This window comes from Arthrobacter sp. efr-133-TYG-118 (genome assembly GCF_030209755.1).
Taxonomy (GTDB): domain Bacteria; phylum Actinomycetota; class Actinomycetes; order Actinomycetales; family Micrococcaceae; genus Arthrobacter.
The window spans coordinates 56,983-150,985 of the sequence record NZ_JARVRH010000008.1; the positions used below are offsets into that span (position 1 = coordinate 56,983).

Below are 94,003 nucleotides of genomic sequence, written 5' to 3' on the forward strand. Positions count from 1 at the left end.
GGAAAACACTGCCATCGTCCTCGCCTACGATGACTCGGACGGCTGGTATGACCACGTCGCTGCCGGTGTGAAGAACTCCTCGAACACCACTGACGACGCCGCATGGTGCCTCAACGCCTACAACAAGGGTGTGCCGATGGCCGGAGGCTATGCCGACCGTTGCGGCCCCGGCCCCCGCCAGCCGCTCGTCGTGATCTCCCCCTTCGCCAAGAAGAACTTCGTGGACCACACCCAGACGGACCAGTCATCCATCCTCCGCTTCATCGAGGACAACTGGCACACCGGCCAGATCGGTGACTCCTCGGCAGACGCCAAGGCCGGATCCATCAACGCGATGTTCAACTTCGAAAACGGGCGGGACGTGAAGCTCATCCTCAATGAATCGAACGGCACCGTGGTTTCCCGGACCAAGGAAAGCGACGACCAGAACGAGAACCAGCAGTAGTAGGCGCTTGTCGAAACGGCACCGTCCCGAATCCATCGGGACGGTGCCGTTTCCGTTAACGGACGGCCGCTTCAGGCACGAATCCGGCTCCCGCCGTCGAGAGACCCAACACAAGAGTCCCGATTCACCCCACAGCTCACCGCCGTTCCGGTAGAGTTAACCAGCCCCCAACACTGCACCCAATCCGACCGGTCGCGGCAAACCGCTCCCGGCCGGATAAGTGCGCCTCGCTACACGTAGGAGACCCAAGCCCATATGCAAGACCTGGCGACTGAAACACTCGAAGTGCAGCTCTGGAACCGACGTTTCGAACCCCACATCGCCGAGGTCACGGGGCTTTGCGATTCCCTCAAAGAACAGAAGCCTGGTAGCGAAGTCCTCTACGTAGACCCCGCCCACAGCGTTGACGAGTGCCGCATCATCAGCCTTTTCTCCAACACCCGCACCACTGAGGGCTCGGGCTTCATCGTCCCGGGCGACGCGGATGCCACCGCCCGCATGGTAGGCATGCAGTGGCAGTTGGGCCTGCGTCCGGAACTCATGATGCCGTGGAACGTTTACCCGTGGATCGAGCCCGACGGCGAGCCGGGCAAGCTGACTCCCGCCAACATCACCGAAGGCCTCAAGCCGCTCCTGCGCCTTCTGGCGATCGTGCCGCGCACCTCCGTTCTGGTAGCCCACGGCAATGAAGCCCATCGTTTGGCGGACCAGCTCATGAAATCCGCGCCACAGAGCATCCACCGCCGCGGCTTCAAGACGTTCAAGGTCCGCTCGCTAGGTGGACGCTCGTTCGCCGGCTCCCCCACCCGCCAGCAGGAGTACCTGGACCTCATCCATGGCGCCTACGCGGAGGCCATGGCCCGGACCGGCCTAACCCCCGTCTCCTAGGACTCACCAAGCCCAACTAACTCGCATTTGTTGTCGTTCTGACGCCTCATAACGGCATTAACTGCGAGTCAGTTGGGTGAGCAACGTTCGACGGCGACCGCCCACCTGAGTGGGCGGCCGCCGTCGTCGTCTTCTCAGCAGTCCTAGCCTTCGATCGCTGCCTTCGCGGCGGGATCGGAGTCGTTCAGGAACTTCTCGATCCGCTCCGGCTCCTCAGCTTCGCCGATGGCTGCGGACGCCCGGCCGAGAGAGTACAGAGCGCGCAGGAATCCCCTGTTCGGCTCGTGCTCCCACGGAATGGGCCCGACGCCGCGCCAACCGTTGCGGCGCAGCGAATCCAGTCCCCGGTGGTAACCCACGCGGGAATACGCGTAGGAGTCGATGGTCCGGCCGTCAGCCCAGGCTTCCTCGGCCAGGATCGCCCACAGCAACGAAGACGTGGGGTACTTGGCCACGAGGTCCAGGGCTTCCTGCCCCAAGGCAAGGTGCTGGTACACCTCGGTCTCGGCGGGCAGGAGCGTCGGCTCCGGGCCCATCAGGTTCTTGCGGAATTCGTCGGACATTAGAAGGTCTTGCCTACCGAACCGAGCTGCTTTGCGGCTTCCACGATGCGGGCAGCCATGCCGGCTTCGGCGGAGGCTCCCCAGACGCGCGGGTCGTACGTCTTCTTGTTGCCCATCTCGCCGTCGACCTTCAGGACGCCGTCGTAGTTCGAGAACATGTGCCCGGCAACCGGGCGCGTGAACGCGTACTGGGTGTCCGTGTCGATGTTCATCTTGATGACACCGTAGGAAACAGCATCCGCGATTTCCTGCTCGGTGGAGCCCGAGCCGCCGTGGAAGACGAGGTCGAACGGGTTGGTCTTGCCGATCTTGGCACCGACCTCGGCCTGGATCTGCTTGAGCAGTTCGGGGCGGAGCTTGACGTTGCCCGGCTTGTACACGCCGTGGACGTTGCCGAAGGTCAGTGCCGTCAGGTAGCGGCCGTTCTCGCCGGCGCCGAGTGCCTCGATGGTCGCGAGGGCGTCTTCGGTGGTGGTGTAGAGCTTCTCGTTGATCTCGTTCTCGACGCCGTCTTCCTCGCCGCCGACCGTGCCGATTTCAACCTCGAGGATGATCTTGGCTGCGGCTGCGCGTTCCAGCAGTTCCCGGCCGATCCGCAGGTTCTCGGACAGCGTCTCGTGCGAGCCGTCCCACATGTGCGAGTTGAAGATCGGATCCTTGCCGGCCTTGACGGCTTCCTCGGAAGCGGCCAGCAGCGGAAGAACGAAATCAGCCAGCTTGTCCTGCGGGCAGTGGTCCGTGTGCAGGGCGATGTTCACGTTGTAGTTCTTCGCGACCTCGCGGGCGAACGCCGCGAAGCCCAGGGAGCCGGCAACCATGTCCTTGACGGATGCGCCGGACCAGTAAGCCGCACCACCGGTGGAGACCTGGATGATGCCGTCCGACTCGGCCTCGGCAAAGCCGCGGATGGCGGCGTTCAGGGTCTGCGACGAGGTGACGTTCACTGCCGGGAACGCGTATCCACCGGCCTTCGCGCGGTCGATCATCTCGGAGTAAATCTCTGGGGTTGCGATGGGCATGCTGACTCCTATGCTGATTTTCGTCTGTGGGTTTTGTTGACCCTGGAGTAGACCTATACGGCTAGGCACCATCCTAGCGACTTCGAATCCGGCACCGTGTTTCCGGTCACGGAGACGGGTAACACTTGCGGACCTTTTGCCGCCGGGTGCTCTCAGGACACGCGCTGCCCGAAGTTGTGCCTGCGGATCCAGGCGTGCATCGCGATTGCCGCAGCCGACGCCGCGTTCATGGACCGGGTGGAACCGTACTGCTCGATCGACAGCGTGGCGACGGCGGCGTCGTGCACCTCGGGAGTCAGTCCGGGGCCCTCCTGCCCGAACACGAGCACGCAATTGCGCGGAAGTTCGTAGGTTTCCAGCGGCACGGAATCGGGGAAGATGTCGATGCCGATGATGGCCAGCCCTTCCCCCTGCGCCCACTCCACGAAATCCTCCACGGTGGGGTGGTGGCGGACGTGCTGGTAGCGGTCGGTGACCATGGCCCCGCGACGGTTCCACCGGCGTCGTCCGATGATGTGGACCTCCTTGGCGAGGAACGCATTGGCGGTGCGAACCACAGTGCCGATGTTCAGGTCGTGCTGCCAGTTCTCAATGGCAATGTGGAAATCGTGCCGGTGCGCGTCCAGGTCCGCGACGATCGCTTCGTGCTTCCAGTACCGGTACTTGTCCACGACGTTGCGGCGGTCGCCATCCGCCAGCAGGTCCGGGTCCCAATGCTCGCCTTCCGGCCAGTCGCCTTCCCAAGGCCCGACGCCGACCTCGGGTTTCGCTTCGGGCTCCCCCTCGGTGGAGGAGACGAGAGGCGAGACAGCAGAGGAGTCGGTAGGGGCAGGGTTCTGGGGCCGGTCAGTCACTCTTCAACACTAGTCCGGGCAGTACCGCCTGCGGCGCCGAAACCCAGCCCTGTAACGCAGGACACCCGGGTGTCTCCCGGACCGAAAGATGAAAGACTTGGGACGAGAAACAGCCAATACGCGGAGGAAAAGCATGGAGAACGCAACCGAGGCCCCGAAAAGCTCAGCCATTTACCGCAACGGACACGAAATCGAATGCTGGCTCACGGATATGGACGGTGTCCTGGTCCACGAAAACCAGGCGGTTCCCGGAGCGGCTGAACTGATCCAGCGCTGGGTGGACACCTCCAAGAGATTCCTCGTCCTCACCAATAACTCCATCTTCACCCCGCGGGACCTGGCTGCCCGGCTGAGCTCCTCCGGCCTGGAAATCCCGGAAGAGAACATCTGGACATCGGCCTTGGCCACGGCACAATTCCTCAAGGACCAGGTGCAGGGCTCGGAGTCCGGGAACCGCGCCTACACCATCGGTGAGGCAGGGCTCACGACGGCGTTGCATGAGGCCGGCTTCATCCTCACCGACCAGAACCCGGACTTCGTGGTGCTCGGCGAAACCCGCACCTACTCCTTCGAAGCGATCACCATGGCCATCCGGCTGATCCTCGCCGGGGCGCGCTTCATCGCCACCAACCCGGATGCCACCGGCCCCTCGAAGGACGGCCCGATGCCCGCCACCGGCGCCATCGCCGCGCTCATCTCCAAGGCGACCGGCCGCGAGCCATACATTGTGGGCAAGCCGAACCCCATGATGTTCCGTTCCGCGATGAACCAGATCGACGCCCACTCGGAAACCACGGCAATGATCGGTGACCGCATGGATACCGACATCATCGCGGGCATGGAAGCCGGGCTGCACACCGTCCTGGTGCTCAGCGGCATCACCCAGCGCGAGGACATCGCGGCCTTCCCGTTCCGGCCGAACCAGGTCCTGAACTCGGTAGCTGACCTCAAAAGCCAGATCTAAGAAGAAGGGGCTGCTGCCATGGCTGTGCTGAACCTCCGTTCCCTGGCCGGTGGCCGAATTCTGAGGGGCAGCCAGCCGTTTGGCATGGACATCGCGGCGACGGCCGCCTTCCTGGAACTTCATGGCATCCAGACGGTTGTGGATCTCCGGAGCGAATACGAACGCGCCATTGTGCCCTGGCAACTGGCCAACGGTGCCGTGGAACTCGTGGAGAACCCCCTCGATCCGCGTACCGCTTCCGAGGGGCTTCAATCGATCCACACAACCGAAGACCTTGGCGAGCTCTATCTCGGCTGGGTGCGCGCCCGCCCGGATTGGGTGGCCGAATCGCTGCGTCCCGCGGCCCAAGGCAAGCGGACCCTCATCCACTGCTCGCTCGGAAAGGACCGCACCGGCGTCGTGTCCGCTCTGGCGCTCCTCGCGACGGGCGCTGACCACGCGGCTGTCGTGGCAGACTACGCCGCAAGCACCGCTGCCCTCCCCACGATGCTGGAAACCATGTCAGCAGCCTGGCGGCTGGCGGTCCCCGAGGTTCCGGAGGAGGCTTTCAGTCCCTCGCTCATGCTGCTGCAATCCCCCGAAGCTGCGATGGAATACTTCCTGGACCGTTTCGGGCACGAGTTCGGCAGCGCGGGGGATTACTTGCGGGACGCCGGCCTCAGTGGTTCCGAGCTGGATGGATTGCGGCTCAGGTAGCGGCGTTCTTTCTTCAGGGAGCACCGCTCAGTAGAACACCACCCGCGAGCCGGCGCGGGGCAGCGGAAAGAGCTCGTTCTCCAGGTCCTCGATGATCGGATTGTAGATAAAGGGATTCCACTGGGGGCTCGCGTGGGCGGGGCGGGCGCCGTCGGTCCTGCGGCCCGTGGACGCGATGTTGAGGGGAAATGTCTTGGCCCACGCTGCCCGGGCCGTTCCGTAGTTCACGGTGTCGTCGTTCGGGTTTCCGATAAAGGCCATGCGGGTGTCCCCAAGCCTGTCGACAAAGCGCGTGCCGTCGAAATGGTAGATGTAGTCCGATTCACTTTGGATCAGCACGCTCGACGGCGCGATCGGCGAGAGCTGCTCCAGGGTCTGGTCCCAGATCTGCCCCCAGGTGCGTTCATGCTTGTTCACCACGCGCTCCCCTAGCTCGTAACCGCCGCGGAGGACCGACGGAACCTGGAAGCCGCTCTCGTACAAGAACACCACGCCGTCGAACCAGCTTTGGTCGAGGATGTCGTACTTACTGAACGGCGAAGAATCCAACAGGATCAGCTTGACGCTCACGCCGTTCCTTTCACGCAGGAGCGCCGCCACTTCGGTGGCCAACATCCCGCCGAAACTGTGGCCGTAGAAATAGAGGGTGTTCAGCTTCCGCTCATTGATGTAGGCGAGCACGGCGTCCACAACCTCGGTGACTTCCAACCCCAAGTTGGAGTATCCGACGGCGGCCATCTGGCCCCGCTGCCGTAGCGAACCGCGTATCGAGTTGAGGATCCATTGGGCCTCTTCCCAGCTGGTCTTGTAGCCGGGAAAGAGAATCCAACTCGAGTTGGGGTAGTACGACTCTGCGAAATCGTCCCCCACCGGAAGGATCTTGGTGGTGCGACGTTCAGCCTGGACCTGGCGGGTGAACAGCATGTCCGCTGCGAGGGCCGTGGAAGCACCCGCTCCAATCAGGAAGGAGCGACGGGAGAAACTCTTCAGCTCGGCGGCGTGGCGGAGCACCCGGGCAAGGGAGCCCGGGTCCTGCCAGCGTTGCTGCTTCCGGGGAAATTTTCCCTCCCGATAGTTCACGCAGCCAGCTTAGGCTTTTCGGCCGCCGGGCACACGGGCCCCCTTCAGCCCCGCCTAGGCGCGGGAAGCTTAGTCGAGTCCCAGCTCGTCCTTGCCGAAAGCGAAGAGGTAGGGCACGCCGGTTTCGGCTTCGATCTTTTCCTTGGCGCCAGTGTTGCGGTCCACGATGACGGCCACGGCCACCACGTTGCCACCGGCCTTGCGGACGCCTTCGACGGCGGTCAGTGCCGAGCCGCCGGTGGTGGAGGTGTCCTCGAGAACCACGACGTTGCGGCCCTCCACCGAGGGACCTTCCACTTGGCGGCCCATGCCGTAGGACTTCTGCGCCTTGCGCACAACAAAGGCGTCAACGGCGCGTCCGGCGTCGGCGGCGGCGTGCATCACGGCGGTACCGACGGGGTCCGCACCCATAGTCAGGCCACCGGCGCACTCAACGGCGATTCCGGCGTCGTCGATCATGGAGAGCATGACCTGGCCAACCAGCTTCGAAGCCTCGTGGTGGAGGGTGATGCGCCGCAGGTCGATGTAGTAGTCCGCCTCGGCACCGCTGGAAAGGATCACCTTGCCGCGGACGACCGCCAGTTCTTTGATCAATTCAAGGAGGCGGGCACGGGCGGCGGCAGTGGCGGTGGCAGCATCAGAGGCGACAGTCATGGTGCCTATTCTACGTAAAGCCGTTCACCGCAACGGAATGGCCGGCGTCATGGAAAGTCCACGACGCCTGCACGTCACTCGCCGTAACCTGTGAAATATCTGCGCGGGGGACGGTGTTCCCGCCCATATGACAACAATCGGAATCATCGGTGCAGGACACATTGGCAGCCAAGTCGCTCGCAAAGCAGTTGAGCTTGGCTATGACGTAGTGATCAGCAACTCGCGGGGACCGGAGACCCTGGCGGAACTGGTGGCGGAGCTTGGCACACGTGCCCGGGCCGCAACACCGGCCGAGGCAGCGGCAGCAGGCGATTTCGCCGTGGTGACCGTTCCCCTCAGGAGCTACCAGGACATTCCCGTGGAACCGCTCGCCGGCAAGATTGTGATCGACACGAACAACTACTACTGGGAGCGGGACGGCCGCATCCCGGAGCTGGACAAGGGCGAGGCCACCACGTCGGGCCTGCTGCAGAAGCATTTGCCCACGTCCAAGGTGGCCAAGGGTTTCAACCACATCATGGCGAAGGAGATCGGCACCGACGGCACCCCGGCGGGCTCCGAGAACCGCCGCGCACTGGCCACCGCCAGCGACTACCCGGAAGCCGCCGAACTCGTGGCAAAGCTCTACGACGAGTTCGGCTTCGACACTGTCAACATCGGACCGCTCGACGAGAGCTGGCGCGTGGAGCGTGACCGCCCGGCCTACGTGATTCGGCAGAACGCCGCCGAACTCAAGGACAACCTGGCCAAGGCGACACGCACCATCTAGGAACCTCCAAACAACGCAGCAGCCGCTTGCCTCAGAAAGGCAAGCGGCTGCTGTGTCTAAGCGTCGACGAGCGGCCCCGTTAGGGCGCCGAAGCGGGATCGACGACGGCGAACCCCGCCAACGCGGCTGCCTTGCGAACGTACGCCAAGTTGGAGGCCGTCCGTTCCTCTAACGGAAGCTCGGTGGAAAAGTCTTCCAGCGTGACCCAGGAGTCGTAGCCGACTTCTGCGAGCGCGCGGAAGTAGGCGAGGACGCTTGCTTGGCCTTCGGCCAAGGGAGCCCATTCGTTGACCCACACGGCCGCACCCGATTCGTCCTTCGCCTCGGTGCGGACCCAGCGGGCGTTCTTCACGTGGACATGTGCCAAGTAGGGGCCGAGGAGCTGGAGTGCAGGCAACGGCGATTCCCAGCCCTCGATCAGCAGGTTGCCGAGGTCATGGATTACGCCGACATGCTGTGGATCCAGCCCTTCCAGCAATCGCCGGGCCGAGGAGGCCGACGCCGTCACGGTTCCATGGTGCAGTTCCACAAGGGCTTTGACGCCGTGGTGTGCCGCGCGGGAAGCAACCCACTCGTAGTGTTCCCGGGTGGCGGCAAAGAGTTCCGGGTAGGACAGGCCTGTGGGTTCCTGGCCGCCCATGTTCGAGTTGCCCAGCGGCAACACGTTCACGCGGACCTGCTTGGCACCCAAGGCTGCGGTCGCCGCGAGGACCCGATCGACGTCGTCGTGGTTGTCGCAGCGGGCGTAGCCGCCGAGTCCGGAGAATTCCAGCCCTGATTCCGCGGTGAGGCGGGCAATCTCCGGGATCGAGCCCTCCAAGCCCGTCATGGGCCAGGTGGCACGGTTCCCCGCCCAGAAGCCAGGTTCTGCTGCCTCCGCCTGGTCGGTGACGCGCCATTCGATGCCGTCCCACCCCTGGGATGCGAGCTTGGTGGCGGCTTCCAGCGGCGACCATTCGGGCGTGGACGCGGTGAAGACAGAGAACTTCATGCCGATACCTCTTCGCGGGGCGAGCCAGTAGGGGCTACCGCGTGGGAAGAGGCCCCGCCGGTGCGGACCTCCACATTGTTGTACTTGCCGGCAATGACGTCGGCGATCAGCACGGGCTGGCCCAAGGTGGCTGAGACATACAGGGCACGCACTGTAGCCAGAGCGGTCACGGCGTCCCTGACGGTAACGCCCGCCGGGCGTCCTGCCCGGATCGCCGCGATAATGTCCCGGTACTGCCGGACATGTCCAGCCGGGTACACCGTGGGGTCCAGTGCTTCGACGGTGTCGTCCGGGTATTTGGCGAGCTCGACGGCGGCCTGGTTCCCGCCGCCGAGGATGCCCATGGCGCTGCTTTCCGAAGGATCTGCTGCGTCGGAGGCGTGGAAGTACGCGAGATCGTCGTTGTCGATCACTGCGGAACCCTTGCTGCCCATCACCTGGAGGCGGACCGTCAGGCCCGGGTACGCCGCCGTCGTCGCGTGCAACACGGCAAGGGCACCGGACTCGAAAGTAATGGTAGCTACGGCGGTGTCTTCCACCTCAACGCCTTCGTGGGCGAGAAGCGCGGTTTTGGCGCTGATCTCGAGGGGCCGGCCGAGGAACCACAAAAGCAGATCAACGGTGTGGACGCCCTGGTTCATGATGGCCCCACCGCCGTCCATGGCCCAGGTTCCGCGCCAGGCGCCCGAATCGTAGTAGCCCTGGCTCCGCCACCAGCTGACGGAGGCGACGGCGGAGGTCAGTGTGCCGAAGCGTCCGGCTCGACGGGCCTCGTCCACCACCCGGCTGGCCGGATCAAAGCGGTGCTGGCTGATGACGGTGGCCACCAGGCCCTTGGCCTGGGCTACCTTGGCCGCAGCCAGGATTTCGTCTGCCTTGCTCAAGTCAACATCTAGGGGCTTTTCGATCACGACGTGCTTGCCGGCGTCGAGCGCTTCGAGCGCTTGCTGGATGTGCAGCCCGCTGGGCGTCGCGATGATGACCACGTCAACGGGCGCGGCGGCGAGCGCCTCGGCCAGCGTCGGGAAGACCGCAGGCCTAGGGTCGCCGTGGGCTTCGATCTTCGCGGCAAGCGCCTCGGAAGCCTCGGCAACCACATCCACCAGCGCCGTGATGACCACCTCCGGGAATTCGCGGACCGCCGCCGTGTGGGTGCGGCCGATGACCCCGCACCCTACGATCGCGGCCCGGATTTCCGAAGCGCCGGGAGCATTTGACACCTCGCTCACTTCGTCCCCACTCCTGCTTCATGGAGGACTTTCGCGAACGCCCTTGCTGCAATGCCGAACGCCGTCGGGCCGGAGAATCCGCCCAGTCCATGGGCACCGGCCAAGTGTGGCTCGAGGCTCGCGAAGCCGGTGTACCCGTCGGCCTTCAGGGCCTCAACCGTGCGGAGGACATCGCCGTCGCCCTCGCCCGCCGGGACCACGGTGGCGTTCGAGAACAAGGCATCCTTCACCTGCAGGTATTCAAGGTGCGGGCGGAGCTTGGCGTAGCCGTCGTCGAAAGGCTTGACGCCCACCTGGACGAAATTCGCCGCGTCCCAAGCCACTTTGAGCGCGGGAGACGCCACGGTTTCGACGATGTCCAGGACCCGTTCGGGGATATCCCCATAGATGTCCTTCTCGTTTTCGTGCAGAAGCACGACGCCGGTCTCTTCCGCCACGTCCGCGAGCGCACGCATGCGTTCGATGACCGCATCCCGGATGCTCTCCACCGCGACGTCCTCGCCGTAGTAGAAGGAGAAGATCCGGATGTAGCGGGATTCCAGGACCTGCGCGGCGTTGACTGCCCGGCGAAGCCGCTCGACCTCGTGCTCCACGGGAAGGGAAACGTCCACTTTTCCGATCGGCGAGGCGATCGCGGAAACCTTCATGTCCGCGGCATCCAGCAAGGACTTCAGTTCACGGAGCCGCGCATCATCCAGATCCACGATGTTGGTGCCCCAGGCGCTGCGGACCTCAATGTGCCTGGCTCCCAATGCCTGCATCACGGCAATCTGGATCTTGGGGTCGTCGTCGATCTCGTCGCCGAAGCCCGAGAGCTCCCATTCAACAGCTGGCGTGCTCATAGTTACTTGACTCCTCCGGCGGTCAGGCCGCCCACTAGGTAACGCTGGAAAATCAGGTACAGGATGACCACCGGGGCGGCACACACAAGGGAAGCCGCCATCATCTGGCCGTAGTAGGGAATCGCGCCGCCTTCTTGCGAGGCGCCGAAGACCTGGAGCGCGACGGCGGCCGTCTGGCTTTCGGGCCGCGTCATGACCGAGGCGAACAGGACATCGTTCCAGCCGAGCAGGAAGGCGAAAATACCGGAAACGACGACGCCGGGCCAGCTCAGCGGGAGGATGATCCGCACCAGAACGCCCAGGTTGCTGGCGCCGTCGATCCTTGCCGCCTCTTCGAGTTCGCGCGGCAGGCCGCGCAGGTAGGTGACCATCACCCAAGTGGAGAACGGCATCGCGAACGTCAGGTACGTCACGAACAAACCCCACTGCGTGCCGATGATCTGGATGCCCAAGTAGCTGGCGGATGAGGAGAACAACACGAAGACCGGAAGCACCATGAGGGTACCGGGAACCGACTGCAGTCCGAGGAGCCCGCGAAGGATCGTCAAGCGGCCACGGAATTGGTAGCGGACCAGGACGTAGGCGGTTGCGATCGACATCAGTGCGGAGACAACGGCGGTGGAACCGGCCACGAGGACGCTGTTGGCCAACCCCGTGGCTAGTCCAACACTCGACCAGATAGTGGAGTAGTTCTCAAAGGAGAAGCTGGACGGGAAGAACTCGCCCCTGGCCACGCCGATGTCCGAGTTCACGGACGCCAGGAAGATGTACGCCACCGGAATGAGCACCAGGGCACACAACACCGTCAGGATGATGGCGAGCATGGGCCCTGGCAAGAGTTTGGTGACTTCGTGCTGGCGTTTGGAGCCCGGGCGGAAGTCTTCGCTCGATTGGCGTCCGACGGCGGTAGTTGCGGTGCTCACTTTTTGCCTCCCGGAGTTTCGGCGTCGTCGAGTTTGACGGCCCGCAGATAGACGAATAGGGGAATCGCGATCAAGATCAGCGAAATGAAGGCCATGGCCGCGCTGAGCCCGAACCTGAAACTCTGGAAGCTCGTGACGTAGGTAAGGATCGGGAGCAGCTCCACGTCGGACGGAGCGGGTACCCCGAACAGGACGAACGGCAACGTGAAGTTGTTGATGTGGTGCAGCATGCCGATCAGGAACGCCAAGGAGAGCGGACCCTTCAGGTACGGGAAAACCACGTAGCGGAGCTTGTTCCACCACAGCGCACCGTCAAGGGCCGAGGCCTCGTGGACCTCATGGTCCACGGACTGGAGCCCGGACAATGCCAGCAGGTAGACGAACGGCCACGATGCCCAGATCTGGACCAGGATCAGCGTCCAATATGACTGGGGACCGTTGAGCCACAGGCCGGGGTCGATGCCTACCGAATGCAGCGCCGAATCGATCACGCTGCCCGGCTGGAACATCGTCCGCCACACCGTGGCCACCACGAAGGAGGGAAGGACGTAGGGGACCAGGAAGATGGAACGGATCACGGCCCGGCCCTTGAACGCGTTCTGGGTCGCGACGGCCCCGGCGATGCCGAGCGGGATAGTGACAACCATGGCGAGCAAGGAGTAGCTGACGCTGAGCCAGATGGCGTGCAGCAAAGGCGATGCGGTCAGCGCTTCGACGAAGTTCTGGACCCCGATGAACGGAGCGCTGACCCACTGGCGCAGCGAATACTGGTCCAGGTCCAGCCCCGACATGAAGATGCCGAGGAGGAGCGGCACCACGATGATGATCACCATCAGCAGGCCGCCTGGAATCAGCATCCACAAGGGGCGGTTGCGTTCGCTCAGCCCCTTGCGGCGCCGGGGCGCGTTGTCCGGCGACTGCGGGTCCGGCTTTGCAGCGCGGGACGATTTGCGGCGCGTGGACTTCCCCGCAGTCAATGAATCGGTGGACATGTCAGTTCCTACTTACTTCGATGCCCGGTCAAGTGAGGCCTGGCCCTTGGATTGTGCGTCCTTGAGGCGCGCCTGGAGGCTGGAGTCGTCCACGGAACCCTTGGAGAGGTCGGGGATCGACTGGACCACGACATTGAGGAGGGCGAGCTGGATGTCGCCCCAAGCGCCGGTGAACGGCGTGGCCTTGGACTTCGCTGCAGTGTCGGCAACCGGTTGGAGGACAGGGTTGTTCAAAGCCTTCAGGGCTTCGGCGTTGGCCGGCAGGTCTCCGAAGATCTTCTGGTAGTTCAACTGCTCATCTTTGGACGTGATCAGGTTGACGTAAGCGAAGGCAAGGTCCTTCTGCTTCGAGTAGTCGGCAACAACCACGTTGTCACCGGACAGGATGCTGGCCGCATTCGCGGCGTCGCCCTGCGGAGACGACTGGCCCGGGGCCGTCGTCGGCATGGCCGTGTAGGCGTACTTTCCCGCGACAGCCGACTTGTCGAGAGTCGGGAGGGAACTCGACGTCGTCATCATGAGGTATCCGGCCTTGCCCGAGGCAAAGGCGGCAACGGCATTGCTGTTGCTCCACCCGATGGAAGCCGGATCGACTACCTTGTCCTTGGTAAGCCAGCCGAAATACGTCTCGTAGGCTTTCTTGACGGCCGGGTCATCAAGCTTGAGCGTTTTGCCGTCCACGAGCGGGTTACCTGCCTGGACGGACATCGCCCAGATGAACTTCCAGGGGTCAAAGCTGTCCTTGTACCCGGTGGCCAGGCCGAAGGTGCCCGTGGACGGATCAGTCATCTTCTTGGCCTGGGTTGCAAGCTCGTCCCAGCTGGTGGCGGGCTTGTCGATCCCGGCCGCTTTCAGGATGTCCTTGTTGTAGGCCATCACGAACGGCCGGCTGACAAAGGGAATGCCCGCTTGGTGCTGGGCGTCCGGGCCGGAAATTCCAAGGGCAGCCTGGTTGAACTTGTCTTTCCCGCCTACTTTCTTCCAGTCGTCGTCGGACAACGTCACGAAGGCCTTGGTTGCATACGCGGTGGGCGTGAAGGTGGTACCGAGGCTGTAGACGTCAGGTCCCTGTCCGGAGACGACGGACGTCTGGATGCGGGTCAGTTCATCGTTGGCCGAAGCGAAGGTTTCGAATTGGACGTCGGCACCGGTCTGCGCCTTGAACTTGGCCGCAATGTCGGTGAACCATTGCTTCTGCTGGGCGGGATAGGCGGCGCTGGAGTTGACCAGGACGCTCAGCTTCTTGCCCTTCCCGTCAACGGGCCCGGCGCTCCCCCCGGAGCTGGTGCTGCCGCCTCCACAGGCGGTCAAAGCTAGGGCGGCTGTTACGGCAACAGCGGCAAATTTGGCGGACGATGCAAACTTCATTGTTTTCCTCCCTGGAGCCCGATGGGCCTCATTGGCGTGGTGCGCGTCACATCGGGTGATTTCTCCGAGTCTAGGCATGCGCAACAAGGATGACAAGCGATTGCCAAAAATTGTCATCGGTGCTGCAATTGTGGGACAAGTCACTCACTGTTGAGCGGCTGCGGCAGATGAGGAACACCTAGACGATGGCAGAACTCCAGCTCCAGTCACCGGGCAAGCAGCCCACGATCCGCGACGTCGCGGAACTCGCGGGAGTGGCAACCTCAACAGTCTCGAGAGCCCTGAGCAATCCCGGGAGGGTGAACCGTGTGACGCGCGAGCGGATCGAAGAAGCAGCCGCGCAATTGAATTACATTCCAAGCTCCCAGGCCCGCGGGCTCAGCTCCGGACGCACCCAGACCGTTGCAGTCCTGGTTCCGGACATCACCAATCCGTTCTACTTCGACATCATCCGGGGGGCGCAGCACCAGTTGAAGGCCGCCGGCTACACGCAACTGCTCGTAGACACCGAGGAATCAGCGGAGATGGAGGCCGATGCCCTGCAGAAGATGCGCCGTTCAGCCGACGGATTCATCCTTGCCGCATCCCGCCTGACGGATGCACAGCTGGCCGAAGCGGCGGCACAGCAGCCCCTGGTCACCATCAACCGGGCCCCGGCAATTGCACCCACCGTGGTGATCGATACGCCGTCGGCCATCATCCAGGCGCTGGAGCACCTGGTCTCGCTGGGACATTCACGGATTTGCTTCGTGGGGGGCCCGGCCACCTCCTGGTCCAACGCCAAGCGCTGGCAAGCTTTCCAGGAAGAAACCACGGAACGGAAGCTGACCACATTCAGCGTGGGACCGTTCGCACCCAAGACCACATCCGGAGCGGCTGCAGCGGACGCCGCGGTACACACCGGGGCCACGGCATGCATCGTCTTCAATGACCTGCTGGCCATCGGGATGCTGCAGCGGCTGCGCGAACGCGGTATCCGGGTGCCCGACGACATGAGCATCGTCGGTTGCGACGACATCTTCGGAGCCGATTTCTGCAACCCTCCCCTCACCACCATGGCGTCTCCCATCGAACAAGCCGGGCGCGTGGCAGTCTCCATGCTCCTGTCCCGGCTGAATCCCCAGTACGGCGGCACCAGCCGGCGCTTGGCAGTCATGCCCACCCACCTCACGGTCCGGGCATCGACGGGCGCCGCGCCGGTGCGCTGAACGTGCCGCGGGCGCGCCCAACTAGCTCGCATTTGTTGTCGTTTTGGAGCCTCATAACGACAACAACTGCGAGTCAGTTGGGTGGGGACAGGCGTTCCCGGCAACACATGGGGTGACACAGTTGAGTGTTTCAAGTGCTGGTTACTAGTGTTGGGGACATGCGCACACTCCAGGCCACGATCATTGCGGAAATGGGCGTCCAGCCCCGGATCGACCCTGCCGAGGAGGTCCGTAAACGCGTCACCTTCCTGAAGGAATATCTCAAGGCCACGCACACCAAGGGCTTTGTCCTGGGCATTTCCGGCGGGCTGGATTCTTCCCTCGCCGGTCGGCTTGCCCAGCTGGCAGTCGAAGAGCTTGCGGCCGAGGGCGTGGAGGCCAATTTCGTAGCGGTCCGGCTCCCTTACGGCACCCAGCACGATGAGGACGACGCCCAGGCCGCGCTGGACTTTATCCAGGCCAAGACGGAATGGACATTCAACATCTCCCGGGCTGTCGACGGCTTCGAGGATGAGTTCGAAAAGACCACGGGCGCGCGCATCTCGGATTTCCACAAGGGCAACACGAAGGCCCGGGCCCGCATGACCGCCCAGTACGCCCTCGCCGGCGAGCACAACTACTTGGTGATCGGCACCGACCACGGAGCCGAATCCGTCACCGGCTTCTTCACGAAGTTCGGCGATGGCGGCGCGGACATCCTGCCGCTCTTCGGCCTCAACAAGCGGCAGAACCGTGCACTCCTCGCGGAGCTCGGCGCCCCGTCCCGCATTTGGGACAAGGTCCCCACGGCCGACCTCCTGGACGGCAAGCCCGGCCGCACCGACGAAGACGAGCTCGGCATCAAGTATGACCAGATCGACGACTACCTCGAAGGCCGTGAAGTCTCCGACCAGGTGGCGGAAACCATCGAGCAGAAGTACCTGCGCACGCGGCACAAGCGCACTGTTCCGGTCACGATTTTTGACACGTGGTGGAAGTAGCCGTCGCCTGAACCGGCGCCGCCGTCACGCTGGGCGACTTTTTGCAGCGCACGACGGCGGTCAGCCGCGCCGTGGCGGGGGCGCCGCCGTCGTAATCCCGTAAAAGTCTGCCCGGCGTGACGGGACGCATCCGCGCCACGCTGCCCCTTCCAAACCCTTGGATGTCCTAGTATATTGCTGGTGAGGCGGATCACACGGCCAGCTCGTTCCCGGTCGGCGCTCACCCATCCACGCAGGGCGAAAGGCAGACAATGACAGTCACCGACGACTTCCGCGCAGCCCGCGACCGGCTCCTTGAGCTACGCACCGACTACGCCCAGGCACACAGCGACTTCCAGTGGCCCCGTTTCAGCGAGTTCAACTTCGCACTCGACTGGTTCGACCAGATCGCGGATAACCCCGGCACGGCCAACAACCCTGCGCTGGTGATCGTCGAGCAGGACGGCAGTTCCGCCCGCCGCAGCTTCGCCGAGCTCTCCGCGCGCTCCTCGCAGCTTGCCAACTGGCTCCGATCCAAGGGCGTCCAGCGTGGCGACCGCATGATCATCATGCTCGGCAACCAAGTGGAACTGTGGGAACTCATGCTCGCCGGGATCAAACTCGGCGTGGTCTTGATTCCCACCACCACGCTCATGGGTCCGCGCGACATCACGGATCGCGTGGAGCGCGGGGGCGCCCGCTGGGCCGCCGTCGGGAGCGCCAACATTGCCAAGTTCGCCGAGGTGCCGGGCGACTACACCCTCATTGAAGTGGGTGACGGCCAGACCGCCAATGCCCTCCAGTATGCCGAAGCGGATTCCGCGGAGACCGTGTTCGTGCCGGATGCCCCCACCGCCGCCGACGAAACCATGCTCCTCTACTTCACTTCGGGCACCACGTCGCGGGCGAAGCTGGTGGAGCACACCCACACCTCGTATCCCGTGGGGCACCTCTCCACGATGTATTGGATCGGACTGGAACCCGGAGACGTCCACCTCAATGTGGCTTCCCCCGGCTGGGCCAAGCACGCGTGGTCCAACGTTTTCACGCCGTGGATCGCCGAGGCCTGCGTCTTCGTCTACAACTACGATCGCTTCGATGCCAAGGCACTCATGGAACAGATGGGGCGTGAAGGCGTCACGAGTTTCTGCGCCCCGCCCACCGTATGGCGCATGCTCATCCAGGCGGACCTGACCCTGCTCAAGACCCCGCCCACCAAGGTGGTTTCGGCGGGTGAGCCCCTCAACGCCGAGGTGATCGGGCAAGTGGAGAGGGCCTGGGGCCAGACCATCCGAGACGGTTTTGGCCAGACGGAGTCAACAGTCCAGGTCGCCAACACCCCCGGCCAGCCGGTCAAGACCGGCTCGATGGGACGGCCGCTGCCGGGCTACGACGTCGTGCTTGTTGACCCTGCCACTGGCGAAGAGGCCGACGACGGCGAGCTGTGCTTGCGCTTGGACCCCCGCCCCGTGGGGCTCATGAAGTCCTACTTCGGCGACCCGGAAAAGACGGCCGAGGCTTTCCGTGACGGTTATTACCACACGGGCGACATGGCCAGCCGGGATGAGAACGGCGTCATTACCTATGTGGGCCGCGGCGACGACGTCTTCAAGTCCTCCGACTACCGTTTGTCCCCTTTCGAACTCGAAAGCGTCCTGATCGAACATCCCGCAGTGGCGGAGGCCGCCGTCGTGCCCTCTCCGGATCCGGTGAAGCTCTCGGTGCCTAAAGCTTTCGTTGTGCTCGCCGCAGGGTACGAGCCCGGTCCGGCCGTGGCTGAGGACATCCTCAGGTACTGCCGGCAGCACCTGGCGCCGTTCAAGCGCATCCGTCGGCTCGAATTCGGCGAGTTGCCCAAGACGATTTCCGGCAAGATCCGGCGTGTCGAACTTCGAGGCACGGAGGTGGCCCGCCACGGCGACGGCCCGCTGCCCGCAGGCCTGGGCGTCGAGTACACCGAGGACGAGTTCCCGAATCTGAAAGAATAGGCAGCCAATCAATGTCAGGAGGCACCGTGGGCAGCCCGCTCCCCCGCGACCCCATCGCCGACGCCCAGCGAAACTGGGAACGCCACGGCTGGGGTGAAGTCGCCGCGCCCATGGCGGCCATCACCGCGATCATGCGCACGCAGCAGATCCTGTTGGCCCGGATCGAGGGCGTGTTGAAGCCGTTCGGCCTGACCTTCGCGCGTTACGAGCTCTTGGCGCTGCTCAGCTTCGCCCGCAGCGGCGCGTTGCCCATGAACAAAGCCAGCGCGCTGCTCCAGGTGCATCCGACGTCGGTGACCAACGCCGTCGACCGCCTCGAGAAGGCAGCCCTGGTGGTCCGCTCCCCGCACCCCACTGACGGGCGCACCACGCTGATCGAGCTCACCGCGGAGGGCCGCACGCTCGCGAAGCGCGCGACGACGGCACTCAACAACGAGGTGTTCGGCCAGTCCGGTTTCGGGGACGACGACGTCGAGCATCTGATTCGCGTGCTGGGAGACTTCCGCAAGGCGGCGGGGGACTTTACGGACTGATCCTCATTGGTTTCGTTTGTCCATATTTTGAGATATTCATATCGAATATTGAGACGCTCGTTTAGTGTTGTGGCCATGCAGAGTTCAGGTGTGGAACCTTTTGTCGACCTCGAATGGTTCTCCCAAAATCGTCGCGGCGTGGTGCTGGCCGATGTGCGCTGGTACCTCGACGGGCGCTCGGGCCGGGAGGCGTACGACCGCGGGCACATCCCCGGAGCAGTTTTTGTCGACCTTGATCGATGGCTCTCGAGTGAGGGATCGCCACTCGAGGGAAGAAACCCGTTGCCCGCGGCCCATGATTTTGCCGTTGGGATGCGGGAATCGGGAATCAGCGACGATGACATCGTGGTGGCCTACGACGACGCCGGCGGGGTCATCGCTGCACGCTTAGTCTGGATGCTGCGCGCCACAGGCCATAGCTCGGCCATTCTGGATGGCGGGATGGCCTGCTACGAAGGGCCCCTGGAAACCGAACATCCTTCGAGGCCCACCGGCGATTTCACCGCACAACCGTGGCCCACGAATCGCCTGGCGGAGATCCACGAACTCCCAATCGCAACAAGCCTCGTGGTGGACGCACGCAACCGCGACCGCTTCGAGGGCAAGCAGGACCCCATCGATCCAAGGCCCGGGCATGTGCCCGGCGCGAGGAACGTCCCCTGCAGGGAGAACCTGGACACCTCCGGGAAGCTGCGCAGCAAAGCAGAGTTGTTGCACATCTTCGCCGCGGCAGGCATCACATCGGCGGAGAACGTGATCAGCTATTGCGGCTCCGGAGTAACGGCCTGCCACAACCTTTTGGCACTGGAGCATGCCGGTCTTGGACACGGCAGGCTCTTCACCGGCGGGTGGTCCCAATACGGCCACGCGCTCGAATACCCGGTCGAGCTCGGGCCCGCGTAACTGGGCCCGGTGGTCAACGGTGCTTGAACTCCGGCTGGCGCTTCTCGGTGAACGCTGCCATGCCTTCCTTTTGGTCCTCGGTGGCGAACAGTGAGTGGAAGATCCGGCGCTCAAACAAAACGCCCTGGGACAGGCCGGTTTCGAAGGCTGCGTTGACGGCTTCCTTGGCCACCATGGCAACCGGTTTGGACTTCGACGCGATCACTTCGGCGGCCTTCAGAGCCTCCTCCACCACGGAATCGGCCGGCACGACGCGGGAAACAAGTCCTGCCCGCTCGGCTTCCTCGGCGTCCATGAACCGCCCAGTGAGGATCATGTCCATCGCTTTGGCCTTGCCCACGGCATGGGTCAGCCGCTGCGAGCCGCCCATGCCGGGAATGACACCGAGGTTGATTTCCGGTTGACCGAACTTGGCGCTGTCCCCGGCAATGATGAAATCGCACATCATGGCAAGTTCGCAGCCCCCGCCCAGGGCAAAGCCGGACACTGCGGCAATGACGGGAATGCGCAGGCGCGTGAGGTTTTCCCAGGCGCGGAACCAGTCGGCGGCATACATTTCCATATACCCCTTGGATGCCATTTCCTTGATGTCGGCACCGGCGGCGAAGGCCTTTTCCGAGCCGGTGATCACCACGGCACCCACCCCGGGATCCGCATCCATGTCCGACACGGCCGCCACGATCTCGTTCATGGTGGCCTGGTTCAACGCGTTGAGTGCCTTCGGCCGGTTCAGCGTCACCAAACCCACCCGTCCACGGAGTTCCACCAGGATGTTTTCGTACTGCTGCGCCAAGCCGTGCCCCTTTTGTCGTAACTGACCTACCCGCCAAGGCTACTTGGCGGACTTGTCCCGGATGTCCGTGATGATGCCGGAGAAGTCGCGCCCGGCTCCGCCTTCGGCCGCGAAAGCATCGTAGATCTGCGATGCCAGGTGCCCCATTTGCCCGTCCACTCCGGTGCTCTCAAGCGCGTTGACCGCGAGCCGCAGGTCCTTCGCCATGAGCGCGCCAGCGAATCCGGGCTGATAGTCGCGGTTGGCCGGGCTCGTGGGAACCGGTCCGGGAACCGGGCAGTTGGTGGTCAGCGCCCAGCACTGCCCCGAGGCGTTGGAGGCGACATCGAACAACGCTTGGTGCGTCAGGCCCAGCTTCTCGCCCAGGACGAACGCCTCGCTGACGGCAATCATGGAAACGCCCAGGATCATGTTGTTGCAGACCTTGGCGGCTTGCCCGGCTCCGTGGTCTCCGCAGTGCACGATCCTCCGGCCCATGAGTTCCAGGATCGGCTTCACTGTTTCGAAGTCCTCGGGCAGCGCCCCCACCATGAAGGTCAGGGTTCCGGCTTCGGCACCCACCACGCCTCCGGAAACGGGCGCGTCCACGGAGCGGTGGCCGGCTTCCAAGGCAATGGCTGCGGCCTCTCGGGCCTCGTCGACGTTGATGGTGGAGCAGTCCAGGAACAATGTGTTCGGCGCAGCCACCGAGAGCAGGCCGGGCGCTCCGTCCACTCCCCGGTAGGCGTCCAGGACGTGCTTGCCGCTGGGCAGCATAGTCAGGACAACGGATGCCCCGGCAACGGCCTCCGGAGCGGAATCCACCGTGGCAATGCCGTGTTCACGGGCTGCCTCAAGCGCTGCCGGCACGGGATCGTACGCGACCACTTGATGCCCTGCTTTGACAAGGTTCACAGCCATGGGACCGCCCATATGGCCAAGGCCGAGGAAAGCGATGGTGCCGGAAACTGCGTCAGACATGGTCGGACTCCTTTGAATGAAGTTTGAGTTCACGGTCGCCGAGCGAGGCGAAGAAGCCCTCGACGGCGGCCGGCGACACCTCCGCCAGGGAAGCTGGCTTCCATTGTGGGTTGCGATCCTTGTCCACCACTTGCGCGCGGATGCCCTCCCGGAAATCCGGCCCGGCCAGGCACCGCACGCCAACGCGGTATTCCTGCTCCAAGGCCTCCTCAAGGGAGAGCCCCCGGACGCGCCGCAACGATTCCAGGGCGACTTTCACGGCTGTAGGCGACTTCGCCTCGATCGTGACAGCAGCTGCAGCGGCGTCCCCGCCCGCGGCGCGCAGCCTGGCGACGATCTCCTCGGCGTCGTCGGAAGCATAGGTTTCATCGATCCACTCCCGCTGACCGGACAGCGCCGAGGCCGGCGGCTCCTGCACAAAGCGTCCGACGGCGGCTTCCGCCGTCGAGCTTTCCAACGCTTCCGCGAGCGCGGGCAGGCTTTCGGACGGCACAAAGTGGTCCGCGAGCCCCAGGAACAGGGCGTCAGCCCCGCTCAAGTGGGCGCCCGTGAGGGCTGCGTGGGTACCGGACTCGCCCGGTGAGCGGGACAGCAGAAGGGTTCCGCCGACGTCGGGCACGAAACCAATGGTGGTTTCCGGCATGCCGGTACGGGTCCGCTCGGTGACCACGCGGACGGAGCCGTGGGCTGAGATCCCGACTCCGCCGCCGAGGACCAGCCCGTCCATGAAGGCGACGTAAGGCTTCGGGTACCGGGCAATGAGCGAGTTCAACCGATACTCCGCAGCCCAGAAATCCGCGGTTTGGTCGCCATGGCGCAGGATGTCGTCGTAGATCGCCACGATGTCCCCACCGGCGCAAAGTCCCCGGTCCCCGGCGCCGTGCACCAAAACCGTTTTGACGGCGTCGTCGTCCGCCCATGCGGTGAGCTGCTCCAGCATGGCGTGCACCATCCCGGCGGTGAGTGCGTTGACGGCCTTGGGTCGGTTCAGCGTGATGACGCCGAGGTGGCCGCGCTTCTCGAACAGGACCTCGGCCATTAGCTGCCGGCCGGCATCACGAAGCTGGCGCCCTGGCGAATGCCCGAGGGCCAGCGGGTGGTGACCGTCTTGGTCTTGGTGTAAAAGCGGAAGGCGTCCGCGCCGTGCTGGTTGAGGTCGCCAAAGCCCGAGGCCTTCCAGCCGCCGAAGGTGTAGTAGGCAATCGGGACTGGAATGGGAACGTTGATGCCCACCATGCCCACTTCGACGCGGCTCGCGAAGTCGCGGGCAGCGTCGCCGTCACGGGTGAAGATCGCGACGCCGTTGCCGAACTCGTGTTCGGAGCAGAGCCGCAGTGCTTCTTCGTAGTCGGCTGCGCGGAGGACGCTCAGGACCGGGCCGAAGATCTCCTCCTTGTAGATGGACATGTCCTTCGTGACGTTGTCGAAGAGGGTCGGGCCAACCCAGAAGCCTCCGGCGTAGCCGTCCACCTTCAGGTCGCGTCCATCGGTGACGAGCGTGGCGCCTTGGTCGACGCCCGCTTGGATGTACCCCTCGATACGATGTTTCGCCGAGGCGGCCACTACAGGCCCGAAGTCCGAATCCGCGGCCAGGCTGGGCCCCACCTTCAGGCCCTTGATGCGGTCCTGCAGCTTGGAGACGAGCTGGTCCGCTGTCTCCTGGCCAACAGGCACAGCCACCGAGATCGCCATGCAACGCTCCCCGGCGGAGCCGAACCCGGCACCGATAAGGGCATCCGCGGCCATGTCGAGATCGGCGTCGGGCATGATCACCATGTGGTTCTTGGCGCCGCCAAAGCACTGGGCGCGCTTCCCGTGGGCCGCGGCCGTGGCGTAGATGTACTGGGCAATCGGCGTGCTTCCGACGAAGCCGATGGCCTTCACCCGCGGATCCTCAAGGAGGGTATCCACTGCTTCTTTGTCGCCGTTGATGACGTTGAAGACGCCGTCCGGCAATCCCGCTTCGGTGAATAGTTCTGCCAGGCGCAGCGGCACGGACGGGTCGCGCTCCGAAGGCTTGAGGATGAAGGCATTGCCGGCAGCCAGGGCGGGGCCGGACTTCCAGAGTGGAATCATGGCCGGGAAGTTGAAAGGCGTAATGCCCGCGACCACCCCAAGGGGCTGGCGCAGTGAGTGGACGTCGATGCCCGTGCCGGCGTTGTCCGAGAATTCACCCTTGAGCAGGTGCGGGGCACCGGCGGCGAACTCCACCACCTCGATGCCACGCTGGATGTCACCTTTGGCATCGGGGAAGGTCTTGCCGTGCTCGGAGGAAAGGAGCGTAGCGAGTTCGTCCATGTGTTCGTTGACTAGGTCCACGAACTTCAGCAGGATCCGGCCGCGGCGCTGCGGGTTCATGGCGCCCCATTCCAGCTGGCCTTTCTCCGCGCTCGCAATGGCGTTCCTGACCTCGTCAGCACTGGCCAGGGGAAGCCGCGCCTGAACCTCGCCGGTGCAGGGATTGTAGACGTCGCTGAATCGTGGGGAGGTCCCGTCGACTCTTTGGCCGTCGATGTAGTGGGAAAGTTCGCGCACCATGGAATGCTCCTTTGCATAGGGGGAATGCCCGCCATCGGCCTCGAAGGCACATGTCCGACTGCGCTCCAGGACCTCTTTGCACCGAATATACTCGGACTTCCTACTAATTTCTAGAGCGCTTCGGCCGCGGCCCTCAACACCCGACCACATTTGGAAGTGCCCGACGCCGGAACTCGCCGCGGGCGGGGATGTGCCGGTCTGCGGCGGGGGGCAAAGGTGGTCGTTAGTGGTGGCCCGGTTCAACGAGGCAGCGAGCCGTAGGCATCCAGCGCCTCCCGACGCGAGGTTTTAAGGTCCACCACCGGCTCCGGATAGTCCGCCGTGGTCAGTTCCGGGATCCACTGGCCAACGTAGCTGCCGTGGGGATCGAATTTCTTGGCCTGGGTTTCCGGATTGAAGATCCTGAAGAAGGGCGAGGCGTCCGCACCGGAACCTGCAACCCACTGCCAGTTCGCAGGATTGGACGCAGGATCGGCATCCACCAGGGTGTCCCAGAACCATTGCTCGCCCACTTGCCAGTGGATGCCAAGGTTCTTCACCAAGAGGCTGGCGGAAACCATGCGGACCCGGTTGTGCATCCATCCTGTGTGCCACAATTGCCGCTGGCCTGCGTCCACGATGGGGAACCCCGTGCGGCCTTCCTGCCATGCGCGAAGGAGGGTGGCACCCTCCTCGGCTTCTGCACCCTGGCTACCCGGCCAAGCCCACGGATAGTGGTCGAACCCGGGTCGCAAATTGGCCGTTGCCAAGTCCGGGTGATGGAAGTATTGGTGCCAGCAGAATTCACGCCACCCGAGTTCCGAGGCGAAGACGGCCGCGCCGTCGCCCAGTTCCCGACGCCGGCCCTGCTGCGCATGCCACACCTCGAACGGGCTGAGTTGCCCCCAGCGCAAGAAGGGCGACAACCGGCTACTGCCCGGCAGGTCCGGACGATCCCGGTTCACCGAATAGTCCGCCAGCCCGTGCTCCACGAAGTCGTCAAGAAGCTCATGCGCCTGGGCCGAACCCGGCTGCCAGCTTTCGGACAATCCGTCCGACCAGTCGGGGTTCCGCGGCAGCAATCCCCACGTGTCCAATTCCTCGGACTCAGGGAGCCGGCCGGAGAATCCCCGGCCCGGTTCCGGAGCTTCCAGCGGTTCACGGAAATCCATCCCGGACACGGTCCGCCAAAATGGCGTGAAGACCTTGAAGGGTCCGCCTTGCTTCGTGGTGACGGCCCACGGTTCGTGCAGCAAGGAGGCCTGGAAACTCTCCGCGTGCATCCCGGACTCGCGCGCCCAGGCCTTGATGCCGGCGTCGACTATTCGCTCTGGCTCGCCGTAACGGCGGTTCCAGTACAGCGATCCGGAACCCATCGCCGTCGCGGTTTTCCGGACAATCTCCGCCGCCGGTCCGCGGCGCAGCAGGAGCGGAACACCGAGTGCCTCAAGGTCTTCGCGAAGGGTGAGCAGGGAATGATGCAGCCACCAGCGGGAAGCGCTACCGAGCGGCCTGATCCCAGGTGATTCCTCGTCGAAGACATAAAGCGCGACTACTGCACCGTCGTCGGCTGCCGCCCGTAGCGCCGGGTTGTCCGTGGTCCGGAGGTCGTCCCGGAACCACACGATTGACGGCTTCACTCATCCCCCTTGGACTTCTTGCGCAAAGGTCATGCCCCTTAAGACGAATCTTAAGGGGCACGGCCTGTACCTCATCTGTTGAGATCTATTTCGGCATCAGGACGCTGTCAACCAGGTACACCGTCGCGTTGGCGGTGTGGACGCCGCCGCAGATCACGGCGGAGCCCCCGTCAACCTTGAGCGCGTCCTTGGTTCCCGTGACGGTCACCGAGTCGCCCTCAACCGTCTTGTGGGTGCCCACGATCTGGTCCGGAGTCAGCTGGCCGGGGATGACGTGGTAGGTGAGGATCTTGCTCAGGAGAGCGTCGTCGGTCTTGAGGCTGTCGATGGTGGCGGCGGGGATCTTGGCGAAGGCGCTGTCCACAGGAGCGAAGACAGTGAACTGGCTGCTGTTCAGCGTGTCCACCAGGTTCACCTTGGGGTTCAGCTTGCCGGACACTGCGGCCGTGAGGGTCTTGAGCAACGGGTTGTTGGAAGCGGCCACGGCTACCGGGTCGAGAGCCATGCCGGCAACAGAACCTGCACCGCTGGGAACCTGGGAGGCGTAACCTGCGCAGCCCGGGCCAACGAGGTCTTTTGTCGGGTCCATCGCGGCGCTTGCCGAGGCGGAGGGTGTCGCCGCCATGGTGGTCGCCGAGCTCGGAGCGGCCGACGACGGTGTGGCCGTGGAAGCGGAGCCGCCACAAGCAGTGAGGCCCAACAGGGCGGAAGCGGCGAGGCCGGCGATCGCAAAAGACGTGCGCTTTGTAGAAAGCATGACATTTCTCCTTCAAACGGACTGACATTCGGTGCCGGTTGATTCCGGCGTGAAAGCACTTCACCCTTGCGGGCTAAGTCCTTATGCCAGCTATTCGGAGGTGTGGGCTGCAGGGATGGGTGAGTTTCAAAACTTAATTTGGAAGCCCCTCAAGAACCGACCACTTTTGGGAACCCCCGACGCCGGATGGCGGCATTCGCGCCGACGTTGCGGCTCAAAGGTGGTCGGTTCTTGCGGAGCTCATGCGGTGGGCTTCTTCCATGAGCAACTTGCCGAGGAATTCCCGGCGTTCAGGACGGAATCGCGGCTCGATGCCCGTGAGGGATAGAGCGCCGACTGGCCGGCCCAGTTGGTCGAAGACGGCAGCCGCCATCCCCCAACTGCCTTCGAGGACCAAACCGGGATTCACCGAGTACCCGGCCATTCGGGTCTGCTCAAGGTTCCGGCGCACCACACTCTCGGTGTGGCCAGTGGCGAAGTCCCCCGCATGCTGTTCCCATCCGGAGAGGATCGTTTCTTGTTCTTCATCCGGCAGGAACGCCATGATTGCCGTGCCGGCCGACGCGACGCCGAGCGGGAACCTGACGCCCTCGTGCAAGACGAACGAGCGCACGGGGAAGCTGCCTTCTTCGCGGAGCACGCACACGGTTTCGTGGCCACGACGGATGGAATAGAAGGCACTTTCCCCGCTCTCCTCGGCCAGGCGGCGCAGGCTGGGCCGGGCCAAGTCCTCAAACGGGAACCGAGCCGCCGCCACGGACCCCAGCAGGAAAATCTCGGGCCCCAGGATCCAGTTGCCGGTCCGCCGGTCGTGGTCCAGCAGGCCCCCGGCAGCGAGCGACGCGAGCAAGCGGTGCACCGTCGGGCGGGTCAGGCCGGACTCGCGGACCAGGCCAGCGATGGACATGCCCTCCGGTTTGCGTCCCACGAGCCGGAGGAGCGCGGCAACCCGAGCCACGACTTGGGCGCCCTGGACCGGCTTGATTTGCGGCTGCTGAGTCGGCAATCCGATCTCCTCTCAAAGATATCCTCCACAATGTGGACACTTCTAAGACTAGCGTCCACACTATGCGAGTTCAGTCCTTCTGGCCATGCGACGCCGTTGACCCTCGCCACTGGGCCGCCTTAAGCTCCATTTCAGACCGTTAGCTCAGACCCGTGTCCACAAAGTGGATAGCCGCTGAGTAACCCTACTCAAAGACGAGGACAAAGCCATGGCCAAAATCCAGCCCGGCGCAGCCGTTGCACTACAGGACGTCCTGCGCGACGGCCAGACGATCGCCGTCGGTGGTTTCGGGCTTAGCGGCATCCCCGCGGACCTGATCGACGCCGTCCGCGATTCGGGCGTCAAGGACCTGACAGTGGTCTCCAACAACATGGGCATTGATGGCAAGGGGCTTGGCGTCCTCATCGAAACGGGCCAGGTCCGCAAAGTCATCGCCTCCTACGTCGGCGAGAACAAGCTCTTCGCCGAGCAGTACCTATCCGGGCAGCTCGAGGTCGAATTCGCGCCCCAGGGCACCCTGGCCGAACGCCTCCGTGCCGGTGGTGCCGGCATCCCCGCCTTCTACACGCGGACCGGCGTCGGAACCCTGGTTGCCGAGGGCAAGCCGCTCGAAGAGTTCGACGGCGTCATGTACGTCCGCGAGCGCGGGATCGTCGCCGACGTCGCGCTGGTCCACGCGCACACCGCGGACACGGACGGCAACCTGATCTACCGCTACACGGCCCGGAATTTCAACCCTGTAGTGGCGACGGCGGGAATCGTGACCATCGCCGAGGCCGAAGTGATCGTGCAGCCGGGCGAGCTGGATCCGAACCATATCGTGACCCCCGGCGTCTACGTCCAGCGACTGGTCCAGGCGAGCAGCCGCACCAAGGACATTGAGCAGCGCACCGTCCGGCCCCGCACTGAAGCCCTGGCCGTCTAAGCACCCACCAGCGAAGGAGCACCACCATGGCATGGACCCGCGACGAAATGGCCGCCATTGCGGCCCAGGAACTCAACGACGGCGATTACGTCAACCTCGGCATCGGCATTCCGACCCTTGTTGCCAACAACCTGCCCGACGGCGTACGGGTTGTCCTGCAAAGCGAGAACGGCCTGCTTGGTATGGGGCCCTTCCCCTATGAGGGCGAGGAAGACGCCGACCTGATCAACGCAGGCAAGCAGACCGTCACGGTCCTGCCCGGCGGCAGCATCTTCGACTCCGCGACGTCATTCGGCATGATCCGCGGCGGACACGTCAAGGTTGCCATCCTCGGCGCCATGCAGGTTTCCGGCAACGGCGACCTCGCCAACTGGACCATTCCGGGAAAGATGGTCAAGGGCATGGGCGGGGCCATGGACCTGGTGGCCGGCACCCCGCGCGTCGTGGTCCTCACCGAGCACAACGCCAAGGACGGGAGCGCCAAGATCGTCCGGGAATGCACCCTGCCGCTGACCGGCCTCCAGGTTGTGGACCGCATTGTCAGCGACCTCGCGGTGTTCGACATCTTGCCATCCGCGAACGACGACGGCGGGCGGCAGCTCACGCTGACCCGCCTCGCACCCGGGGTCACCGTGGAGGAGCTCCGCGAGAAGACCGAGGCAGCATTCGACGTCGCATTGGAAACCACCCCTGCATTGGAAGGAACTGCATTGGAAGGAACACCGGCATGAGCCTGAAAGACCAGTTCGGCAAAGACATCCTCCTCACCGGATGGGGACACAGCAAGTTCGGCAAACTCACGGACGAAACGCTGGAGTCCTTGATCGTCCAGGTGTCCGCGGAGGCCATCCGGAACTCGGGCCTCGAGCCACGGGACATCGACGAGATCTACCTCGGCCAGTTCAACTCAGGCATGCAGCCCCTGGGCTTCACGTCCTCCCTGGCCCTGCAGCTGTCCGAGGAGCTGGCCAATGTGCCCGCAACGAGAACCGAAAACGCCTGCGCCTCCGGTTCCGCAGCATTCCAACAGGGCGTGAAGGCTGTCTTGGCCGGCACTGCCCGCAACGTCCTGGTGATCGGCGCCGAAAAGATGACGGACGCGGGAACCGACGTCGTAGGAGCAGCCCTGCTCGGGGCCTCCTATGAAATGGCGGGCAAGGCCTCCACCACCGGTTTCACGGGGCTGTTCGCCGAGGTGGCCCGGCACTACGACAAGCGTTACGGCGCGGGCATCGAACGCCCTGGTTTTGCCGGGGCCGGCCTAAGCGACATCCTTGGATCCATCGCCGCCAAGAACCACCACAACGGCATGGACAACCCCTACGCGCAGATGCACAGGGACTTCGGCGAGGAGTTCTGCCGGACGGTTTCCGAGAAGAATCCCATGGTTGCCGAACCGCTGCGTCGCACCGACTGCTCCCCCGTGTCCGACGGCGCCGCCGCCGTCGTGCTTTCCCTGGGCCCGGCGTCGGGCGCTGCTACCGAACCTGTGCGGCTCGCGGGATTCGGGCACGCGAACGACTTCTTCCCGGCAGAACGCCGCGACCCCACGGAGTTCGCCGCCACGAGGGTGTCCTGGGAACGCGCGCTGGGGATGGCCAGCGTCGGGATTGACGGACTGGACTTCGCCGAAGTGCACGATTGCTTTACGATCGCCGAGCTGATCATGTACGAGGCCATGGGGCTGACCCCGCGCGGCGAAGGATCCCGGGCGGTGCAGGAAGGCTGGGTCTACAAGGACGGCAAGCTGCCGGTCAATGTGTCGGGCGGACTCAAGGCCAAAGGCCACCCCGTTGGCGCAACAGGAGTATCGCAGCACGTCATTGCCGCCATGCAGCTCACGGGCACCGCGGGCGCCATGCAACTGCCCAACGCCCGCCGCGGAGCCGTGCAGAATATGGGCGGCGTGGGCATCGCGAACTACGTCTCCGTTTTGGAGGCTGTCTAAGGACCAACCGATTGTTCGAGGGGGCGGCCCCTCGAATGCCCTACTTCGCCTCAAGCACGGCCGCTCCGGCTGCCGCGCAGGCTTCGTCCAGGGCACCGTCCGGAGCGCCGCCGACGCCGATCCCCGCCACCGAGACGCCGTTCACCTTGAGCGGCACTCCGCCGGGGAGGAAGAGGGTGCCCGGGAGGTCGGCGATCGATGGGCCGTTGCCGTTGATTCGCTTGGCAAGTTCGCTGGTCGGCGCGCCGAAGGCGGCTGCGGTGTAGGCCTTCTGCTTGGCGGCCTCGATGGTGTGTTCTGCAGCGTTGTCGCCGCGGAGCAAGGCTTGGACTGTCCCGAAGCGGTCCACGAGCGCAACGGTAACGAACGGAAGCTTGTCGGCCTGGCACTTCGCCAAGGCTGCGTTGACTGCCTGGCTGGATGCACCGACGGTGATGCGGTTTTGGGGGACGACGTTTTCCGCGGACGGATTGACGTCGACGGCGGCCGTCGCAGTTTTTGCGGCGGCCGGAGTCACGGCATTTGCGACGGCGGTCGCCCCGCCGGTCAGGAGCAAGGCTCCGGCAGCAGCGACGGCAAAGATCTTGTTGGACTTCTTCATGGTGGTCCTCCGTGAGGTCGGCAACGGGTACAGTTCCATGCTTCCGGCAGGGCACCCTCCGCACATCCGGCCCTCGTCTCGCCTGGCCTCATCCCTTCCGTTCCCGGCATCAGCCAAAAGGCGGAGAGACCGGCGACCGGAACGCGCCTAGCATGGGAAGAATGCCGGAATCTTCGAACGGGACGGCCTCCCGCCCCGCTGCCGTCCGCCCCGCCATGGGCCGGATCGACGCCGTGGTTCACCTCAGCTTCGCCGTGCTCATGGTGGCATCCGGTGTGCGCTACGTCCTGCGGCACAGCCTGGCCGACAATCTCTGGACAGTGGCCCTGGCTGGCGCCGTGTGCGTCCTCTACGCAGTGGTTGCCGTGCTGGCCAAGCGGCGCCAGCCGTGGCTGTTGTGGATGGTCGCGCTCGTGCTCGCCTGGGCTGTGCTGGTGATCGCCGCACCGAGTTTTGCGTGGTGCTCATTCGCCTTGTTTTTCCTGTCCCGCGCAGCCTTCATGGGTTGGATGGCCTACCTGGCCGGGGGCTTGACGGCAATTGCCACGGCAATCGGGCTATTCCGCCTCAGCGGCGACACCGACGTCGCCATGCTGCTCGGGCCCATCGCCGCCGCGGTCCTGCTCACGTTGATCTACGACCGGATTGAGCACGACGCCACGGTGCAACACCAACTCCATGCCGACATCTCCCAAGCGCAGGAACGGCTGGCCGCCGGCGAACGCGCAGCCGGGATCGCCGCGGAGCGCGAGCGTGTTTCGCGGGAAATCCACGACACCGTCACGCAAGGCCTTGCCAGCAGCCTTCTCCTGCTCGAAGCCGCGCAACGTTCGTGGCCTGAAGAGGGAGCGAAAGCGGAAGTCCAGAAGGCCGGGACCCTCCTCCGGCAGAACCTCGCCGACACTCGCAGCCTGGTCCACGAACTTTCCGCCCCTGGGTTGGAAAACGGACCACTGCCCCAAGCCCTCGAACAAGCCGCCCGCCGGTACCTCGACTCCGTGGTCCTCCACGTCACCGGCGATCCCCGGCCGGTACCCACCGAGGTCCGCCATGCCCTGATACGCGTGGCGCAAAGTGCTGCGGCCAACATCAAACTCCACGCCCGGGCTGAAAAGGCAAGTTTGACGCTGGGCTTCCTTCCCGGGGCGGTCACCCTGGACGTGTTCGACGACGGCCGCGGCTTTGATCCCGCTGCGGTACCACCGCCGTCGGAAAAGGGAGGTTACGGACTACGTGCCATGCGCCAACGGGTGGAACAACTCAGCGGAGTGTTTTCGGTGGAGAGCTCCCCCGGAGAGGGAACCGTCATAGCCGCACAACTGCCGCTGCCCCCTACAGAACCCAACCAGGCAAACCCCGCACCAGCGGTGCCCGTCGAGAAGGACAGTCCATGAACCCCGTTTCGGTCCTGCTCGTGGATGACCACCTGGTGGTCCGGAGCGGGCTCAAGGCCTTGCTCGGCACCCAGCCGGACATCACCGTCGTCGCCGAGGCGGCATCCGGCGAGGAAGCCCTCACGGCAGCGCAACAGCACCCGGCCGACGTCGTCATGATGGACCTCGCCATGGGCCAGGGCATGGACGGAATCGAGGCGATCAAGCGCCTGCGCCAAGCGAGCAAGCAGCAAGCGGTACTGGTGTTCACCACGTATGATTCCGATGCCGACATCGTGAGGGCCGTGGACGCAGGTGCCATGGGGTATGTGCTCAAGGACGCCGCGCCGGAGGAGATCTTCGCTGCGGTCCGGGGCGCAGCGCAGGGCAAGAGCGTCATGAGCGCACCCGTGGCCAGCAAGTTGTTCCAGCAATTGCGTAACCCGGACGAGGTCCTCACCCCGCGTGAAGCCGAACTCCTCAGCCTCCTCATTCAAGGCCTCAGCAACCGCGAGCTCGGCAAAAGGCTGTTCATCTCCGAGGCCACGGTCAAAACGCATTTAGCCCACATATACGCCAAGCTCGGCGTCGAGACACGGGCGGCGGCGATTGCGGTGGCCATTCGCCGCGAGGGGATGCGCTAGGAAAAAATTGGGGTGCAGGTGTCGATTTGGCCGGCCGCCGTTCGTATAGGAGGTGACCGGGCCGCAGAGAGCGGTCCGCAGAAGCAAGGGAGCATGTCATGCGCCAGATCAATGCCACGTTGTCCATTACCCTCGACGGAGTCATCCAGGGCCTGGGCCGTCCGGACGAAGACACCCGCGGCGGCTTCACCCACGGCGGGTGGGGCGGCAGGTACAACGACGAGGTCATGGGCCGTGAGATGGGCAAGGGCATGGCGAAACCCACGGACATGCTGTTCGGACACCGGACCTGGACCGATTTCATCACCGTCTGGGGCACCCGCGCCGACGACAACCCTTTCACCGTGTACATGAACGCGGGATCGAAGTACGTTGTGTCAAGGACGCTGGAGAACGCCGATGCCTGGCAGAACTCCATCCTGCTGTCCGGCGAGGCCGCAGAGACGGTGGCCAAGCTCAAGGCCGAGCCGGGCAACGATCTGACGATCATCGGCAGCGCGTCGCTGGTCCGCTACCTGCACGCCGAAGGCCTCATCGACAACTTCACGCTGCTGATCCACCCGCTCACCCTGGGTACCGGGAAGCGGCTGTTCGAAGGCCCAGCCCCGCTGACCGAGTTCGAGCTCACCGGCTCCGTCACCACCACCAAGGGCGTGATCATCGCCCACTACACCCGCCGATAACGAAAGTGGTGGCCTCGCGCGTGCCCGGTGGAGCGGGAAGCCCGCTGGAACTCCCCAACGCGGGGTCACTTACGGTCCATGCCGGGCAGCAACTTGGGCCGTAAGTGACCCCGCGCTGCGCCGGGGAGTTCCGGCTGGCCCATTCCCCAGCTACCGCGCCGGGTCTAAACTGACCCTATGTCCGACACCGCAGGACGCAAGTTGTTTCAGCATTCAGGAACGGCGCTCATCTTCCGGGGAGCCTTGGCCCTTCTCTTGGCCTTCCTTGTCGCTTCCCTGCCGGTCGCCACGGTGTTTGCCCTCGTCTACGTGTTCGGCGTCTTCGCCATCACCGACGGGCTCACCAATATGGCCCACTACTTCTACGATCCTGCGCGCCATTCCCGCTGGAGCATGATTGGCGGCTTCATCTCCGTCGCGACCGGCCTCGTGGCCGTTTCGTGGCCGGGCATCACCGCTGCGGCACTGGGCGTCCTCATAGGAGCGTGGGCCCTGGTCCTCGGCATTTCGCAAATTATCCTTGCCATGGACACCAGGACCACGGTCAGGGCTTGGTGGATCTGGATGCTGACAGCCTTGGTCACCACTTTGTTTGGGCTTTTTGTGCTCGTCAATCCAGGCGCCGGATTCCTGAGCGTGGTGGCGCTCCTCGCGACATACGCCGCGGTCAGCGGTGTTCTGTTGATCGCCTCCGGCATCAAGCTCCGCAGGCGCGCCTCTTCTTCGGTGATGCTCGCCCACTAGTCCCCGCGGTAGCAATCCATCCCAAGGGGATGCGCCAGGGCACAAGTTCGGTAAGTTAGTGGCTGTGAAGATAGCTACCTGGAATGTGAATTCGCTCCGCGCACGTGCCGACCGCGTCGAGGCTTGGCTGCAGCGCAGTGATTGCGACGTTCTTGCCATGCAGGAAACCAAGTGCAAGGACGACAACTTCCCGTGGGAGCTCTTCGAGCGCATGGGCTACGAGGTTGCCCACTTCGGTCTGAGCCAATGGAACGGCGTGGCTATCGCCTCGCGTGTAGGGCTCGACGACGTCGAGCGCACCTTTGTTGACCAGCCCGCCTTCGGAAAAGCCGGCAAGGATCCGGTCCAGGAAGCCCGCGCCATTGCCGCTATTTGTGGCGGAGTACGGGTGTGGAGCCTGTACGTTCCCAACGGCCGTTCCCTGGACGATGAACACATGCCTTACAAGCTCAAGTGGCTGGACACCCTGAAGGGCCACGCCGCCGGTTGGATCACGGAGAACCCCGAGACCCAGGTGGCCCTCATGGGCGACTGGAACATCGCGCCGCTGGACGAGGATGTCTGGGACATCGATTACTTCCGGGCGAACGCGCTCACCCACGTCAGCGAACCCGAGCGCGAGGCCTTCCGGGCGTTCGAAACGGCCGGCTTCACCGACGTCGCCCGCGCTTACACCCCGGGTCCCGGCGTCTACACCTACTGGGACTACACGCAGCTGCGGTTCCCCAAGAAGGAGGGCATGCGTATCGACTTCGTCATGGCCTCTCCCGCGCTGGCCGCCCGCGTCACCGGGGCCTCGATCGACCGCGAGGAACGCAAGGGCAAGGGCGCCTCGGACCACGCTCCCGTGATCGTGGAGCTTACGGACTGAGCAGCAACAATTGACGGAGGAGGCGGGCCCGCGATGAGCGGAAAGCTATACGGGAGCCAGGCAGGGCTGCCCTTCTCTTCAGCGTTGCGCGTGTACGAACCGCTCGAAGCATTCCCCGAGGACCAACGGCAGCAGCTCGTGGCGAGTGGTACCCGCAGCGGTTCGCGGGCCGCCGTCGAAACTGCCGAGCTGCTCGCTTCCCTCGGACGGGTCACCCGCAAGGGCGGGGACCCTTTTCCCACCGGCAGCACCGATCTGGTCCGCATCACGCGGGTTCCTTCCGGAGATCGGAACGACCCCGACGGCGGACGGCTGCTTTATTGCCCAAGCCAGCTGGTCATCCGGGCAGGTTTGGCGGCCAACGCCCTCATGGAAGGTATCCACGGACCCCTCGCGGACCTCCTCATCCCCGTGGACCAGCGCGACCGGCACCAGGCACGCATCGACCGCATCAACGCCAGTCACGACGCGAAGCGGGTGCACACACGGGCCTCCACGTGGGGCATTCCCTTCAGCTGGTTCTCGCTGTTCCAGGAGTCGGACCGCAAGGACGTCGTGGAATCCGGAGGACGCATCCTGACGGTCAGGGTCTGGGCCTCGCTGACGGATGCCTTGGACCGGGCACGCTTCGCTGTGGCCAACCTCGCCCTCGCCGCTCCGGACCTCGACATGCTGGACGACCTCACCCAGCTCACCGAATGGCTCGAGTTGTTCCATGTGCAGTCAATGGTCGAGCTGGACTATGGCGCCGTGGCAGACAAGGTGTACCCAGACGAGTCGCCCATGGACGTCAGGCTCGGCATCGAATGCCTGGCCGAGGGAGACATGACAGGAGCGGCCGCGGCTTATCGCAGGCTGGCTTCCCGCTGGATCCCCATCAGGCAGTTGGCCCGGGCTTCCTAGCTGCGAGGCTGAGTCAGTCCTTGGGGCGGGGCGGTGCCGTAGTTTCCCGCACGATGAGCCGGTGGGGTGCTTTCATGGACCGCACGGAACCTGCAGCCCCGGCCAATTCGTCCAACAGCATGCGCGTCCCCAACTGGCCTTGTTCAACGGGGTCCTGGGCCACGGTTGTCAGGCCCATGGCCTCGGCGAATTCATGGTTGTCAATGCCGATGATGGATAGATCTTCCGGTACACGGACACCACGGCGCCGCGCCTGCAACATGGCTCCCATGGCCATTTCATCAGAGGCGCAGAAGATCGCCGTCGGTTTGGGTCCGGGCTTGCTCCAGAGCTCATCGAAGGCTTCCTGGCCGCTGCCCACGGTGAAGTTTCCGAAAATGTCCCATTCCGGAGGCATGGAAAAGCCCGCGCTCGTCATGGCATCCGTAAAGCCGTCAACGCGTAGTCGCGGCACGGTGAAGTTCAGGTCGGAATCGTCCTGGCCGTGGAGCAGCGCGATTTCCCGATGGCCGAGGTTCAACAGATGCATGGTGGCTTCCACCGAAGCAGCGTAATCGTCGATGCCGATGCTGGGGCAGTCCTCCACCGGACCGCCGACAATCACCAAGGGGATTTCGATCCTTTGGAGATCGGCGATTTCCTCGGGCGTCAGGGACATGCAGAGGACCAGGAGTGCATCGATCTGCTTATAGACCATCGTCTTGCTGAAGAGCCGTTCCCGGGCTCCGCGCTGCCCGCCCAAGTTGAAGAGGGACAGGTTGTAGCCGCGAGCGTGGAGCTCGCGGTCTACGCCCTCGATCGCCTTGAAGAAGAACCAACGGTCCACGTAGGGGGCCAGGACACCGATCGTCCTGGTGCGGCCTGTGGCCAGTCCCGAAGCGGACGACGACGCCACATACCCAAGTTCTCCGGCAACCCGGAGGATCTTTTCCCGGGTGGCAGGAGACACCCGGGGAAGGCCGCGCACTGCGCGGGAAACGGTGGCGGTGGAAACGCCTGCGGCCTGTGCGACGTCCTCAATGCTGGCCCCTGCGTGGCCGCCACGCTGGGACCGTTCACTCGTTTTTGCCACTCAAGCCCCCTCAAAGAATCCGTGCGGAAGCCGGGGGTTCCTTCCCAGACGGCAGATAACCAGCGTATTCCGCCTGGCTGTCCTCCGCCGATTCCGCGCTACTTATTTCGGCTCGCTGCTCACCTGATGCGTCTGGATGTCCGTGCAGGGAGCCGCCGGCGAAGCCGAAGCATCCCCCACAGGGCCAGCAGCACTGCCAGCAGGCCCAGGGCCCAACCCAGTGCGGGCTGGGCCGTGAGCTCGGCGGCGACGGTGATGACCAGCAGGACCAAGGCCCAAAAGCCAAGGAAACCTATCACGAGGTCGAAATCTTCCGCCGATTTCACCCGCGAGTGCTGCTCCTTGGCCGGGCCGCCGAGGGACGGCCCGGCCGAATCCGGAGTTTGCGTCATTTGACAGCGCCGGCTGTCAGGCCCGCCACGATCTTGCGCTGGAAGATCAGGACGAGGATCACAAGCGGAATCGTCACAACCGTTCCGGCTGCCATGACGGCGGTGTATGGCTCCTGGTGGGCCTGGGCACCGGCGAAGTAGGCGATAGCCACCGTGACGGTCTTGGTTTGGTCATTGGACAGCTGGCTCGCGATGAGGAACTCATTCCACGAAGCGATGAACGCCAGGATGGCGGTGGTGAAAACAGCCGGCGCAGCCAGCGGCATGATCACCTTACGGAATGCCTGGCCCTGCGTGCAGCCATCAATTCGAGCTGATTCCTCCAGCTCCCACGGCATTTCGCGGAAGAAGGACGTCAAGGTGTAAACCGTCAAAGGGAGCACAAAGGAGATGTTCGGAATGATCAGCGCCTGATACGTGCCGTACCAGCCGATATTGGTGAACAGCTGGAACAACGGCGTCACCAAGGCCACGCCCGGGAACATCGATGCACCGAGGACAAAGCCGAGGACCAGGAACTTGAAGCGGAATTCAAGCCTGGACAAGGCATACGCCGCGAACACCCCGAAAAGCAGGGCAACTACGGTGGTTACCCCTGCCACGAAGAGCGAGTTCAACAGGTTCCGGCCGAAGTGGTTGCCCAGGCTTTCAGAGAACACCGTGTTGAAGTTGTCCCAGGTGACGTGGGTGAAAAAAGGCGTCGAATCGAAGGTGTATCCAACGTCGCGGAATGCGGTCACGATCATCCAGTAAAAGGGAATCAAGCACCAGATGAAGATGAGAGCTGCGCTGATGTACGTGCGTCCGCTAGCCAAGCGTTCCCGCCGTCGGGCAGCTGTCTTGGGCGCGGAGTCAATGCTCACGGCGGTCATTTTTCCTGCCCCTTGGTGGTCTTGGGTGTGGCCGAGGCGACTGCGTTGGCTCCCAGGAAACGAACGAAGATGAACGCAACCAGGAAGATGATGAGGAAGGTGATGGTGGACAAAGCCGCTGCTGAGTTGAATCCCTGACGGATCTGGTCAACCACAAGGATGGACAACGTTGTTGTGCCGTTCGAGCCCTGGGTCATGATGGCCGGGAGGTCATACATGCGCAGGGCGTCAAGGACACGGAACAGGACAGCCACCATGAGTGCGGGCTTCACCAGCGGCAAGGTGATCTGGGTGAAACGCTGCCATGCCGAGGCACCGTCGACCTTGGCGGCTTCGTACACTTCTGCCGGAATGATCTGCAGGCCAGCCAGAATCAGCAAGGCCATGAACGGCGTCGTCTTCCAAACGTCTGAAATGATGATCGCCCAACGGGCCGGCCACTCGCTGCCTGTCCACAGGATTGCCGTGCCAAAGAGCTTGTTGGCGATTCCGTCGAAAGCGAAGATGAAGAACCACAGCTTCGCGGTCACGGCGGTTGGAATGGCCCACGGAACCAGGACAGCAGCACGAAGGGCACTGCGACCGCGGAAAGTCCGGGCCATGATGACGGCCATCCAGAACCCGAGGACGGTCTCCAGGACTACGGTGACAACAGTGAAGAAGAACGTCGTTCCAACGGCGCTCCAGAATTGGGCGCCAAGAGTGCCAGGTGCACAGGCTGCAGAGCCGCACTGCTGGGCCAACCAGTGGACAAAGTTATCGAAGCCGGCAGGTCCGCCCTGGACGAAGACCTTGGTGACCGGATCCAGACCCTGGTCCTTCTGGAACGCCATGATAATCGCGTTGACCACCGGGTACACAATGACCACGGCAAGCAATACCAAGGCGGGGGAAATCAACCAGAACGCCCACCGGCCTTGAGACGTGGCCGCCCGGTCCTGTCCTACTTCTTTTTGAACTTTTTTGGTTTTGGGGCTTGGTGTCTCTGGCGCCCGCTTAGGCTGCGCAAGGGTGGACATTTCCCCTCCTTCCGGAAATTGATAGCGTGCCCCTCGGGCGACCGTGCGCTTGAAGCGCCAGCCGCCCGAGGTTCACTGGAGGTGTCGCTATTGGCTGGCCGAGTTGATGGCCGTGTCCATATCCGTCATTGCCTGATCGACGGACTTGTCACCCTTGATGGCGGCGTAGGCATTGTCCTGGATGGCCTTGGTGACTGCCGGGTAGAACGGCGTGACCGGGCGCGGCACGGCATTCGAGATCGAGGTCTTCAGCACCGGAAGGTACGGCAGCTGCTTGACCAGGGTCGGATCGTCGTACAAGGAAGTGAGCACCGGGGCGAGCGAGCCCTGCGTAGCGTAGAACTTTTCAGTCTCTTCACTGGTCATGAAGGTCAGGAAGTCCTTGGCCGTGGCCTTGTGCGCCGAGTAGACGCTGACGGCAAGGTTGTGGCCACCAAGGGAAGAGGCGCCGGGGCCGCTCTTGCCCGGGAGCGGAGCCATGCCGAAGGTGTCCTTCACCTTGGACGAGCCGTCCGTCTTGGCGAGGTTGTACACGTAAGGCCAGTTGCGGAGGAAGAGAAGCTTGCCGTCTTCGAAGGACTGACGGCCCTGTTCTTCCTGGTAGGTCACGCCCTGCGTGGGGATGTTTCCGCTCTTGTAGGCCGCGACCAGATTGTTGAGGCCGGCCTTGGCCGCCGCGGAGGTCACGGTGGACTTGCCGTCGTCTCCCACGATCGTGCCGCCTGCCGAGTTGATGGCTTCAGCCGCATTCACGGTGAGGCCTTCATACTTGGCGAACTGTCCTGCGTAGCAGTCGATGCCGTTCTGCTTCGCGATGGAGCACATGCTCATCATCTCGTCCCAGGTCTTGGGCGGGGTGGGCACCAAGTCCTTGCGGTAGTAGAGAATGCCGCCGTCGGAGGTCTGGGGTGCCGCGAAGAGCGTGTTGTTGTACGTTGCCGTCTTGACCGTGGCGGGCAGCATCTTGGAGGTATCAATGCTCATCTTGTCCGTGAGGGGCTGCAACCAACCCTTCGCGGCAAACTCAGCGGTCCAGATGACGTCCACGTCAACGACGTCGTAATTGACGTTCTTGGCCTGGAAGTTCTGGACCAAATCGTCATGCTGCTGGTCCGCCTGGTCGGACTGTTCCTTGAAGGTGACCTTCTGGTCCGGGTGCGCCGCATTCCACTTATCGACTAGCGGGCGGACAACGTTGCTGTTGTCTTTGCCCTGGACATAGGTGATTGGACCCCGTCCGTCGAGGTTCGCTGCGGCATCTCCGCCGCTTGAGGCCGTGCTGCCGCCACCGCCGCCACCACAGGCGGACAGGGACATGGCTAGCACGCCGGCGACAGCAGCCGGCAAAAGGTACTTGCGTGTGTTCATGCTGGGAACTCCTCAGTGAGTGGACCAGGTCTTTTTCCGCAGTGCGGTTGATGTGGTGAGCCTCACATTAGTAAGCTTCCGGGTAGTAATGCAAGCGTTTACACAAAAATATGTCATCGAGAGGAATCCAGTGCCGCACTCCCCGATCCCAACCCCCGGTTCCAGCAATTCCGCGTGGTGGGCAAGCGCCGTCGTCTACCAGATTTATCCCCGCTCGTTCGCCGATGCCAACGGCGATGGGATGGGCGACCTTGCCGGGGTCACCGCGAAACTGCCCTATCTGCAAACGCTGGGGGTGGATGCCGTGTGGCTCTCCCCGTTCTACAAGTCGCCGCAGGCTGATGCTGGATATGACGTAGCGGACTACCGGGCCGTGGATCCCCTCTTCGGCACATTGGATGACTTCGACGCCATGCTGGAGAAGGCCCACAGCCTGGGTATCAAGGTCATCGTCGACCTCGTGCCCAACCACACCTCGGACGAGCACGCCTGGTTCCGCGAAGCCCTCGCCGCCGCCCCCGGCTCCCCCGAACGCGAGCGCTACATGTTCCACCGGGGCAAAGACTCCAAACCGGGCTCCGGGGACGGGGCCTTGGCCCCGAACAACTGGAAATCCATCTTCGGCGGCCCCGCGTGGACGCGCCTAACGAACGACGACGGCACTCCCGGCGAGTGGTACCTGCACCTTTTCGATACGAAGCAGCCGGATCTCAACTGGGAGAACCCCGAAGTCCACGAAGAGATGCGTTCGGTACTGCGCTTCTGGCTGGACCGCGGAGTTGACGGCTTCCGCGTGGATGTTGCCCACGGCCTGGTCAAAGAACCCGGCTTGCCGGACTGGGAAGGCGCTGCCGCCATGGTCGAAGGTGGTTTATCCGCGCCGGGCGCCCACAGCGAAGCCGTCGAACCGCACACCGCACACCCTCACGTCGCTTCCGGAGCCGAGCCCGCTGCGGCGGCCGTAGCGACCGCCGTCGAACACAAGGTCAAGCCGCCGCTGGACCCGCCCTCGCCCTTCTTCGACCAGGACGGCGTCCACGAGATCTACCGCGAATGGCACCGAGTCCTCGCCGAGTACGACGGCGACCGCATGCTGGTTGCCGAGGCCTGGGTCGAGCCTGCTGAGAGGTTGGCCCGGTACGTACGCAAGGATGAAATGCAACAGGCCTTCAACTTCGATTTCCTCCTGGCAGGCTGGGACGCGGAGCGCATGGCGGAGGCAATAGAATCTTCGCTGGACGCGGCGGGATCCGTCGAGGCGCCCTCCACCTGGGTCTTGAGCAACCACGACACCGTCCGGCACCCCAGCCGCTTCGGGCTGGCAGATCCCACCACCTTCCCCAAGGGCATCTCGGCGGAAGACGAACAGCCCGACGCCGCCCTGGGCCTCGCGCGGGCACGGGCAGCTTCCATGGTGTCTTTCTCCCTGCCGGGGTCGGCCTATTTGTACCAGGGTGAGGAACTCGGCCTTCCGGAGCACACGTCCCTGCTTGCCGAGGCGCGCCAGGACCCCTCGTTCTTCCGGACCAAGGGCGTGGAGCGCGGCCGCGATGGGTGCCGCGTACCGTTGCCCTGGAAATCCAAAGAGCCCGGCTTCGGATTCTCGGAAGCGGCATCGCCTGGTACGGGCGGCGCCGGTGCCGCTGGCAAAGCGCCCGCGGCGCCCTGGCTGCCCCAGCCCGAAGCGTTCGGCGAACTGGCTGCGGACGTCCAAGCCGGCGTCGGGGGCTCCACCCTGGAGCTGTACCGCTCGGTCCTGGCATTCCGCCGGTCCCATCTCCTGGGCTCGGGCACGTTCCAGTGGGCTGGGGAGCACGATCCCGCCAACGGAGTCCTTGCCTTCCACAACCGGGACGTGCTGGTGGTGGTCAACATGGGAAATACTGCCCTCCCCGTACCTGCCGGGTTCCGGGTGGAACTCTCCAGCGACGGCGGCTCGGGCGGGGCTTCGATTGTCCCGGACAGCGGGGCGTACCTCGTGGCGAAGTAGGGGCTTCCCTTCCCGACCTTCTTTGGCACGGAACCGGGGCCGACACGCAGCAAGTTGTGCGTGTCGGCCCCGTTCTGTAGCCAAAAAGGGTCAGGAAAGGCGCCGTGACCGCGTGGAACCTACTTGCCGCCCTTGAAGAAACCGGCGATCTTGGAGCCGAGGCCCTTGGCGTTCTCGGCCACGTCGCCCGCGATTTCCTTGGCTTTCTCTGCGACGTCACCCGAGAGGTCCTTGGCTTTCTCAGCCACGTCACCCGAGAGGAACTCCTTGACGTGCTCCGCGGCGTCGCCAGCGAATTCTTTCGCGTTACCGACCGCCTCGCCGGCAAATTCCTTGACGTGCTCCGCGGCGTCGCCTGCGACGTGCTTGGCCTGTTCAGCCGCGGCTTCGGCGGTTTGCTTGATGTTGTTGACTTCTTCGCTCATGGTTTTCTCCTTGTTCCTGGTCCAAGTGTTTTGGTCCATCGGCTTGACGCGGACCCAAGGTCCGGTGCCGGCCGGGCAAGCCCAACCAAAGGGAAGAGTTCCCCCTACCCTTCAAACTATGGCCCCGCGGTCAGCTCTGCAACGCAAAACGCCCGGGAGGTAACTTAGCCATCCGGCTAACAGGGGTTGGCGTCAGTTCAACGAACGCGCTCGGCCTTGCTGAACCGGGTCCGCGCGCCGGCCCCGATATGAATCAAGACGGGAGTCCTGCGCCCCACCACCACGTCCAGCGCCTCCACCAGCCGGGAGACGTCCGCGGCCAGCAGGTGCGGGGAAACGCCTTGACGGGGCTGGACCCTGACCCGGAGCCCGGGACGACCGTTGACTTCGTAGGTTGCCACCGTTACGCCCGCGAGATCGGTACGTTCCGCGAGGGCCGCCTTGAGCGCCTGCTCGGCAAGGCTCCCGCCGATGTTGACGTCGCCAGGGGTCCGGGCGTCGTCATACACCGACACGATGAGGTTGACGCGGCCTTTGCCCTGCTGCGACACCCACGACACCATGAGCACGATCAGCACAACCAGCACCGCTGCTGCGGCAACCCAGAGCCAGCTTTCTTCCCGACCTGGAATGCGGGTCTGCTCAGAGAGGTATTTCGCGTGTTCCCAGAGCCCGGCAGACCACCCTTGCCACCAACTTCCCACGGCGGGAACGGTGGCGAGCAGCATCAGGAGAATGCCGATGGCCAGCAGCTTCAGGCCAAGGATGCCGATCAGGATGCGGTTGAGGACGTGCGGCGTGCCGTTCATGCCCCGATCACCCCGGAAATAGCGACATTGACCCGGACTGAAGGCATGGGCGAAGGGGCCATCCTTTGAAGTTCGTCCTCGACGGCGGCGAGGATCCGTTCCTCGTGCAAGGGCACACCCGAGGTGGGCCGGACGTTGACCAAAACCAGCCTTTGCGAGACCACCACCATGACTTGCTCCTGGGTGACGTTCGCTGCGGTCCGGGCAGCCCTGGCAAGTGCCGAAGCGATGACCTCGTCGTCCACGACTACTCCGGCCCGGGGATCCTCAAGCAAGTGCCGGGACTTCCGGCCGGGCAGGACCGCGTTCAAGAAGAAGATCAGGCCCACCATAGCCACGACGCCGCCGAGTGCACCGAGCAGCAAGGGCGAAATACCTCCAGGCAGGGCCGTCAGCCGTTCGGCAGCTGTTTGCGGATCGATGAGCCACGGTGGTTGGCCAATGGCGCGCAAAGCGGATTCGAGGAGGGCGTAGACACAGGCCGCAATCACAAGGGCTGCGGCCAGCCCGGCCATTCCGGCGCGCGAGGACCGGGTCTCACGCTTGAGGATGCGCTGGAGTCCGACGTCGATCGGGTCGCCGGCGTCGGAGGTCCCTGGTGTCTGGACGCCGGGGGTGTCGCCTGCCTGGACACCAGGGGCGTCGCCGTCGGGCGTATGGGAGTGCGCAGTGTCCGGGTGGCTGCGCCGGGCGTGCGGGGTCTGGGCGTGGCTCATTGGACGCGAGCTCCTTCGCTGATCCGTGCACCGCTGATCCGGATATCCACCCGGCTCAAGGTAGAACCGCTGAGCTGGGTGACACGCTCAAGGATGGCCGTCTTGGCAGCTACGGCCCGGTCCCAAACCGTCCCGCCGTATCCCTCTACCCGCAGCGGGTCTCTGAGGACTTCCGTCAGCGAGGGCACACGGATCGGGGCGGCAATCGAGAGTGCCAGGAGACCGTCGTCGTCCGACCATTCGGCGCGAACATCCTGTGCCGAGACACCGAGCGCTTCCGCGGCGGCCGCCTGGGCCAAAGTGGTGAGGGCCTGGGTGCTGATTCGGTTGTGGCCAGCCAGTGAGACGGCCGGCTGCACAGCCTCAGCCGTGGAACTCATGACGATGAACGGCGGCCGGTGAGGGCATCCAGCACGCTGCGCAGGTCAAGCTTTCCGTCCGCGGCGCGGCCCAGAAGTGCACCGATGCCCATGAAGAGAAGGGCGATGATGAAACCCCACAGCCCGAATTGGAAGGCCATGAACGCCACGAAGGCGCCGATCCCGATACCGACAACGGTCAAGTTCACTGGAGTGGCTCCCTTTCCGATAATGCGCCTTTTGTTCCGGCTTTGATGGGCGGAGCAACGTAGACGTCGTTGATCTCAACGTTGACCTCGATGACTTCCAGCCCCACCAACGATTCGACCGCCCGATAGACGGCCGCACGGACCTGGTTGGCGACATCATGCAAAGGGTATCCATAGACAGCCACAAGATTGAGGTCCACGGCCACTTGGGTTTCTCCGACCTCGGCCCGGACACCCGCAGCATGGTCCTGGCTGCCGACGGCATCGCGGATGGCTCCGAGGGCGCGCGAGGGGGCCGATCCCAGGGAATAGACACCAGGAACAGCCCTGGCGGCAATGCCTGCAACCTTGGCGACAGCGGAATCAGAGATCACTGTGCGGCCACTTCCTGCCACCGTTTGCCGGTCTTCGGATACCGGAGCCCCAACGGCTTCCGGTTCAGGCGCGGTGTAGCTTTCCTGCTGGTCCATTTAGCCCTCCCCTTCTCTTGAGTACCACCCTAGCGCTTGGCCAAGACAAGGCGGAGACAAGCCGGCCGACGCTGTCGGATTCTGCTGGATCATTCCGGGCCGCGCAGCTTGCCGACCGCGTGATTCGAGGGGGCCGGGGTTTGTCCATTCGAATGATTGAGCAGAATCGCTCGCGTACGCACGACAATAGCGCGCGTGCACGGAAAATGTTCGCCTTTTAGGCACAAACCGAATAACCCCGGGCTTTTCCCCTGCAGATTAAAAGAAGAAAAGCGCCAGTTCCGAAGAACTGACGCTTCCCAGTGGTGGCTCCGACCGGCGTCGATCCGGTGACCTTTCGATTTTCAGTCGAACGCTCTACCAACTGAGCTACAGAGCCTTAGGTGACAATGTCACCATGATTGCCGGAATTTCTTCCGGCAATCAGAGCGACCCTGACGGGACTTGAACCCGCGACCTCCGCCGTGACAGGGCGGCGCGCTAACCAACTGCGCTACAGGGCCTTGCTTGCAGTATCTCTACTACGATTGCGGTATCTCTACCGCCTTTTTCAAGGCTTCCAGCTTACCAGACTTTTCAGTCCGGCTTGACCAGTTCCTTGCGTACCCCCAACGGGATTCGAACCCGTGCCGCCGCCGTGAAAGGGCGGTGTCCTAGGCCGCTAGACGATGGGGGCCTGGAACAATCCGAATTTGCGGCGGCCAACAACGCTATGCGTTTACCGCTTCTCGCTCGTCCGAACTGGACTCTAAAACTTTAGAGCATAGTCGGGGATATTCCCAAATCGCGCGCTGCGGAACGGAAACGAGGCTCAAAGCAGGAACGCAAACCGACCTCAAATCCGCCGCGTCAGAGTTGGCGGTTTCTTGTTGAAAGACGTCCGAATTCCGCCAGTCCGTCCAGCCCGTTGCGGGCTAGATTGGCATCATGGCCACAAGCACCCCAACCTCTCCGGCGACCACAACTTCCCGGACCATCAGTAAGCTCGGCATCGCCGCCGTCATCGTCACCGTTGTCCTCTGGGCATCCGCCTTCGTGGGCATCCGGGCCGTGGGACCCAGCTTCTCCCCCGGCTCCTTGACGCTCGGACGGCTGGTGGTTGCCGCCGTCGCGCTCGGCATTGTCGCCCTGCCCAGGCTCAAGCGCTGGCCCAAAGGCCGCGAATGGCTGCCCATCCTAGCTTACGGTGTCATGTGGTTCGCAGGTTACAACCTGGCCCTGAACGCCGCCGAACACATGCTCGATGCCGGAACCAGCGCCATGCTCATCAACGTTTCGCCGATCCTGATCGCCGTCCTCGCCGGCGTCATCCTGAAGGAAGGCTTTCCGCGCTGGCTGATCATCGGCAGCCTCGTGGCGTTCGGCGGCGTTGCGCTGATCGCGCTCGGTTCGGGACAGCGCTCGACGGCGGACGTCGCCGGAGTGCTGTTGTGCCTCCTTGCCGCTGTGCTCGCCGCGGTGAGCGTGATTGTCCAGAAGCCCGTGCTCCGCAAGTTCTCCGCGGCACAGGCCACCTGGTTTGGCATCATGGTGGGCGCCGTGTGCTGCCTGCCGTGGGCCGGACAACTGGTGGCCGAAGTGCAGGCCGCACCCCTTCCGGCCACTCTCGGCCTGGTGTACCTCGGGATCTTCCCGACGGCCATCGCTTTCACGACGTGGGCCTATGCGCTATCCCTCATTGAGGCCGGGAAACTCGCCGCCACGACGTACCTGGTTCCGGGCGCCACGATTCTGATTTCCTGGGCGGTCCTCAAGGAGATACCCACCATCTGGGGCCTCGTGGGCGGCGTCATTTGCCTCGCGGGCGTCGGGTTGACGCGGCGCCGGTCCCGCTAGGATCGCCGCGCGCGAGCGAGGTGCCCGTGCCGCCGTCGAAGCTCCGCCGTCGCTACCTCGCCATCCCGGCGAGAAGCTCGCGGTGCGTGGGCGGGTTGGCTCCCGGGCGCCCCACGGTAATGGACGCGGCCATGGAGGCCGTTTGCCCGATGCGTTCGAGGACGGTGGGCGCAAGCCCTTGGCTGCCGCGCAGCAGCAGCCCGAGGATCAGTGCCGACATGTAGGAATCGCCGGCGCCGATGGTGTCCGCCACCACCGATGTCACCGCGGGAACCGTCAGCTGGGTGTGCGGCGTCGCCATCAAGGAGCCTTGGGCGCCTCGCGTGACGACGGCCAGGCCTGCACCCAGGCCCAGGATGTGCCTGGCGGTCTCTTCCAGGGACTTGCCCGGGTAGAGCCACAACGCGTCGTCGTCGCTGAGCTTCACGACGCTGGTCAGCGGTACGAGGTCCTCGAAAATGCGGAGTGCCTCGCCGTGGCTGCCCAGGAGATCGGTGCGGATGTTGGGGTCGTACGTGACGATGCATCCACCCTGGGCCTGCTCCAGGAGGGTCCTGACGACGCCGGCGCCGGGCTCGAGGAACGTAGCGATCGAGCCCGTGTGGAGGACCTTCGGGGCGTAAGGGAGTGCGGCGGGACCCAGCTTCCACTCGATGTCGAAGGTGTACTCGGCTGAACCGTCCGCTGCGATCTCCGCCGTCGCCGTCGCAGTCTTCGCGAGCGATTGCGAGCCCGGCAGGACAACCACACCGGCGCTTGCCAGGTGCGCCGCGATGGACTCGCCCCGGGAATCACGCCCGACGGCGGTCAGCAGCCCGGCCTTCACGTCGAGCCGCCCTAGGCCGTAGGCGACGTTCGCAGGCGAGCCGCCGGGGTATTCGGTCTGCCCTTCGGGCGAGTTGACGATGTCGATGAGCGCCTCGCCGACCACGACGACGTCGAGCGGCTCGGACGCAAGGGGCGAGTGGTTCATGCGTTTCCTGTTCGTTGGTTGGGGGGATTTTCAGTGGCTACTAGTGGCTTTCGACGGCGCCGCCACCGAATCGCGTTCGACGAGGGGACATTCAAAATATTCGGTACTGCCGTCACGCTCCGCGCCGCCCAGCAGCAGTTCGACGGCGCGGCGGCCCATCTCAAGGAAGGGAAGTTCCAGGGTGGTCAGCCCGGGCCGCAAGTGCGGGGCAAGCGTTTCCTGGTTGTCGAAACCCACCAGCGACACATCGTGCGGGATGGACAATCCGAGCTGGGCCACCGCTTGGAAGGTACCCCAGGCGGTGCGGTCGTTGGCGCAGAAGATGGCGGTGGGTGGCTGTGGACCAGTCATGAGTGCGAGGGCATTGTCGAAACCGCCCGACTCATGACCGTCGCCGATGCGGTGGAGCCCGGGGTCGGGGTGCACGCCAGCCTCCTTGAGTGCCCGGAGATAGCCGGCATAGCGTCCGACGGCGGCGGGAAGCTCACCGTCGACCGCACCGATGTTGATCATCGCGATACGCCGGTGGCCTGCGTCCAGCAGGCGTTTGGCGGCGGTGTACCCACCCAGCTCCTCTTCGGGAGCGATGCTTGGAAAACGCCCGGAACGGTCGCGCGAATTGAGCACGACGGCGGGCACCTCCGCCAGGACGTCCGGCACCTCAAGTACCCGGTGGTACATGGCGGCGTAGACCACTCCGGCCACCTTGTAGGACAGCATGGTCTCCAGCGAAGCGGCCTCGAGGGCCTTGTCACCGCCGGTGTTGACGGTCAGGAGAAGCAGCCCGGCCTCCCAGGCCCGGGCTTGGGCGCCCTCGATGATCTTGCCCGCGAATGGCGCTGTGGCCACGAAGTCGCCAACGAAGCCGATCATCCCGGCAACGCCGTCGCGGAGCACTTTGGCGTGGGCGTTGGTCCGGTACCCCAGTTCGTGGGCGGCAGCATGGACCCTGCGCCGGGTTTCCTCCGAGAACCTGGTTCCCGCAGCCTCGTTGAGCACTAGGGAAACCGTGGCCTGGGAAACACCGGCAGCGGCAGCGACGTCGTTCATCGTCGTGCCGGAGCGGCTTCCGGGGCGGGTCATGGGCTGGCCTGTCTGTTGAGGGCACCGGGGTGCTTGTCACAGGATCCGCACGACTGGCTGGGCTTAACCTGGGACCGGGTTATACGAATTACCAGCCCGGAAAACTGTAGCTGTCATCAAACCCGGCGTCAACGACCGGGCCGCGGACTAGAGTCAGAACATGCCCGCGAATTTACCTCCCGGCCTGCCGATCGTTCCCGACGGTGATTCCCCCGGCGGCCAGCGCATTTTCTCCCGGCTCCCCGGTACTGGCAATGGGGGTGCTGGCGTTGGGGCCGACGCTGAAGCCGCGCAGTTCAACACCGTTCCATTCGCGATGTCGCCGGAAGACTTCGAGGCGGCCGTCGGCGATGCCTTGCTCCTCATCCCGGACAAAGCGGCCCGGGCCATGGACAACGTGGCCATCTTCATCGAGGACGACTACATCCCGCAACCTGGAGACGAGCCGGACACGGTACTCCTCGGACTATACGAGGGCGTGCCCTTGACGGAACGGGACTCTTGGTGGGATGCCGGTTCCCTCCCTGACCGGATTACCATTTTCCGGCAGCCGATCCTGGATATCTGCGGATCCCGCCAGGAGGTAATCGACGAAGTGGCCATCACCGTGATCCATGAGATCGCCCACCACTTCGGCATCGGCGACGACCGCTTGCACGAGCTCGGCTGGGGATAGCCTTGTAGGCATGGGGCACGATCACGACCACTCGCACGGCGTCACCGCAACCGGCAAGCATCGCAAGCGGCTGGTCGCTGTGCTGGCCATCACCCTCGGGGTGGTCCTCGTCCAGGTGGCGGGCGCCGTCGTCTCCGGTTCCCTGGCGCTGCTGGCTGACGCGGGCCACATGCTCTCCGACGCCGCAGGCGTCTTCATCGCGCTGCTTGCCGCGTGGATAGCCACCCGGCCGGCGAGTGATCAACGCACCTACGGGTACCAGCGTGCCGAGGTCCTGGCAGCGCTGGCCAACGCCCTCATCCTGATCGTGATCTCAGTGGTGATCTTCATTGAGGCACTCCGCCGTTTCGGGGAGACACTGGAAATCCGCACCGACATCATGCTCTTTGCCGCCATTCTGGGTGCGGTGGCAAACGTGGTATCGCTCCTCATCCTGCGCGGGGCCCAGAAGGAGAGCCTGAACGTCCGCGGCGCCTACCTCGAAGTCCTCGGGGATCTTTTGGGTTCGTTTGCGGTCATCGTGGCTGCGATAGTCATCATGGTCACCGATTTCCGGGCGGCAGACCCCATCGCCTCCATCCTGATTTCGCTGATGATCCTGCCCCGGGCCTGGCATCTGCTGCGCGACGTGGTTGACGTCCTGCTGGAGGCCACGCCCAAAGGTGTCGAAGTCAAAATGATCCGCGAGCACATCCTCTCTGTTGAGGGCGTGGTGGCGGTTCACGACATCCACATCTGGACCATCACCTCGGGCGTTCCAGTGTTCTCGGCCCACGTGGTGGTTGAGGACCGGATCCTGGACGCCACCGGCGCCGACCGGCTCCTGGACCAACTCGGTTCCTGCCTTGGCTCGCATTTCGACACCGAGCACTGCACCTTCCAACTGGAACCTGCCGGCCACTCGGCGCACGAAACCCACCAGCACGCGTAGGGACCCCTGTGCGGTCAGCCTAGCTCGGTTGGATAACCACCGTCCCCGCGGCGCCGTCCACCGTGATCCTATGGCCTGAACTGATCCGGGACGTGGCATCCGGGACGCCCACGATCGCGGGAATCCCGTACTCACGGGCCACGACCGCGCCATGTGAGTTGGGGCCGCCCATCTCCATCACGAGTCCCCCGGCAGTCAGGAAGAGGGGGGTCCAGCCGGGATCCGTGGAGGGCGCCACCAGGATTTCTCCGGGTTCGAGATGCGCGCCCACGGGATCCATGATCACTCTGGCCACTGCGGTCACCGTGCCCGCTGAAGCCGGGGTTCCCTGCAGCATGCCGTCCGGCAGTGCGCCGCCCGGCGCCGGGCATCCATTCCGGCTGCCCAGGAAGCCGGCGGGCAGGGCTTCCGGCTCGGTGCCGTCGGAGAGCAGCACGCGTGGCACGTGCCGGCGCTTGAGTTCAAGCTCGTAGGCCTCGCGCCGCTGCGCCACCAGATCGTGGAGATCCTTGCCGTCCAAGGCATGGCGGGCGTCGTTGAAATCCAGGAAGAACACGTCGGCGGGGTCATTTATGACTCCCGCATCCGCCAAGGTTTCCCCTACTTCCGAAAGCCGGGCGCGGACCGCGGCGAAGCCACGCACGAGGTGGTACTTCGGAAGCTCACGGAGTCCCGCGAACATGCGTGTCCGCTCAAGGGCCGTTTTCACGATCAGGGCGTGAAGCGGACTCTTGGACCTCGCACGGGCCACCAGTACGGCGAGCTGTTCCTCGGCGTCGCGGGCAGCTTTTTCGAACTGCTTGTCCGGCGCCAGGCGCGGATCGTCGAGGCGAAGGTAGTTGACCAGGACTCCGATGATGTGGGTGGGGTCGTCGGACCAGCGGGGCATCCCCAGGTCGATTTCGGCGATGGCCCGGTGCCCGTAGCCGCGCAGGAACGAGGCCAATCCCGCCTGCGCGACGAACGGCAGCCCGCCGTTGCGGTAGCTCTCCGCGAGCACCGCGGGCTCGCCGCCGGTAAAGGCCTCAGCGGCCGCGGGATCGTCGCGGATGCTGGTCGAGAGTCGCCACAGGGCAAGGTCCATTTCAGTGGTGACGTTGTTGGGCAGGCCGCGGATGATGGTTTGGAGTTCACCCCAGGAGGCCTGTTCGCCAAGTATTTTCCGGACCAAACCGATCATCGCAAACCCAAGCGCTACCGGCGGCAGGATATTGGGCAGTATGGGGAACAATTCCTCGCGAAGTATCCTCTCGGCGTGGTCCAGCTTTTCACGGGGAGCGGCATCGGCGGGGACTTCATGCGTGGCCTTCAGGTTCTCGCCCAGCCGTTCCACCTTGTCGAGGGCAACGTCCGGCCGAAAGAGGGCGCGCAACAGGGTCTCCGGAAGGCGGAACCGGAGCACGATCGGGACAACGTGCCTGAGCAGTTTGAAGGGGGTCCTGCTCGTGACGGCAAATCGCGGATCCTCGAACAGGGCGCGCATGATGGCCGCCGAACGCGCTTCCATGACGTCGAAGATCCTGGGCACGATGGCCCGCCCGGCCTTGCTCCGGAACACCGAAGTAAGGTCAAAATAGATCCGTTGCCCCGCTTCGTAGTAGGGCGAAGGCCCGTCCCGCGGTTCGGGAACGCGGAATCCCGCCGCGCCGGCTACCGAGGACCCCATGAGCCTGATGCCCGCGAGGCCCATGGGAGTCAGGGGACGTGTGAGTCCTTGGGCGAGGCTGAAGCAAAGGTACGCATGCGGACCGGGGACTGCGGGTTGGCGGGTCATTTGCGGGTAGAGCGTGGTGATGGAGCGGGCTTGGGTGAGCCACAGTTTGCCGTCGCCATCGATGGCCCATTCAGTGTCCTGCGGTGCTCCGTAATGCTCCTCGACGCGCTGGCCGAGGACAGCAAGCGCCCTGATCTGGGAGTCGGCAAGGCAGGCATTCCCGGCTGTTCCGTCTTCTGCCTGCGCCGTCGCGCCGAGCCTTTCGGTCCCGCCTCCGGGAATGGAGCGAATCACCAGCTTCCGGTCGCCGATCCTTCGTTCCGTGATCCTGCCGGTGAGGGAATCCACCACAAAGTGGTCCGGATTCACCGCGCCGGAGACCACGGCCTCACCGAGCCCGGGATTGGCGTCGATCACTGCTTCGCGGCGCCGCCCGGTCACCGGATTGGCGGTGAACAACACGCCTGCGGTTTCAGCATCCACCATCCGTTGGACGACGACGGCGAGCGTCACCGCGGCGTGGTCGATCCCGTTGCTTGCCCGGTAGCTGACCGCCCGGTCCGTCCACAGGGACGCCCAGCACTTCCGGACGGCCTGCAGCACGGCGTCAGCCCCCACGACGTTCAGGTAGGTGTCCTGCTGGCCGGCGAAACTCGCAAAGGGCAGGTCCTCGGCCGTGGCAGAGGACCTGACGGCAACCGGGACTTCCGAGCCCAGCGCGGAGTAGGCCGAGCGGACGGCGTCTTCTACGTCGGCCGGGATCCCGGCGTCGAGCACAGCTTCCCTGGTGCGGGCCGCGAGGGACGCGAGCCCATCAAGGTCGCCGGGTTCCACGGCCCCAAAGCCACGAAGAATGTCCGGGAGCGTCGCAAACTCGGGGCCACCGCCGGGAATTCCTTGATTTTCGCCAGGGGACCCGGAGCTCGCATCGGGCTGAAGCGCGCGCCGGTAGGCCCCGGTGGTCAGGCAAAACCCGGGCGGGACCGGAAGTCCCGCCCAGATCAGCTCGCCGAGATTGGCCGCCTTGCCGCCGACCTCTGGAAGCATGGTTGCCCGGATCCGTCGCAGCTCGACGATCAAGCGCGAACCCTCCCCGGGCTGTGCGTGCTCCACCATTGCCGTCCGCCTGCGTCACCGGTCCTTGGGTTTGCCTGTTATGCGGCGAGCATCGGACCGAATTTGACGCGGTCCGCCAGCCTGGGGTCCTCGCGGTCGGGAACAACCAGCACGGGCCCTTTGGCGTGGTGTAGGACTCCATCCGACGTCGATCCGAGGAGCATTCCTGCGAAGCCTCCCCGCCCGCGCGTGCCCAGCACCACCAGTTCGACGCTCCGGCTCACTTCCACGAGAACTTCAACGGGCGAACCATCGAGCAGTTGGGTTTCCGCTGGAAGCTTGGGGAAATGGCTCTTGAGCCACGCCAGGCCTGCGTCGAGCTGAACCCTGATGTCCTTGAAGAGTGCCTCCCGGTCCAGGGGTGCCGGAACCCACGCGAGGGAACCGCTGTACTCGGGTACGGCGCAGATGACGCGCAGCTTTGCTCCCATGCGTTGGGCCTGCTCTGCGGCTTCGAGGACGGCAACACGGGCCTGTTCCGAGCCGTCCACGCCGACTGCGACCACATTCTCGATCACGCGGGAGCCGACCTTCGCGCGCTCGGCCTTAATGTGCTTGTCCTCTGTGGTTTCACCCAATCGGTCCGCGCAGAAGAGCGGGACTGTCACAGTGGGGCACTTGGAGTGGGCCGGCAGGGCACTGCTCACGGAGCCCAGGAGCCTGCCCACGAAGCCGCCGCGTCCCCGGGTGCCGAAGACGAGGAGCTCGGCCGTTTCGGACAGATCGAGCAGCACGCCGGAGGCATCGCCGTTCTCCACCGAGCCATCGACGTCGATGGCGTAGCCGGAGACCTTCTCAAGGGCCTGCTTGACGATTGCTTCGGCGCCGTCCCGGATAACGGAGTCATCCACGGTTGCGTAGCCGCCGTCCAGGCCGGACGCCGCGAAGATGGGCACGGAGTAGGCCGTGACTACATGCAGGGGTAGTTGCCTGCGTTCGGCCTCCCGGGCGGCCCAAATGAGGGCGCATTGGCCGTGTTCGCTGCCGTCAACGCCCACCACAATTCCGCCGGGGGCAATGGATGGTTCCTCTCCATTGCCCCCGGCCTCTGGTCGATGGCTCTCAGAGTGTTTGCCGTGCTGGTCCATGGGGCCTGCCTCCTCGCACTGCTGGCTGATGTTGCGGCTATTCTGCCAGAGGCCGCGCCCACAACGTGTTTCTCGCTTGACTGCCGTGAGTTGCGGTCTCCAATGCTCACTATTCTCGTTTGCAAGGGCCGAATCAAGCCGGAAGAAGCGTATGTGGAAAGCCGCCCGGGGGCGTGGAAATCTGCCGAATCGGAGCGCGAAAAACGCATCGGCGGACATGCCGATGCCGGGGCTATCCACCACGCGATTTCTTCTGTAATGTTCGAGGCACTGGTGACCGGGGATCGTGTTTTTCGACACATCAACGGCCATCATTCGCGACCGCTTGGGGACCCGGACGCCACCCCGGTGTTGCCTTCGGCAACGCACCTTCAAAGAGGAGCCAAGCTGTGTCAACCATGCCTGCTGCGAGTACGGAACGCACCACCACCGTGGTCATCGGTGCCGGCATGCCCGGCCTGGCCGTGGCCAGCGAACTCAGCCGCTACGGCGTAGACGCCATCGTGGTGGACGGAATGCATGTCCCCGGACCTTTGCAGCCGCTCAACACCGGCATCCTCCAGCGCTGCGACGCGGCCGACGCCGCATGCCTCCAGGAGCGCAGCGAAATCCTCCGGCACCTGCGCAATTACGCGGCCAGTCACGGGCTCGATGTGCGGAGCACCACGCGAGCCGTCCGCCTGGATCGCCTGGATCGCCTGGACGAAGCTGCGGTGGGGACCGCGATTTCCGGATCGGTGGTTTACGGCTCCGGGCTTTCCAACGCCGCCGGACCGGATCTGTCAGCACCAGCCGTGGCTTCCTCGGGTGTGGCCTCGTACCAGTGGGTCGTCCACACCGCCAACGGAGTGCTCTTGGCCGACCACGTCGTTGTCACCCGCTGCGGTCAGAGCCAATTGCGGCGGATGCTTGCCGAGCTCGGCATCGCGATCGGCCAGAACCTTGTCGCAGCCATGCGCGCGATTGGAATGTACCTGGTCGGCGTCGGCGAACTTGCCACACCCACACCAAAGGAAGTCCTGCGCCAAGCCAAGGTGGTGGGCCAGGCGATTTCCGCCAAGGTCCACCCGGAGAGCGTCCACGGGGCCCTCACGGGTACCTTCGCGGCAATTCCTGCTTCGGCCTAGAAAGAGTCCCGCACCGACCGGCGCTTGTTTTCCATTCCGGCCCTTCAAGATCGGGTCTGGAAAACAAGCGCCGGTTTTGTGAGGCGAGGCTTGGGCAGACTCTCCTATGAGTCCTCGTCGTCCTCGGAATCCCCGGCCCCCTCGGAGTTCCCGGAACCATCAGAGTCGCTGGAATCATCAGAATCGCCGGAATCCCCGCCTGCCAGCCTGCGCCGCGCCGTGACGCCCAGGAAAACCAGCAGGCCCGCGGCCACCATCGCGAAGACCACAATGCTCCAGGGGAACGGCTGGGAGGCATCGGGCACCTTCTCCGGCGTCGCGGTCGACCCAGGTGCGGCAGTGCCGGCGGTGGGCACCTCCACAGATGGTGCGGTGCTCGCGGAGCCGCTGCCCGCCGTCGTACTTCCTGCTTTGGCAGTGAACGTAAAGGTGCCTTCGATGGGGTGCGAATCCGAACTGACAACCCGCCAGATGACGGTGAATGCGCCGGCAGGCGCGCCAGGCCTCAGTTTCTGCGACACCACGGCGTCCACAATCTCGACGGAACCATCCGCCCAGTTCTGGCCTGAGGCGTCGTTCACCCGGATCTGCGAGCCGAGCAGGAGCGGCCGGTTGTTGAACGTGATGGACACGGAGTCGGGGACGCTGGCAACCGTTGAGCCGTTGGCCGGTGACGTTGACTCGGCGACGTCGTGCGCGAAGGCGGGTGCCGCTGAGAACAGGGCGGCAGAGAAAAGAACCCCTGCGAAAGCGACGACGACGGCCAGCAGCTGGCGGATAGGGCGCATGAGCGAGTGACTCCCTTGGTGTTGGATTCCTTACAGACTAGGCGAATTCGAGGGAGGGCCGAAGCCGCGGGCATAGGATTTGAAAGCACACTTCCCCGATCCCCGGAGACTTCCATGCTCAAGCAGGGCTCAGCCATCGACCGCTACTTCAAGATTTCGGAACGCGGATCCAACTACTCGCGAGAAATCCGAGGCGGCTTCGCGACGTTCTTTGCCATGAGCTACATCGTGGTCCTCAATCCTTTGATCCTTTCCGGGACGGACTCGAGTGGAGCTTCCCTTGGCTTCGCCGCCGTCGCCGCCACCACGGCCTTCGTGGCCGGCATCCTGACGATCCTCATGGGAGCCTGGGCCAAGCACCCCTTCGCCATTGCCACCGGGCTGGGCGTCAACGCCTTCGTGGCAGTCACCATTGCCTCACACCCCGGCCTGACGTGGCCGGACATGATGGGCCTGGTGATGCTCTCGGGCCTGACCATGCTGATCCTGGTGCTCACGGGTTTCCGGACCGCCGTTTTCAAAGCCGTACCTGAGGCCCTGAAGACTGCGATCGTGGTGGGCATCGGCCTCTTCATCGCGCTGATCGGCCTGGTCAATGCCGGCTTCGTGCGCCGCATCCCGGACGCCGCCGGTACCACGGTCCCGCTGGGCCTGGGCGTCGACGGGAAGCTGCTTGGCTGGCCCACCTTGGTATTCGTCGTCGGCCTTGTCCTGACCATCGCCCTGGTGGTCCGCAAAGTACGTGGCGCCATCCTGATCGGCATCATCGTCTCCACTGCCCTCGCGGCCATCCTTGAATTCACCCTGCACATCGGACCGAGTTTCGACGGCAAGACCTACAATCCCCGCGGCTGGTCCCTGGTCGCGCCCAAGTTCACCGAGTGGGCCGCTCCGGACCTGTCCCTCATCGGCAAAGCGAACCCCCTCGGCGCGTTCCAGCACCTTGGCATCATCGCCGCCACGCTGCTGGCATTCGTGATCCTGCTCAGCATCTTCTTCGACGCTATGGGCACCATGGTGGGCCTGGCCAGGGAAGCAGGAAACATCGACAAGCACGGAAACATCCCCAACGTGGACCGCGTCCTGCAAGTGGACGCGCTCGGTGCGATCATCGGTGGCGGCTCGTCCGTGTCCTCCAACCAGATCTTCGTTGAATCCGGCGCCGGCATTGGCGAGGGCGCCCGGACCGGCCTCGCGTCGATCGTAACCGGCCTGCTGTTCCTGGTGGCCATGTTCTTCACCCCGCTCATCAACCTGGTCCCTTTCGAGGCCGTCGCCCCCGCACTGGTGGTGGTGGGCTTCATGATGGTGTCCCAGGTGGGCAAGATCCACTGGCAGGACTGGGGTGTCGGCATTCCTGCGTTCCTGACCATGGCCCTCATGCCGTTCACCTACTCGATCGCCAACGGCCTTGGCGCCGGGTTCATTTCCTTCGCACTCATCCGCACCTTCCAGGGCCGGGCCCGCGAAGTCCATCCGCTCATGTGGGCCGTGGCCGCGGCATTCCTGCTGTTCTTCGGGATCGGTCCCGTCGAGGAAATCCTGGGAGTCAAGTAGGCCTTTCCGGAATACCGGACACCCTCCGCCTGCAAGCCGTGTTTTTCGCTGCCGTCATGCGCTGAGCTTGAATCATGGAGATTTCCCCCGCTGTTGCCGATGTCCGCCCGACGCCGTGGACCGGCCGCTTCGACGGCGACGGCGATGAGCACCGCCGTTGGTGGCAGGCCGTGGCGCCCCAGACTGCCGATGCAGCCGCCCCCGGCGGGACGGAAGCGGGGTCCCGGCCCGCCGTCGTCGTGGGCTTCCGCAGTGACGAAGGCGTGCGGCGCAACAAGGGCCGTATTGGCGCGGCCGCCGCGCCGGAGGCAATCCGCCAAGCGTTGGGCCCGCTGGCTTTCCATCTGGACCGGGACGTGTTCGACGCCGGCGACGTCGTTGTGGAGGACGGCTCGCTGGAGGCGGGCCAGGAGCGCGCGGGCCGCGTGATTTCGGAATTGCTCGACGCCGGCAAGCTCACGGTGCTGCTCGGCGGCGGGCACGAAACTGCTTTCGCCAGCTACCTGGGCGTGGCTGGCTCGGAGGCCGTGAAGAGCGGCAAGCGCCTCGGAGTCCTGAACCTGGACGCGCACTTCGACTTGCGGGACGATACTGTGCCGAGCTCGGGCACGCCGTTCCTGCAGATGGCTCGAGCGGAAGCCGCCGCGGGCCGCGAACTGAACTACGCCGTCGTCGGCATCTCCGAGCCCAACAACACATGCGCCCTCTTCGATACGGCGGACCGGCTGGGAGTGAAGTACCTGCTGGATGAGGACTGCTCCCCGGAGGCCGTGCAGGATTTCGTGACGCGGTTCCTGGACACCGTGGACGTGCTCTACCTGACGATCGACCTGGACGTGCTGCCGGCGTCGGTGGCTCCCGGAGTGAGCGCCCCCGCAGCGTATGGCGTGCCGCTGCACGTCATCAACGCGGTGTGCAAGCAGCTTGCCGCGAGCGGGAAACTCCTGCACCTGGACGTTGCCGAGCTCAACCCCGAGTTCGATATCGACTCGCAGACCGCCAAAGTGGCCGCGCGCCTGGTGAACACGCTGCTGGGGTAGGGCCTCAGCCGACGGCGCGGAGCCTGACTGCCATGAACTGGCGGCCGGGGAGCTCCAGGCGGAAGCGTCCTTCCATTGCGTCCGGCAAGGTTTCAATGGTCATGTTCCAGGTGTCGATGATGTCAACCTCGTAGCGGCGGCCGGCCGGCATCACGAAGTTCCGGTACGTGGGCTGGTTGAAACCGAAATAGCTGAGCTCGTGCTCGTGCCGGATGCCGGCGGTCGGGACGTCCCAGGCGCTGGGCAGCGGCTCGAGGAATCCGCCCGGGGTCTCCTCGAGGATGCGGCGCAGGAAGGCGATCCGATCCGGGCTGCTGCCATGGAATTCGCCGCCCTTGGCCCACCACAGCACGTCCGCCGGATGCATGTACGTTTCGCCGTGGCCCACGTAGCCACCCCGGACGGCCCCTTCCCAGAACCGCCGGGTCATTTCCTCGCCGGTGATGTTGCCCCAGCCCTGGTCGATGTTGCCCTCGTAGGCGCACTCGTCGATCACCACCGGTTTCTGCCAGCGGTCCCGCCATTCCACGGTGAATTCGGCCGTCTTGTGCACGTCCTGGCGCTGGATGCTGCTGTGCGTGATCCACGGCCGGGAGTAGTCGTAGAACGCATGGCAATTGTGGATCGACAGCAGGTGCCCGTTGGGATCGTTGGCCTGGACGATGCCCGCGAAGCGCTCCCAGTCCTCGGTGGTCTTGCGGAACAGGAGATCGTACTCGTTGGCCAGGGACCACCAGATATTCCGGTGCGAAGCCAGCCGGGCCACGACATACTTCAGGTAGCGGTCATCCTGGCCCGGGCTCATCGTGGAGAATCCCCAACGGTCATAGGCGTGGAACAGGATCAGGTCCGCTTCGATACCGAGCTCCTCCAGCTGCCCGATCCGCCGTTCCAAGTGCCTGTAGAACTGCGGATTGGGCCGCTCGTAATCGAAGCCGCCAGACAGGGATCCTTCAAACGGATAAAACTCGGGTTCGTTCTCGTTGAACAGGTAGGACTTCGGGAAAACGCACATTCGCATCTTGTTGAACGGCCCTGCGGCGAGTGTGTCGAGGGTTTGCTTTTCCAAGGCGTCGCCCTGATGGGTCCAGGCGTAGGACGTGGTGCCGATGGGCAGGTACGGGGTGCCGTTTTCGTAAGCGAAGTGGAAGGTCTTGGACACGCGAACCACGCCCTTGGCCCCGGCAACCGCCTCGCGCGCCGTGAATGCCCCGGTGACACCATCGAGCGAACGCGCGTTGCTGGCGGTCGCGAACGACCACGCCCCTGCCTCCGGCAGCAACAACCGAACGCGGTACAGGCCGTCGCCGTCGTAGAAACCGGGCACACTGAGCACGTCGCCGGACGGAGAAGTGAACACGGCCCGGAGTTCGACGTCAGTGAACGGGTTGCTGTGCGAGGGTCCGGCGAAGGTGAGTTCGAAGCGCTCCCGGACGGCCGCCGTCGTCGGGTATGCGGCAACCGCACTGCCGCACACCACGGAGGCAGGCTCATAGTCCCCCGCCGGGGCGGGAAGATCAGCCGCCGCCTCCGAGGCGCGCCGGGCTACGAGATCCTCGGGCTCCAACTCGCCCAGGAGGCGCAGGATTTCCGCGGTTTCCTCGGGCTTCCCCCGCAGGGCGTCTTCGGTTCCCAGGATGGTGCCCACCTCGTGGAAGTAGAGCGTGTGCAGCGCAGGGCTGTTGACAAGCGTGGGGACGCGTTCGCTCAGGATGCGGTTGCCTTCGGCGTGCCGCATCACGAAGTACAGGGGGCTTTCAGCGGTGAACGTGGTCATCTTTGCCTTCTCGTTTCAGGGTTTCGTGGACGGGACGGCAGCGCGTGTGCCGCTCAGTGCCGACAATGCGGAGCCGATGTCTTCCTTGATGGGCGCTGGCGTGAAGATCAGCCCCTGATTCAGTGATGTCTGGCGGTACCAGACTGTGTCCTTGCGGAATTGGGTGGCCGCGGCGGGATCGTGCGCGTCGATGGCCTGCCAAACGGCCGCGTAGGCCTCGGGATCGTCCATGATGGCGGACAGGGGCGAGTCCAGGGACGCGGCACCGGGCGCCGCGGCAGGCCCGGCGTCGGGAACGGTCCAGGCGTACCGGCCGGATCCCACCTCGAACTCTTCGGATCCGTCCGGCAAAGAAACGACGGCGCTGGTCCCCGGGGGCACGACTGCTTCCACAAGGATTCGCTCGCCGGAACGCTTCCAGGCCACGCTGGCCACTCCGTAGGGGGTCTCGTGCGAGGTGCTGGCATGCTGCAGGCTACGGAGCGGACGCGGTGCGAGGTGCTGTTTCCGGTAGCCGGGCTCCGCCGGAGCCAGACCCGCAACGGTCCGGTGCATCCAGTCGGCAATGGCGCCGAGCGCGTAGTGGTTGAAGGAGGTCATTTCGCCGGGGTTGATGCTGCCGTCCTCCAGGATGGAGTCCCAGCGTTCCCAAATGGTGGTGGCGCCCTGGGTGACCGGGTAAAGCCAGGACGGGCACTCGGTCTGGGTGAGCAAGCGCTCTGCAGCGTCCACGTGCCCGGTGACTGTCAAGGCGTCCGCAATGAGCGGTGTGCCGACGAACCCGGTGGCGATCCTGTAGCCGCCCAACCGGGCGAGTTCCGCGAGCCGGTCACCAAGTGCCTGGCGCTGGACGGGATCCGTGCTGATCCCGAACATGAGTGCCAGCGAGTAAGCCGTCTGCGCATCGGAGACCATGCGGCCCGAGGGCGTGACGTACTCAGAGAGGAACGCGCTGCGCACGTCTTCGGCGAGAGTTGAGTATTTGCCGCGGTCGTCGTCGGCGCCCAACACGGCTGCGGCCTTTGCCGTGAGGTCGAGGGAACGGAAAAGGTAGGCGCTGGCCACGATGTCGCCATGGGTGCGGGCGGCGCCGGGCTTGTCCGGCGGGGCTGCCGGGTCCAGCCAGTCGCCCAGCTGCATCTGGCCCTGCCACAACCCCGAACTGTCCCGGACGCGGAGCAACGCATCGGCCCAATCGCACATGCTTGGGTACTGCCGGCGCAGCAGTCCACTGTCACCGAAGCGTTCATAGAGCACCCACGGAACCACGGTGGCAGCGTCACCCCAGGCGGCCACGGGCGATTCCAGCATGCCGAGCACCGCCGGAACGACAATGGGCACCACGCCGTTGCGGTGGCTTTGCTCTATGGCGAGATCCTGCAGCCAGGAACTGAGGAACCCCAAGGAGTCGTAGAGGTAGCTGGCCGTGGGGCTGAACACCTGGATGTCTCCGGTCCAGCCAAGGCGCTCGTCCCGCTGCGGGCAGTCGGTGGGCAGCGCCAGGAAGTTGCCGCGCATTCCCCACAGGGCATTCTCGTGCAGTCGGTTCAACATCGGGTCCGAACAGTCGAACCAGCCGGTGCGGCGCATGTCGTTGTGGATGACGACGGCGGTGATCGCCGCCGGGTCCAGCTCGCCGGGCCAGTTTTCCACCTGGGCGTAGCGGAACCCATGGAACGTGAAGCGGGGCTCCCATTCTTCTTCAACGGCCCCGGCGAGCGTATAGCCGTCCGTGGCGGAGGCCTGCCGCAACGGACGAAGGGACAGTTCACCATCCTCCAGGACCTCAGCATGGCGGAGCGTGATTCTATGTCCTGCATCGCCGCTTACCCTGATCCGCAGGCGTCCTACCAGGTTCTGGCCGAAGTCCAGGACGGTGGCGCCGGAAGGCGTGGTCAGGACTTCCCTGACAGGCAGTTCTTCGATCCGACGGACTGGAGGCGCCACGGCGGGCGTTGCTTCAGCCCAGGATCCGGAGTCCAGGGAAGCAGGAAGCCAGTGCGAGTCGTCGAAGCCCGGCGATGACCAGCCGGCCTCCAGGCGCCGCGCATCGAAGGCTTCCCCCGCATAGATGCCGCTGGAAACGAGTGGGCCCGCCGTGGTGCCCCGCCAGTCCGGGCCGCTGGCCACGGTTTGCCGTGTACCGACTGCGTATTCGAGACGCAGTTCCACTTTGACGGCTGGCTGCCCGCCGTAGAACGGTTTGGCGAAGCCGTGGAAGCCATACTTTTCGGTGTACCACCCTCCCGCGAGCCACACACCAATGGCGTTGGCCCCCGGTTGGAGGAGCGAGGTGACGTCGGTGGTTTCGTGGTTGAGGCGGTCAGCGTAGGCCGTCCACCCCGGTTTGAGAACCTGATCATCCACTTCTGAGCCGTTGATTTCGGCCTGGTAGACGCCGTGCGCGGTGGCGAACAAGGTGGCTTTGGCCAAGCCCGGACCCACCGTGAATTCGTACCGCAACTGGCCAGGCTGTCCGAGCGAAATCTCCATTCCGGCGACGGCGGGCAGGCCGATCGCCTCGGCTTGCCACTGCCCTTCAAGGTAACCGCCCGCCAAGGTCAGGGGTTCGCTCCAAGCGGTGGTGCCGCCGTCGTTCCCTGTGACGCGCACCTCGACTGCCACCTGCTCGCCAGCGGCGATGGCCCCGAAGGGCCACCCCACCAGCACTGAGTCAGTGCCTTCGAGCACTGTTGATTCCGCGGTTCCACTACGGGTCAACCGCAGCTCGGCGTGCGCCTGCTGCCAATCCGTGCTGTCCGTGGCGACGACCCAGCTGAGCCGGGGCCGCGGATTGGCCACGAAGGCGGTATCAGTGCGGTACTCGGCGCTGAACCGGATAACCGAAGCGTGGCGGAGACCGGGTGGCTGGGGTGCCACGGAAGTTGATGTCACGAAGGGGCCTTTCGGAAGAACGTGGGGTGGGCGGGCGCTGGAATTCCTACTGTGGTTCGCGGCCTTCGCTGCGGAACCAGTCGAACGTGACCGTGCCGCGGCTCGCGAAGACGCCGGCAACCCTTCCCGTAAAGGAGGCCGCGGTTTCTGCCGAGAGATACCGGCCGTCCAGTTCCGCCAAAGTGAGCAGTTCGCCGTCGACGACCGCTTGGAGGGCGATGGTGTCCGAGCTCAGGTGCCCGAAGCCGATGCCCGAATCCGGCTGGCGGGTTTCGATGCGAAGTTCCAGCGACCCAGGAGGAACCTGTCGCGTCCAACTCTGTTCGATCGAGGAAATCCGGGCCCTTGCTGTGAGGGTGGTCCCGTTCAGTTCGATCGAATAGTGATGTGCCTCGTCGTAGCGGACCGCAAGGCCGCCGGCATTCCCCTTCCCGGCAAGGGGGTCAAGCTCCTCGGGAGCTCCCGTGTCCACCAGAGCCGAGACGGTCTCCACCTGGTAGCGCTGGCGGCGCCCCAGGAAGGAAGGCCTGGAATCATCCAGGCCGGTACCGTCGCTGACGAGGGTGAGGCGCCCGGGGTTCTTCTCGGCGGAGGCGAACGTGCCGGGGAATCGCCGGACGGCGATCCAGCCGCCGTCGAGCTCGGCGTCCGCAAAGTTGTCCTCGAACTCGCCACCGCCGGGGCGCGGGTTGAGGATGACCGGTTCGACGACGGGCCAGCCGTCCTCCCACGTGACCGGGGTGATGAAGGTTTCCCTGCCCAAGGCGGAGAAGGCCCGGGTCATGCCCTTGGGCCGCATGCCCAGCAGCACCATGGCCCAGCCGCCGTCGGGTGTTTGCACCAGGTCGCCGTGGCCGGTGTTCTGGATGGGGCGCTCGGTGCTCCGGGCACTCAGGATGGGGTTGGCGGGGTTGCCCTCGAATGGACCGGCCGGCGACGTTCCGCGGGCAATGCTGACGCAGTGTCCGCGCTCGGTGCCGCCCTCGGCGATCATGAGGTACCAGTAGTCGCCATGTCGGTACAGGTGCGGTGCCTCGGGGAACATCAGGCCGGTGCCGGACCACACGCTGCGGGGTTCCTCCAGGGCCTTGCCGGCTTCGAGATCCACGCGGACCTGGAGGATGCCGCCGTGCTCTCCGATGTTCCCGGTGACGGTGTCGAGTCCCGAGTACGTCATGTAGGCGGTGCCGTCCTCGTCCCAGGCAAGGTCCTGGTCGATCCCGATGACGCCCTCAATGACGAGCCCGTCGCTCCACGGGCCGGCAGGATCCTTGGCAGTGAACACCAGGGTCCCCCGCGCCATGGCATCGGTGACGGCGACGTAGAACAGGCCGTCGTGGAACCGGATGGTGGGTGCCCAAGCGCCGCCAAGGGTGGGCACGTCCTTTGAGTCGAGCTGCCCTTCCCGGTCCACCACGTGGCCGATCCGGTCCCAGTTGACCAGGTCGGTGCTGTGGTAGATCGGAATGCCGGGGAGGTATTCGAACGTGGAGGTCGCCAGATAGTAGTCCTCGCCGACCTTGACGATGCTTGGATCTGGGTTGAAGCCCGGAATCAGTGGGTTAGGGAAGTTCATGCAGCGCCTCCAAGGGTGAGAACGGTTTCGAGCGGAAGCTCGCTGACTGAGGTGCCGATGCGCAAGCGGTAGTCCCCTGGTTCGTACGTCCAGCCGTTGTCCCAGTAGGCCAGGAGGCGAGTTGGGATGTTGATGACCACGGTGAGTGTCTCGCCGGGTCCAGCCCATACGGGGGCGGAGGCGACGAGCCAGCGGACCGGACGGTCCACGGCCGAGCCGGGCCGTTCGGCGTAGAGCTGCACCACTTGCTTGCCGGGGCGGTTGCCGGTGTTGGACAGCGTCACGGTCAGGGGCACGACGGCGCCGGGCACCGTGATCGCAGGAGCGTCAACAGAGTCAAGGGTCCATTCGGTGTAGCCGAGTCCGTGCCCGAATTCGTAGGCCGGCTCAGTCCCTTCCCTAAGCCAGGCCCGGTAGCCGATGTGGATGCCTTCTTCGTATTCCAGCTTTCCGTCGGCGTCCGGGGTGGTGTTGATGACCGGCACGTCTTCCTGGGTTGCGGGCCAGGTGGTCGGAAGCCGGCCGCCGGGTTCTGCGGCGCCGGTGAGGATGTCGGCGAGGGCTGTGCCGAATTCCTGCCCGCCGAAGTACCCGATGAGGGTCGCGGCCACCTCGTCCCGCCAAGGCAGCAGCACCGGGGACCCGGAGTTGACGATCACGATGGTGTGCGGGTTGGCCGCGGCGACGGCGTGGACCAGGCGGTCCTGCAGGCCCGGAAGCTCCAGGGTGGTGCGGTCGTAGCCTTCGGATTCGACGCGGGAGTTCGTGCCGACCACGACGACGGCGACCTGGGCCGCCCGGGCCGCCTCAACGGCGTCGTTGATCAGGGTCTCCGGATCGGTGCCGTCCGCTTCGAGCCCGATGGTCACGGCCAGGGCGTTGGACAGGGACCCGGTGCGGCCCGCGAGGTCCAGTTCGACCGTCACTTCCAGCGGAACACCTGCGGTCGCCCGGACCGGGACGGAGGCCGAGGGCGGGGCCAGGAAAGCAGCGCCCAGGTCAGTGCCTGTGGCCTCGATGGAAGCCTCATGCGCCAAGACGCCGTCCACGAAGATCCGCCCATGCCCCACGGTGGAGAAGCCGATGCGGATGGTGCCGGTTTCCTCGGGCGTGTAGTGGGTGTGGAACTGGACCATGGAGGACTCCGCGATGGGGGCGTCCCCGCCGAACCAGACCAGCGCAGTGGAGAGGCGGTCCTCCGAGAAGAGTTCCTTGCCTGTGGAGGCAAAGAAACGCACCCGCAGCCCCGGCCCGCCGGTAACCGGGTTCCTGAGCTGTTCCAGGGGCAGTTCGGCGATGCCTTCCTGCACCACCGCGCCCACGTTGTAGCTGACGTTCTCCGGGCCGAACGCGGTACGGATCCCGTCCAGCGGGGTGACGATCTTTTCCGGGACCACGGTCGCGGAACCGCCGCCCTGTGTCCTGGCATGGCGGGCATTGTGCCCGATCACCGCCACGCTGGTGACAGAGGCCGGAGCCAGCGGCAGCACGCCGTCGTTCTTCACCATCACCGTCCCGGCCACGGAGGCCTCCCTCGCAAACGCGAGCGGGTCCTCGTGGTCCACCGGCTCCGCGGCCGCGGGTTCGAAGCCCTCCAAGGCGCCCACCCGGGCGGCCAGCTGCAGGATCCGCAGCACCTTCCGGTCAACCGCGGCCTCCGAAACCGTGCCGCACTTCACCGCCAGCACGAGCGCCGGACCCCACGGCCCGTCCGGACCCGGCATCACCAGATCCTGGGAATGCTTCGCGCTCTCCACGCTGCGCACCGCGGTCCAGTCGCTGATCACCACGCCGTCAAAACCCCACTCGGTGTTCAGCGGAGATTCCAGCAGATCGTTTTCGGTGGCCGTGGCACCGTTGACCGAGTTGTACGCGCTCATCACCAGCCACGCCTTCGAGTCCACGATGGCCTTCTCGAACGCCAGCAGATACAGCTCCCGCAAAGGGCGTTCGTCGACCAGAACATCCACGGTGAACCGGTCCGTTTCGGAGTCGTTGGCCACGTAATGCTTCGGGGTGGCACCGACGCCGTTGCGCTGGACCCCGGCCACATACGCCGCCGCAAGTTCACCGGTCAGGACCGGGTCCTCGCTGAACGCCTCGAAATGCCGGCCACCCAGCGGGGAACGGTGCAGGTTGATGGTCGGGCCCAGCACGACGTCGACACCCTTGCGCCGGGCCTCGACCGCCGAAGCAGCCCCCAAACGGTCCGCCATGGCAGGATCCCAGGACGAACTGATCGCCGTCGCGGACGGGAAGTTCATTGACGGCTGCCGCTCATCCCAAACCTCACCACGCACCCCCGTAGGCCCGTCCGAGAACAGCATCCGGCGCAGCCCGATCTTCTCCACCGGCCAGGTCGTCCAAAAATCCCGGCCCGTCAGCAACCGCACCTTCTCCTCCAGGCTCAGCCGGTCCAAGAGGGACTCGAGGCGTTGGTCGATGGTCTGGTCGGTGAGGAGGTCCATGGTGGCTTTCTTGTCTGTCTTGAGGGATGAAATGTCGATGCTCATGCGGTGGCACTCGTGGTGACTGCGGCCCCGGCGGCTTCGCGTTGGGCGGCAATGATGTCCCGGTACCAGTACGCGCTCCACTTGGGGATGCGGGCCTGGGTGCCGTAGTCCACGTAGACCAGGCCGAAGCGCTTGTCGTAGCCCTCGGCCCATTCGAAGTTGTCCATGAAGGACCACGCGAAGTAGCCGCGAACGTCCACGCCGCCGGCGATCGTCTCTCCTACGGCGGAAATGTAGCCGCGAAGGTAGTCGATGCGTTCGGGGTCGCGAACCTCGCCGTTCGGATCCACGTAGTCGTGGAATGTGGCGCCGTTTTCCGTGACGTACAGCGGAAGGGAGGTGTATTCTGCGGCGACCCGTTTGAGTACCGCCTTGAGTGCCCCTGGCGTGTTGGACCAACCGAACGACGACGGCGCCGGCGCCACGTGCGTCCAGCTTGCCCCTCCCGGGGCTGATTCGTCCGCGGAAACCAGCATGTTGGTGTAGTGGTTGATGCCTGCGAAGTCACCAGGCGCCGAGATGATGGCCAAGTCGTCGGGCTGGACCAGGTCTTCTGCCGCGGCCCCCTCGCCGGTGGCCGTCAGTCCGTACTGGCCGTAGGCCGCAATGGTGGACTCGGCGTAGCGCCCTCTGTAGACAGGGTCCAGGAAGATCCGGTTACTGACGGCGTCCCAGTATTCCGTAGCCTTGCGGTCGGCTTCGGAATCGCTGGCCGGGTTGAGGTTGCCGATGATATTGGTGATGCCCACCTTGGCCTCAGGGCGGCGGGCACGGAATTCGGCCAGCGCCAGGCCGTGGGCCAGGAGTAGGTGGTGGGCTGCACGCACGGCGAGGCGGTCGTCCTTGAAGCCCGGGGCCTGCATTCCCCAGGAGTGACCAAGGAAGGCCGCACACATCGGCTCGTTGATGGTGATCCAGTGCTCGGCAAGGTCGCCCAGGGCCTCGGCCACGAGTCCGGCGTACTCCCCGAAACGGTAGGCGGTGTGCCGGGCCGGCCAGCCGCCGTCGTCCTGCTGTGCTTGCGGCAAGTCCCAGTGGTAGAGCGTCACGTACGGAGTGATGCCGCGGGCGGCGCAGCCCGCCAGCAGCTCACGGTAGAAGCGCACGCCTTCGGGGTTGAGCGGACCGACACCGGTGGGCTGCAGCCGGGACCAGGACAAGGAGAGCCGGTAGGACGGGATGCCCAGCTCAGCCATGAGGTCAAGATCCGCTTCCCAGCGATGGAAGTGGTCGCAGGCGATGTCCCCGTTGTCTCCGTGGATGGTGGTGCCCGGCTGGTGGGAGAAGGTGTCCCAGATGCTCTGGCCCCGGCCGCCCTCCTTGACCGCTCCTTCGATCTGGTAGGCCGCCGTGGCCACGCCCCAGGCGAAGTCGGCGGGAAAAGCGGCGGCTGGGGAGAGTTCCGGGCTCGCGGACAGTGGCGGCTGCGTCATGGGCTCGCCTTTCGTGTGTCTGTGCTGGTTTTAGAGTGGGGCTTGCGGCGGGTCAGGCCACGCCGGCTTGGACGTTCTGCTGGTGCTGGATGTCCAGCAATCGCAGGCGGTCGGCCCGGCGTTGGGCTTGCCGGTCCGGGTCTGGGACCGGGGCGGCCATGAAGAGTCGCTGGGTGTAGGGATGCTCCGGTTCTCCGGTGACTTGCTCGCCGTCGCCCCATTCCACGATTTCGCCGTGATACATCACGGCGACGCGGTGGCTGAGGTGGCGGACCACCGCGAGGTCGTGGGAAACGAAGAGGTAGGCGACGCCGCTGCGTTCCTGGATCTCGATGAAAAGGTCCAGCACCGTGGCTTGGGTGGAGAGGTCCAGTGCTGAGACGGGTTCGTCGCACACGATCAGTTTCGGGTCCAGCGCCAGTGCCCGGGCGATGGCGATGCGTTGGCGCTGCCCGCCCGAGAACTCGCGCGGCAGCCGGTGGGCGGCGCCGTGCGGCAACCGGACCTGGTCCAGCAGCTCGGCGACGCGCTTGTTGGCCGTCTGGCGTTCCACTTTCCGGACCGTGAGCGGCTCGGTGAGGATCTGCTCGATGGTCATGGACGGGTTGAGCGAGGTGTACGGGTCCTGGAACACCACTTGGATCTCGTGGCTGAGCTGCTTGCGCTGGGCGCGGGTGGCTTTGGAGATTTCCTGGCCGCGGTATTTGATGCTTCCACCGGTGACCGGGGCGAGCCCCAGCACTGCGCGGCCCAGCGTTGTCTTGCCGGAGCCCGACTCCCCCACCAGGCCCACGGTCTCGCCAGGGCGGATGTCCAGGGAAACGCCCTTGAGGGCCTTGAACGGTTCCCTCCGGAAGCCCTTGAGGGGATATTCGACGACGACGTCCCGGACGTCGAGCAGTGTTTCGGTCATGGCTTCACTCCTGTCAGGCTGGTGAGCGGTGCACTGCTCGCGAGGGGGGCACCGGTGCTCAGGGGGCCACGCGGTGGCGCGTCCTCGAGGATCGCTTCCAGCAGCCGCTTTGTATAGGGGTGGCGGGCGTTCTTGAAGATGGTCCGGACGGGTCCGGTTTCCACGACGCGGCCCGTCTGCATCACGGTCACGCGGTCGCACAGGTCGGCCACGACACCGAAGTTGTGGGTCACCAGGATGACGCCCATTTTCAGCTCGTCCTGGAGTTCGCGCAGCAGGTCGAGCACTTCGGCCTGCACGGTGACGTCCAGTGCCGTGGTGGGCTCGTCCGCGATCAGCAGGTCCGGCTCGCAGGAGACCGCACCGGCGATCAGCACTCGTTGGGCCATGCCTCCGGAGATCTCATGCGGGTAGGCGTTGAAGGTCCGTTGGGGGTTCGGAATCCCGACTTTGGCCAGGAGGGCCAGTGCCCGCTTCCGGGCTTCCGCCTTGGAGATGCCTAGGCATACCCGCATGGGTTCCATGAGCTGGCTGCCGATGGTGAAGGCGGCGTCCAGGTTGCTCATGGGTTCCTGCGGGATGTAGGCGATGCGCTTGCCGCGGACCTTCGTCATGTCCTTTTCTGAGAGGCGGGCCAGGTCCGTGCCGTCGAAGATGATCGAGCCGCCGGTGACTCGTCCGCCCTGCGGCAGGAGCCTAAGGATGGAGAAGGCGGTCTGGGTCTTGCCCGAGCCGGACTCGCCCACGAGCCCATGGACTTCTCCGCGGCGGACCGTGAGGCCCACGTGGTTCACCACGTGGGTGGTGGAACCGTCGGGCTGGTCGTAGCCGACGCCCAGGTCGGTCACCGCCAGAAGGATCTCACCGACGGTGTTGTCTTCACCGGCGGGCGCCTCGGGATGCACCACTGCAGGCTCGCCGCGCTTGGCGGCGGCTTCAGCGGAATCGACGGCGGCGGCCCCCTTGCGGCGGCGCTTGACCGGCCCGCGGCTGCGCTCGAGTTCGTCGCGCATCGCATTGGCCAGCAGGGTCAGCGCGATGCAGACGACGCCGAGGACGAGGCTTGGCCACAGTACAAGGGTGGGTGCCTTGTAGAGGTTGATGAAGCCGTCGTTGAGCATGCTCCCCCACGTGGGGATGTTCAGGTCGCCCAGGCCAAGGAATTCCAGGCCGGCCTGGATGGCGATGGCGATGCCAAGGACCATGGCGGACTGGATGATGACGGGTGCGCGCACCACGGTGAGGATGTGGCGGCCGATGATCCGGAAATCGCTGAGCCCGGAGACCCGTGCCGCGTCGACGTAGAGTTCGTTGCGCACCGCCGTCACGCAGGCGTAGACCAGCCGGAAGTAGGCGGGGGAAAGCAGGACGCCGAAGATCATCATGGACAACCACATCGATGGTCCGACGACTGCCCTCGCAGCCAGCAGGATGACGATGCCGGGCATCGCCATCAGCAGGCCGGTGAGCCAGGAGGACATCGAATCGAACCAGCCGCCGTAGTATCCGGCAACCAGGCCGCCGGTGACGCCGATCGCGACGGCAACCACGAGCGCCAGCAGTGCCCCGGCCAGGCTGAACTGGCCCGCGAAGAGCAGCCGGCTGAAGACGTCGCGCCCGGCACTGTCCGCACCCAGCACGTGGTCCGGGCTGGATTTGGCCAGGACCGACTGGAGGCTGGCCAGGCTGGGGTCGTGCGTTGCGAGTACAGGTGCCAGCACCGCGGCCAACGCCACGAGCGCGAGGACCAGCATGGAAGCGGCGCCGGTGGGGTTCGTGAGGAGTTTGCGGAACAAGGAGACTTTGTCTGCCTGGGTCGGCAGTGCGATGGAAGTGTCGATCATGACAGCCGAACTTTCGGGTTGAGCCAGCCTTGGGCGAGGTCGATGATGAGGTTGACGATCACCACGATGGCTGCGGTGGCGACGACGACGCCCATCACCACCGGGATGTCCCCCTGGCTGGTGGCGGCAACTGCAATCTGCCCGAGGCCGGGCAGGGCGAAGATCTGTTCAACGATCACGGCACCGCCGAGCAGGCCAATGAACTGGACCGCGAGGACTGCCAGGGCAGGACCACCCGCGTTGCGCAGCACGTGCCTGTACACCACCCGGTTGAAGGTGAGGCCGCGGGCACGGAGCGTGCGGACATAATCCTGGCGGAGGGCATCAATCAGGGATCCCCGGACCTGCTGGACCACCGAGGCGATGCAACCGATCGAAAGGGCGATGATCGGAAGGGTGACCGTGGCCGCCCAGCCGCCGAACGACGTCGTAATCGGTACATAACCGGTGGCCTTGAACCACTTGAGGTTCAAAGCAAACAGCGACACGAGTCCCAAGGCGATAAGGAAGCCGGGAATCGCGAAGCCCAGAACGCCCACGAACTGGACCACACGGTCCACCCAGCCCCGGCGCACCGCGGCCAGGACGGCTATGACTACCGAGATCACGGCGGCGATGATGGTGGCGCCCAACACCAGGGAGAGGGTCACGGATAGCCGGCTCGTGACGCCGGTGGCGACCAACTGGCCGTTGAACCACGAGCGTCCAAGGTCACCAGTGAGGGCGTGGGTGAGCCAATCCCAGTACTGGACCACGAGAGGGCGGTTCAGGCCTAGCTGGGAGGCCTTCAGTGTCACCTGGGCCTGGCTGGCTGTGGGGCCCACAATGCGGCGGGCGATGTCGCCGCCGCCCGCGTACAGCAGCAAGTAGGCGACCGTTGTAATGACGAACAGCAGGAGGACGCCCGAGAGCAGGCGCCGCAGCACGAAACGGTACATCAAAGTTCCTTAGGGGAAGGTTCCTGGGGCCGCCGGGACCAGGCCTGCGTCAAGCGGTCCGGTCCCGGCAGCTGTCCGCTAGGAGGCGGGAGAGAAGGACCAAATGAACGGGTAGGCGTTACCCGTCTGGACCTCGACCTTGGTCTTGGCGTCGCTGACGAAGCTGGACTGCGGGCGGTACCACGGAGCGAACCAAGCCTGCTCCACGATGTACTTGTTCAGTTCCTTCGCAGCGGCCGTCTGCTCATCTGTCGAGCCGACGTGGATCTTGTTGATCAGCTCGTCCACCTTCGGGTCCTCGTACTTGTACGGGTTCCAGGGTGCGGTCGGGGAGATCTTCATGTTGATCAGCTGCCAGTCGGACTGCTGCTCCAGGATCATGTAGCTCACGCCATACTTCGGCGCCAAGAGGTCGGCGATGAAGTTGTTGCCAGTGTCCGTGAACTCCGCCGTGATGCCGACGTCCTTGAGCTGCTGGGTGATCAATGCCGGGAGCGTGTTGCCCATGAGCGCGGAGGACGGCAGCTTCAGGGTCAACCCGCTGGCGTAGCCGGCCTGGGCGAGCAGTTCCTTGGCCTTGGTGGGGTTGTAGGCATAGCGGGAATCCAGGGACTTGTCATAAGCAGCCGACGACGGCGGGAACACCTGGGTGGTCAGCTCGCCATAGCCCTGGCCGATTGACTGCAGCATCGCCTTGGTATCGAAGGCATAGTTGAGTGCCTGGCGGACGCGGACGTCCTTCAGCGCGGGGTTGGTGGTACCGGCCCGGTCAAACAGGATGAGCCCTGCCCAGTTCAGCTGGAGTGGATTGACCTTGTATCCGGCAGCCTGGATCTCCGTGAGCGTGTTGTTGTCAGCGGTGTTGGCGGCGTTGAGCTGCCCGGACTTGATGGCGTTCAGCAGCGAGGTCTGGTCCCCGTAGACGTTGAGGACCAGGTTGTCGTAGTGCACCAGGCTCTTGTCCCAGTAATTCGGGTTGCGGTGATAGCTGTAGGACGTGCCGGTCACGGTGGCCGCGGTATCCAGCACATAGGGGCCGGAGCCGACGGGTTTGGTGGCGATGTCCGCGTTGCCGAAGGACGCCGGGCTCTGCATGAAGGACGCATCCTTGGACAGGTAGTTCAGGAACGCCGGGTCCGGGGCGGACAGGGTCAGTTCCAGCGTGGTTGCGTCCACGGCCTTGGCAGTCTTCAGCGCTGCCAGGAATTGTGCATCCGGCGACGTGCCTGCCTTGAAGCGTTCAAGGTTTTGCTTCGCGGCATCAGCGTTGAAGGGGTTGCCGTCGGTGAATTTGACGTCGTCACGCAAGGTGAGCGTCAGGACGGTCTTGTCCGCGTTGTACTTCCAGTCTTTGGCCAGCATCGGCACGAGCGAGCCATCCGGCTTCATCCGGATCAAGGTGTCGTACACGGCCTGGTAGAACGGCGACAGGTTGGCGAACTCGGACTGGTTTGCAGCGAAGGTCTTGGGCGCCAACAGCGCGCCCAAGGTCAGGGTTTGGGAGGACTGGTCCTGAGGGGCAGCGGCACCGCCACCACCACAAGCAGTGAGCCCCAGGGCAACAGCCGCAATGACTGCGGCCATTCGCTTGGATCGGAACATCTTTGGTCCCTTTCACGATCAGTGGCGTCCACCATGGACGGCCATTGGGAAAGACCGTAACATCAAAAACCTAGCGGCTACTAGGTTTTAGATGAACTTTTTGAATCGTTATGAAATGTGACGATGCGCACAGTGGTTGACCAATTGATGGACTTATTCAAAATCGGCGTTGTTAGGGTTGATCCATGAAAGAGACCGTGGGGGGTACCCCGCCCGAGACGGTGCGTCGAGGGCGCCGCGGCACTTATGCCAAGACGGAGGCGCGGAGGCAGGAAATCCTGAAGGCCGCCTTCGACGTCTTTTCATCCTCGGGCTACCGCTCAGGCTCACTGAAGGACGTCGCGGACAAGGTAGGCCTGACCCAAGCAGGGCTCCTGCACCACTTTCCCAGCAAGGAAGCCTTGCTTGAGGCGCTCCTGACCTTCCGCGACGACGAGTCCGCAATCTACACCGGGGCCTTGGACGCCAAGGGAGCGGACTTGTTGCACGCCATGGTGGACCTGACGCGGCACAACACCACCATCCCAGGCCTCGTGGCCCTGTACTGCGTACTGTCCGCGGAAGCCACCGACCCCGGACACCCTGCCCACAAATACTTTCTGGAACGGTACGAGCGGGTACGCCGTTTGCTGACCGAGGGCTTCTCGCACATGGCGGTCGAGGGCAAGCTACGGCCGGGCATCGCGCCTGCCGCAGCCGCACGGCAGCTGATCGCGCTCATGGACGGATTGCAGGTCCAGTGGCTTCTCGATAGCGAATCCGTCGACATGCCATCCGAAGTCGCGGCCTACCTCAACGCCGTCACGACCGAAAGCTTCTAGCCCAACTGGCTCTCAGTAGTTGTCGTTATGAGGCCTGAAAACGACAACAACTGCGAGTTACTTGGGGTAAGCAAGCGCCCTGCGTCACATCGCCGTCAAGCCGCCGTCGACGGTGAACAGCCCGCCCGTGGCGTACGCGGAGTCGTCGCTGGCGAGGAACACCATGATGCCCTCGACGTCGGCCGCCGTTCCGGGGCGGCCGAGCATGGTGGAGTTGACCAGTCCGGCACGACTCACGGGATCGTCCGCAATGGTCTGCACCAGCGGGGTCTCGGTATAGCCGGGCACCACGGTGTTGACCCTGATTCCTTCGGCGGCGTAGTCGGCGGCGACAACCCGCGCCAAGCCATGCACCCCGGCTTTGGAACTCGTATACGCGGTGAAGGTCTGCCCGCACGCCACTACGGCGGTAGGGCTTCCAGTGCAGATAATGGACCCGCCGCGACCTTCCATGGCGCGGACTGCGTGCTTGAGTGTGAGGAAGGCCCCGCGCTGGTTAATGGCGACGGTTTTCTCCCAGACCTCCAGATCCAGCTCGCCCACGCGGGCGTCCTGCCCGAACAGCTGTACCCCGGCATTGGCCACCACGACGTCGAGCGCTCCGGCCTCGGCAGCGGCGGCGAAAGCCCCAGCCACGCTGGCTTCGTCGGAGATATCCATGCGCACAGCCTGCGCCAGGGCCGATCCCGTAACAGCAGCAGCCTTCTCGGCGGCTTCCAGATTGATGTCGGCGAAGTACACCCGGGCGCCTTCGGCAACGAAACGCTGGGCCACGGCCAGCCCGATGCCGGAGCCTGCTCCAGTAACAAGGGCGGTCTTGCCGTCTAGCCGTTTACTCATGGTGGTTCCTCTTTCAGTTCAGTCGAAGCGGCGAACAACAGTAGTCCACGGCTCAAATTCAAGATTGGTACTGTCGCCGCCCGGCAGCCGGACGACGACGCTCAGCGGTTCGGCAGTGAGGTTAGCGGCGAACAGGACGGTCGTGCCGCCGTCGCGCACGGGATACAGCACGACGCCGGGTACCTCGCCTGCCGCGTCAAGGACCTCGCAGCCGCGCACGGCGGCGACGGCGGCCAGCAGCTCGCCGGCGGGCGTAAGGCCTCCGGGTCCGCGAATCCCGCGCGGTCCTTTTGCTTCGAAGTAGCTAAGGGATTCGACGCCGGAAACGCTAAGGGCCGCGATACTGCCCAGCAACCAGGCGGCCGTAAACGGCTCGGGCTGCAGCGGGTCCGTGGCCATGGCTTCGGCTGCCGCGTCGTCACCGGCCGTGGCGACGGCGTTGAACCGCGCTTTGAGGGTGATGGGCCCAATGTGCAGCGGCCTTCCCGATCCGACCCGAAGGGCATTGAGGGCTGCGAGACGCTGCATCGGCAGGGTTTCTACGACGTGCGGCACCTCGGTGGCGTGCATTTGCGGTGTGATGCTGAATGTCAGTGCCGGAGCGTCAGGGGGCAGGATTCCCGCGTGGCGGTTCAGCTCGGTGAAGTGCGACCGGGCGCCGGCCAGCAGTACGCCGGCAAACTCTCGCCGCCGGGCCTCGTTCGTGAGTTCATCCCAGAGCCCTCGCTCCGTGACGTGGCTGGAAGCGCCGAACACTGCGAGCCGCACCACGCTGTGCAACGGCAGGAGGTCGAGGAGCCCCCCGATGCGATCCGGCGAATCGACCGACAGGCGCACATCCAGCGGAACGTCCAGCGCCGCGGCTTCTTCCGTCGCGCGCCGGACTATGTGTTCCGCGTCCAGTCGGGGCCCCAGCTCAAGAAGCAACGCGTCCAGGCCGGGGATGGGCTTGGAATGCGTCTGGGACGCCGTCTCAGACGTCGATGTAGCCGAAACCGAAAGCGCCGGCACTCGGGCCGTGCCGCCGTCGAGCACTGTGAGCACACCTTCCAGGGTCGGCCGCGGACCCGGCGCCGCCGCCCCGGGGGTCGCCGTCAGGAGCACCGACTGGTGGACGCGGTCGCCGGCGGAAACGTCAACCGGAAACGGTTTCGAAAGCGGCGTGCTGTACGTCTTGAACGAGGCGTCCGTCCAGTTCCGCTGGTCTTCGGTTTCGAAGACGTCGCCGTGGAAGTCGAGCCTGAATCGCGTTCCGTCGCGCTCCCATCCCATGGAAGAAATGTCCATGAAGGGTTGGTGCGGACTGATGTCCACGGGGAAGAACGACGGCGTGCTAGCGCCGCCGGGGCTGCCGATGGTCACCGCGCGGCCGGCGTGGTCGGGGCGGTGCAGCACCACGAGTCCGATCCGGTTGCTGCGGAAGGCCTCGGGAGCGACGCCGTCGAACGTCACCTTGAGGCTGTCCTTCATGAGGTGAATGGCAAGCTCGCCGGTGTACCGGGAGCCGAAACCGGCGAAGTCGATGTCGAGCAGGAGCGTGACACCGCCGTCACGGGCGTGTTGCGCGACCCGGCTGACAGTGGGCACGAGGGTGCGCCAGTCGTGGTCGCGGACCACTGCGCGAACGGCCCGGAGCACCGGTATGCCGTTGAACGTGATGTCCGAGAGTTCATCGTTGCGTAGCTCGGCTCGCCAAGCTGCGGCGTCCACCGTTTCCGACGGGGCGAACAGCCTGGCGCGGTTTTCGTCATTGATCACAGCAGGCCTTTGCAGCGAGGACGGAAGTAAGCGTAATCGGAATCAATTGTGATGCGCGCCATGCGACGAGTCAACCGGTTGACCAATATTTGAGAATGCAAGCACTGCGGTCCGCGTCGCGGGAGGTCACCCGAGGCAATGCCGCGAAACCCGGCGAAAGGCTTCGAAACCATTGTTGGTTCGCACGCCGCAGCCTGCCTAACCTCGATGCACGTGGTGTACCCGAGAGGCCAGGGAGCTGCCTGCAAAGCAGCGCACGCGGGTTCGAATCCCGCCACCACGTCTCATGTGGACGCCGAAGCTACTGGGCCGCGTCGTAGCCCGCCAACAGGCGGCGAGACGCCGTGCCCATGTGCGAGACCATCGCCTCCGTCACCAAGGTGGCATCCCGGGACTCGAGGGCCTTGAAGATCGCGCGATGCTCGGCGAGCGCGGCGGCCGCGTGGCCTTCATCGGTCAGCGCCCGGTCCACCCAGATCCGCAAGAGCGACCTGATGCTTTGCAGGAGTTCCTGCAGGACCTGGTTCCCCGAAGCGGACGCGATTTCCTTATGGAATGCTGCGTCGGCCTCAACGAAGACCGCAAGGTTGTCCAAGCCGGCTTCCATTGCGTCGAGGTTGGTCCGCATGCGTTCCAAGGCCTCGTCAGTGATACGGGCCGCGGCCAACTGGACCGCTTGGACCTCCAGTCCACTGCGGAGCTCGACGAGTTCGCGCGTGCGCGGCTCGCCCAGCATGAGCCCCCAGCTGAGGGTGCGGGGCAGCAACTCGGAGACGCCGTCGCGCAAGTACGTTCCGGACCCCGGCCGGACGATGACGATGCCGAGGATTTCCAGCGCAGCCAACGCCTCACGAACCGCTGAGCGCCCGACGCCGAGCGAAGCCGCCAACTGCCGCTCGGCCGGGAGGCGCGTCCCCGCCGCGATGTCGCCGCTGGTGAAGTACGCGAGCAGCCTCTCTGCAACCTCGGAGACGACGGAGCCGTGCTCCATGGGGGCAAGGGCTGCCGTCATATGGGCCGCCGCGGCGGCGAAATTCGCTGACATCTTCACAGCGTAGCAACCGGATGACCAATTTCTGCCGCCGCGCAGGCCCACGAATTCGTGGGTGCGGGCCGTGGGCTGGGTTCCGCCGCACAGCCCACGGCCCTCACCCACGGTCCAGCCGTCACGCCAGCCCGGCGTCCGAAAATTACGATCAGTCAACCGGTTGACCAATTTGCGCTCGAGGGCTTATGGTTTTTATCACACGCTTAGCTCGGTCCTGAGGCATCGAAGTCCACGGATCGGCACTAAGAAAACCCGAGCCGCCTGGTCCGCAGAAGGACAACGCGCTCCGGCAACCTCTAGGAGTCAATGTGGACACCACACAATCGGTGGTCGAAAGATCGGCCATCAAGAAGGTCGCGATCCGGCTGGTGCCGTTCGTCGCCTTGATGTTCTTCATCAATTACCTGGACCGGACGGCCATCTCGTTCGCCGGCCCCAACGGCATGAACAAGGACCTGGCGCTCTCCGCGGCGCAGTTCGGCTTCGCATCCGGAGTCTTCTTCATCGGCTACATCCTGCTGGAGATCCCCAGCAACCTGGCGCTACACAAGTTCGGCGCACGCCGCTGGCTGGCCCGCATCATGGTCAGCTGGGGCATTGTGTCCCTCTTGTTCACCTGGGTGGGCAACGTGGACCAGCTCTACATCCTGCGTTTCATCCTGGGTGTGGCCGAGGCCGGATTCTTCCCTGGCGCCATTCTCTTCCTGAGCCTCTGGGTTCCCGCAAAGCACCGCAGCAAGATCCTGGCCCTCTTCTACTTGGCACAGCCGTTGACCACGGTGATCGGCGCTCCGCTGGCCGGCGCGTTGATCCAGCAGCACGGCGTGTTCTTCGGCCTTGAAGGCTGGCGCTTCATGTTCTTCGGCGTTGCCATTCCGGCGATCGCCATCGGCCTCATCTCCTGGTTCTACCTGGCCGACTCCCCCGCCAAGGCCAAGTGGCTGACGTCCGAGGAAAAGACCTGGCTGACCGGTGCCCTCGCAAAGGAAAAGAAAGAGACCGCTGCCAGCAACAAGCACGTCAGCGTCCGCACCGTGTTCGGCAACGGCCGCGTTTGGATGCTTTCCCTGATCTACTTCGGCTTCATTTACGGCCTCTACGCCCTCGGCTTCTTCCTGCCGACCATCATCAAGGGTTTCGAGTCCCAGTTCGGCACGAAATTCGACGTCTTCCAGCAAGGCCTCATCACGGCGATCCCGTACCTGCCTGCCGCTGTCGCTTTGTACTTCTGGTCCAGGGACGCCACCAAGCGCGGCGTCAAGACGTGGCACATTGCCCTCCCCGCGCTGACCGGCGCCGTCAGCATCCCTTTGGCACTGTTCGCAGGATCCCCGGCCGCTACGATCGCCGTCATCACGATCACCGCCATGTCGATCTTCGCGGCCCTGCCGAACTTCTGGACGGTGCCCACGCAGTTCCTCACCGGGGCGGCGGCCGCAGCCGGGATCGCGCTGATCAACACGGTCGGCAACCTGGCGGGCTTCAGCGCCGGCTACATCACGGGCTGGCTCAAGGACTGGACCGGAAGCTACGTGGTGCCCATGTTCGTGGTGGGCGGGTTCATGCTCCTGTCTTCGATCCTCATGGTTGTCCTCAGCCGTCGGGGCAAAGCCGGCGACGGCATCCCCGCCGAGGCGTTGGATCCCGCAGGCGCCGGCCACCACGCAGAGCCCTAACCCCGGCCTGCCCAACTAGCTCGCAGCTGTTGTCGTTTTGCGGGCTCAGAACGACAACAACTGTCAGTCAGTTGGGTCGCTGCCCCCAGTCCCGCCATCCGGCACCACCCCAATCCTCGCTATCAGGTCCAGGAGTTCCGCATGACCCGCTTGTTCAATGAACCCGCAGCCTTCGCTGACGAAATGATCGAAGGTTTCGTCGCATCGCACGGCCGTTGGGTACGGCGCGTCTCCGGCGGCGTTGCCCGCAGCACCCGTTCGACACCGGACACGGTCGCCTTGGTGATCGGCGGCGGCTCAGGCCACTACCCGGCTTTCGGAGGCCTCGTCGGCCAAGGCCTGGCCCACGGCGCAGCGATGGGTAACCTCTTCGCCTCGCCGTCCGCGCAGCAGATCTACAACGTAGCCAAGGCTGCGGACAACGGCGGCGGCGTGCTTTTGGGCTACGGCAACTACGCCGGCGATGTCCTGCATTTCACCCAGGCCCAGGAGAAGCTCCGCACGGAGGGGGTCGATTGCCGCAGCATCGCGGTCACGGATGACATCTCCTCTGCCCCGCTCGCCGAACGGCACAAACGGCGCGGCATTGCCGGGGACCTGACCGTCTTCAAGGTCGCCGCCGCGGCGTCCGAAGCCGGGTACACGATGAACGACGTCGTGCAGATCGCCGAACGCGCCAACCACCGCACCCGCTCCTTCGGCGTCGCCTTCACCGGGTGCACGCTGCCGGGCGCGGAACAGCCACTCTTCACCGTCCCCGAGGGCCGGATGGCAGTGGGCATGGGAATCCACGGCGAACCGGGCATCGGCGAAACAGCCATCCCGACGGCGGATCAGCTTGCCGAGCTGATGGTCACCAAGCTCCTCGCCGAAATCCCCGAGGGCGTCGACACCAACAAACGTTCCCGCGTCGTCCCCATCCTGAATGGCCTAGGCAGCGTGAAGTACGAGGAATTGTTCGTGGTGTACCGCCGCGTAGCGCAGCTCCTCGCAGATGCAGGGCTTGAGGCTGTGGATCCCCAAGTGGGCGAGCTGGTGACCAGCTTCGACATGGCGGGCACCTCCCTGACCCTGTTCTGGCTGGACGAAGAACTAGAGCAGCTGTGGCTCGCGCCGGCCGATGCCCCGGCCTTCCGCCGCGGCGCGATCACCGCCCAGGCCCTGGCGTCCGACGACGGCGAGCTGGCCGACGTCGAACGTACCATCCCTGCCGCCACGGCTGAGTCCCGCGCGGCCGCCGTCCGCGTCCTCGCTGCCCTGAGCGCCGCCAAAGACGTCGTGGACGCCAACGCCGATGAACTCGGCAGGATCGATGCGATCGCCGGCGACGGCGACCACGGGATCGGCATGGAACGCGGAGTCCGGGCCGCCGTGGAAGCCGCGGCAGACGCCGTCGTACGCGGTGCCGGCGCGGCGACCACCTTGCACTTCGCCGGGGACGCCTGGGCCGACAAGGCCGGCGGCACCTCGGGCGCCTTGTGGGGCCTGGCGCTGCGGGCCGTCGGTGATGCTTTGGGCGACGCCAACGCGCCCGACGGCGGTGCTGTCGCCACCGGGGTGGCCGACGCCGCCGCGGCCATCATGAACTTCGGCAAGGCCAAGGTGGGCGACAAGACCTTGGTGGATGTCCTGGTCCCGTTCCGCGACGCCCTCGAAGCCGGCGTGCAGGACGGCCGGTCCCTGACGGACGCGTGGGGAACCGCCGTCGTGGCAGCCCAACAGGCCGCGGAAGCCACCGCGAACCTGCTGCCGCTCATGGGCCGCGCCCGCCCGCATGCCGGGAAGAGCCTGGGCACCCCGGACGCCGGAGCCGTTTCGATGGCACTGATCGTCAGGGCGATCCACGAGACCTTCCTCTAGGAAAAAACACAGTGGAGAACACCGTCGAATACAGCATTAAGGAGACAGCATGAGCACCAAACTGCGCCTGGTCATCGGATCGGACGATGCCGGATTCGAGTACAAGGAAACCCTCAAGGCCGACCTCGAGGCCAGTGAACTGGTCGAATCCGTGACCGACGTCGGAGTGGACGCCGTCAGCCACACCCCGTACCCGTCCGTGGCCATCGCTGCGGCCGAACTGATCGCCGAGGGCAAGGCCGACCGTGCCCTGCTGGTCTGCGGCACGGGGCTGGGGGTGGCCATCGCTGCCAACAAGGTCCCCGGCATCCGCGCGGTCACCGCACACGACTCCTTCTCCGTGGAACGGGCCGTCCTGAGCAACAACGCCCAGGTCCTCACCTTCGGCCAGCGCGTCGTCGGCCTGGAGCTGGCCCGCCGCCTTGCCAAGGAGTGGCTCACGTACACCTTCGACGAGTCCTCCGCCTCCGCAGAGAAGGTCACGCTCATTAAGGACTATGAGGGTGTCACTTCCTGCTAAACCCGCCGTGAGCGCCGGCGCGGTCGTCGGCGTCAGCCTGAAAATGTACTTCGGCTACGAACGCACGCTTGAATGGTGCCGCGCCGTGGCCGACATCGCCGCAGCCCACCCGGCCGTCCAAGACGGCCGCATCGAGCTCTTCGCCCTCCCTGCTTTCCCTGTCCTTAGCGAGGCCGGAAGCGTCCTTGCCCCCTCCGGGGCGGGGACGGGAGCCCAGGACATCTTCTGGGAAGACGAAGGCGCGTACACCGGTGAGGTTGGCGGTCCCATGATCACCGAACTCGGCGGTTCCTATGTAGAGGTTGGCCATGCCGAACGCCGCCGGATCTTCGGCGAGGACGATGACGTGGTCGGGCTCAAGACCGCCGCAGCCTACCGCAACGGACTCACTCCGGTTCTTTGCGTCGGCGAACCCGTGCAAGGTACGGCCGCCGAGGCGGTCGCCTACTGCGCCCGGGAGCTAGACGCGGTCCTGCACCGCGCATCCAGCCTCGAGCCCGCCAAGCGGACGATCGTGGCCTACGAACCACAATGGGCCATCGGCGCACCGGAACCCGCGACGCCTGAATACATCAGCGCCGTGGTCCGGGGTTTGGACGAGCACCTCCGGAGCCTGCCCGGACAGTCCGAGAGCAGGGTCATTTACGGCGGGAGCGCCGGTCCTGGACTGATCAGCCAGTTGGACATGTCCGTCGCCGGCTTGTTCCTGGGCCGCTTCGCGCACGACCCGCAAGCTCTCAAGACCATCCTCGACGAGGCTGCAGCACGTCTCGCGGCTACCGCTGGAGTATCGGCGAACGGGGTGACAGTATGAGCTCAACCATCGGCCTCAGCAGCTACGCCTTCTTCTGGCAGCTCTCGGACGCCGTCTCGGCGCCGCTGAGCATCCACGATGCGCTGGCCCGCACCGCGGAACTGGGCGTGGAGCTGTTCCAGATCTGCGACTACGCTCACCTGGAGCACATGTCCGACGACGAACTGGCCGCCGTCCGCTCAACTGCGGACTCCCTCGGGATCACGCTGGAAATCGGCACGAAGGGCATCCGCCCGGAGCACCTCCACAAGTTCCTGCACATCGCTGTGGCCCTCGAAGCCAAGCTGCTGCGCACCATGTTCAACGTCCCTGGCCACACCCCGGACGCGGACGAAGCCACGGCGATCTTCACCGGGATCCTGCCTGCCTTCGAAGCGGCAGGCGTGCGGATCGCCGTCGAAACGTATGAACAGGTGCCCACCGCACGGATCCTGGACGTAATCCGCCGGGTGGACAGCCCGTACCTGGGGATCTGCAGCGACCCCGCCAACACCGTTGCGGCGCTGGAGATGCCCCGCGAGGTGATTGACGCCGTCGCGCCCTATGTCCTGAACATGCACATCAAAGACTTTGCGTTCAGCCGCAAGGAGGGGTGGGTCGGGTTCACGTACTCCGGCGCACCGCTCGGCGCAGGCCTCCTGGACTACGACTACATGGCCGGAAAGATCCAGCCCGCGCAAAGAAGCATCAACCAGATCGTCGAACACTGGCTGCCCTGGCAGGACTCCGAGGCAGAAACCATCCGCCTCGAAAACCAGTGGACCCAACAAAGCCTCGAATTCCTAAGGAGCAAGTGAAATGTCAGCAGAACAATTGACCGTCGCCGTTGTCGGAGCAGGTGGCAAGATGGGGATGCGCGTTTCCGCCAACCTCCAGAAGTCCAACCACACGGTCACCTACAGCGAGAACTCCCCCGCCGGCCAGGACCGCGTCCGCGCCGAAGGCCGCGAGATCACCGCAACGGACGACGCCGTCAAGGGCGCCGACGTCGTGATCCTCGCCGTGCCGGACACCGTGCTCGGCGTCGTGTCCGAAGGCGTCGTCCCGCAGATGAAGCCCGGCTCGATCCTGCTCACCCTGGACCCGGCCGCCGCCTACGCCGGGCTGCTGGCCAAGCGTGACGACGTCGTCCAGGCGGTCGCCCACCCCTGCCACCCGTCCGTGTTCCTTGAGCGCACCACCAAGGAAGAATGGGCCGACACCTTCGGCGGCCAGGGCGCCCCCCAGAACGTCGTGGCGGCCATCGACGAGGACGCCCCCGCAGCAACCCGCGATGCCGCCGAAGCAACCATCCGCACCATCTACGCGCCCGTCATCGACGTCCACTGGGTCACCGTGAAGCAGCTCGCCATCCTGGAACCCACCCTCGTGGAGACCGTGGCCTGCATGATCGGCACCCTGCTCAATGAAGCCCTCCACGAAACGGTTCACACCGCCGGCGTCCCGGAAGAAGCAGCCAAGGCCATGCTCTTCGGCCACGTGCAGATCGCCCTGACCAACGCCCTGCGCGGCTCCAACCCGTTCTCCGAGGCCTGCGAAATCGCCATCCAGTACGGCAAGGACACCATCATCAAGGACGACTGGAAGAAGATCTTCGACGACTCCGAACTCGACGGGGTCATCGCCAAGATGCTCAAGCTGGACGCCGTCAAGCGCTAGGCGAGCCGTCACTAACCGCGAGATGGCACTTCACGGCAATGCTCCACGGCAAAGTCAACTGGTCGATGTGCCATCTCGCGGTGCATTCCAGGGGTTTACTGCCCGCCCCGCGCCAGCCATCATGAAATCAGGCGCAGGACTTCGCCGACCGCTACAGCACGGCCGCTCCTTGCGCGGCGGAGGCGCAGCGACATGTCATCCAGGATCGAGCCCGCGGACCACGCCTTGGGAGGCACTTCCACAGGCGCCCCAGACCGATTCCTGACCGACTACTACGAGCACGTGGCCGATGATGATGTGCGCAACTACGCCACGGACACGCTCCTGGAGCGTGCGCGGTACCACCGCTCATTGGCGGAACGGCGGGCTCCCGGGCAAGCTGTGATCGGCGTCTTGAACGAGGCCGACGCCAGCCTCGTAGCGATTGTCACCGAGGACATGCCCTACCTTGTCCCCTCGGTCACCGCGGAAATTGCCAGGGACAACGCCTCAATCCGGCTCCTGGTCCACCCCACTTTTACAGTCACCAGGGATGCGGCGACCCATCGCCTGACCGACATCCGCCGCGGTCCCCTGCGGACGGGACTTCCATCCGGCGTCGCGCCTTCCGCCTCGGTCACCCCTATGGACCACGACGACGGCGGCGGCCTCACGGAGGCTTGGATCGCCGTCGAGATTTCCAGGCTTCCGGACGAAACAAGTGCCGGACACCTCGTTGAACGGCTGCAGACAGTCCTTGGCGATGTCCGGGCCGCCGCGGAAGACGCGGCTGCCATCCATCAGGAGCTTGCCGACGAGATCAGGGGCTTGGTCGGGCTCTCGCAAGCCGCCCCCGCAGCGCGGGAGGCCCAGGAGTTGTTGCGCTGGCTGGACGACGGGAATTTCGTGTTTCTCGGGTACCGCGGACGGAGGAGTCTTGGGCTGCTCAGGAATGTGGCGGCCACCGCGTCCGACGTCACCGCGTCCGCCGGCGAGCCGTCCGCAAAGCCTGGCACAACTCCCGTCCTCACGCTCACCAAATCGACGCTCCGCTCGACGGTCCTCCGGCGCGCCTACCTCGACGAAATCAGCCTGGCCACGGGTGGCAAAAGCGAGCGCACTTTCGTTGGCCTTTTCGCTCCCAGCTCGGCATCCCGCTCGGCACTCCAGATTCCCGTCATCCGGGACACTGTGGAAGAGGTGCTGCGGACGTTCGCCTACCCGCCCGCATCACACCGAGGCAAGGAACTCCTGGCGGTGGTAGAGGCCTATCCGCGCGACGAACTCTTCCACATCGACGCGCGGCAGCTGGCCGAGCACGCGCGGGACATCCTGCGCCTCCAAGAACGGCACAGCACACGGTTGTTCCTTCGTCCGGACTCACACAACCGCTTCATGACGGCGCTGGTCTTCCTGCCCCGCCAGCGCTTCAGCACGGCCGTCCGGCTCAACATTGAACGCGAACTTCGCGAGGCCTTCGGCTCCGAGGCCATCGAGTTCGAGCTTCGCCTGGGCGAATCCGCCATGGCCCGCGCGTTTTTCCGGATCCGGTTGCCCCGCGAGGGGGCGCCCGCCGTCGTCGACCCTGCGGTACTGGAGCAGCGGATCATCGCCGCCACAAGGTCCTGGGCCGAAGGCCTGGACGAAGCCCTGCGGGAGAGGTTCCCCGCGGAGGAGGCCGCCCGGCTGTCCCGGCAATGGGCCACCGCCTTTCCGGCCAGCTACAAGGCAGACTACGAGGTGGAAGACGCGGTTCAGGACATCGTCCGGTTCGAAAGTTTCGCGCTCCGGGACGGGGACATGACAGACGGCGACACCACAGACCCGCTTCTCACCGTTTACCGGCGTCCGGGGACTGCCGTCCTCGCCGAGGATGCGCGGATTCGGCTCTATCTGACCCGCCCGCAGAGCCTGAGCCAGATTTTGCCGTTCTTCCACAACTTGGGCTTGCGCGTCCTGGACCAGCGGCCGTTCGATGTGCAGCGTGCAGACGGGCGGTCCTTCTTCCTCTACGACCTCGGCCTCGTCTATCCGCGCGGAATTGATCCCGTGGGTACAGGCGATCTGCTTGCCGGTTCGTTCTGTGCCGCGATGCGGGGAGATGCGGAGTCCGACCCCTTCGATGCCCTGGTCATCCGGGAGGGGATCGACTGGCGGCGGACGGCCATCCTGCGCGCGTATGCGAAGTACCTTCGGCAGCTGGGGAGCACCAATTCCTACGGGTTCATCGCGGATACCCTCCGTGAGAATGTGCGTGCAACCCGCGCTTTGCTTTCGCTATTTGAAGCGAAGTTCGATCCGGACCGGTTCGAACCCGATCTGTTCGATCCTGAACTGCGCGCGCCGACGCCTGCTGAGCCCACGCCGACTGAGCAGATTCCGGCCGGAAGCGATCTGTTCGAAACGGACCGCAGCAAGTACAGCTCGCGGACCCAAGCCACGAACGCCGCCCGCAAGGAACTGGCGGAAGCGATCGACGCCGTACCGGTCCTCGACGCCGACCGCCTGCTTCGTTCTCTGGCGAGCCTCGTGGAGGCCACCCTGCGCACCAACTTCTACCTGAACAAGCCGTATTTGAGTTTCAAGCTCAATCCCTCCTCTATCCCCGCCGCACCGGCACCCCGGCCACAGTTCGAAATCTGGGTCTACTCGCCGCGGGTGGAAGGTGTCCACTTGCGTTTCGGCCCGATTGCCCGCGGAGGATTACGCTGGTCCGATCGTCGTGAGGACTTCCGCACGGAAGTCCTCGGACTCGTGAAAGCCCAGACGGTGAAAAACGCCGTCATCGTTCCCACCGGAGCCAAGGGCGGTTTCTATCCCAAACAGCTCCCGGAGCCGGCCGAGGACCGGGCGGCCTGGTTGGCCGAGGGCCAGGAAAGCTACCGGATCTTCGTTCGCGGACTACTGGACATCACGGACAACCTGGTTGCCGAACCCGACGGCGGTTCGAGCGGCCGCGTCGTTCCGCCGGCCCGCGTAGTGAGGCACGACGGCGACGACTACTACCTCGTGGTCGCCGCGGACAAGGGCACAGCCACGTTCTCCGACATCGCCAACGACCTCGGCGCAGAGTACGGATTCTGGCTGGGCGATGCGTTCGCGTCCGGCGGTTCAGTGGGTTATGACCACAAGCAGATGGGCATCACGGCCCGAGGCGCCTGGGAGTCCGTGCGGCACCATTTCAGCGAACTGCTCATCGACTCCCGGACCGAGGATTTCACCGTGGTGGGCGTCGGCGACATGAGCGGCGATGTTTTCGGCAACGGCATGCTGCTCTCGAACCACATCAAGCTGGTGGCAGCCTTCGATCACCGGCACATCTTCCTGGATCCCACCCCGGACCCGGCCACTTCCTTCGCCGAGCGGAAACGGCTCTTCAAGCTCCCACGTTCGTCCTGGGCCGACTACAACCCCGCTAAGCTCAGTCCCGGTGGAGGGGTGTTCTCCCGGGCCGAGAAGTCGATCAGCATCACCGAACCGGTCCGCCTCGCCTTGGGATTGGATGAGGGCACGACGGCGATGAGCCCGCCTGAGCTTCTCAGGGCCGTCCTCACGGCCCCCGTCGACCTGCTTTACAACGGCGGAATCGGCACCTATGTCAAGGCGTCCACCGAGACGCACGCCGACGTCGGAGACAAGTCAAACGATGCCATCCGGGTGGACGCAGCCCAACTGCGTACCCGGATCATCGCCGAGGGTGGCAATCTCGGCATCACCCAACGCGGCAGGATCGAGGCCGCCCTGGCCGGAATCCTTGTGAACACCGATGCCATCGACAACTCCGCCGGCGTGGACTGCTCGGACCATGAGGTGAACATCAAGATCTTCCTGGACCGGATGATCACCGCGGGCAAAATGTCCCCGAACGAAAGGACGAAGTTCCTGCACTCGCTCCAGGACGAGGTGGGGCGGCTCGTGCTGAAAACCAACGTTGACCAAAACGTCCTCCTTCTCAATGACAAGCAACTGGTGCTCGAGTGGAGCCCGAGCTTCGAACGGACCATGGACTGGCTCGACTCGGCCACTGACCTGGACCGGGAGCTCGAATGCCTGCCGACTACCAAGGAAATCCAGGCACGCGTAAGGACCGGAGTTGGACTGACCTCACCGGAACTCGCCGTGCTGGCGGCCTATGCCAAGATCGAGCTGGCCCGGGAACTGACGGAGGGCGGGCTCGCGGACGATCCGTGGTTTTCGCAGACGCTGCGCGAGTATTTCCCTCGCCAACTTTCGGATCGGTTCGGCGATGAGCTGTCTACGCATCCCTTGCGCCGCCAAATCGTTGCCACGGTGGTGGCCAACGACATGATCAACCTCGGCGGCATAGCCTTCGCGTTCCGTGCCATGGAGGAGACCACGGTTTCTGCGGCCGCGGTGGCGCGTGGATTCGTGGTCATGCGCCGAATCTGGGACTTCGATTCGGTCACCGAGGCCCTGGCCCGGGTGCCGGCAAGCATCCCGCGCGAGCACGGATGCGCCGTGGCACTGGACATGCGCCGTCTCCTCGACCGGTCCACCCGTTGGTACGTCACCCACGATTTCCGGGACAAGCCCATTGCGGACGCCTTTGCTCGGCTCGAACGGCCCATGTCGCTGATGCGGGCAAATTTCACGCGCTTCCTGCACGGGATCAACCTGCAACACTCGTTGACGCGCCTTGCCCACTCGGATTCTGTCGGCTTGCCACACGAACTGGGCCTTCGAGCCGCGGAACTTCTCGTCAGCTACGGCCTCTTGGACATTTCCGCGATTGCCGAGGAATTGCAGGAGCCCGTTGAGGGCGTGGCAGAGGTCTATTTTGCGGTGTTCGAACGGATTTCGGCCATTCCCCTGTTGGAACACATCACCCTGTTGCCGCGGGACACCCACTGGGAGGCCTTGGCGCGGGCAGCCCTCCGCGACGACATGTACCTCGTCCTTGCCGACATGACCAAGGCCGTGGTCCGGCACACTCCCCGCTCCCTGGAGGCAACCGCCGACCCGGTGGAGAGGATCATGGATTGGGAACGCGGAAACATCGAACAGCTCGCCCGCATCCAGGACACCATCAAGGAAGCCATCAAGCCCGGCCCGGTAGACATCGCGGCACTCTCCGTGGCCGTGAAGCTGCTGCGCGCTATGGTCCGCCGGTGATCCAGCTCCCCGAATGCCGGACATCCCATGACACTTTGCTATCTTTTTATGCAGGAATTGCCGCTCCCCCCTGCGGCACCCTGCAGAAGGAGCCCCCCAATGAACACCGCAACAATAGAACGCAACGAAATCCATTTGTCCTTCGCATCCGTCGACGAAGTCCATGCAGGACTTGACGAAGCCGTCAGCACGCTCATCGAAGCCGCTGCCGACAACGGCCGCTGCGGGATCCTGGTGACCCGCCGGGAGCCTGGAAGCTACACGGTTGCCTTGGACGAGTCGGTCCCGTTCGGCCAGACCCGCGAGGTCCTCGCCGCCTAGGAAGCCTAGGAACAGGTACGGACAACAAAACCGGGGCTTGTTTTCCAGACCACGCCAAGAAGGCGCGGAATGGGAAACAAGCCCCGGTTTTTTAGCCCGGTTTTCTAAGCGGTCACTACACCCGCCGCAACTCCACGCCGTCGGACTTCATGAAAAGCTGTTTGGCGGCTTCATCGGCGCCAGGTCCTGCGGGTTCAAGCCACACAACGTTGCCGCTACCCGAGACTTCCTGCACCTCCCCCGCCGCGACCACATGTGCGTGCCTTACGACTTCGATCCGCTCCCCCACCTTCAACGTTCCCCAGTTGGAAACGACGGCGGACTGTGCGATTCGCCTGGACAAAACTGTCCCGCGTGCCTTCATTGAACTTCTACCCCTTTGTGGATGTTCGTTGTTTTCAGTTGTAAACGGATTTTCCCCGGCAGGCCCACGACATCGTCGGCGTGGACATGCCGTACCCCATAAGTTCTACTACACAGAAAGCGCCCCGGGGCACGTATTGCCAAACATTTCCGGGGCGCTTCCTATTGTTCACTCGAACAGTATTTTGTTCGGCGTCAGGCGAGAATTCCGACGGCGGATTCGGCGGCCGCCCGCACGTCGCCAGCGCCTACAAGACGGTCCGCCGCTTCCAGCTCAGGTGAGAGGAAACGGTCAGTTCCGGGACCATCGACGACGCCGCGCAGCACCTCGATCACGGCGGTGCCAGCCGGCCCCGGAGTGAGTTCGCCACCGGACAATTTGGTGCGGATGTCGAGGGCGCGCGTGCTCGTGACGAGTTCCACAGCCAGGACGCGGCGCAGGTTCTCGATGGCCTTTCGCAGCTTGCGGGCGGCGTGCCAACCCATGGAGACGTGGTCTTCCTGCATGGCGGAGCTCGGAATGGAGTCAACCGACGCCGGGACTGCGAGGCGCTTGTTGTCCGAGACGAGTCCGGCCTGGGTGTACTGGGCGATCATGAGGCCCGAGTCCACTCCGGGATCGTCGGCGAGGAAGGCCGGGAGTCCGTGCGAGCGGGCCGGGTCCAGCATGCGGTCCGTGCGGCGCTCGGCGATGGAGGACAGGTCCGCCACGGCGATGGCCAGGAAGTCCAGCACGTAGGCCACCGGGGCGCCGTGGAAGTTGCCGTTGGAGGAAACACGGCCGTCCGGGAGCACCACGGGGTTGTCGATGGCCGCAGCCAACTCACGGGAGGCCACGAGTTCAGCGTGCGTCACGGTATCGCGGACCGCGCCGGCAACCTGGGGTGCGCAGCGGAGCGAGTACGCGTCCTGGACCTTGGTGTCATTGACGCGGTGCGAAGCAACGATCGGCGAGTTGGAAAGCACCCGCAGCATGTTGTCCGCGCTGGCAGCCTGGCCCGGGTGGGGCCGCAGGGCCGCGTGCAGCTCCGGGAGGAACACCTGGTCCGTCCCGAGCAGCGCCTCAACGCTGAGCGCGGCGGTGATGTCCGCCGTCGTGAGCAGCAGGTGCAGGTCGGCGATGGCCATCAGGAGCATGCCGAGCATGCCCTCGGTGCCGTTGACCAGCGCGAGGCCTTCCTTTTCCGCAAGGACCACCGGCTCGATGCCGTGCGCGGCGAGGAGCTCGGCAACCGGCTTCTTTCCGGCGGCGCCGTACAGTTCGCCGTCTGGCCCGGTGGCTTCGCCTTCGCCCATCAGGACCAGGGCGCAGTGGGACAGCGGGGCGAGGTCGCCGGAGCAACCCAGCGAGCCGAATTCACGGACAACGGGGGTGATGCCGGCGTTGAGGACGTCCACCATGGTCTGCAGGACCACGGGACGAACGCCCGTACGGCCCGAAGCCAGGGTCTTGGCGCGCAGGAACATGATGCCCCGGACCACTTCGCGCTCCACTGCCGGGCCCATGCCGGCGGCGTGGCTGCGGATGAGCGACTTCTGCAACTGGGTGCGGAGTTCGTTGGGGATGTGGCGGTTGGCCAGGGCACCGAAGCCCGTGGAGACGCCGTACGCCGGAACTTCGCTGTGGGCGAGGCCATCGATGTGGTCGCGGACCTTGGCGACCGTGTCCAGGGCTTCCTGGGAGATGGTCACCTTGGCGTCGTGGCGTGCGACGGCGACGACGTCCTCCGGCGTGACTCCGCTGGAGCCGAGGGTGACGGTCAGCGGTTCGTGGGTAATGGTAGTCATCGGGGTGTTCCTACTTGCTTTCTTCCATGGGGATGCGGACGCCGCGTTCGTGGGCGACTTCGATGGCGC

Annotated in this window: 84 protein-coding genes and 4 tRNA genes (1 of these 88 cut by a window edge); 36 read left to right on the top strand and 52 right to left on the bottom strand. The window is 64.8% G+C overall.

What is annotated here, in order from left to right; genetic code table 11:
• Positions 1-445, top strand: partial view of a phospholipase C gene (locus tag QRN59_RS07395; protein WP_284981867.1) — the 3' portion only. 1,247 nt of this gene lie to the left of the window's left edge; 445 of the gene's 1,692 nt are visible here — the last part of the coding sequence; the start codon falls outside the window, past its left edge; the stop codon is at positions 443-445.
• 255 nt (positions 446-700) lie between these two features.
• Positions 701-1,333: a uracil-DNA glycosylase family protein gene (locus QRN59_RS07400; protein ID WP_284981868.1), complete on the top strand. Its 633-nt coding sequence runs from the start codon at positions 701-703 to the stop codon at positions 1,331-1,333.
• A 143-nt stretch (positions 1,334-1,476) separates the two neighbouring features.
• On the opposite strand, the gene QRN59_RS07405 is transcribed toward QRN59_RS07400, so the two are convergent.
• From QRN59_RS07405 to QRN59_RS07415, 3 genes are read right to left on the bottom strand one after another with little or no spacing between them, the layout of a single operon-like run.
• Positions 1,477-1,896 (bottom strand): DUF3151 domain-containing protein, encoded by a 420-nt coding sequence (locus QRN59_RS07405; protein ID WP_059388503.1) that lies wholly within the window; start codon positions 1,894-1,896, stop codon positions 1,477-1,479.
• The gene (gene fbaA, locus QRN59_RS07410; protein WP_502871038.1) at positions 1,896-3,071 is read right to left on the bottom strand and encodes a class II fructose-bisphosphate aldolase; all 1,176 of its coding nucleotides are present in this window, start codon (positions 3,069-3,071) and stop codon (positions 1,896-1,898) included. Before fbaA ends, QRN59_RS07405 begins: the two co-directional genes overlap by 1 nt.
• A complete protein-coding gene (locus QRN59_RS07415; protein WP_284981870.1) occupies positions 3,068-3,769 on the bottom strand; it encodes a TrmH family RNA methyltransferase in 702 nt (233 codons plus the stop codon). Before QRN59_RS07415 ends, fbaA begins: the two co-directional genes overlap by 4 nt.
• Positions 3,770-3,902: 133 nt before the next feature.
• Here QRN59_RS07415 and QRN59_RS07420 point away from each other — a divergent pair, with 133 nt between their 5' ends.
• Together QRN59_RS07420 and QRN59_RS07425 are read left to right on the top strand one after the other, a co-directional pair.
• Positions 3,903-4,733 (top strand): HAD-IIA family hydrolase, encoded by an 831-nt coding sequence (locus QRN59_RS07420; RefSeq protein WP_236814509.1) that lies wholly within the window; start codon positions 3,903-3,905, stop codon positions 4,731-4,733.
• Between the two features lie 18 nt (positions 4,734-4,751).
• Positions 4,752-5,429, top strand: coding sequence for a tyrosine-protein phosphatase (locus QRN59_RS07425; protein WP_284981871.1), 678 nt, complete (start codon positions 4,752-4,754; stop codon positions 5,427-5,429).
• 27 nt (positions 5,430-5,456) lie between these two features.
• Here QRN59_RS07425 and QRN59_RS07430 read toward each other — a convergent pair whose 3' ends face one another.
• Entirely contained in the window at positions 5,457-6,509 is a 1,053-nt protein-coding gene (locus QRN59_RS07430; protein WP_284981872.1) for a thioesterase domain-containing protein, read from the bottom strand.
• A gap of 69 nt (positions 6,510-6,578) precedes the next feature.
• Positions 6,579-7,163, bottom strand: a complete 585-nt coding sequence (gene pyrE, locus QRN59_RS07435) for an orotate phosphoribosyltransferase (protein WP_234752707.1) — start codon at positions 7,161-7,163, stop codon at positions 6,579-6,581.
• Positions 7,164-7,290: 127 nt separating this feature from the next.
• Between pyrE and QRN59_RS07440 the strand changes: the two genes are divergently transcribed.
• Positions 7,291-7,932 carry an NADPH-dependent F420 reductase gene (locus QRN59_RS07440; RefSeq protein WP_284981875.1) on the top strand — a complete coding sequence of 214 codons (642 nt, stop codon included), beginning with the start codon at positions 7,291-7,293 and terminating at the stop codon, positions 7,930-7,932.
• 79 nt (positions 7,933-8,011) lie between these two features.
• Here the strand turns inward: QRN59_RS07440 and QRN59_RS07445 are convergent, their stop codons facing one another.
• The 6 genes from QRN59_RS07445 to QRN59_RS07470 all read right to left on the bottom strand — a co-directional run bounded on the left by QRN59_RS07445 (position 8,012) and on the right by QRN59_RS07470 (position 14,277).
• A complete protein-coding gene (locus QRN59_RS07445) occupies positions 8,012-8,923 on the bottom strand; it encodes a sugar phosphate isomerase/epimerase family protein (protein ID WP_284981876.1) in 912 nt (303 codons plus the stop codon).
• Positions 8,920-10,152, bottom strand: coding sequence for a Gfo/Idh/MocA family protein (locus tag QRN59_RS07450; RefSeq protein WP_284981878.1), 1,233 nt, complete (start codon positions 10,150-10,152; stop codon positions 8,920-8,922). Before QRN59_RS07450 ends, QRN59_RS07445 begins: the two co-directional genes overlap by 4 nt.
• On the bottom strand, positions 10,149-10,994 hold the full coding sequence (locus QRN59_RS07455; RefSeq protein ID WP_284981879.1) for a sugar phosphate isomerase/epimerase family protein: 846 nt from the start codon (positions 10,992-10,994) through the stop codon (positions 10,149-10,151). The genes QRN59_RS07450 and QRN59_RS07455 overlap by 4 nt, the downstream gene beginning before the upstream one ends.
• Before the next feature lie 2 nt (positions 10,995-10,996).
• A complete protein-coding gene (locus QRN59_RS07460) occupies positions 10,997-11,818 on the bottom strand; it encodes a carbohydrate ABC transporter permease (RefSeq protein ID WP_441430548.1) in 822 nt (273 codons plus the stop codon).
• 95 nt (positions 11,819-11,913) lie between these two features.
• Positions 11,914-12,909, bottom strand: a complete 996-nt coding sequence (locus tag QRN59_RS07465) for a carbohydrate ABC transporter permease (RefSeq protein WP_284981883.1) — start codon at positions 12,907-12,909, stop codon at positions 11,914-11,916.
• Between the two features lie 12 nt (positions 12,910-12,921).
• Positions 12,922-14,277, bottom strand: a complete 1,356-nt coding sequence (locus tag QRN59_RS07470) for an ABC transporter substrate-binding protein (RefSeq protein ID WP_284981884.1) — start codon at positions 14,275-14,277, stop codon at positions 12,922-12,924.
• 185 nt (positions 14,278-14,462) lie between these two features.
• Here QRN59_RS07470 and QRN59_RS07475 point away from each other — a divergent pair, with 185 nt between their 5' ends.
• The 5 genes from QRN59_RS07475 to QRN59_RS07495 all read left to right on the top strand — a co-directional run bounded on the left by QRN59_RS07475 (position 14,463) and on the right by QRN59_RS07495 (position 19,868).
• Complete coding sequence (locus QRN59_RS07475) at positions 14,463-15,485, top strand: LacI family DNA-binding transcriptional regulator (RefSeq protein ID WP_284981885.1); 1,023 nt, start codon at positions 14,463-14,465, stop codon at positions 15,483-15,485.
• Between the two features lie 158 nt (positions 15,486-15,643).
• Complete coding sequence (gene nadE / locus QRN59_RS07480) at positions 15,644-16,465, top strand: NAD(+) synthase (RefSeq protein ID WP_284981887.1); 822 nt, start codon at positions 15,644-15,646, stop codon at positions 16,463-16,465.
• Positions 16,466-16,716: 251 nt separating this feature from the next.
• Complete coding sequence (locus QRN59_RS07485; protein ID WP_284981889.1) at positions 16,717-18,432, top strand: AMP-binding protein; 1,716 nt, start codon at positions 16,717-16,719, stop codon at positions 18,430-18,432.
• A 26-nt stretch (positions 18,433-18,458) separates the two neighbouring features.
• Complete coding sequence (locus tag QRN59_RS07490; RefSeq protein WP_284981964.1) at positions 18,459-18,965, top strand: MarR family winged helix-turn-helix transcriptional regulator; 507 nt, start codon at positions 18,459-18,461, stop codon at positions 18,963-18,965.
• Positions 18,966-19,040: 75 nt separating this feature from the next.
• Positions 19,041-19,868 (top strand): sulfurtransferase, encoded by an 828-nt coding sequence (locus QRN59_RS07495; protein WP_284981891.1) that lies wholly within the window; start codon positions 19,041-19,043, stop codon positions 19,866-19,868.
• A 13-nt stretch (positions 19,869-19,881) separates the two neighbouring features.
• On the opposite strand, the gene QRN59_RS07500 is transcribed toward QRN59_RS07495, so the two are convergent.
• The 7 genes from QRN59_RS07500 to QRN59_RS07530 form a co-directional block, all read right to left on the bottom strand.
• Positions 19,882-20,661 carry an enoyl-CoA hydratase gene (locus QRN59_RS07500; RefSeq protein ID WP_284981893.1) on the bottom strand — a complete coding sequence of 260 codons (780 nt, stop codon included), beginning with the start codon at positions 20,659-20,661 and terminating at the stop codon, positions 19,882-19,884.
• 39 nt (positions 20,662-20,700) lie between these two features.
• Positions 20,701-21,621: a 3-hydroxyisobutyrate dehydrogenase gene (gene mmsB / locus QRN59_RS07505; protein WP_284981895.1), complete on the bottom strand. Its 921-nt coding sequence runs from the start codon at positions 21,619-21,621 to the stop codon at positions 20,701-20,703.
• A complete protein-coding gene (locus QRN59_RS07510) occupies positions 21,614-22,660 on the bottom strand; it encodes an enoyl-CoA hydratase/isomerase family protein (RefSeq protein ID WP_284981897.1) in 1,047 nt (348 codons plus the stop codon). The genes mmsB and QRN59_RS07510 overlap by 8 nt, the downstream gene beginning before the upstream one ends.
• Positions 22,660-24,159, bottom strand: a complete 1,500-nt coding sequence (locus tag QRN59_RS07515) for a CoA-acylating methylmalonate-semialdehyde dehydrogenase (RefSeq protein WP_234752725.1) — start codon at positions 24,157-24,159, stop codon at positions 22,660-22,662. Before QRN59_RS07515 ends, QRN59_RS07510 begins: the two co-directional genes overlap by 1 nt.
• Positions 24,160-24,398: 239 nt before the next feature.
• Complete coding sequence (locus tag QRN59_RS07520) at positions 24,399-25,778, bottom strand: cryptochrome/photolyase family protein (RefSeq protein WP_284981900.1); 1,380 nt, start codon at positions 25,776-25,778, stop codon at positions 24,399-24,401.
• 85 nt (positions 25,779-25,863) lie between these two features.
• Positions 25,864-26,535 carry a fasciclin domain-containing protein gene (locus QRN59_RS07525; RefSeq protein ID WP_284981902.1) on the bottom strand — a complete coding sequence of 224 codons (672 nt, stop codon included), beginning with the start codon at positions 26,533-26,535 and terminating at the stop codon, positions 25,864-25,866.
• A 214-nt stretch (positions 26,536-26,749) separates the two neighbouring features.
• Positions 26,750-27,541 carry an IclR family transcriptional regulator gene (locus QRN59_RS07530; RefSeq protein WP_284981904.1) on the bottom strand — a complete coding sequence of 264 codons (792 nt, stop codon included), beginning with the start codon at positions 27,539-27,541 and terminating at the stop codon, positions 26,750-26,752.
• A gap of 208 nt (positions 27,542-27,749) precedes the next feature.
• On the opposite strand from QRN59_RS07530, the gene QRN59_RS07535 reads away from it, so the two are divergent.
• The 3 genes from QRN59_RS07535 to QRN59_RS07545 are packed head-to-tail and all read left to right on the top strand — an operon-like array spanning position 27,750 to position 30,414.
• Positions 27,750-28,466 carry a CoA transferase subunit A gene (locus tag QRN59_RS07535; RefSeq protein ID WP_284981905.1) on the top strand — a complete coding sequence of 239 codons (717 nt, stop codon included), beginning with the start codon at positions 27,750-27,752 and terminating at the stop codon, positions 28,464-28,466.
• Positions 28,467-28,492: 26 nt separating this feature from the next.
• Positions 28,493-29,197, top strand: a complete 705-nt coding sequence (locus QRN59_RS07540; protein ID WP_284981907.1) for a CoA transferase subunit B — start codon at positions 28,493-28,495, stop codon at positions 29,195-29,197.
• Positions 29,194-30,414, top strand: coding sequence for an acetyl-CoA acetyltransferase (locus QRN59_RS07545; RefSeq protein WP_284981909.1), 1,221 nt, complete (start codon positions 29,194-29,196; stop codon positions 30,412-30,414). The genes QRN59_RS07540 and QRN59_RS07545 overlap by 4 nt, the downstream gene beginning before the upstream one ends.
• Before the next feature lie 40 nt (positions 30,415-30,454).
• On the opposite strand, the gene QRN59_RS07550 is transcribed toward QRN59_RS07545, so the two are convergent.
• Positions 30,455-31,015, bottom strand: coding sequence for a GlcG/HbpS family heme-binding protein (locus tag QRN59_RS07550; RefSeq protein ID WP_284981911.1), 561 nt, complete (start codon positions 31,013-31,015; stop codon positions 30,455-30,457).
• A gap of 161 nt (positions 31,016-31,176) precedes the next feature.
• Between QRN59_RS07550 and QRN59_RS07555 the strand changes: the two genes are divergently transcribed.
• From QRN59_RS07555 to QRN59_RS07580, 6 genes are all read left to right on the top strand, one after another.
• Positions 31,177-32,409 (top strand): sensor histidine kinase, encoded by a 1,233-nt coding sequence (locus tag QRN59_RS07555; RefSeq protein ID WP_284981912.1) that lies wholly within the window; start codon positions 31,177-31,179, stop codon positions 32,407-32,409.
• Entirely contained in the window at positions 32,406-33,032 is a 627-nt protein-coding gene (locus tag QRN59_RS07560) for a response regulator (RefSeq protein WP_284981914.1), read from the top strand. Before QRN59_RS07555 ends, QRN59_RS07560 begins: the two co-directional genes overlap by 4 nt.
• Before the next feature lie 98 nt (positions 33,033-33,130).
• Entirely contained in the window at positions 33,131-33,715 is a 585-nt protein-coding gene (locus QRN59_RS07565) for a dihydrofolate reductase family protein (RefSeq protein ID WP_284981915.1), read from the top strand.
• Between the two features lie 177 nt (positions 33,716-33,892).
• A complete protein-coding gene (locus QRN59_RS07570) occupies positions 33,893-34,459 on the top strand; it encodes an HdeD family acid-resistance protein (RefSeq protein WP_284981917.1) in 567 nt (188 codons plus the stop codon).
• 64 nt (positions 34,460-34,523) lie between these two features.
• Positions 34,524-35,330, top strand: a complete 807-nt coding sequence (locus QRN59_RS07575; RefSeq protein WP_284981919.1) for an exodeoxyribonuclease III — start codon at positions 34,524-34,526, stop codon at positions 35,328-35,330.
• Positions 35,331-35,363: 33 nt separating this feature from the next.
• A complete protein-coding gene (locus tag QRN59_RS07580; RefSeq protein ID WP_284981921.1) occupies positions 35,364-36,233 on the top strand; it encodes a DUF8083 family protein in 870 nt (289 codons plus the stop codon).
• Between the two features lie 13 nt (positions 36,234-36,246).
• On the opposite strand, the gene QRN59_RS07585 is transcribed toward QRN59_RS07580, so the two are convergent.
• The 5 genes from QRN59_RS07585 to QRN59_RS07605 form a co-directional block, all read right to left on the bottom strand.
• Positions 36,247-37,305: a LacI family DNA-binding transcriptional regulator gene (locus tag QRN59_RS07585; RefSeq protein ID WP_284981923.1), complete on the bottom strand. Its 1,059-nt coding sequence runs from the start codon at positions 37,303-37,305 to the stop codon at positions 36,247-36,249.
• A gap of 119 nt (positions 37,306-37,424) precedes the next feature.
• The gene (locus QRN59_RS07590; protein ID WP_234752741.1) at positions 37,425-37,697 is read right to left on the bottom strand and encodes a hypothetical protein; all 273 of its coding nucleotides are present in this window, start codon (positions 37,695-37,697) and stop codon (positions 37,425-37,427) included.
• Entirely contained in the window at positions 37,694-38,560 is an 867-nt protein-coding gene (locus QRN59_RS07595; RefSeq protein ID WP_284981926.1) for a carbohydrate ABC transporter permease, read from the bottom strand. The genes QRN59_RS07590 and QRN59_RS07595 overlap by 4 nt, the downstream gene beginning before the upstream one ends.
• A 5-nt stretch (positions 38,561-38,565) precedes the next feature.
• Positions 38,566-39,588, bottom strand: coding sequence for a carbohydrate ABC transporter permease (locus QRN59_RS07600; RefSeq protein WP_284981927.1), 1,023 nt, complete (start codon positions 39,586-39,588; stop codon positions 38,566-38,568).
• A gap of 87 nt (positions 39,589-39,675) precedes the next feature.
• Positions 39,676-40,956, bottom strand: coding sequence for an ABC transporter substrate-binding protein (locus QRN59_RS07605; protein ID WP_284981928.1), 1,281 nt, complete (start codon positions 40,954-40,956; stop codon positions 39,676-39,678).
• Between the two features lie 88 nt (positions 40,957-41,044).
• Between QRN59_RS07605 and QRN59_RS07610 the strand changes: the two genes are divergently transcribed.
• On the top strand, positions 41,045-42,946 hold the full coding sequence (locus QRN59_RS07610; protein WP_502871037.1) for a glycoside hydrolase family 13 protein: 1,902 nt from the start codon (positions 41,045-41,047) through the stop codon (positions 42,944-42,946).
• 119 nt (positions 42,947-43,065) lie between these two features.
• Here the strand turns inward: QRN59_RS07610 and QRN59_RS07615 are convergent, their stop codons facing one another.
• The 9 genes from QRN59_RS07615 to QRN59_RS07655 all read right to left on the bottom strand — a co-directional run bounded on the left by QRN59_RS07615 (position 43,066) and on the right by QRN59_RS07655 (position 46,610).
• The gene (locus tag QRN59_RS07615; RefSeq protein ID WP_284981929.1) at positions 43,066-43,371 is read right to left on the bottom strand and encodes a hypothetical protein; all 306 of its coding nucleotides are present in this window, start codon (positions 43,369-43,371) and stop codon (positions 43,066-43,068) included.
• A 197-nt stretch (positions 43,372-43,568) separates the two neighbouring features.
• Positions 43,569-44,180, bottom strand: a complete 612-nt coding sequence (locus tag QRN59_RS07620) for a hypothetical protein (RefSeq protein ID WP_284981931.1) — start codon at positions 44,178-44,180, stop codon at positions 43,569-43,571.
• On the bottom strand, positions 44,177-44,896 hold the full coding sequence (locus tag QRN59_RS07625; protein WP_284981932.1) for a DUF6286 domain-containing protein: 720 nt from the start codon (positions 44,894-44,896) through the stop codon (positions 44,177-44,179). The genes QRN59_RS07620 and QRN59_RS07625 overlap by 4 nt, the downstream gene beginning before the upstream one ends.
• Entirely contained in the window at positions 44,893-45,276 is a 384-nt protein-coding gene (locus tag QRN59_RS07630; protein WP_234752755.1) for a hypothetical protein, read from the bottom strand. Before QRN59_RS07630 ends, QRN59_RS07625 begins: the two co-directional genes overlap by 4 nt.
• Positions 45,273-45,464 (bottom strand): DUF2273 domain-containing protein, encoded by a 192-nt coding sequence (locus QRN59_RS07635; RefSeq protein ID WP_059388473.1) that lies wholly within the window; start codon positions 45,462-45,464, stop codon positions 45,273-45,275. Before QRN59_RS07635 ends, QRN59_RS07630 begins: the two co-directional genes overlap by 4 nt.
• Positions 45,461-45,934, bottom strand: coding sequence for an Asp23/Gls24 family envelope stress response protein (locus tag QRN59_RS07640; protein ID WP_284981933.1), 474 nt, complete (start codon positions 45,932-45,934; stop codon positions 45,461-45,463). Before QRN59_RS07640 ends, QRN59_RS07635 begins: the two co-directional genes overlap by 4 nt.
• Before the next feature lie 303 nt (positions 45,935-46,237).
• A tRNA-Phe gene (locus QRN59_RS07645) sits at positions 46,238-46,313 on the bottom strand.
• A 50-nt stretch (positions 46,314-46,363) separates the two neighbouring features.
• Positions 46,364-46,437: transfer RNA gene (locus tag QRN59_RS07650), tRNA-Asp, on the bottom strand.
• 100 nt (positions 46,438-46,537) lie between these two features.
• Positions 46,538-46,610 (bottom strand) — tRNA-Glu (locus QRN59_RS07655).
• Positions 46,611-46,861: 251 nt separating this feature from the next.
• On the opposite strand from QRN59_RS07655, the gene QRN59_RS07660 reads away from it, so the two are divergent.
• Complete coding sequence (locus QRN59_RS07660) at positions 46,862-47,770, top strand: DMT family transporter (protein ID WP_284981934.1); 909 nt, start codon at positions 46,862-46,864, stop codon at positions 47,768-47,770.
• 52 nt (positions 47,771-47,822) lie between these two features.
• Here QRN59_RS07660 and QRN59_RS07665 read toward each other — a convergent pair whose 3' ends face one another.
• Positions 47,823-48,743 carry a carbohydrate kinase family protein gene (locus tag QRN59_RS07665; protein ID WP_236814432.1) on the bottom strand — a complete coding sequence of 307 codons (921 nt, stop codon included), beginning with the start codon at positions 48,741-48,743 and terminating at the stop codon, positions 47,823-47,825.
• Between the two features lie 30 nt (positions 48,744-48,773).
• The gene (locus QRN59_RS07670; RefSeq protein ID WP_284981935.1) at positions 48,774-49,826 is read right to left on the bottom strand and encodes a LacI family DNA-binding transcriptional regulator; all 1,053 of its coding nucleotides are present in this window, start codon (positions 49,824-49,826) and stop codon (positions 48,774-48,776) included.
• Between the two features lie 160 nt (positions 49,827-49,986).
• Between QRN59_RS07670 and QRN59_RS07675 the strand changes: the two genes are divergently transcribed.
• A complete protein-coding gene (locus tag QRN59_RS07675) occupies positions 49,987-50,502 on the top strand; it encodes a metallopeptidase family protein (RefSeq protein ID WP_284981936.1) in 516 nt (171 codons plus the stop codon).
• A 10-nt stretch (positions 50,503-50,512) separates the two neighbouring features.
• The gene (locus tag QRN59_RS07680) at positions 50,513-51,433 is read left to right on the top strand and encodes a cation diffusion facilitator family transporter (RefSeq protein WP_284981937.1); all 921 of its coding nucleotides are present in this window, start codon (positions 50,513-50,515) and stop codon (positions 51,431-51,433) included.
• 19 nt (positions 51,434-51,452) lie between these two features.
• Here the strand turns inward: QRN59_RS07680 and QRN59_RS07685 are convergent, their stop codons facing one another.
• On the bottom strand, positions 51,453-54,263 hold the full coding sequence (locus tag QRN59_RS07685) for a PEP/pyruvate-binding domain-containing protein (RefSeq protein ID WP_284981938.1): 2,811 nt from the start codon (positions 54,261-54,263) through the stop codon (positions 51,453-51,455).
• Positions 54,264-54,301: 38 nt separating this feature from the next.
• The gene (locus tag QRN59_RS07690; RefSeq protein ID WP_284981939.1) at positions 54,302-55,351 is read right to left on the bottom strand and encodes a universal stress protein; all 1,050 of its coding nucleotides are present in this window, start codon (positions 55,349-55,351) and stop codon (positions 54,302-54,304) included.
• A 398-nt stretch (positions 55,352-55,749) separates the two neighbouring features.
• Here QRN59_RS07690 and QRN59_RS07695 point away from each other — a divergent pair, with 398 nt between their 5' ends.
• Positions 55,750-56,478 (top strand): NAD(P)/FAD-dependent oxidoreductase, encoded by a 729-nt coding sequence (locus QRN59_RS07695; RefSeq protein ID WP_284981966.1) that lies wholly within the window; start codon positions 55,750-55,752, stop codon positions 56,476-56,478.
• A gap of 104 nt (positions 56,479-56,582) precedes the next feature.
• On the opposite strand, the gene QRN59_RS07700 is transcribed toward QRN59_RS07695, so the two are convergent.
• On the bottom strand, positions 56,583-57,266 hold the full coding sequence (locus QRN59_RS07700; RefSeq protein ID WP_284981940.1) for a copper resistance CopC family protein: 684 nt from the start codon (positions 57,264-57,266) through the stop codon (positions 56,583-56,585).
• A 114-nt stretch (positions 57,267-57,380) separates the two neighbouring features.
• Between QRN59_RS07700 and QRN59_RS07705 the strand changes: the two genes are divergently transcribed.
• Both QRN59_RS07705 and hutG read left to right on the top strand, forming a co-directional pair.
• Positions 57,381-58,823 carry an NCS2 family permease gene (locus QRN59_RS07705; RefSeq protein ID WP_284981941.1) on the top strand — a complete coding sequence of 481 codons (1,443 nt, stop codon included), beginning with the start codon at positions 57,381-57,383 and terminating at the stop codon, positions 58,821-58,823.
• 74 nt (positions 58,824-58,897) lie between these two features.
• Positions 58,898-59,863 carry a formimidoylglutamase gene (gene hutG, locus QRN59_RS07710; protein WP_284981942.1) on the top strand — a complete coding sequence of 322 codons (966 nt, stop codon included), beginning with the start codon at positions 58,898-58,900 and terminating at the stop codon, positions 59,861-59,863.
• A 4-nt stretch (positions 59,864-59,867) separates the two neighbouring features.
• On the opposite strand, the gene QRN59_RS07715 is transcribed toward hutG, so the two are convergent.
• The 9 genes from QRN59_RS07715 to QRN59_RS07755 form a co-directional block, all read right to left on the bottom strand.
• Positions 59,868-61,640 (bottom strand): DUF5605 domain-containing protein, encoded by a 1,773-nt coding sequence (locus QRN59_RS07715; RefSeq protein WP_284981943.1) that lies wholly within the window; start codon positions 61,638-61,640, stop codon positions 59,868-59,870.
• Between the two features lie 15 nt (positions 61,641-61,655).
• On the bottom strand, positions 61,656-64,535 hold the full coding sequence (locus QRN59_RS07720) for a family 78 glycoside hydrolase catalytic domain (protein ID WP_284981944.1): 2,880 nt from the start codon (positions 64,533-64,535) through the stop codon (positions 61,656-61,658).
• 46 nt (positions 64,536-64,581) lie between these two features.
• Positions 64,582-66,111 carry a glycoside hydrolase family 43 protein gene (locus QRN59_RS07725; RefSeq protein WP_284981945.1) on the bottom strand — a complete coding sequence of 510 codons (1,530 nt, stop codon included), beginning with the start codon at positions 66,109-66,111 and terminating at the stop codon, positions 64,582-64,584.
• The gene (locus QRN59_RS07730) at positions 66,108-68,579 is read right to left on the bottom strand and encodes a beta-glucosidase (RefSeq protein WP_284981967.1); all 2,472 of its coding nucleotides are present in this window, start codon (positions 68,577-68,579) and stop codon (positions 66,108-66,110) included. The genes QRN59_RS07725 and QRN59_RS07730 overlap by 4 nt, the downstream gene beginning before the upstream one ends.
• Positions 68,580-68,620: 41 nt before the next feature.
• The gene (locus QRN59_RS07735; protein ID WP_284981946.1) at positions 68,621-70,057 is read right to left on the bottom strand and encodes a GH1 family beta-glucosidase; all 1,437 of its coding nucleotides are present in this window, start codon (positions 70,055-70,057) and stop codon (positions 68,621-68,623) included.
• 52 nt (positions 70,058-70,109) lie between these two features.
• Positions 70,110-70,970, bottom strand: coding sequence for an ATP-binding cassette domain-containing protein (locus tag QRN59_RS07740; protein ID WP_284981947.1), 861 nt, complete (start codon positions 70,968-70,970; stop codon positions 70,110-70,112).
• Positions 70,967-72,814, bottom strand: coding sequence for a dipeptide/oligopeptide/nickel ABC transporter permease/ATP-binding protein (locus QRN59_RS07745; RefSeq protein WP_284981948.1), 1,848 nt, complete (start codon positions 72,812-72,814; stop codon positions 70,967-70,969). The genes QRN59_RS07740 and QRN59_RS07745 overlap by 4 nt, the downstream gene beginning before the upstream one ends.
• Complete coding sequence (locus QRN59_RS07750; RefSeq protein ID WP_284981949.1) at positions 72,811-73,752, bottom strand: ABC transporter permease; 942 nt, start codon at positions 73,750-73,752, stop codon at positions 72,811-72,813. The genes QRN59_RS07745 and QRN59_RS07750 overlap by 4 nt, the downstream gene beginning before the upstream one ends.
• A 78-nt stretch (positions 73,753-73,830) precedes the next feature.
• Positions 73,831-75,354 carry an ABC transporter substrate-binding protein gene (locus tag QRN59_RS07755; RefSeq protein WP_284981950.1) on the bottom strand — a complete coding sequence of 508 codons (1,524 nt, stop codon included), beginning with the start codon at positions 75,352-75,354 and terminating at the stop codon, positions 73,831-73,833.
• Between the two features lie 185 nt (positions 75,355-75,539).
• Between QRN59_RS07755 and QRN59_RS07760 the strand changes: the two genes are divergently transcribed.
• Entirely contained in the window at positions 75,540-76,175 is a 636-nt protein-coding gene (locus QRN59_RS07760) for a TetR/AcrR family transcriptional regulator (protein ID WP_284981951.1), read from the top strand.
• 84 nt (positions 76,176-76,259) lie between these two features.
• Here the strand turns inward: QRN59_RS07760 and QRN59_RS07765 are convergent, their stop codons facing one another.
• Together QRN59_RS07765 and QRN59_RS07770 are read right to left on the bottom strand one after the other, a co-directional pair.
• On the bottom strand, positions 76,260-77,015 hold the full coding sequence (locus tag QRN59_RS07765) for an SDR family NAD(P)-dependent oxidoreductase (protein WP_284981952.1): 756 nt from the start codon (positions 77,013-77,015) through the stop codon (positions 76,260-76,262).
• Positions 77,016-77,033: 18 nt separating this feature from the next.
• On the bottom strand, positions 77,034-78,773 hold the full coding sequence (locus tag QRN59_RS07770; RefSeq protein ID WP_284981953.1) for a D-apionate lactonase family protein: 1,740 nt from the start codon (positions 78,771-78,773) through the stop codon (positions 77,034-77,036).
• Between the two features lie 212 nt (positions 78,774-78,985).
• Here QRN59_RS07770 and QRN59_RS07775 point away from each other — a divergent pair.
• A tRNA-Cys gene (locus tag QRN59_RS07775) sits at positions 78,986-79,056 on the top strand.
• An 18-nt stretch (positions 79,057-79,074) separates the two neighbouring features.
• Here QRN59_RS07775 and QRN59_RS07780 read toward each other — a convergent pair.
• Positions 79,075-79,818 (bottom strand): FadR/GntR family transcriptional regulator, encoded by a 744-nt coding sequence (locus QRN59_RS07780; protein ID WP_284981954.1) that lies wholly within the window; start codon positions 79,816-79,818, stop codon positions 79,075-79,077.
• A gap of 311 nt (positions 79,819-80,129) precedes the next feature.
• Here QRN59_RS07780 and QRN59_RS07785 point away from each other — a divergent pair, with 311 nt between their 5' ends.
• From QRN59_RS07785 to QRN59_RS07820, 8 genes are all read left to right on the top strand, one after another.
• Positions 80,130-81,497, top strand: a complete 1,368-nt coding sequence (locus QRN59_RS07785; protein ID WP_284981955.1) for an MFS transporter — start codon at positions 80,130-80,132, stop codon at positions 81,495-81,497.
• 141 nt (positions 81,498-81,638) lie between these two features.
• Complete coding sequence (locus tag QRN59_RS07790) at positions 81,639-83,357, top strand: dihydroxyacetone kinase family protein (protein WP_284981956.1); 1,719 nt, start codon at positions 81,639-81,641, stop codon at positions 83,355-83,357.
• A gap of 49 nt (positions 83,358-83,406) precedes the next feature.
• Positions 83,407-83,877, top strand: coding sequence for a ribose-5-phosphate isomerase (locus tag QRN59_RS07795; RefSeq protein WP_284981957.1), 471 nt, complete (start codon positions 83,407-83,409; stop codon positions 83,875-83,877).
• The gene (locus QRN59_RS07800) at positions 83,861-84,691 is read left to right on the top strand and encodes a triose-phosphate isomerase family protein (RefSeq protein ID WP_284981958.1); all 831 of its coding nucleotides are present in this window, start codon (positions 83,861-83,863) and stop codon (positions 84,689-84,691) included. Before QRN59_RS07795 ends, QRN59_RS07800 begins: the two co-directional genes overlap by 17 nt.
• Entirely contained in the window at positions 84,688-85,488 is an 801-nt protein-coding gene (locus tag QRN59_RS07805) for a sugar phosphate isomerase/epimerase family protein (protein WP_284981959.1), read from the top strand. Before QRN59_RS07800 ends, QRN59_RS07805 begins: the two co-directional genes overlap by 4 nt.
• A gap of 1 nt (position 85,489) precedes the next feature.
• Positions 85,490-86,350: a phosphogluconate dehydrogenase C-terminal domain-containing protein gene (locus QRN59_RS07810; protein ID WP_284981960.1), complete on the top strand. Its 861-nt coding sequence runs from the start codon at positions 85,490-85,492 to the stop codon at positions 86,348-86,350.
• A 192-nt stretch (positions 86,351-86,542) separates the two neighbouring features.
• A complete protein-coding gene (locus QRN59_RS07815) occupies positions 86,543-91,462 on the top strand; it encodes an NAD-glutamate dehydrogenase (RefSeq protein WP_284981961.1) in 4,920 nt (1,639 codons plus the stop codon).
• A 99-nt stretch (positions 91,463-91,561) separates the two neighbouring features.
• Complete coding sequence (locus QRN59_RS07820) at positions 91,562-91,783, top strand: hypothetical protein (protein ID WP_234752813.1); 222 nt, start codon at positions 91,562-91,564, stop codon at positions 91,781-91,783.
• A gap of 115 nt (positions 91,784-91,898) precedes the next feature.
• Here QRN59_RS07820 and QRN59_RS07825 read toward each other — a convergent pair whose 3' ends face one another.
• Together QRN59_RS07825 and hutH are read right to left on the bottom strand one after the other, a co-directional pair.
• A complete protein-coding gene (locus QRN59_RS07825) occupies positions 91,899-92,147 on the bottom strand; it encodes a hypothetical protein (RefSeq protein ID WP_059388455.1) in 249 nt (82 codons plus the stop codon).
• A gap of 194 nt (positions 92,148-92,341) precedes the next feature.
• Positions 92,342-93,934 (bottom strand): histidine ammonia-lyase, encoded by a 1,593-nt coding sequence (gene hutH / locus QRN59_RS07830; RefSeq protein WP_284981962.1) that lies wholly within the window; start codon positions 93,932-93,934, stop codon positions 92,342-92,344.
• Between the last annotated feature and the right edge of the window lie 69 nt (positions 93,935-94,003).

Bases quoted from the DNA above. Each gene is read 5' to 3' on its own strand.
- QRN59_RS07705 (WP_284981941.1), top strand. From the start codon at position 57,381: ATGCTCAAGCAGGGCTCAGCCATCGACCGCTACTTCAAGATTTCGGAA.
- QRN59_RS07825 (WP_059388455.1), bottom strand. From the start codon at position 92,147: ATGAAGGCACGCGGGACAGTTTTGTCCAGGCGAATCGCACAGTCCGCC.
- QRN59_RS07440 (WP_284981875.1), top strand. From the start codon at position 7,291: ATGACAACAATCGGAATCATCGGTGCAGGACACATTGGCAGCCAAGTC.
- QRN59_RS07590 (WP_234752741.1), bottom strand. From the start codon at position 37,697: ATGACGCAAACTCCGGATTCGGCCGGGCCGTCCCTCGGCGGCCCGGCC.
- QRN59_RS07605 (WP_284981928.1), bottom strand. From the start codon at position 40,956: ATGAACACACGCAAGTACCTTTTGCCGGCTGCTGTCGCCGGCGTGCTA.
- QRN59_RS07465 (WP_284981883.1), bottom strand. From the start codon at position 12,909: ATGTCCACCGATTCATTGACTGCGGGGAAGTCCACGCGCCGCAAATCG.
- QRN59_RS07805 (WP_284981959.1), top strand. From the start codon at position 84,688: ATGAGCTCAACCATCGGCCTCAGCAGCTACGCCTTCTTCTGGCAGCTC.
- hutH (WP_284981962.1), bottom strand. From the start codon at position 93,934: ATGACTACCATTACCCACGAACCGCTGACCGTCACCCTCGGCTCCAGC.
- nadE (WP_284981887.1), top strand. From the start codon at position 15,644: ATGCGCACACTCCAGGCCACGATCATTGCGGAAATGGGCGTCCAGCCC.
- QRN59_RS07495 (WP_284981891.1), top strand. From the start codon at position 19,041: ATGCAGAGTTCAGGTGTGGAACCTTTTGTCGACCTCGAATGGTTCTCC.
- QRN59_RS07515 (WP_234752725.1), bottom strand. From the start codon at position 24,159: ATGGTGCGCGAACTTTCCCACTACATCGACGGCCAAAGAGTCGACGGG.
- QRN59_RS07685 (WP_284981938.1), bottom strand. From the start codon at position 54,263: ATGGTGGAGCACGCACAGCCCGGGGAGGGTTCGCGCTTGATCGTCGAG.
- QRN59_RS07630 (WP_234752755.1), bottom strand. From the start codon at position 45,276: ATGAGTTCCACGGCTGAGGCTGTGCAGCCGGCCGTCTCACTGGCTGGC.
- QRN59_RS07730 (WP_284981967.1), bottom strand. From the start codon at position 68,579: ATGGACCTCCTCACCGACCAGACCATCGACCAACGCCTCGAGTCCCTC.
- QRN59_RS07755 (WP_284981950.1), bottom strand. From the start codon at position 75,354: ATGTTCCGATCCAAGCGAATGGCCGCAGTCATTGCGGCTGTTGCCCTG.
- QRN59_RS07780 (WP_284981954.1), bottom strand. From the start codon at position 79,818: ATGTCAGCGAATTTCGCCGCCGCGGCGGCCCATATGACGGCAGCCCTT.
- QRN59_RS07735 (WP_284981946.1), bottom strand. From the start codon at position 70,057: ATGACGCAGCCGCCACTGTCCGCGAGCCCGGAACTCTCCCCAGCCGCC.
- hutG (WP_284981942.1), top strand. From the start codon at position 58,898: ATGGAGATTTCCCCCGCTGTTGCCGATGTCCGCCCGACGCCGTGGACC.
- QRN59_RS07455 (WP_284981879.1), bottom strand. From the start codon at position 10,994: ATGAGCACGCCAGCTGTTGAATGGGAGCTCTCGGGCTTCGGCGACGAG.
- QRN59_RS07700 (WP_284981940.1), bottom strand. From the start codon at position 57,266: ATGCGCCCTATCCGCCAGCTGCTGGCCGTCGTCGTCGCTTTCGCAGGG.
- QRN59_RS07545 (WP_284981909.1), top strand. From the start codon at position 29,194: ATGAGCCTGAAAGACCAGTTCGGCAAAGACATCCTCCTCACCGGATGG.
- QRN59_RS07820 (WP_234752813.1), top strand. From the start codon at position 91,562: ATGAACACCGCAACAATAGAACGCAACGAAATCCATTTGTCCTTCGCA.
- QRN59_RS07560 (WP_284981914.1), top strand. From the start codon at position 32,406: ATGAACCCCGTTTCGGTCCTGCTCGTGGATGACCACCTGGTGGTCCGG.
- QRN59_RS07670 (WP_284981935.1), bottom strand. From the start codon at position 49,826: ATGACCCGCCCCGGAAGCCGCTCCGGCACGACGATGAACGACGTCGCT.
- QRN59_RS07675 (WP_284981936.1), top strand. From the start codon at position 49,987: ATGCCCGCGAATTTACCTCCCGGCCTGCCGATCGTTCCCGACGGTGAT.
- mmsB (WP_284981895.1), bottom strand. From the start codon at position 21,621: ATGTCTGACGCAGTTTCCGGCACCATCGCTTTCCTCGGCCTTGGCCAT.
- QRN59_RS07525 (WP_284981902.1), bottom strand. From the start codon at position 26,535: ATGCTTTCTACAAAGCGCACGTCTTTTGCGATCGCCGGCCTCGCCGCT.
- QRN59_RS07760 (WP_284981951.1), top strand. From the start codon at position 75,540: ATGAAAGAGACCGTGGGGGGTACCCCGCCCGAGACGGTGCGTCGAGGG.
- QRN59_RS07400 (WP_284981868.1), top strand. From the start codon at position 701: ATGCAAGACCTGGCGACTGAAACACTCGAAGTGCAGCTCTGGAACCGA.
- QRN59_RS07725 (WP_284981945.1), bottom strand. From the start codon at position 66,111: ATGAACTTCCCTAACCCACTGATTCCGGGCTTCAACCCAGATCCAAGC.
- QRN59_RS07420 (WP_236814509.1), top strand. From the start codon at position 3,903: ATGGAGAACGCAACCGAGGCCCCGAAAAGCTCAGCCATTTACCGCAAC.
- QRN59_RS07750 (WP_284981949.1), bottom strand. From the start codon at position 73,752: ATGTACCGTTTCGTGCTGCGGCGCCTGCTCTCGGGCGTCCTCCTGCTG.
- QRN59_RS07470 (WP_284981884.1), bottom strand. From the start codon at position 14,277: ATGAAGTTTGCATCGTCCGCCAAATTTGCCGCTGTTGCCGTAACAGCC.
- QRN59_RS07625 (WP_284981932.1), bottom strand. From the start codon at position 44,896: ATGAGCCACGCCCAGACCCCGCACGCCCGGCGCAGCCACCCGGACACT.
- pyrE (WP_234752707.1), bottom strand. From the start codon at position 7,163: ATGACTGTCGCCTCTGATGCTGCCACCGCCACTGCCGCCGCCCGTGCC.
- QRN59_RS07580 (WP_284981921.1), top strand. From the start codon at position 35,364: ATGAGCGGAAAGCTATACGGGAGCCAGGCAGGGCTGCCCTTCTCTTCA.
- QRN59_RS07815 (WP_284981961.1), top strand. From the start codon at position 86,543: ATGTCATCCAGGATCGAGCCCGCGGACCACGCCTTGGGAGGCACTTCC.
- QRN59_RS07765 (WP_284981952.1), bottom strand. From the start codon at position 77,015: ATGAGTAAACGGCTAGACGGCAAGACCGCCCTTGTTACTGGAGCAGGC.
- QRN59_RS07620 (WP_284981931.1), bottom strand. From the start codon at position 44,180: ATGAACGGCACGCCGCACGTCCTCAACCGCATCCTGATCGGCATCCTT.
- QRN59_RS07715 (WP_284981943.1), bottom strand. From the start codon at position 61,640: ATGACCACGTTCACCGCTGAAAGCCCCCTGTACTTCGTGATGCGGCAC.
- QRN59_RS07540 (WP_284981907.1), top strand. From the start codon at position 28,493: ATGGCATGGACCCGCGACGAAATGGCCGCCATTGCGGCCCAGGAACTC.
- QRN59_RS07550 (WP_284981911.1), bottom strand. From the start codon at position 31,015: ATGAAGAAGTCCAACAAGATCTTTGCCGTCGCTGCTGCCGGAGCCTTG.
- QRN59_RS07640 (WP_284981933.1), bottom strand. From the start codon at position 45,934: ATGGACCAGCAGGAAAGCTACACCGCGCCTGAACCGGAAGCCGTTGGG.
- QRN59_RS07610 (WP_502871037.1), top strand. From the start codon at position 41,045: ATGCAAGCGTTTACACAAAAATATGTCATCGAGAGGAATCCAGTGCCG.
- QRN59_RS07510 (WP_284981897.1), bottom strand. From the start codon at position 22,660: ATGGCCGAGGTCCTGTTCGAGAAGCGCGGCCACCTCGGCGTCATCACG.
- QRN59_RS07535 (WP_284981905.1), top strand. From the start codon at position 27,750: ATGGCCAAAATCCAGCCCGGCGCAGCCGTTGCACTACAGGACGTCCTG.
- QRN59_RS07405 (WP_059388503.1), bottom strand. From the start codon at position 1,896: ATGTCCGACGAATTCCGCAAGAACCTGATGGGCCCGGAGCCGACGCTC.
- QRN59_RS07425 (WP_284981871.1), top strand. From the start codon at position 4,752: ATGGCTGTGCTGAACCTCCGTTCCCTGGCCGGTGGCCGAATTCTGAGG.
- QRN59_RS07745 (WP_284981948.1), bottom strand. From the start codon at position 72,814: ATGATCGACACTTCCATCGCACTGCCGACCCAGGCAGACAAAGTCTCC.
- QRN59_RS07795 (WP_284981957.1), top strand. From the start codon at position 83,407: ATGAGCACCAAACTGCGCCTGGTCATCGGATCGGACGATGCCGGATTC.
- QRN59_RS07680 (WP_284981937.1), top strand. From the start codon at position 50,513: ATGGGGCACGATCACGACCACTCGCACGGCGTCACCGCAACCGGCAAG.
- QRN59_RS07485 (WP_284981889.1), top strand. From the start codon at position 16,717: ATGACAGTCACCGACGACTTCCGCGCAGCCCGCGACCGGCTCCTTGAG.
- QRN59_RS07740 (WP_284981947.1), bottom strand. From the start codon at position 70,970: ATGACCGAAACACTGCTCGACGTCCGGGACGTCGTCGTCGAATATCCC.
- QRN59_RS07695 (WP_284981966.1), top strand. From the start codon at position 55,750: ATGCCTGCTGCGAGTACGGAACGCACCACCACCGTGGTCATCGGTGCC.
- QRN59_RS07600 (WP_284981927.1), bottom strand. From the start codon at position 39,588: ATGTCCACCCTTGCGCAGCCTAAGCGGGCGCCAGAGACACCAAGCCCC.
- QRN59_RS07460 (WP_441430548.1), bottom strand. From the start codon at position 11,818: ATGCTCGCCATCATCCTGACGGTGTTGTGTGCCCTGGTGCTCATTCCG.
- QRN59_RS07810 (WP_284981960.1), top strand. From the start codon at position 85,490: ATGTCAGCAGAACAATTGACCGTCGCCGTTGTCGGAGCAGGTGGCAAG.
- QRN59_RS07445 (WP_284981876.1), bottom strand. From the start codon at position 8,923: ATGAAGTTCTCTGTCTTCACCGCGTCCACGCCCGAATGGTCGCCGCTG.
- QRN59_RS07475 (WP_284981885.1), top strand. From the start codon at position 14,463: ATGGCAGAACTCCAGCTCCAGTCACCGGGCAAGCAGCCCACGATCCGC.
- QRN59_RS07555 (WP_284981912.1), top strand. From the start codon at position 31,177: ATGCCGGAATCTTCGAACGGGACGGCCTCCCGCCCCGCTGCCGTCCGC.
- QRN59_RS07665 (WP_236814432.1), bottom strand. From the start codon at position 48,743: ATGAACCACTCGCCCCTTGCGTCCGAGCCGCTCGACGTCGTCGTGGTC.
- QRN59_RS07570 (WP_284981917.1), top strand. From the start codon at position 33,893: ATGTCCGACACCGCAGGACGCAAGTTGTTTCAGCATTCAGGAACGGCG.
- QRN59_RS07660 (WP_284981934.1), top strand. From the start codon at position 46,862: ATGGCCACAAGCACCCCAACCTCTCCGGCGACCACAACTTCCCGGACC.
- QRN59_RS07565 (WP_284981915.1), top strand. From the start codon at position 33,131: ATGCGCCAGATCAATGCCACGTTGTCCATTACCCTCGACGGAGTCATC.
- QRN59_RS07790 (WP_284981956.1), top strand. From the start codon at position 81,639: ATGACCCGCTTGTTCAATGAACCCGCAGCCTTCGCTGACGAAATGATC.
- QRN59_RS07690 (WP_284981939.1), bottom strand. From the start codon at position 55,351: ATGGACCAGCACGGCAAACACTCTGAGAGCCATCGACCAGAGGCCGGG.
- QRN59_RS07615 (WP_284981929.1), bottom strand. From the start codon at position 43,371: ATGAGCGAAGAAGTCAACAACATCAAGCAAACCGCCGAAGCCGCGGCT.